This window comes from Variovorax beijingensis, assembly GCF_007828835.1.
Taxonomy (GTDB): Bacteria; Pseudomonadota; Gammaproteobacteria; order Burkholderiales; family Burkholderiaceae_C; genus Variovorax; species Variovorax beijingensis_A.
The window spans coordinates 1-112626 of the sequence record NZ_VIVL01000002.1 but is presented as its reverse complement, the minus strand read 5'-3'; the positions used below and the strand labels follow the sequence as shown (position 1 = coordinate 112626).

Sequence of the window (112626 nt, the reverse complement as noted above, 5' to 3'; positions counted from 1 at the left end):
ATGCTCATGGATGAGCCGAGCCGCCATGCCCCTTTCGGCCGTGCTGCCCTGCCCCATCCGCTCGAGCAGCCCGCAGTTCAGCAGAAAGCGCGCCTGGCTGGTGTAGCCCAGCACCTCGAGCCCCGCCTCCTGCCCCGCAAGCGCAATGCCGGTGAAATTGACGTGCGACGTGATGTCCTTGTAGCCCACATCCGAGAGGGGATCGCCGTCGGCCTGGTGCGCACGATGGCACATCACCGTGCCCATGTGGCGCTGCGGGTGGTAGTACTCGCGCTCCGGAAAACCATAGTCGATGAAGAAGGCCGCACCTTTCTTCAGGCGGTCCGCGAGGGTTGCGACAAAGGCCTCGGCCTGCGGATGGATCTCGGTCAGGTAGTCGTGCTCGCCAGGCACCTCGAACGGCGGCCGCAAGGCGGTTTCGCGGTCGGCCCAGGCCCAGCCGTCGGCGCGCGCGTTGCGCACCACGCCGCGCTCGAACCACTGGCCGCCCACGCGTGCCAGCAACTGCACCGGCATCGCATCGAGCACCTCGTTGCCGACCACCACGCCCTGCATCGCATCGGGCAGTTCACCGAGCCACTCGACGCGGTCCGCGTAGCGCACCAGCGCCTGCTGCTGGCGCTCGCGCAGGGTGCCCGACAGGTCGACGATGCGGTAGCGCACGTCCGCGCGGCCCATCTCGTCGAGCGCATGCAGCAGCTGCACCGCGAGCGCGCCCGTGCCGGCGCCGAACTCCCAGACCGTGTCGGTGCCGGTCTTCGCGAGCGCCTCGGCCACCTGCGCCGCGAGCGCCTGCCCGAACATGGGCGTGAGCTCCGGCGCCGTCACGAAGTCGCTGCCCGAAGACGGCATGTGGCCGAACTTGGCCGAGCTGTTGGCGTAGTAGCCCAGCCCCGGCGCATACAGCGCGAGCGCCATGAAGCGGTCGAAGCCGATCCATCCGCCCGCCCGCTCCACCGAACGGGCAATCAGGATATCGAGGGCGATGGGTAAACTGTTTGTCGTCGTTTTTGTCGTCACCCGCCGATTCTCCCTTCTCTGCCCGCATGAGCACAGCGCCACTTCCTCCTGTTACGCCGGCCCGCCGCACCGTCCTCGTCACGGGTGCCGGCCGCCGGCTGGGGCGCGAGATTGCGCTGGCGCTGGCCGCGGGCGGCTGGCAGGTGGCGGTGCACTACCGCAGTTCGCAGGCCGAGGCCGCCCAGACCGTGGCCGATTGCGCGGCCCTGTCGGGCAATTCAGCACTGTTCGAGGCCGACCTGCTTGACGAGGACGCCACCCGCGCCCTGCTGCCGCGCGTGGCGGCGCACTTCGGCAGCGTCGATGCCGTGGTCCACAGCGCGGCCCTGTTCGAGCACGACGACGCCGCGAGCTTCAGCTACGCGCTCATGGAGCGCCATGCGCGCAGCAACACCGGCGCGGCCATCGTGCTGGCGCAGGCGCTGCACGACCACCTGGCGCTGCGCGGCGACGCGCAGGGCGCGGTGGTGCACATGCTCGACCAGAAGCTCTGGAATCCCAACCCCGACTTCCTGAGCTACACGCTCTCCAAGGCCGCGCTCGAGGCCGCCACGCCCATGCTGGCGCTGGCGCTGGCGCCGCGCGTGCGGGTGGTGGGCGTGGCGCCCGGCCTCACCCTGCCCAGCCACATGCTGGACGAAGACAGGTTCTCGAAGCTGCACACGCTGTCGCCGCTGGGCCGCTCTTCCACGCCGGCCGACGTGGCGGCCACGGTGAAGTTCGCGCTGGAGAACAACTCGATCACCGGCACCACGCTCGTGGTGGACGGCGGCCAGCACCTCATGAAATTCGACCGCGACTTCTCGCTGATGTGAGCCCCACCATGCCTTCCAACCCGATCGGCCGCCAGACACTCACCCTGCAGGGGCTGCGCTTCGACGCCAACCTGGGCATCCTCGACCAGGAAAAGACAGCGCCGCAGCCGATCCAGGTCGACGCCGAGCTGCACCTGGGCGCCCAGCCGCTGCTGCCGAAGGACGACGACATCTACCACGTGCTGGACTACCGCAAGGTGCGCCGCATCATCATCGACGAGTGCACGGCCGAGCATGTGAACCTGCTCGAAACGCTCATCGGCAAGCTCGCGCAGCGGCTGCTGCAGCTGCCCGGCGTGGTCGGCGTGCGGGTGAAGATCGCCAAGCTCGAGATCTTCGACGACTGCGAGGTGGCTATCCGCATGGAAGCCGGGGAATGGTGAACCAAGGCAAAATCAGGCCCTCCTCCCCCCGATTTGCCTGACCGAAGCAGCCCACCCATGAACGCCGTCTGGATCGACGAGGCGCCCGTCGCCGGCGCCACCCCCGCCAACTCCCTGAAGATCGAACGCGAGACGCACAAGCTCGAGAAGCGCCTGTGCCGCGAGGTGGGCCGCGCCATCGTCGACTACAACATGATCGAGGACGGCGACAAGGTCATGGTGTGCGTCTCGGGCGGGAAGGACAGCTACGCCATGCTGGACATCCTGCTCAAGCTCAAGGCCCGCGCGCCGATTCATTTCGACATCGTCGCGGTCAATCTCGACCAGAAACAGCCCGGCTTCCCCGAAGAGGTGCTGCCCAAATACCTGAGCGAACTGGGCGTGGACTTCCACATCGAGAACCAGGACACCTACAGCATCGTCAAGCGCGTGATTCCCGAGGGCAAGACCACCTGCGGCCTGTGCAGCCGGCTGCGCCGCGGCATCCTGTACCGCGTGGCGGACGAACTGGGCGCCACCAAGGTCGCGCTCGGCCACCACCGCGACGACATGCTGCAGACCTTCTTCCTCAACATGTTCTTCGGGGGCAAGCTCAAGAGCATGCCGCCCAAGCTGGTGAGCGACGACGGCAGGCACATCGTGATCCGCCCGCTCGCCTACGTGGCCGAGAAGGACCTGGTGCGCTGGGCCCAGCACCGCGAATTCCCGATCATTCCGTGCACGCTCTGCGGCAGCCAGGAAAACCTGCAGCGCAAGCAGGTCGGCGAAATGCTGCGCGAGTGGGACAGGAAATTCCCCGGCCGCGTGGAGAACATGTTCACCGCGCTGCAGAACGTGGTGCCCTCGCACCTGCTCGACGGAACGCGGCACGACTTCAAGGGTCTGAAGGCAACCGGCGTGGCCGACGAAGACGGCGACAAGGCCTTCGACGCGCCCTCCTTCGACCTGCTCTCCCAGGCACCTGCCGCCCTGCGCATCCTTCAGGGCTGAGCGGGCAACCCAGGGGAATTTTGGGCCGACTAGCCCGGAGATCCTCATGAAACGTGCATTTTCAGCTCTTCTTCTGATAGCAAGCCTGAGCGGCTGCGCCACCTCCTGGGTGGTCGACAGCGATGTGAAAAGCTTCGCGTCGCCGGGCACCGTGGCGCCCGGCGCCAGCTACCGCTTCGAGCGCCTGCCGTCACAGCAGGCCGACCCCGCCCGGCAGGAATCGCTCGAGGCCATGGCCGCAGCCGCGCTCGAAAAAGTGGGACTGCGCCGCGACGATGCCAGGCCGCAATACAGCGCGCAGATCGGCGCCCGCGTCACGGCCGGCCTCTCGCCCTGGGCCGACCCGTGGCTCTTCGACGGGCCCTGGGGCTATGGCTACGGCTATCCCGGCTACGCACGCCGCTGGTATGGCGGCGGCTGGTACGGCGGCCCGGCCTTCATGCCGCCCGCGGCCAACCCCTGGTACGAGCGCGAAGTAAGCATCGTGCTGCGCGACATCGGCTCGAACCGCGTGGTCTACGAAACGCGGGCCCGCAACGAGGGCCCGTACAACGTCAGCGCGACCATCCTGCCGGTGATGTTCGAAGCGGCGCTGCAGGGCTTTCCGAATCCGCCGCAGGGCGAGCGCCGGGTGAACATCGAGCTGTCCACCGCGAAGAAGAAATGACGCGCTTCTAGAATCTGACCGATGGAAGAAATCACCCGCCTGATTGCCGTTCGCCATGGCGAAACCGCCTGGAACGTCGACACGCGCATCCAGGGCCAGCTCGACATCGGGCTCAACGACACCGGGCTCTGGCAGGCCCGGCGCGTCGGGCAGGCGCTGGCGCACGAGGACATCGGCGTGATCTACGCCAGCGACCTGTCGCGCGCCTGGCAGACCGCGCAGGAAATCGCCAGGCCGCACGGCCTCGCGGTGCAGCCCGAACCCGGCCTGCGCGAGCGTGCCTTCGGCCGCTTCGAGGGCATGAGCTTTGCCGAGATCGAGTCCACCCTGCCCGAGCAGGCCCGGCGCTGGCGCGAGCGCGATCCCGAATTCCAGCCCGAGGGCGGCGAGAGCCTGCTGGTCTTCCGCGAACGGGTGACGCGCATCGCGTCGAAACTGGCCGCGCGCCATCCGGGCCAATTGGTGGCGCTGGTGGCGCACGGCGGCGTGATGGACGTGCTCTACCGTGCCGCCACGCGCCAGGAGCTGCAGGCGCCGCGCACCTGGCAGCTCGGCAATGCGGCCATCAACCGCATGCTGTGGACGCCCGAGGGCTTCAGCCTCGTCGGCTGGAGCGACACCGCCCACCTGGCGGCAGACGACGACGTTCTCGACGAGACAACGACCTAGGCGTGCGAGGCCGCATGCCCCGCGGCACCACCGGCCTCGGCCTTGGCTTCGCCCGGCAGCTCGACCATCGGCCCGGTGCCGCTGTAGCGGTCGAGCGCCAGGTAGATCGCGGGCGTGATGTAGAGCGTGATCACCTGCGAGAAGATCAGCCCGCCCACCACCGCCACGCCCAGCGGCTGGCGCAGCTCGGCGCCGGCGCCCAGCCCCAATGCGAGCGGCAGCGCGCCCATCAGCGCGGCCAGCGTGGTCATGAGGATCGGTCGGAAGCGCAGCCGGCAGGCCTCGCGGATCGCATCCACCGGCTTCATGCCCTCGGTGCGCTGCGCATCGAGCGCGAAGTCGATCATCATGATCGCGTTCTTCTTCACGATGCCGATCAAAAGCAGGATGCCGATGGTCGCGATCAGCGTCAGGTCGAAGCCGAAGAGCTTGAGCGAGAGCAAGGCGCCCACGGCCGCCGACGGCAGCCCGGCCAGGATGGTCAGCGGGTGGATGTAGCTTTCGTACAGCACGCCCAGCAGCACGTAGATCACGAGCACGGCCAGCACCAGCAGCACGGCCTGGCTGGCCTGCGAGCTCTGGAACACCGCTGCATCGCCGCCATAGGTGGTGATGATCGACTGCGGCATTTTCAGCTCCTGCTTGAACTGGTCGATCTTCGCGGTCGCGTTGCCCAGCGGCACGTCGGGCGCGAGGTTGAACGACACCGTCACCGCCTGCAGCTGCCCCTGGTGGTTGACCGAGGTGGGCCCCACGGTGCGCTTGACGGTCGAGAAGGCCGACAGCGGCACCAGCCGGCCGCTGGTGCTGCGCACCGACAGGCGCGACACGTCGTCCTCGAACTGCCGGTCGTTGTCGGCGGCCGAGAGAATCACCTGGTAGGTGTTGCTCGCGCCGTAGATGCTGCCGATCTGCCGGTCGCCATAGGCGTTGTAGAGCGCGGTGCGCAGGTCGCCCACGGCGACGCCGAGCACGCCGGCCTTGTCGCGGTCGATCTCCAGCGTGGCCTGCAAGCCGCGGTTCTGCGAGTCGCTGGTGACGTCGCGGAAGGCCGGGTCGGCGCGCATGCGCTCCATGAGCCGCGTGGCCCAAGGCACCATCTCGCCCGCATTGACGCTCTGCAGCGTGTACTGGAAGCGCGCCTTGCTCTGGCGGCCGCCCAGGCGCAGGTTCTGCACCGGCTGCATGTAGACCGCAATGCCCGGGATCTCGCGGAAGCGCTGGCGCAGCGACTCGAGCACCACGGCCATCTTGGGACGCTCGCTGCGCGGCTTGAGCACGGCGAACAGCCGGCCGGAGTTCTGCGTGGCGGTCGGCCCGCCCACGCCGACGAACGAGCTCACGTAAGCCACGCTCGGGTCGGCCTGGAGCGAAGCGGCCACGCGTTCCTGCAGCGCGTTCATGGCGGTGAAGGAGATGTCCTCGGCCGCTTCGGTGGTGATCTGGATCTGCCCGATGTCTTCCTCGGGGAAGAAGCCCTTCGGAATGGAGACGAACAGCCAGGCCGTGACCACGAAGGTGCCGCCCGCCAGCAGCAGCATCAGCCTGCGGTGCGCGAGCGTCCAGTCGAGCGTTCGCATGTAGCCTGCATGCACCCAGCGGTAGCCGCGCTCGAAGGCGCGGCCGACGGCGGTTCCCGGCTCGGGGTGCTCTTCCTCGTGGTCGAGCACGCCTTCCTTGCGCGGCACGTGCTTGAGGAGCCGGCTCGCGAGCATCGGCACCAGCGTGAGCGACACGATGGCCGACACCAGCACCGCCAGCGCCACCACCACCGCGAATTCATGGAACAGGAGGCCGATCACGCCCGGCATGAAGAAGATGGGAATGAACACCGCCACCAGCGAGATCGAGATCGAGATGATGGTGAAGCCCACCTCGCGCGCCCCGCGCAGCGCGGCAGCCATCGGCTCCATGCCCTTCTCGACGTAGCGCATGATGTTCTCCAGCACCACGATCGCGTCGTCCACCACCAGCCCCACGGCCAGCGTGATGCCCAGCAGCGAGACGTTGTCCAGGCTGTAGCCGAAGGCGTAGAGCAGGGCCACCGCACCGATCAGCGAGATGGGAATGGTCGCGGCCGGGATCAGCGTGGCCACCAGCCGGTGCAGGAACAGGAAGATCACCAGCACCACCAGCGCAACGGTGCCCAGCAGCGTGAGCTGCACGTCGTGCACGGCCTCGCGGATGGAGAGCGAGCGGTCGTTCACCATGTGGATCTCGACCGATTGCGGCAGCTCGGCCTTGAAGCGCGGGATCAGTGCGCGCACCGCGTCCACCACCTCCACCGTGTTGGCATTGGGCTGGCGCTGAACGGCCAGCGAGATGGAGCTCTGGCCGTTGAAGCTGCTCGCGGTCTTGACCGATTCGAAGCTGTCTTCGATGGTGGCCACTTCGTCGAGCCGCACCGGCGCGCCGTTGCGCTGCCCGACGATCAGCTTGGCGAAATCTTCCGCCTTGGTGAGCTGCCGGTTGGCCTGGATGGTGAGCGTCTGGCGCGGCCCGTCGAGCACGCCGACCGGCGTGTTGGCATTGGCCGAATTCACCGCCTTGGCCAGCTCGTCGAGCGTGATGTTGCGCGCATTGAGCAGGTCGGCATTGGCCTTGATGCGCACCGCGAAGGCCTTGCGGCCATACACCGCCACCTGTGCCACGCCGTCGATGGTGGAGAGCGTGGGCGAGATCAGGTTCTCGGCATAGTCGTTGAGCTCGGACGGGTTCATCGACGGCGAGATCAGCGAGATGAACAGCACCGGCGCGTCGGCCGGGTTCACCTTGCGGTACGAAGGCAGCTGCGTCAGTTCCTGCGGCAACTGGCGCTGGGCGCGCAGCAGCGCGGCCTGCACGTCGACCGCGGCGGCGTCGATGTCGCGGCTGCTCACGAATTCCAGCGTGATCGAACTCACGCCCTGGGTGTTGACCGAGCTGATGGTCTGCAGGCCCGGAATGGTCGAGAACTGCTTTTCCAGCGGCAGCGCCACCGACGAAGCCATGGTGTCGGGGCTCGCGCCCGGCAACTGGGCGTTCACGTTGATGACCGGCGTGTTGTAGCTCGGCAGCGCGGCAACCGGGATGCTGAAGTAGGCAAAGATGCCCGCCACCACCGCTGCCGCAGACAACAGCACCGTCATCGCGGGACGACGGATGCACAGCTCGGAGATGTTCATGCGCGTTCCCGCGGAGCCTGGGTGTCCGAGGAGGCTGCGCTGCCCGGCGTGACACCGGTGGTGCCGGCGGGTGCGGGCTTTTTGTCGACGCGAACCTTGCCGCCCGGGCGCACGTTCTGGCTGCCCTCGATGACCACCTGCTCGCCCGGCTCGACGCCGCTCACCGCCACCTTGGTGCCGAAGGTGTAGAGCACCTGCACCTTGCGGCGCTTGGCATTCATGGCCTGGTCGACCACGTAGAGCGAAGCGCCGTCGGACAGCATCATGAGCGCCGCGGCCGGCACCACCGTGGCGCCGGAGAGCGTGCGGACCGTGATCCGCGTGCCGACGAACTGGCCCGGCCAGAGGCTCTGGTCGGCGTTGTCGAACACCGCCTTGGCGCGCACGGTGCCGATCTGCGGATCGACCGTGTTGTCGACGAAATTGAGCACGCCGCTGAGCGGCTCCTTGCGTCCACTGACAAGCGCCTCGACCTTGGCCCGGCTGCGCGCCGCCGCCAGCAGGTCCTGCAGGTTGGCCTCCGGCACCGGGAAGCTCACCGCGATGGGATCGAGCTGCGTGATGGTGACCAGCGACAGCGTGGGCTGCACCAGCGTGCCGGGGTAGATGTTGACCGCGCCGATGCGCCCCGCAATGGGCGCGCGCAAGGTGGCGTAGCCCAGCGCCACCTGCGCCGATTGCACCGCGGCGCGGTCGGCCGCCACCGCGGCGCGCTGCGCCTCGAGCTGCGACAGCGTGGCGTCCGTGGCGCTCTTGGAAATGAAGTTCTGCGCCAGCAGTTCCTGGCTGCGCCTGTACTGGCGCTCGAGGTCGGCCATGGTGGCCTCGTCGCGCTTCTGCTGGGCGCGCGCACGCGCCAGGTTGGCCTGGTCGTTGCGGTCGTCGAGCGTGAAGAGCAACTGGCCCTCCTTGACGAACTGCCCTTCCTTCACGTGCACCGCCGCAACGGTGTTGGTCACCTGCGGCCGCAAATCGACACTGTTGAGCGACACCACGCTGCCGTTGACCTGCACCGTGACCGGCACGTCCTGCCGCTCGGCGGTGGCGAGCGTGACGAGCGCGGCCGGCGCGCCATTCGCGGGGGCTCCACCGGCGGCGGCCGGCCTGGCGCTCTTTGCCGCCATGCGATCGCCCGACCCGTTCCACCACCATCCCGCGACGGCTACGATCAACACACCTGCAAGAGCGAGGACGAGTTTTTTCTTCATGGGTTCTTGTGCACTTTGGGCTGACAGCGGCTATTGGAGCAGCCGTCGACTCGCAGTGTCCGTGAGTGCCGTAAAGATAAGTAAAGCCGCAATGCCAGGGCCCATGTACAACCCGCTGTGGCAGGCGCCGGGGATGATTTCACCCCGCCGCTAAAATCGGCGCTCCACAGCCTCTGGATATACCCCATGAACCGCTGCAAGAAACCCACGAATGCTCTCACTTTCATAGCGCTTTGCACAGTAGCTGCAAGCCTTTTTTCCATTGGCGCCGCGGCCCAGTCCGAGGTGCCCCGGCCGCAGACCCAGAACGAGTCCCTGGTGGGCGGGCGCACCTTCCCGGTCGGCACGCTGCGCGGCAAGTTCATGGTGATCGACGGGGTCGACGTCGAACTCGACGGCAAGCCTGACCGCATGGCGCCGGGCGGCCGCATCCGCAGCGCGCAGAACATGCTGGTCATGTCCAGCGCCATCACGGGCCAGAAATTCCTCGTCAACTACACGCGCGATGCCGCCGGCCTGCTGCGCGAGGTCTGGATCCTCACGCCCGACGAAGCCGTTGCCAAGCGCGAGTCGCTCGACAAGCCGCTGCTGAACATCTGGCCGTTCACTTCGAACGACACCGTCAACACGCAATAAAGATGCCGGCGGGCCGCGCCCGCCGCGCCGCAGGACCACGCAAGCGCCCTGCATCGGCCCTCCCGGCGAGGAAGGCCAGGAAAGCACCCCATGAGCAAAAAAGTATTTATCAAGACCTTCGGCTGCCAGATGAACGAGTACGACTCGGACAAGATGGCCGACGTGCTGAACGCCGCCGAGGGCTACGAGCCGACGCAGAACGTGGACGAGGCCGACCTGATCCTGTTCAACACCTGCTCGGTGCGCGAGAAGGCCCAGGAAAAGGTGTTCAGCGACCTCGGCCGCGTGAAGCACCTGAAGGCCAGGGGCGTGAAGATCGGCGTGGGCGGCTGCGTGGCGAGCCAGGAGGGCGACGCCATCATCGCGCGCGCGCCCTACGTCGACATCGTGTTCGGCCCGCAGACGCTGCACCGCCTGCCCGAGATGCTGAAGGACCGCGAGCGCCTGGACCGTCCGCAGGTCGACATCAGCTTTCCGGAGATCGAGAAGTTCGACCACCTGCCGCCCGCGCGCGTCGAGGGCGCCACGGCGTTCGTCTCGATCATGGAAGGCTGCTCCAAGTACTGCAGCTACTGCGTGGTGCCCTACACCCGCGGCGAGGAAGTGAACCGGCCGCTGGACGACGTGCTGGTGGAAATCGCCGGCCTGGCCGACCAGGGCGTGCGCGAAGTCACGCTGCTGGGGCAGAACGTGAACGCCTACCGCGGCCGCATGGGGGACACGGCCGAGATCGCCGACTTCGCGCTCCTGATCGAGTACGTCGCCGAGATCCCCGGCATCGAGCGCATCCGCTACACCACCAGCCACCCCAACGAGTTCACGCCGCGCCTGATCGAGGCCTATGCCAAAGTGCCGCAGCTGGTGAGCCACCTGCACCTGCCGGTGCAGCACGGCAGCGACCGCATCCTGATGGCCATGAAGCGCGGCTACACCGCCATGGAATACAAGAGCACGGTGCGCAAGCTGCGCGCCATCCGGCCCGAACTCGCGCTCTCCAGCGACTTCATCGTCGGCTTCCCGGGCGAGACCGACGAAGACTTCGCAAGGATGATGAAGCTGATCGACGACTGCCAGTTCGACAACAGCTTCAGCTTCATCTTCAGCCCGCGCCCCGGCACGCCCGCCGCCGCGCTGCACGACGACACGCCCCATGCGGTGAAGCTGGCCCGCCTGCAGACGCTGCAGCGCGTGATCGACGGCAACGTGCGCCGCTTCGGCGATGCGCTGGTCGGCACCACGCAGCGCGTGCTGGTCGAAGGGGCTTCCCGCAAGGACGCGAACGAGCTGATGGGCCGCACCGCCTGCAACCGCGTCGTCAACTTCGAAGGCGACGCACGCCTGGTCGGGCAGATGGCCGACCTGCGCATCACGCGCTCGCTCGCCTACACGCTGCGCGGCGAAGTGGCCACGCGCGAATCGTCGACGGTGCCGGTTCCCGCCGCGCTCGCCGCCTGATGGCGAAGCGGCCGTCCAGACGGGGCTCGTTCCAGCAGCTCCTGCTTTTCGCGTTCCTGCTGATCACCGCCCTCCTGGTGGGCGTGGCGCTGCGCTCGGTGTTCCAGTACGACGCGCTCATGACCCAGAGCCGCGATGCGGCGGCCCGTGCGCTGCGGCTCTCGGGCGCGGCCCAGTCGCTGGCCGAGCGCAGTGCCGCCATGGAGCGCGCCGGTCGCCAGTCGCTGGTGCTGAACGACGCCGTGCTGCGCCGCCGCTTCGACGACGCCGCGCGCGAAGCGCACCAGGTGCTCGAAAGGCTCGAGAGAAACGGCCTCGCACCTTCGGGCATCGAGCTCTGGCGCGCCCAGCTCGGCGTGATCGAGGGGCTGATGAGCGGCAGCCCCGAGAGCGCGCTCTCGCGCGAAAGCGGCATGGCCATGCAGTTCCGCGAGCTCGATTCGCTGAACACGAACCTTGCGCAGCAGGCCCAGTTCCTGATCGAAATGCAGAACGACGCGCTGGCCAAGCGCATCGAGAACGCGCGCCGCCGGCTGATGCGCGAAGTGGTGGCCGCCAGCATCCTGGCGGTGTCGCTGGCGCTGGCTTTCGGCATCTGGCTCGCGCGCCCTTTCAAGCGGCTCGAGCACGCCATCGTCGGACTCGGCCAGAACCGGCTCGACGAGCCCATCGACATCCGCGGCCCGGCCGACGTGCGGCGGCTGTCGCAGCAGCTCGAGTGGCTGCGCCTGCGCCTGACCGAACTCGATGCCGACAAGGCACGCTTCCTGCGCCACGTCTCGCACGAACTCAAGACGCCGCTGGCGGCGCTGCGCGAAGGCGTCTCGCTGCTGGAAGACGGCGTGACGGGTCCGCTCAATCCGGCCCAGCTCGAAGTGGCGCAGATCCTGAACCAGAACACCGTTTCGCTGCAGGGCCAGATCGAGGCGCTGCTGCGCTTCAACGCCGCCGCCTTCGAGGCCCGCGAACTGCGCCGCGAACGCACCGACCTGCTGCCGCTGGTCGAGGAGCAGATCGAGGCGCAGCGCCTGCAATGGCAGGCCCACGGCCTGCGCGTCCATGCCGAGGGCGAGTCGATCACGCTCCCGGTGGACCGCGCCAAGCTCGGCACGGCGGTGGCCAACCTGCTGTCCAACGCGATCCGGTATTCGGCGCGCGGCGGCGTCATTTCGATCGTGGTGTCCGGCACGCCCACCACCGCGTGCATCGATATCAACGACGCGGGCCCGGGTATTGCCGAGGGCGACCGGGACCGGATTTTCGAGCCTTTCTACAGGGGCGAACGCCAGCCCGAGCATGCCGTCAAGGGCACGGGCATCGGCCTTTCGATCGTGCAGGAGTACATTGCTGCCCATGGGGGCCGCATCACCCTGCTGCCAGAGGGGCCCGGCGCGCGCTTTCGCATCGAACTGCCGCGCACGGCCTGAACCCACCGTGAAGCCCCCGGGCATCCACCTGAAAACAAATACCGCCTCTTGCCTTTTCTTCAATCCATGCTTTTTCCGTTCGTCCGCAGTTCGACCCTGTCCGGGGCGGTGGCCATGCCTTTCGTCCTGCTGCTGGCCGCCTGCGCGACACAGCCCGCACCACCCGCCGAGGCCGAGGCCCTGCCGCCGCCGCCCGCCGTGCCGCGCGTGATGCCGGTCGAGGCCGAGCCCAAGGCGCCCGCCACGCAGCCCGCCTCGCTCTTCACGCTGATGACCCAGGGCCCGGTCGCGGCCATGCTGGCCTATGCCGACAAGATGCGCCCGCTGGGCGGCGCCGAGCTGGCCGCCGAAATCACCCGCGCCGGCGATCCGGGCGATTCGCCCACCGCCCAGATGCAGCTTGCACTGCTGCTCGCGCAGACCCGGGTGCCGGCCGACCTCGCGCGCGCGCTGGGCCTGATGCAGCGCGTGATCTCCAACCCCTCGCCCGAGGCGCAGCCCCTGCAGCCGCTGGCGCGCGCGCTGGCCGCGCGCTACGTGGAGCAGCGCCGCGTCGAGGACGACCGCGACAAGCAGGCGCAGCAGGTGCGCGAAAGCCAGCGCCGCATCGACCAGCTGAACGACCGCATCGAGGCGCTGCGCGCCATCGAGCGCAGCTTCGCGCGTCCCAACAACGTGCCGGCGCCGACCCTGCCTCCGCCCTCCGGCACCAGGCCCAATCCATGAACCGCAGCCGGCGATTGCCCAAGGAGCCCCATCGATGAGCACGACCGGCGCGCGCCTGCTGGTGGTCGACGACGACCCGGACATGCTGCGGCTGCTCTCGATGCGGCTGAGCTCGGCGGGTTACCAGGTCACGGCCGTGACCTCGGCCGAAACCGCGCTCACGCAGCTCGAGATCGAGCATCCGCAGCTGGTGCTCAGCGACGTGCGGCTGCCCGGCCGCGACGGACTCCAGCTGTTCGACGAGATCCGAAAGCGCCACCCCTCGCTGCCGGTGATCCTGCTCACCGCCCACGGCACCATTCCCGATGCGGTCGAGGCCACGGCGCGCGGCGTGTTCACCTATCTCACCAAGCCCTACGACGGCCGCGAACTGCTCGACAAGATCGCGCAGGCGCTGGCGCTCGGCGCACCGGCCAGCACGCCCGCCAAGGCCGGCGACGAAAGCTGGCGCGCCGAGATCGTGAGCCGCAGCAACCGCATGTCCGAGCTGCTGGCCGAGGCGCGCATGGTCGCCAAGTCGGACGCCTCGGTGCTGCTGCGCGGCGACAGCGGCGCCGGCAAGGAACTGCTGGCGCGCGCCATCCACCGCGCCAGCCCGCGCGCCGACAAGCCCTTCGTGGCCGTCAATTGCGGCGCCATCCCCGAGGCGCTGCTCGAATCGGAGCTGTTCGGCCACATGAAGGGCGCCTTCACCGACGCCCACGCCAACCACAAGGGCCTGTTCCAGCAGGCCGACGGCGGCACGCTGCTGCTCGACGAAATCGGGGACATGCCGCCCGCCCTGCAGGTCAAGCTGCTGCGCGTGCTGCAGGAGCGCGCGGTGCGCCCGCTCGGCGCCAGCCAGTCGATCGAGGTCGACGTGCGCATCATCTCGGCCACCCACCGCGACCTGGATGTCGCCATGGAAGCCGGCCAGTTCCGCGAAGACCTCTATTACCGGCTCAACGTGGTCACGCTCACGCTGCCGCCGCTGTCGGCCCGGCGCGAGGACATTCCGCTTCTGGCCAACCACTTCCTGCAGAAGCTCTCGACCAAGTACGGCAAGCGCCTGTCCGGCTTCGCGCCCGAGGCACTCAAGGCGCTGGCCACCGCGGCCTGGCCCGGCAACGTGCGCCAGCTCTACAACGTGGTGGAACAGGTCTGCGCGCTGTCGAGCTCGCCGCTGATCCCGCTGGCGCTGGTGCAGCGCGCGCTGCGCGTGCCCACGGTCGAGGTCCAGACCTATGCCGAGGCCAAGCAGCGCTTCGAGCGCGACTACCTCGTCGGGCTGCTCAAGCTGACCGACGGCAACGTGGCCGACGCCGCCCGGCTGGCCGACCGCAACCGCACCGAGTTCTACCGCCTGCTGCAGAAGCACGAACTCACGCCGGGCCACTTCAAGGCCGACGCTGTCGCTCCGGGCAGCGAGCCTGTCGCCGACTAGCGACGCCCCTAAGTTGTTGATTTAAAAGGCCATTCTCCACCAGCCTCGCGGGCTTGTCGGGATTCGGCGACAAAAACCGGGGTTTCGGGGCCTTCCAGCCGGCTCCAACCCCGAAAACAGCATCCAGATCGCCATAAGTCGTTGATCTGAAAGCGTTTTTCCAGCCTGGCACAGGGTTTGCCCCTGTACAGGCATGACAGCACTCACCAGCCCATCTTTCGCACTGCGCCAGCAGCGCGACGGCCTGCGTCAAAAGCAGTTTTCCCCCGTGCGGCCTCGTGCCGCCGGTCATTCGGTGGCCGCGCTCGCAAGCGCGGGCGGCGCCGAACCGGATTGCGTGATCAAGCGCTTTCCTGCCATTGGCGACACCCCTTCCCTCGACAAGCAACGTTGGTAAATCACACATGAAGCCGAACGACTTCTCCCAACTGAACGTGCTGACCGAAGCCGACTTTTCGCACCGCAGCCCGGTGCGCGAAGAACGCCACCCCAATTCCGTGACCGCTCCGCCGGTCAACCGCGGCTCCATGACGCCCCGCCCCTGGCGCGGCTTCTGGAACAGCATCGGCACGGCCCTCCTGGTCAAGCTCGGCGCCGGCGGCAAGCCGGAAAGCCAGACCGCCGAAGCCGGCGCCCAGGTCAAGCAGCCCTGGCAACGCGCCGCGGCCCAGCGCCGCTTCGCATTCATGGCGCTCACGCTGCTGAGCACCGTGATCGCGTCCGTGCTGTTTGCCGGCGTGCAACCCGACTACGACAACGTCTGGCTCGAATACGGCCAGATCGGCCTGTACGGCCTGCTCTCGGGCTGGGTCGTCACCGGCTTCGTGACCGCGCTCATGGGCTTCTACGTCTCGGTGCGCGGTGACAAGCACGCGCTCTCGGTCAAGCAGGTGGCCCACCACCCGATGAACCCCGAGGCACGCACCGCGATCATCATGCCGATCTGCAACGAAGACGTTGCCACGGTGTTCGCCGGCCTGCGCGCCACCTGCGAATCGGTCGCAGCCACCGGCCACGCGAAGCAGTTCGACGTGTTCGTGCTGTCCGACAGCTACTCGCCCGAAACCGCCGCCGCCGAGCGCGCCGCCTGGGAAGACCTGCGCGCCGCGCTGGCCGACAGCCCCAACCAGCCGCAGGTCGAGGTGTACTACCGCCTGCGCACCCGCCGCACGCACCGCAAGGCCGGCAACGTCGCCGACTTCTGCCGCCGCTGGGGCAAGGACTACCGCTACATGGTCGTGCTCGACGCCGACTCCGTGATGAGCGGCGATTGCCTGACCTCGATGGTCAAGCTGATGGAAGCCAACCCTACCGCCGGCATCATCCAGACCGCCACGCAGGCCATCGGCCACGTGACGCTGCATGCCCGCGCGCAGCAATTCGCCTCCCGCGTGACGGGCCGCCTGTTCACGCTGGGCATGCAGTTCTGGCAACTGGGCGAATCGCACTACTGGGGCCACAACGCGATCATCCGCGTCGAGCCCTTCATGAAGCACTGCGCGCTGGCGCCCATCAAGGGCACCGGCGGCATGTCGGGCGGCATCATGTCGCACGACTTCGTCGAAGCCGCGCTGATGCGCCGCGCCGGCTACAACGTGTGGCTCTGCGCCGACCTGGTCGGCAGCTACGAGCAGCAGCCGCCGGACCTGCTGGCCGAATTGCAGCGCGACCGCCGCTGGTGCCAGGGCAACCTGCAGAACGCCCGCCTGATGGCCGAGCCCGGCATCCACCCGGTGCACCGCGCCATGTTCGTGACCGGCACCATGGCCTACGTCTCGGCGCCGCTGTGGCTCGCATTCCTGACGCTCGGCACCGCGCTGTGGCTGAGCGGCTCGAGCCTGATCTCCAGCTGGAGCGTGCTGCCGGCGGAACTCGCCGGCCTGTGGGTCTGGACCCTGTGCCTCCTGTTCCTGCCCCGCGTGCTCGGTATCGCGGCCGTGCTGATGCGCGGCGAGCAGCGCCAGTACGGCGGCCTCTGGGGCCTGGTGAAGAGCTCGGTGCTCGAAAGCAGCCTGGCCATCGTGCAGGCGCCGGTTCGCATGCTGGCCCACTCGCTGTTCGTGCTGGTCGCCCTCACCGGCATCAAGCTCGACTGGAAGTCGCCCCCGCGTGAAGCCGCTGCCGTGCCGTGGAAGGTCGCCGTGACGCAGCTCGCTCCCATGAGCGTGGTGGTCGGCGCGCTGGCCCTGGGTGTCGCAATGATCGATCCGAGCGCGCTGATCTGGCTCATGCCGGTGGGCCTGCCGCTGCTGCTGGCCATTCCGCTCACGGTGCTGACCAGCCAGATCGCGCTGGGCACCTCGCTGCGCGACCGCGGCTTCCTGCTGATTCCCGAGGAATCGCGTTCGCCGGCCGTGCTGCGCCGCGCCTGGATGCATGCGCTGCGCCTGGCGCGCCCTGCGGCGCTGGCAACGGCCTGATGCGCTGAAGACACAGTCTCGAAAAAAGCCGACCTCGAGGTCGGCTTTTTTCATGGCGCGTGGCTAGAATCGCGCCTTCTTTTTTCAACCCACGGATCCCTCGATCCCCTGGAGCGCCAAGTGCCCCGATTCGCCGTCACAACCCCCTGACGCCGACAACACCACTTCACTGGTCATGTCGGGCGCCAAGCTGCGCATCCCGCTGACCAGACACGGCCTCCTCGGTCGCTGAAGTCGACTCTCTTCCCAGCTTCGCTCCCGCACGTTGTCGGTTCTTCCTGATTTGCATCCGGAGAACAACGTGTTCCCTCTCTCTTCACTTTCATCGGTTCCACTGCTCAAGTACCCGCGTACTGCGCATCTGGAAGGCTCGCGCCTGCAGGCCGGCGACACCGACGCTGACCAGACGCCGTTGTCCGCGCTGCAGGGCCAGCATGTGGTCATCGAGGAAAAGCTCGATGGCGCCAACGCGGCCGTGTCGTTCACCTCCGCGGGTGAACTGCTGCTGCAGTCGCGCGGCCACTATCTCGCGGGCGGGGCCAGCGAGCGGCAGTTCAACCTGTTCAAGCACTGGGCCGCTGCGCATGAAGCGGGGCTGCTCGAACGGCTCGAAGACCGCTACGTCATGTACGGCGAGTGGTGCTTTGCCAAGCACAGCTGCTGGTACGATCGGCTGCCCGCGTTCTTTCTCGAGTTCGACCTCTACGATCGGCAGAGGCAGTGTTTCCTGTCGACGCCGGCACGGCACGCGCTGCTCGACGGCAGCCCGGTCGTTTCGGTGCCGGTGCTCTACGACGGCGAGATGCCGCGCCACGCGAAAGCACTGCGCCTCCTCGTGCGACCGTCGCTCGCGCGCAGTGCCGGCTGGAAGGCGGCCTTCGAACAGGCCGTGATGCAGGAAGGCCAGCCGCTCGACCTCGTGCGGCAGCAGACCGACCTGTCGGACCTGGCCGAGGGCCTGTACCTCAAGACCGAATCGCAGGGCGAGGTCACCGGCCGCTACAAGTGGGTTCGGCCTGATTTCGTGCAGACCATCCTCGACTCGGGCTCGCACCACAGCCGCCGGCCCGTGCTGCCCAATCGACTGGCGGCAGGCGTGGATCCGTACGCACCGACGCCCACGACCACATGGCAAGACCTGGGATTGCGCACATTGCACGCCCCAGCCGAACTCACGCCCCCCGGGAGGACGCGATGACCTGCGACGATTTGCGCGCCCTGGTGCCCGCGCCTGGCAAAGACACCGACTGGCGGCAGTGCTGCGAGCTGCTGCCGGGCCTGCTGCGCCTCGAAGAGACGCCGCAAGACCCGTACTACCACGCCGAAGGCAACGTCGGCATCCACACGCGCATGGTGCTCGACGCGCTGATGCAGGATCCGCACTACCAGCGCGCCGATGTCGACGGCCGTTTCGTGCTGTTCATGGCCTGCCTGCTGCACGATATCGCCAAGCCTGACACCACGGTGATCGACGAAGCCAGCGGCCGCATCGGTCAGCCCGGCCATTCGCGCCGCGGTTCGGTCGACGTCCGCGTGCTGATGTGGAAGGCGCGCGTGCCGTTCGCGCTGCGCGAAGCGGTATGCCGGATCATCGCGGTGCACCAGTTGCCGTTCCATGCCTTTGCCTCGCGCAAGGGGTTGCGGCCCGAGTGGCTGGTGCACAAGCTCTCGTGGGAGCTGAGCCTGCCCGACCTGTGCTGCGTGGCGCGCTGCGACATGCTCGGGCGCCACTACGAGAAGCGCGCGGACAGCATGGCCGATATCGCGCTCTTCGAGGAGCTGGCCCAGGAAGAAGGCAGCTGGGAAGGCTCCCGCCAAATGGCCGATGCCCACACTCGGCTGGCCTACTTCCGTGGCGCGGACACCAGTCCCGATTACCCCCTCTTCCAGACGGCGGGTTCGCAGGTGACGGTGATGTGCGGCCTGCCCGCGAGCGGCAAGAACCACTGGGTGGCGCAGCACCGCAAGGGCTGGTCGGTGGTGTCCTTCGACGATGCGCGTGCCGAACTCGGGTTGAAGCACGGCGAAAACGACGGGCTGGCCGCGCACCACGCGATCGATCGGGCCAAGGCGCTGCTGCGCAGGCAGGAGCGCTTCGTCTGGAACGCCACGCACCTGAGCCAGCAGATGCGCGCCAAGACGCTGGACCTGCTCTGGGCGTACCACGCCCGGATCGAGCTGGTGTACCTGGAGGTGCCGCATCCCGAGCTGATGCGCCGCAACCGCGAGCGTGACACCACGCTGTCGAACGCGGGCATCGAGCGGATGCTGCATCGCTGGGAACTGCCCGCGCCGGTGGAAGCGCACGCGACGGTCTACGACGTGCAGACCTGAAAACGACGAAGCCCGCCGGAGCACCCTCCGGCGGGCTTCTATCTATCTATATATATGCGTGGGGCTCAGAACGGCAGCTTGGGACCGCCGGGCCCACCCATCCCGCCCATCCCCTTCATGCCGCCCATCTTCTTCATCATCTTCATGAGGCCGCCGCCCTTCATCTTCTTCATCATGCCCTGCATCTGCTCGAACTCGTTGAGCAGGCGGTTCACTTCCTGAACCTGCACGCCCGCGCCGGCCGCGATGCGGCGCTTGCGCGTGGCCTTGAGCAGCTCGGGCTTGCGGCGCTCCAGCGGCGTCATGCTCTGGATGATCCCTTCCTTGCGGCGGATGTCGCGCTCGGCGCGGGTCATGTCGGCTTCGGTGGCCTTGGCGGCCATCTGCTGCGGCAGCTTGTCCATCAGGCTGGAGAGGCCGCCCATCTGCTTCATCTGCTGCAGCTGGCCGAGGAAGTCGTTCAGGTCGAAGCCGGCACCGCTCTTGACCTTGGCCGCGAGCTTCTGCGCCGCCGCCACGTCGACGCCGGCCGTGACCTGCTCGACCAGCGCGACGATGTCGCCCATGCCGAGGATGCGGCCCGCATGGCGCTCGGCGTCGAACACCTCGAGGCCGTCGATCTTCTCGCTGGTTCCCGCGAACTTGATCGGCACGCCCGTCACCTGCCGCACCGACAGCGCCGCACCACCGCGCGAATCGCCGTCGGTCTTGGTCAGGATGATGCCGGTGAGAGGGAGCGCTTCCTTGAAGGCGCGGGCGGTGTTGATCGCATCCTGGCCCTGCATCGCGTCGACCACGAACAGCGTTTCGACCGGATCGAGCGCGCCGTGCAACTGCTTGATCTCGCTCATCAGCACTTCGTCGATGGCCAGGCGGCCGGCGGTGTCGACCAGCAGCACGTCGAAGAAGTGGCGCTTGGCGTGGTCGAGCGCGGCGCGCGCGATGTCGAGCGGCTTCTGGTCGGGCGTGCTCGGGAACCATTCGGCGCCAGCCTGCTTGGTAACCATCTTGAGCTGCTCGATGGCGGCGGGCCGGTAGACGTCGCCCGACACCGTGAGCACTTTTTTCTTGCGCTTCTCGATCAGGTGCTTGGCCAGCTTGGCGGTGGTGGTGGTCTTGCCCGCGCCCTGCAGGCCGGCCATCAGGATCACCGCGGGCGGCTGCGCCGCAAGGTTGATGTCGGACACGCCCTCGCCCATGGTGGCGGCGAGTTCGCGGTTGACGATGCCGACCAGCGCCTGGCCCGGCTTGAGCGAGCCCAGCACTTCCTGGCCGAGCGACTTTTCCTTCACCCGGGCGACGAAATCGCGCACCACGGGCAGCGCCACGTCGGCCTCGAGCAGCGCCATGCGCACTTCGCGCAGCATGTCCTGCACATTGCTTTCGGTGATGCGGGCCTGGCCGCTCATCGTCTTGACGAGGCGGGAGAACTTTTCTGTGAGGGCGGTGGCCATGAAGGAGATGCCTTGCTGCCCGCCGCGGCGGGTCATTGGAAAGTCGTGAACTGGTATCGGCCGCTTGCTGCCGCTTCGCGAAACACCGGGAACCGGCTCTGCCGAGCCTCTGGTGTCGCCCCGTTGAGGGGTTGGCGCCGCGACGCGAAGTGCGCAAGCCTGGGGGAGATAAACTCCGGCAATGATTTTAGCGATCCCCTCCCCACTTGCCGTGGCGCTGGGCATCGCCACCGCGGCTGCCTATGGATTTGCCGCTGCCGCAGGTGCCCGGCTGAGCCGCAAAGCTACCCAGTGGGCCCTCGGGCTGGCGTGGCTTCTGCATGCCGCGGTGCTGGGCCATGGCCTGGTCGGCAGCCAGCCGAAATTCGGCTTCGCGCCTGCGCTTTCGGTCACCGCCTGGCTGGTGCTCACGGTCTATGCGGTCGAAAGCCGCATGTACCCGCAACTCAAGGTGCGCCGCGCGCTGGCCTGGCTGGGCGCAGCCGCCGTGCTGCTGGCCATCCTGTTTCCCGGCACGCCGCTGCATGTGTCGGCATCGCCCTGGCTGCCGCTGCACCTTGCGCTGGGCATTGCCTCGTACGGCCTGTTCGGCGCCGCGGTGGTCCATGCCTGGCTGATCACGCGCGCCGAAAAGCAGATCCGCCTTGCCGCCGCCGAGCCGCAAGGCGGCGTGCCGCTGCTCACGCTCGAGCGGCTCACCTTCCGCTTCGTGATGGCCGGCTTCGTGCTGCTTTCCGCCACGCTGCTCGCGGGCCTGCTGTTCAGCGAAACGCTGTACGGCGCGAGCGTGCGCGGCTGGAAGTGGGACCACAAGACGGTGTTCTCTGTGCTCGCCTGGATCAGTTTCGCGGTGCTGCTGATCGGCCGGGTCCGCTTCGGATGGCGTGGCCGCACGGCGCGGCGCGTGCTGTATGCCGGCTCCGCCCTGCTGCTGCTGGCCTATGTGGGCTCGCGCTTCGTGCTCGAAGTGGTGCTGGCGCGCGGCGCGACATGAAATACCTGCTCGTTCTCGCGGTGCTCTGGGTGGCGATCTGGCTCTGGCGCAAGAACCGCCGGGAGGAAATGCGCGAGACCCTGCGCGAAGAGGCGGCCCGCGCCGCCAAGCGCCCGCCCGCCGCGCCGGCTTCGCCGCAGGCCATGCTGCGCTGCGCCCATTGCGGCTTGCACCTGCCTGCAAGCGATGCGATCGCGGGGCCTGGCGACGCGGTCTACTGCAGCGCGGCGCACCGCCAGGCCGCCGAGCGCGGCTGAGCGGGCGCCGCATCGATGAGCGCAGCGCCAGGAATGCACCGGTGAGCTCTTCTCCCTGGGCGCGCGGCGAGCCCGCCACCGACTGGAGCACGCTCGAGCCGGGGCGCGGCGAAAGTGCCGCGCTGCTGCGGCTGTGGCGCGGCTTCATGGCGGCGCGCTGCTTCGTTGCGCTGGTGCTCGTGCTGCTGCAGGGCGTGGCCATGGCGCTCGGCCAGACGGTGCAGCCGCTGGCCGTGGCCCTTTCGGCCGGCTATCTGGCTGCCACCTGGCTGGGCGCCCGCTACGCGCATTTCACGCCACCGATCCGGGCCTTCGGCATGCTGTGGTTCCTCACCATCGGCATCGACCTGGGCACGTTCACCGCGCTGCAGGTGCTCCAGGGCGGCAGCATCAACTACACGCCGCTGTTCGCGCTGCCGGTGCTCATGAGCGCGGTGCTGGGCACGGTGACCGTGGGCCTGGGCACCACGGCCACGGTCACGCTGCTGCTGCTCGCCGATGCCGGCTGGCACTGGCTGCTGCAGCAGCCCGGCGATTCCTCCACCCGCTTCGTGCAGGCGGCGCTCACCGGCACCGGGCTCTTCGTGGTGGCCCTGCTGGCGCACGAGCTGGCGCGCCGGCTGGCACGCGAGGAAGAAACCGCGCTGCGCAACCGCAGCAGCGCGCAGATGCAGGCGCAGGTCAACGACCTGGTGATCGAGACGCTGAGCGAAGGCGTGCTGGTGATCGACGCCGAAGGCATGGTGCATGCGGCCAATCCGGCGGCCGACGCGATCCTGGGCCAGGGGCTGGGCCGGCTCGGCCTGCCGTTCGCGCTGCATGCGCAGCCCGCCTGGCATGCGCTGGCCGCGTTGGCGCGCCAGACCTTTGCGCGCCGCGCGCCGCAAAGCGAGGAAATCCCCGTGGCGCAGGCGCGCGGCGCCGCGCGCGAGGTGCGCGTGCGCACGCGGCTCACGCCCACCAGCGACCGGCACGTCGACAGTCTTTGCGTCATGTTCCTGCAGGACCTGCGAGAGCTCGAAGCCCGCATCCGCACCGAGAAGCTGGCGGCGATGGGCCGCATGTCGGCCGCGGTGGCGCACGAGATCCGCAATCCGCTCGCGGCCATCACGCAGGCCAGCGCGCTGCTCAACGAAGACCTCACCGACCCCGCGCACCGCAAGCTGACCAGCATGGTGCAGCACAACGCGCAGCGGCTCGCACGCATCGTGGACGACGTGCTCGACGTCTCGCGCGCGCGCCAGCAGCGCGTGCTCTCGCTCGGCGAGCAGGTCGTGCTCGATCCCGCCGTGCAGGCGCTGGCCGAGGAGTGGGTGCGCCAGACGCAGCGCCAGGGCGTGCTGATCGCGCTGGACGCCGCCGACGCCGAAGTGCGCTTCGACGTCGAGCACCTGCGCCGGCTGCTCGTGAACCTGCTGGACAATGCGGCGCGCTACGCCAGCAGCCGCGCGGGCGCGATCCAGGTCGTCACCACCACGCAGCGCGGCAGTTCCGGCCGCCCGAGCCTGCAGGTGTGGAGCGACGGCGCGCCGCTGGAGCCGGCGGTGCAGCGCCACCTGTTCGAGCCTTTTTTCTCATCCGAGAGCCGCTCCAGCGGGCTCGGCCTCTTCCTGTGCCGCGAGCTGTGCCGGCGCCACGGCGCCACCATCGGCTACGAGCGGCGCGCACTGGTCGCGGGCGGGCCCGAGGGCAACGAATTCTTCGTCAGCTTCGCGCCCAGCGAAAACCGGCTGACACAATAGCGCCGTGAGCACTCCCCATCCCTCCATGCAGCGCCCGGCCAACATCCTGGTCATCGATGACGAGCCCGACCTGCGTACGCTGTACGAGCTGACCCTGCTGCGCGAAGGCTATCGCGTCGAGGCCGCCGGCAGCGTGTCCGAAGCCTGGCAGCACCTCGAGGCGGGGCAGTTCGATGCGGTGATCACCGACATGCGGCTGCCCGACGGACAGGGCATGGAAATCATCCATCGCATCCAGAAGAACCAGCGCAGCGAGCGCTGCGTGGTGATGACGGCCTACGGCTCCGCCGAGAACGCGGTCGAGGCGCTGAAGGCCGGAGCCTTCGACTACCTGACCAAGCCGGTCGACCTGAAGCAGTTCCGCGCCGTGGTCGCTTCCGCGGTGCAGGCGCAGCAGGCAGCGCCGGCCAAGGCCTGGCAGGCGGCGCCCGCGGGCCAGCCGCGCGCCGGCGCGCCGGCCGTTCCGGACAGCGGCGTCGCCGCGCTCGAGCGGCTGGTCGGCGACTCGGAGCCAATGCGCCTGGTCAAGTCGCGCATTGCCAAGGTGGCGCGCGGCATGGCGCCGGTGCTGGTGCGCGGCGAATCGGGCACCGGCAAGGAACTGGTGGCGCGCGCCGTGCATGCCTGCAGCCAGCGCAGCGAGGGCCCGTTCGTGGCGGTCAATTGCGGCGCCATCCCCGAGAACCTGCTCGAGGCCGAATTCTTCGGCGCCCGCAAGGGCTCCTACACCGGCTCGTCGCAGGACCGCGACGGCTACTTCCAGGCCGCGCGCGGCGGCACGCTCTTTCTCGACGAAATCGGCGACCTGCCGCTGGCGATGCAGTCCAAGCTGCTGCGCGCGATCCAGGAGCGCAGCGTGCGCTCCATCGGCTCGACACAGGAAGACGCGGTCGACGTGCGCATCGTGAGCGCCACCCACAAGGATCTTCACGCCGAAGTCCAGGCCGGCCGCTTCCGGCAGGACCTGTTCTACCGGCTCAACGTGATCGAGATCGCCGTGCCCGCGCTGCGCGACCGGCGCGAGGACCTGCCGGCACTCTGCGCCGCGCTGCTCGCGCGCATTGCGCAGGACGGCGGGCTGCCGGTGCCGCATCTTTCCGCCGAACTCCTGCGCCGCCTTGCCCAGCACCGGCTCGACGGCAACGTGCGGGAGCTCGAGAACCTGCTGCACCGCGCGGTGGCGCTCAACGACGGCGACGAACTGCATCTGGACCTGATGGCACCGCGGCCGGAGGCGGCCGAAGCGCCGGCCGAGACGGCCATCGCCGAACCCGCACCCTCTTCTGCTGCGACGTCCGGCGGCGAAACGCCTAGGTCGCCCGCCGCGGCCGTCGCGGAATCCAAGCCCTCGGCGCCCGCCCTCCCCTCGGACCTGCAGGCCTACCTCGATCAGCAGGAGCGCGAGATCCTCGTGCGCGCGCTGCACGAAAGCGGCTTCAATCGAACGGCCGCCGCCGCGCGGCTCGGCATGAGCCTGCGCCAGATCCGCTACCGCATCGCGCGGCTGGGCATCACCACGCCCGGCGGCGACGAAGGTGCCAGCACCAGCCATGCCGACGACTGAAGCACAGGCGAGCAACGACGACGGGCTCTGGCAAGCCGGCTGGTACCGCTTCGCCAAGGCGCTGCGCTCGCCGAATTTCGGCCCCCGGCCCGCCGGCGCGCAGACCGACCTGATCGTGCTGCACTCCATCAGCCTGCCGCCCGGCGAATACGGCGGCGACGCCGTGCAGCAGCTCTTCACCAACCAGCTCGACTGGGATGCGCACCCCTATTTCCAGTCGATCCGCGGCCTTGCGGTTTCCTCGCACTTCTATGTGCGGCGCAACGGCGAACTCTGGCAATTCGTGAGCTGCGACGAGCGCGCCTGGCATGCGGGCGTGTCGTCGTGGCGCGGGCGCGAGAACTGCAACGACGACTCCATCGGCATCGAGCTCGAAGGCCTCGAAGGCCAGCCGTTCGAAGAGGCGCAGTACGAGGCGCTGGCCAGCCTCTGCCCCGCCATTGCGCAGCACTACGCCATCGCGCACATCGCCGGCCACGAGCACATCGCGCCGGGCCGAAAACAGGACCCCGGCGCCGGTTTCGATTGGCAATTGCTGCGCGGGCACCTCGGCTGGAGTCCACGGATGTTTCCTCCGCAGGTGGTGCAGCGCTAATTTTTTCAATCGCGCGGCACCTCGCGATGCGCCGATCCCGCGGCGCAGCAATGAGAAAATTGCAATCGCCGCATTCAGCAACCATGCGCCCTGCAAGCCCAAATCGGCCTGCAAGCCACGCCCCATGCGGGTTGCGACAACATAGGCCAGTATTCATGCGGCATCGACGGCCGTATGCCGGACCGAAAGAAAAAACGGCAGGGGTTGTATCCACTGGAAAACGCTACATCTAGTGGGTTGTACACCCCTCAGACCCTAGATATAGTGTCCTCCGTCCGGTCAACAACGCCGGCGCGACGCCTAACCAAGGCATCGCCATCCAACAAGAATTGCCAACCGAGAGGAAGCGAATGCAAACAGCCCTGAACACCCCATCGACCTCGCGTGCCGTTCCCTCCACGCCCACGCAGCAGCAGCGCGACACCGCTGGCTCGCCCGCCGGACAGAACCTCGCGCACTACCAGATCATCCGCCGCAACGGCGCCGTGGTTCCCTTCGAACCCAACAAGATCGCCATCGCGATGATGAAAGCCTTCCTGGCCGTGCACGGCACCCAGGGCGCGGCTTCGGCCAGCGTACGCGAAACCGTCGACGCGCTCACGCAAGGCGTGATCCGCGCGATGGTGCGTTCGCGGCCGGGCGGCGGCACCTTCCACATCGAAGACGTGCAGGACCAGGTCGAACTCGGCCTGATGCGCGGCGGTCACCACGAGATCGCGCGCGCCTACGTGCTCTACCGCGAGCGCCGCACGCAGGAGCGTTCCAAGCAGGTCGAGCAGGAAGCGCCGGCCACGCCGACGCTGCACGTGCTGGACAACGGCGAACGCGTCGCGCTCGACCTGAACCAGCTCAAGGGCCTGATCGAATCGGCCTGCGAAAACCTGGGCGACAGCATCACCGCCGCACCGATCGTCGCCGAGACGATGCGCAACCTGTACGACGGCGTGCCGCTCGACGAGGTCTACAAGGCCTCGATCCTGGCGGCCCGCACGCTGATCGAAAAAGACCCCGACTACACCTTCGCGACCGCCCGCCTGCTGCTGCACACGATCTTCAAGGAGATCATCGGCCGCGAAGTGATGCCCGCCGAGCGCGCCACGGCCTATGCCGACTACTTCCCGCAGTTCATCAAGAAGGGCGTCGAGAACGACCTGCTCGACGAGAAGCTGCTGCAGTACGACCTGCCGCGCCTGGGCGCCGCGCTCAAGGCCGAACGCGACCTGCAGTTCGACTACCTGGGCCTGCAGACCCTGTACGACCGCTACTTCCTGCACGTGCGCAAGTCGCGCATCGAACTGCCGCAGGCCTTCTTCATGCGCGTGGCCATGGGCCTGTCGCTCGGCGAGATCGACCGCGAAGCCCGCGCCATCGAGTTCTACGAGGTGCTGTCGTCTTTCGACTTCATGTCGAGCACGCCCACCCTGTTCAACGCCGGCACGCTGCGCTCGCAGCTGTCCAGCTGCTACCTGACCACCGTGCCCGACGACCTCGACGGCATCTACGAGTCGATCAAGGAAAACGCGCTGCTCTCCAAGTTCGCGGGCGGCCTGGGCAACGACTGGACCCGCGTGCGCGCGCTCGGAAGCCACATCAAGGGCACCAACGGCGAATCGCAGGGCGTGGTTCCGTTCCTCAAGGTGGTCAACGACACGGCCGTGGCCGTGAACCAGGGCGGCAAGCGCAAGGGCGCCGTCTGCACGTACCTGGAAACCTGGCACCTGGACATCGAGGAGTTCCTGGAACTGCGCAAGAACACCGGTGACGACCGCCGCCGCACGCACGACATGAACACCGCCAACTGGATTCCCGACCTCTTCATGCGCCGCGTGATGGAAAAGGGCACCTGGACGCTGTTCTCGCCCTCCAACGTGCCCGACCTGCACGACAAGTTCGGCGCCGACTTCGAGCAGGCCTACACCGCCTACGAAGAAAAGGCCGCGCGCGGCGAGATCAAGCCCTCGCGCACGGTCCAGGCCTCGGACCTGTGGCGCAAGATGCTCACGATGCTGTTCGAGACCGGCCATCCGTGGATCACGTTCAAGGACGCCTGCAACGTGCGCTCGCCGCAGCAGCACGCCGGCGTGGTGCACTCGTCGAACCTGTGCACCGAGATCACGCTGAACACCAGCGACACCGAAACCGCCGTCTGCAACCTGGGTTCGGTGAACCTGCTGCAGCACCTGAAGGACGGCAAGGTCGACCAGGAAAAGCTCAAGAAGACGATCTCGACGGCAATGCGCATGCTCGACAACGTGATCGACATCAACTACTACGCCGTGAAGAAGGCGCGCGACTCGAACCTGCGCCATCGCCCGGTCGGCCTGGGCCTGATGGGCTTCCAGGACGCACTGTACGAACTGCGCATTCCCTACGCTTCGCAGGAAGCCGTGCAGTTTGCCGACGAGTCGATGGAAGCCATCTGCTACCACGCCTACTGGGCTTCGACCGAGCTGGCCCGCGAACGCGGCAAGTACTCGAGCTACAAGGGCTCGCTCTGGGACAAGGGCATCCTTCCGATCGACACGCTCGACCTGCTCGAAAAAGCCCGCGGCGGCTACGTCGAGGTCGACCGTTCGGCCACCCTCGACTGGGAGGCCCTGCGCCAGAAGATCAAGGCCGACGGCATGCGCAATTCCAACTGCGTGGCCATCGCCCCGACCGCGACCATCTCGAACATCATCGGCGTCGACGCTTCCATCGAGCCCTGCTTCGGCAACCTCTCGGTCAAGTCGAACCTGTCGGGCGAGTTCACCGTCATCAACCACTACCTGGTGCGCGACCTGAAGCGCCTGGGCCTGTGGGACGACGTGATGGTGATGGACCTGAAGCACTTCGACGGTTCGCTGCGCCCGATCGACCGCGTGCCGCAGGACGTGAAGGCGCTCTACGCCACCGCGTTCGAAGTCGAGACCACCTGGCTGGTCGAAGCCGCAGCGCGCCGCCAGAAGTGGATCGACCAGGCGCAGTCGCTCAACATCTACATGGCCGGCGCATCGGGCAAGAAGCTCGACGACACCTACAAGCTCGCATGGCTGCGCGGCCTGAAGACCACCTACTACCTGCGCACGCAGAGCGCGACGCACGCCGAGAAATCCACCGTGCAATCGGGCCGCCTCAACGCGGTGTCGTCGGGCAGCGATGCACCTTCGGGCATGAGTGCACTCGAAGCGGCGGCTGCCGCAGCGAAGGCGCAGATGAGCGCGATGCCTGCCACCGACATCGCGTTCTGCGGCGTCGACGATCCGACTTGCGAAGCATGCCAATGACGCGCGAGTGACGTCAGAGAGGTGCATGCACGACGCGCGAACTCTCAGTCGATCACGGCATCGACTGACATCGCGCGATGCATGAGAGCAACATAACAACCACATAAATGGAGCGCGACGTGAACGAGCACTTTGCAACTCACATCGTTGCTCCGATAATTGAGCATTGGATTTTTCTATGTTGACCTGGGACGAAGAAGTCAAGCCCTCCTTATCAAAGGATATGCAACAAGGATTGCAGCAACACCACGCATCGACCAGCGGCCTGTCCGCAGGCCGACCGGTGGATGCTCCGACTTCGCCGATTGCACAACCCGCGGCACCCGCCGCGGCGCAGCGCGTCAAGGCTTCCGACAAGCGCATCATCAACGGCCAGACCGACGTCAACCAGCTGGTGCCGTTCAAGTACAAGTGGGCCTGGGAAAAATACCTCGCCACCTGCGCCAACCACTGGATGCCGCAGGAAGTGAACATGACGCGCGACATCGCGCTCTGGAAAGACCCGAACGGCCTGACCGAAGACGAGCGCCGCATCGTCAAGCGCAACCTCGGCTTCTTCGTGACCGCCGACTCGCTGGCCGCCAACAACATCGTGCTGGGCACCTACCGCCACATCACGGCGCCCGAATGCCGCCAGTTCCTGCTGCGCCAGGCCTTCGAGGAAGCGATCCACACGCACGCCTACCAGTACATCGTCGAGTCGCTCGGCCTGGACGAGAGCGAGATCTTCAACGCCTACAACGAAGTGCCGTCGATCCGCGAGAAGGACCAGTTCCTGATCCCGTTCATCGACGCCATCAGCGACCCGAACTTCAAGACCGGCACGCACGAGACCGACCAGACGCTGCTCAAGTCGCTCATCGTGTTCGCCTGCCTGATGGAAGGTCTCTTCTTCTACGTCGGCTTCACGCAGATCCTTGCGCTGGGCCGCCAGAACAAGATGACCGGCGCCGCCGAGCAGTACCAGTACATCCTGCGCGACGAGTCCATGCACTGCAATTTCGGCATCGACCTGATCAACCAGCTCAAGCTCGAGAACCCCGGCCTCTGGACCCCCGAGTTCAAGGCCGAGATCAAGGCCCTCTTCCTGAAGGCCGTCGAGCTCGAGTACAAATACGCCGAAGACACCATGCCGCGCGGTGTGCTCGGCATGAACGCCTCCATGTTCAAGGGCTACCTGCGCTACATCGCCAACCGCCGTGCGCAGCAGATCGGCCTCGAAACGCTCTTCCCGAACGAGGAAAACCCGTTCCCCTGGATGAGCGAAATGATTGACCTGAAGAAAGAGCGCAATTTCTTCGAAACCCGCGTGATCGAATACCAGTCGGGTGGTGCGCTCTCCTGGGATTGAATCTTTCGACAAGAATTAATGATTTCAAGAATTGCCCTTGCCACCGATCGCGCCGAAGAGCGCGGCATGGACGAGGGCTCAGGTGTTCATGGTGCTGGAGCTCAGATTCCAACGCCATGGATCGCTTCACGCTACCAACGTGCGTGGAGTGCTTCAATAGGTTGATTTTTTCAACTTGATCAAGGAGAAATAGAAATGGCAACTGCAAAGAAAGCGCCGGCTAAGAAAGCCGCTGCAAAGAAGGCTCCGGCAAAGAAGGTCGCGGCCGCTAAGAAGGCTCCCGCCAAGAAGGTAGCTGCGAAGAAGGCTCCGGCCAAGAAGGTCGCAGCGAAGAAGGTAGCCGCCAAGAAGGCGCCGGCAAAGAAGGTAGCCGCCAAGAAGGCAGCTCCGGCAAAGAAGGCCGCTGCCAAGAAGGCGCCGGCGAAGAAGGCCGCAGCGAAGAAGGCTCCTGCCAAGAAGGCGGCGGCGAAGAAGGCTCCGGCAAAGAAGGCCGCTGCCAAGAAGGCCCCTGCGAAGAAGGCCGCCGCCAAGAAGGCTCCTGCCAAAAAGGCCGCGGCCAAGAAAGCCGCGAAAAAGCCCGCTGCCAAGCCTGCCGCTGCTGCCAAGAAGCCTGCTGCGAAGAAGGCTGCCAAGGCTCCTGCCGTAGCGCCTGCTCCTGCTGCGCAAACGACGCTGAACCCCCAGGCAGCCTGGCCGTTTCCGACGGCCAGCAAGCCCTGAGTCTGCTCAGCGGCCTTGACGGCAAAAAGCCCGGCACCTCACGGTGCTGGGCTTTTTTTATGGGCGCCTGCCAGCGGGTGGCTCAGAGGCCCAGCGCCTTCAGGTCGATCTGGTAGTTCTGCGGCCCGCGCTGCGCGATCTTGAGCGCGCCGATGCGGTTACCCAGTGCCGCGCACTGCGCGAGCGGCCATTCCTTCTCCAGACCGAACAGCAGCGCGCCGCGCCAGGCATCGCCGCAACCGGTGGGCTCGACCACCGCCGCCGGCGTCACGCCCGGCACATGCTCGCGTTCGCCGTCGATCCAGACCTCGCAGCCCTCGGCCGCCAGCGTCACGACCAGGCCGCGCACCCGCTTCGAAATCTCGCCCAGGCTCCAGCCGGTGCGCTGCGACAGCATCTTGCCTTCGTAGTCGTTGACGACGACCCAGCTCGCCAGGTCGACGAAGTGCCTGAGCGCCTCGCCGTCGAACATCGGCAGGCCCTGGCCCGGATCGAACACGAACGGAATGCCGGCTGCGGCGAACTGCTCCGCGTGCTGCAGCATTGCCTCGCGGCCGTCGGGTGCGATGATGCCGACGCGGATGTCTTCGCGCGCGGCGATCTTCGTGAGGTGCGCCTGCTGCATCGCGCCGGGGTGGAACGCGGTGATCTGGTTGTTGTCGACGTCGTTCATGATCATCGCCTGCGCGGTGAAGGTGTCGTCGAGCTGGCGCACGAACTCGGTGCTGATGCCCAGCATGCGCATGCGCTCCAGGTAGTCGGCGCCGTCGCTGCCCAGGGTGGCCATCGGCAGCGCGGTACCGCCCAGCGCATTGAGGCTGTAGGCGATGTTGCCGGCACAGCCGCCGAAGTCGCGCCGCAGGCCCGGCACCAGGAACGACACATTGAGGATGTGCAGCTGGTCCGGAAGGATCTGGTCGGCGAACCGGCCCTCGAAGGTCATGATGGTGTCGAACGCGAGGGAACCGCAAATCACTGCTGCCATGGGTGAGCCGTTGGGTAGAAATGGATGAATGGAATGAGAAGGCGGGCGCGAGCCAAGCCTAAGGATAGAACGCTTCGACGCGGTAGCCGGCAATGGGGGGCAGCGCGACCGCTTCGGTCGCGGACAAACTCAGCGGCAATGACGCCGCCTGATCGGAGCGCGCCGCAAGCACCGCTGGCGCGCCGTAGTCCGCAGCCATCAACACGCGACGCACGACGGCGCGCTCCTGCGTGTCGAGCAGCGAGAGCTCGACGGCCGGCATGGCCAGCGGAACGGCCGCGCCATTGCGCAGCGTGAAGTTGAGCCGGTAGTCGTTGTTGCCGGTTTTCTCGCGCGCGAAGGCCGCGCCCTCGATCACGATGTCGCCGATCTGCCGCAGCGCGGTGAGCTCGCAGCCAGTCGCGCGGCACAGGGCCGCGAACGCGGGACGCAGGTTCGACTGGCGCGCGACGATGCCGTCGCGTTCGTGGCGCAGGACCTGCACAACCAGAAGCAGGACGGCGAGCGCGGCCAGCAGCCAGAGCCAGCGCCGTGCCCCAGGGCGCTGCCAGACGCTTGCGGCGCGACGGCCCAGGTTCTCGCTGCCATCGGAAAAAGGAAGCCGCTCCGAATCTTCCGCATCGTCGCGGACCGCCGGCAAAGGCGAAGGGAGCAGGCCCGGTTCGGGCTCGCTCGCCTCCCGCACCATCGAGGCCGACATCTTTGCGGCGGCGCGCTCGTCGCGCGCCTTGGCGCTCGCGATCTTGGCCGACTTGATGCGGGCCCGGCGCAGCGCCTTTTGCATCTGCACCTGGTCGCGGTCTGGTTCGGGCGCGTGCTTTTCGTCTTCTTCGCTGGCGGTTGTCGCCATCTCGCGCGCCTGGAGGCGCAGGGCCGGCAACGGTGGTGCGGGCGGGGGCGGCGGCGAAGGCGGAGCCGCCAGATTCAGGTCGATGTTCGGAAACGGCGGCAGCGAACTCGCCGGCGGCCGCCATTCGGGCTCGTTGGCTTCGAAGTCGGTCCACAGCTCGTCGGCGACGATGCCGTGCGCCGGCAAGGCGAAGGCGGGCGCGGGAGCTGGTGCAGGCGCGGGGTCGGGTGCCGGCACCCGCTCGGCCTCGGAAGGCGCAGCTGCAGCCTCCGGCGGCTCGCGATGCTCGGGTTCGTCGTCGAAGAAATCAGCGTCTTCGATCGCATCGGAGGAGGACGGCTCGGTCGATGCAGCGGGTGCCGGTGCCGGTGGAGGCGCAGCGCTCGTGGCCGGCGGGCCATCGGGCGCCTCGTGCAGGTCGAGCGTGGCGTCGAACACGTGGCTGCAGCGTCCGCAGCGCACCCAGCCATCCGAAATGCGAAGCTGGTCGCGCACCACCTTGAAGGTGGTGGCACAGGCGGGGCAGCGCGTGACGAGGCTCATGACGGGGCGATTGTAGGGTTGGGCCCTCGCCGCGCCAGTGGGATCAAACGCGAAACGGCAGGCGCGCGCGTCCTCAGCAGCGCGCCGTCATGAGGATCCAGCCATCCTCGCTGTCGCTGACTTCGAGCGCGGCATAAGGCGCATAGGCCTGCTTCAGCTCGTCGGCCTGGCGCTCGAGGATGCCGGCCAGCACCAGCGATCCACCGGCCGCCACGTGGCTGCGCAGCAGTGGCGCAAGCACCTTGAGCGGCGTGGCCAGGATGTTGGCCAGCACGGTGCCGTAGCGGCCCTTGGCCGCTTCGGGCAAGCCGGCATTCAGCCGCACGCCGTTGGCTTCGGCATTGAGGCGGGTCGACGACACCGCCGCCTCGTCGATGTCGACGGCATCGATGTCGGTCGCGCCGAACTTCGCCGCGCCGATGGCCAGGATGCCGGAGCCGCAACCGTAGTCGAGCACGCGCTGGCCGGCGAACGAACCCTGCCTTGCGATCCAGCGCAGGCACATGCGCGTGGTGGGATGGGTGCCGGTGCCAAAGGCAAGCCCCGGATCGAGCCGGATCACCTGCCTTGCCTGCTCGGGCGGCTCATGCCAGGTCGGCACGATCCAGAATTCGGGCGTGATCTCGACCGGCGCGAACTGCGATTGCGTGAGCCGCACCCAGTCCTGCTCGGGCACCGGCGCCACGCCCAGCACCGCACAGCCTTCGAAGAAATCCTGCAGCGCAAGCACCGACGCGGCTTCTTTCGCAAGCGCTTCATCGGCAAACAGCGCAATCACGCGCGAACGCTGCCAGCCTTCCTTGGGCGGCGGCATGCCGGGCTCGCCGAACAGCGCCTGCTCGGCATCGGTCTGCGCGTCGGCGTCTTCCACCGACACGCTGAGCGCATCGAGTGCGTCGAGCGCATCGCTGAGCGTTTCGACCCGGTCTTCCGGCGCCATCAGGCGAAGTTCAAACATGGCGTCAGGTGTCCGCTTAGCGTTTGTGCGCTGCGAGCCACTCTTCCAGGTAATGGATGTTGGTGCCGCCGCTCATGAACTTGGCGTCGACCATCAGCTCGCGGTGCAGCGGGATGTTGGTCTGGATGCCTTCGATCACGGTTTCGTTGAGCGCCGTGCGCATGCGCGCCATGGCCTGCTCGCGCGTGTCGCCGTAGACGATGATCTTGCCGATCATCGAGTCGTAGTTGGGCGGCACGAAGTAGTTGGTGTATGCATGCGAATCGACGCGCACGCCAGGGCCGCCCGGCGGGTGCCACATGGTGATGCGGCCCGGCGACGGCGTGAACTTCCAGGCGTCCTCGGCGTTGATGCGGCACTCGATGGCGTGGCCGCGCATCTCGATCTGGCGCTGCGTGAACGGCAGCTTCTCGCCGGCCGCCACCATGATCTGCGTCTTCACGATGTCGATGCCGGTGGTGAACTCGGTCACCGGGTGCTCCACCTGCACGCGCGTGTTCATCTCGATGAAATAGAACTCGCCGTTCTCGTAGAGGAACTCGAAGGTGCCGGCGCCGCGGTAGCCGATCTTCTTGCAGGCCGCGGCGCAGCGCTCGCCGATCTTCTCGATCAGCTTGCGCGGAATGCCGGGTGCCGGGGATTCCTCGATGACCTTCTGGTGGCGCCGCTGCATGGAGCAGTCGCGCTCGCCCAGGTAGACCGCATTCTTGTGCTTGTCGGCCAGGATCTGGATTTCGACGTGGCGCGGGTTCTGGAGGAATTTCTCCATGTACACGGCCGGATTGCTGAATGCAGCGCCGGCTTCCGCCTTGGTCATCTGGATCGCGTTGATCAGCGCGGCCTCGGTGTGGACCACGCGCATGCCGCGGCCACCGCCGCCGCCTGCCGCCTTGATGATGACCGGATAGCCGATGGCGCGGGCAATGCGCTTGTTGGTGGTGGCGTCGTCCGAGAGCTCGCCCTCGGAACCCGGCACGCACGGCACACCGGCCTTGATCATGGCCTGCTTGGCCGAGACCTTGTCACCCATGACACGGATGTTTTCAGGCGTCGGGCCAATGAACTGGAAACCGCTCTGCTCCACGCGTTCGGCGAAATTGGCGTTCTCGCTCAGGAAGCCGTAGCCGGGGTGGATGGCCTCGGCGTCGGTCACCTCGGCCGCCGAGATGATGGCCGGCATATTGAGATAGCTCAGCGACGACGGCGCCGGGCCGATGCACACGGCCTCCTGCGCGAGCTTGACGTACTTGGCCTCGCGGTCCGCTTCGGAATAGACCATCACGGCCTTGATGCCGAGTTCGCTGCAGGCGCGCTGGATCCGGAGGGCGATTTCGCCGCGATTGGCAACCAGGATCTTCTTAAACATGTGCGCCCCCGCGGCTGCATCGCCCGCACGCTGCGCGTGCCAGGGCAATTTGACGGCCTTCGCCCGCCCGCGCCGAGGCGCGAGCCCCTCGGTTCGCAACCAGAATCTTCTTGAACATGGTCACTCGATGATGAACAGCGGCTGGCCGTATTCGACCGCCTGGCCGTTTTCGCCGAGGATCTGGGTGATCGTGCCGGACTTGTCGGCTTCGATTTCGTTGAGGATCTTCATTGCCTCGATGATGCAGACCGTGTCGCCCTCGTTGACCTTGCTGCCGACTTCGACGAAGGCCGGGGCGCCCGGGCTGGAGGAGCGGTAGAAAGTACCCACCATCGGCGACTTGATCGCGTGGCCGGTGGGTGCCGCTTCGGGTGCGGGGGCGCTGGGAAGCGCGGGTGCCGCCGGTGCGCCGGCAGCAGGAGCAGCGGCAGGTGCAGCCGCCACGGTCTGTACATATTGCACCGGGGCAGCGCCGCCGCCCTTGACGATGCGAACCTTGCCTTCGGTTTCAGTGATTTCCAGTTCGGAAATATTGGATTCCGACACCAAATCGATCAGTGTCTTGAGTTTGCGCAGATCCATGGAGCTCCAGTGCCGACTTTGCCGGTCAATAGGATGTAACTTGGCTAAAAATCGGTGATTTTCAGCGATTGGCGGCTAATGCCGAGTGTGTATCTGATTCTAACCGTGAACCAGTTCACGCCGCCAAGCGTCCAGGTCGGCCGCTTCGAGCTTGCCCATTTTACGAGCCGCCACTTCGCCCGTGCCGTTCAGGACCAGCGTGAACGGCAATCCGCCGCCCGTGTTGCCTAGGTTCTTGACCAGTTCGGTCCCCTGCAGGCCGGCCAGGCCCGTGGGATAGCTGACCGGCGTCTTCTGCAGGAACTTGCGCACCGCGCTGGGCTGGTCGATGGCCAAGCCCACAACTTGCCAGCCGTTCGCACTATTTTCGCGGAAGAAGCGGTCGATCATCGGCATTTCTTCAACACACGGCGGACACCACGTGGCCCAGAAGTTGAGCAGCAGCGGTTTGCCGCGCAAACTGGAAAAAACCAGTTCGCCGCCCTCCGGCCGCTCGAAGCGCTGCTCCCAGAAACTCGCGGCCAGCACCTCGCCCTTCGGGCTGCTGCCGCGCTCACGCCACCATGCGCCGCCCAGGCCGGCCGCAGCGGCCGCGACCGCCACGCCGCCATAAAGGAGGCCTCGCCGTGTGGGCGAAGAAGTCATTCACTGTCCTTTTCACTTTCGATCAGCCGGCGCAGCGCCGCGAGGTCGCCGCGCGGCGTGCGGCCCTGGGCGTCGGGCCGGAGCGCACCGCGCAGGTCGTCAAGGTCGTACACCAGCAGGTGCACGCCGATTTCCTCGCCCAGGGCACGGCTTGCGGCGTGCACGCTCAGCGCCTCCACCTGCTCGCCGTGAAACCCGGTGACCATCCGCGGCTCGTAGTCCACGTGGTGGTCGATCAGGGCAATCTCGGCCGACTTGGAATCATCGCAGAACAATTGAATATAAATGTCTGACAACCGCGTGGCGGTGCCGTGCCAGACCGCGCCCCCCACATGCGGACGGAACGCCGCCATGCGCTCCATCCATTCGAGCGCGAGCAGCCGCAGCGCACGCAGCTCCTGCGGCTGGGTGTCGGCGCAATAGAGCGCGATGTAGTCGCGCACCTCAGCCTCCACCTCGTCGTTGTTCGGCAGCGCCGTGCGCGAGGACAAGCCCAGGTCGCGCAGCGCCCGGCGCTTGGCCGGACCGTACTCCAGCCCCTCCTCGACGACGAGGCGGGCTGCAGTGGCGGCAATCTCGCGCTTGGTGGACGTGTCCATCGGCACATTTTGCCCGCAGTAAGGCGCCCCTCGCACAAACATCAGTACAAGGGACGAGGACTGGAGCGCGTGCACCGCTTGCCGCCTCCCTAGAATCGCCCGATGCACATTCATATTCTTGGCATCTGCGGCACGTTCATGGGCGGATTGGCCGCCCTGGCGCGCGAGGCAGGCCACCGGGTCACGGGCTGCGACGCCGGCGTGTACCCGCCCATGAGCGACCAGCTCCGGTCGCTCGGCATCGACCTGATCGAGGGCTTCGGCGCGGACCAGCTCGCGCTTTCACCCGACGTCTTCGTGGTCGGCAACGTGGTTTCGAGGGCCCGGCTGGCCGACGGCACGCCCAAGTTTCCGCTGATGGAAGCCATCCTCGACGCCGGCAAGCCCTACACCAGCGGCCCGCAATGGCTGGCCGAGCATGTGCTGCTCGGCCGCCATGTTCTGGCCGTGGCCGGCACCCATGGCAAGACGACCACCACCTCGATGCTGGCCTGGGTGCTCGAACAGGGCGGCAAGGCGCCGGGGTTCCTGATCGGCGGGGTGCCGCTCGACTTCGGTGTCTCGGCGCGGCTCGGCGAGGGCCCAGCCTTCGTCATCGAGGCAGACGAATACGACACGGCCTTCTTCGACAAGCGCAGCAAGTTCGTGCACTACCGCCCGCGCACCGCGGTCCTCAACAACCTGGAGTTCGACCACGCCGACATCTTCGACGACCTGGCCGCCATCGAACGCCAGTTCCACCACCTCGTGCGCACCGTTCCCGGCACCGGCCGGCTGGTGGTGAACGCCACCGAGGAAAGCCTGCAGCGCGTGCTGGCGCAGGGCTGCTGGAGCGAGCTGGCGCGCTTCGGCGCGGGCGGTGAATGGCAGGCCCGCGGCACGCATGACGCCTTCGACGTGCTGCGCCACGGCGAAGCCGTCGGCCGGGTCGAGTGGGACCTCTCGGGCCTGCACAACCAGATGAACGCGTTGGCCGCCATTGCGGCCGCCGAGCACGTGGGCGTGGCGCCGGCCGATGCGGCGCGCGCGCTGGGCAGCTTCAGGAACGTTCGCCGCCGGATGGAACTGCGCGGCACCGTCGAGCGCAGCGGCGGCGCGATCACCGTCTACGACGATTTCGCCCACCACCCCACCGCCATCCGCACCACGCTCGACGGGCTGCGCAAGAAGCTCGACGACGCCGGCCGGCAAGGCGAACGCATCCTTGCGGCCTTCGAGCCGCGCAGCAACACGATGAAGCTGGGCGTCATGGCGGCGCAGCTGCCGTGGAGCCTGGAAGCGGCCGACCTGTCGTTCTGCCACACGGCCGGGCTCGACTGGGACGCCGCCGCAGCCCTCGCGCCGATGGGCGAACGCGCACAGGTGGCCGCTGCCATCGAACCGCTGGTGGCGCAGATCGTCGCGGCGGCGCGGCCTGGCGACCATGTCGTGTGCATGAGCAACGGCGGCTTCGGCGGCGTGCACGACAGGCTGCTCGCGGCACTGCGCGCCGACGCCGCGCCATGACGGCCATGCGCGCCCGCGAACTGATCGAGAGCCTGAAGCTGCAGCCCCACCCCGAGGGCGGCTGGTACAGCGAGGTGTTCCGCTCGGCGGCGAGCGTCGTTCCCACCGACGGCCGCGCGCCGCGCAGTGCGCTCACCAGCATCTACTTCCTGCTCGAGGCCGGACAGCATTCGCGCTGGCACCGGGTGCTGTCGGATGAAGTGTGGGTGCACCTGGAAGGCGTGCCGCTCGCGCTCTGGACCTGCGACGCCGCGCTGCGCACGGCCCCGGCCCATGTGCGGCTGGGGCCGGTCGACGCCCATGGCACGCGGCCCCAGCACGTGGTGCCGGCCGGCCAGTGGCAGGCCGCCCGGCCGATCCAGGGCCACGCGAGCGGCGACTACACGCTGGTCGCCTGCATGGTCGGGCCGGGCTTCGACTTCGCCGACTTCTCCCTGGTGCCGCCAGACAGCGATGAAGCCGCCGCAATGCGGCACCACTGGCCCGAACTGGCCGGAATGCTTTAACCCCGGCGCCGCTTGATCGCCTGCGACAGGGTGTCGAGCACCTGCACCGAGTCGTCCCAGCCCAGGCAGGCGTCGGTGATGCTCTTGCCGTATTCGAGGCCCGAGAGCTGGTCCTTGCCCGGCGTGAACTTCTGCGCGCCGGCTTGCAGGTGGCTTTCGACCATCACGCCGAAGACGCGGTTCGAACCCTCGGCGAGCTGGTTGGCGATGTCCTTCGCCACGTCGATCTGCTTCTGGTGCTGCTTGGAGCTGTTGGCGTGGCTGCAGTCGACCATCAGCGTGGGCGGGAGCTTGGCGGCCTCGAGGTCCTTGCAGGCCGCCTCGACGCTGGCGGCATCGTAGTTCGGCGCCTTGCCGCCGCGCAGGATGACGTGGCAGTCGCGGTTGCCGTTGGTCTGCACGATGGCGACCTGGCCGTTCTTGTGCACCGAGAGAAAGTGGTGGCCGCGCGCCGCCGCCTGAATGGCGTCGGTGGCGATGCGGATGTTGCCGTCGGTGCCGTTCTTGAAGCCGATGGGCGCCGACAGGCCCGAGGCCAGCTCGCGGTGCACCTGGCTTTCGGTGGTGCGCGCGCCGATGGCGCCCCAGGCGATCAGGTCGCCGATGTACTGCGGCGAGATCACGTCGAGGAACTCGCTGCCTGCGGGCAGGCCGAGCCGGTTGATGTCGATCAGCAGCTGGCGCGCCATGCGCAGGCCCTCGTCGATGCGGTAGCTCTCGTCCAGGTACGGGTCGTTGATCAGGCCCTTCCAGCCGACCGTGGTGCGCGGCTTCTCGAAGTACACGCGCATCACGATCTCGAGCGTGCCGGCGTACTTTTCGCGCTCCGCCTTGAGTCGGCGGGCGTATTCGAGCGCCGCGGCCGGGTCGTGGATGGAGCACGGGCCCATCACCACCAGCAGCCGGTCGTCCTTGCCCGCCATGATGTTGTGGATGCTGCGGCGGGTGCCTTCGATCAGCGTCTCGACCGGCGTGCCGCGAATCGGGAAGAAGCGGATCAGGTGTTCGGGAGGGGGCAGCACGTTGATGTCCTTGATGCGTTCGTCGTCGGTCTTGCTGGTTTTTTCGACGCTCGCATACCAGCTGTCGCTGGCGGGGGCAGTGTTCGTGCTCATGGTGCTTTCCTTGTTGGAGTGGATATCGTCAGGGCATAAAAAAACCGCCGGGGCTCGAGGCGCCGGCGGTTTTGGGAGGGTGTTCGTTTGCTTTACGCGCTCGCCTCTCGTCCGCCGGAAACCGGGAACCAAAAGTAGGCAAAGAAATAAGCGCGGAGGGCGGACATGTGGGCGAAATGTAGCACGGAAAACGAAAAGCCGGGCAAAGGCCCGGCTTCAAGGGCTCAGCGGTAGCCGGATTCGTTGGGGTTGTGGATGATCCAGATCAGGTTGCCGCTGGAGTAGTCGCCCATGCCGCCGCCCGCGAAGACCAGGCGGCCCTGGCCCTTGTAGGTCATCTCGTAGCGATGGCGGTCGCTGCCGAAATAGAACGGGATGAAGGCCTTGCCCGTCACGTAGGCGCCCTGGTCGGTCGGCGGGCCGGCAAGGTCGGTGACCTGCTTGGCGCTCATGCCGATCTGCAGCCGCGTGAACCTGCTGTTGCGCGCCGGATTGCCGGTGATCTCGCCTTCGTAGCCATTCAGGCCCTTGACGGTGCGGCCGCTGCCGGCTTCGACCTTGGAGGAATCAACGACGTTGCCCTTGGCGTCCATGCCGGCCTTGGCGCCGCCGCGTGCCGGGGCCGCGGGGGCGCTGGCCGCAGGTGCCGATGCCGCGGGCTGGCTGCTGTCGCCCGAACCGCCGCGCGAAGCGCAACCTGCGGTTGCCAGCGCCACGGCGGCAGCCGCGGCCCACAGGGCCGCAGACGAATTGATCCTGATCCTCATCGAATGCTCCTCTTTGTAAGAAATGAGGAGCGGAGCTTACAAGCTCTCAGGCCGTTCCGCCTACGGTCAAACCATCGATGCGCAGGGTGGGCTGGCCGACGCCGACCGGCACGCTCTGGCCTTCCTTGCCGCAGGTGCCCACGCCCGAATCCAGCGCCATGTCGTTGCCGATCATGGTCACGCGGGTGAGCGCGTCGGGGCCGTTGCCCACGATGGTCGCGCCCTTGACCGGGTACTGGATCTTGCCGTTCTCGACCCAGAAGGCCTCGCTGGCCGAGAACACGAACTTGCCGCTCGTGATGTCGACCTGCCCGCCGCCGAAGTTGGTGGCATAGAGGCCCTTCTTGATGCTGGCCACGATTTCCTTCGGGTCCTTGTCGCCGCCGAGCATGTAGGTGTTGGTCATGCGCGGCATCGGCACGTGGGCGTAGCTTTCGCGGCGGCCGTTGCCCGTGGTCTTGACCTTCATGAGGCGCGCGTTGAGCGAATCCTGGATGTAGCCCTTGAGGATGCCGTCCTCGATCAGCACGTTGCGCTGGCTGGCGTTGCCTTCGTCGTCGACGTTGAGCGAGCCGCGGCGGTCGGCAATGGTGCCGTCGTCGAGCACCGTCACGCCCTTGGCCGCCACGCGCTGGCCGATGCGGCCCGAGAAGGCGCTCGAGCCCTTGCGGTTGAAGTCGCCTTCCAGGCCGTGGCCGATGGCTTCGTGCAGCAGGATGCCGGGCCAGCCGGAGCCGAGCACCACGGTCATTTCGCCGGCGGGCGCCGGGCGTGCATCGAGATTGGTCAGCGCGGCCTTCACGGCCTGGTCGACGTATTCGGCAATCTGCGCGTCGTTGAAGTAGGCCAGGCCGAAACGCCCGCCGCCACCGCCCGAGCCGACCTCGCGCCGGCCGTTCTGTTCGGCGATCACGGTGACCGACAGGCGCACCAGCGGGCGCACGTCGGCCGCCAGCGTGCCGTCGGCGCGCGCCACCAGCACCACGTCGTATTCGCTAGCGAGGCCCGCCATGACCTGCGCCACGCGCGGGTCGCGCGAACGCGCCAGCTTCTCGACCCTTTCGAGCAGCTTGACCTTGGCCGTGCTGTCGAGGGTGGAAATGGGGTCGATGCCGTTGTAGAGCGACCGGCTCGAGGCGATCTTGCGGGTTGCGGTCTTCACGCGGCCGGTGCGGCCTGCGGAGGAAATCGAGCGCACCGTGCGGGCCGCGTCGAGCAGCGAAGCTTCGGAGATGTCGTCCGAATAGGCGAAGGCCGTCTTCTCACCGCTGACCGCGCGCACGCCGACGCCCTGGTCGATGCTGAAGCTGCCGGTCTTGACGATGCCCTCCTCGAGGCTCCAGCCTTCGCTGCGCGTGTACTGGAAGTACAGGTCGGCGTCGTCCACCCTGTGTGCGGTGATCTCGGCCAGGGCCTTGCCCAGGTGCGATTCGTCGAGGCCGAAGGGCGTGAGCAGGAGCTTTTGCGCCGTGGCGAGGCGCTCGATGGTGGGTTCGCGGGAGATCATTCCTGATTATTGCTCGCCCCCAGGCTTCGCGCACTTCGTGTCGCTTTCGCCCACCCCCTACCGGGGGCAACACCAGAGGCCCGGCAAAGCCGGTTCCTCGGTGTTTCTGGAATTAGTTCTGGGCCAGCTTCCTGGCCCGGGCGATCGACATCAGGATGCCCAGCCCCAGCCCCAGCGTGACCATGGCGGTGCCGCCATAGCTGATGAACGGCAGCGGCACGCCCACCACCGGCAGGATGCCGCTCACCATGCCCATGTTGACGAAGGCATAGGTGAAGAAAATCATCGTGACCGCGCCCGCGAGCAGGCGCGAGAACAGGGTCTGCGCCGCAGCGGCGATGGCCAGCCCGCGGAAGATCAGCAGGATGAAGGCCGCGATCAGCGCCAGGTTGCCGACCAGGCCGAACTCCTCGGAATAGGCGGCGAAGATGAAGTCGGTGGTGCGCTCGGGAATGAATTCGAGGTGCGTCTGCGTGCCCTGCATGAAGCCCTTGCCGCCGACGCCGCCCGAACCGATCGCGATCATGCCCTGGATGATGTGGAAGCCCTTGCCCAGCGGGTCCTTGCTGGGGTCGAGCAGCGTGCACACGCGCTGCTTCTGGTAGTCGTGCAGCACGCGCCAGTCGACGCCGTCGGCGCACAGCTGCGACTCGAAGCCCACGATCAGCGTGACCGCCACGGCGCCGATCACCACCGGCGGCACGATCAGCTTCCAGGGCAGCCCGGCAAAGAAGATCACCGCCATGCCGGCCGCCAGCACCAGCAGCGAGGTGCCCAGGTCGGGCTGTTTCATGATGAGCCCGACCGGCACCGCCAGCAGCACCGTGGCCACCACGAAATCGAGCGGCCGCAGCTGGCCCTCGCGGCGCTGGAACCACCAGGCCAGCATCAGCGGCATCGCGATCTTGAGGATTTCGCTGGGCTGGATCACCACGCCCACGTTGATCCAGCGCTGTGCGCCCTTCTTGGTGATGCCGAACAGCGCCACCGCGATCAGCAGCGCCACCCCGGTCGCGTAGAGCGGCACCGCGAACATCATCAGCCGCTGCGGCGGCACCTGGGCCACCACGAACATGATGAAACCCGCCAGCAGCATGTTGCGGCCGTGGTCGGCAAAGCGCGAACCATGGTCGTAGCCCGACGAATACATGGTCAGCAGCCCGGCGAAAGCCAGCAGCAGCACGGCGAAGGCCAGAAAACCGTCGAAGCCCTGGAAGATGGGCGCGACCCGGCGCGCCAGGGAGGGCTGGTTGAACACTGCGGACATGGGGGCGGATTATCCGCGCCCCGCGGCGCACCTCAGCCGAAGCCGAGCTGAACGACCGTGCGCCCCGGTCGGCTTTCGAGCGCCAGCCGGGCGCCGATGGCGGCGGCGCGCTCCGCCAGCGCCCTGGGCACCTGCAGCGCATCGAAGCCCCGGCCGTCGTCGATCACGCGCAGCTGCACGGCGCCGGCCAGCGCTTCGGCCTCGATCCGGAGGGTCCTGGCCTGGGCGTGCTGCAGCACGTTGGAAATCGCCTCGAACAGCAGGAACTGCAGTTGCCGCATGGCTTGGGCGTCGAGCCGCTTCACGTCGGGCACCTCGTCCACCGCCCATTCGAACTGAATGCCCGCGGCCGCCAGGCGCGGCTCCAGCCGGTAGCGCAGTGCCGCCAGCAGGGCGCCGACGTCGCCTGGCGGCAGGTGAATGGAGTCGATGGCCAGCTTGAGCTGGTCGAGCGAGTCGCACAGCGTCCGCAGCAGTTCCTCCGGCCTGGCCTGGCCCGACTGCAGTTGCCGGATGGCCGAGCTGATGTGCGAGCCCACGCCGTCGTGCATGTCGCGCAGGATGCGCTCGCGCTCGTGGGTGCGCGCCTGGTCGCGCGCCACCTGTTCGAGCGCGGCGAAGGTGGATGCGAGTTCACGCTCGCGCTGCGCCACGCGTTCGGCCAGGGCAGCGACCGAGCCGCGCGCCTGCACGCTTGCGGCATGGAAGCGCCGCAAGACGATCAGCAGCAGCGCGATGCCGAAGAACACGGAGGAATAGCGCACCCAGGTGGTCTCGCCGTAGGTGTCGCTCAGGCGGATCACGAGCCAGTCGCGGGTGCCGAAGCCCAGCGTCACCAGTGCGGCGGCAGCCACGAGCACGCGGCCCACGTTCGGCCGCCGGATGGTGGCCACGGCAAAGGCACCGACGAACAGCGCAACGAACACGATCTCCAGTGCGAGCCAGCCGGTGAGCCAATAGGGCTGTTCGCGGTGGAGCGCGAGGGCGGTGGCCATCACGGTTCCGGGCACCACGCCGGCCATCGGCCAGCGCAGCCAGCGCATGCGCGGGCTGCCGTCCCAGCCTGCCAGCTGGTAGCAGAACATCATGGCGGACGCGGCCCAGCCCGCATAGCAGGTGGCCATGAGCACGCCCCAGGCGCCCCAGGGCAGCGGCGGCTCGGCGATCACGCCGTCGGCCACCCGGATCGCCCAGCAGAACTCGGCCAGCGCGGCCCAGAAATAGAGGCTGTCGCGCCGGCGCCATCCGGTGGCAGCGGCATCCACCTGCGTGAGCCACAGCGCCAGCGCGATGCTGCCGACAATCAGGCTGAAGGCGGTCAGGAGCACCGAGCCGGTGAAGCGCCAGGCATAGGCGCTTTCGAAGAGATCGGTGCGCACCGGCGTCGCGGCTCCGATGGTCACGCGCGAAAGCCCGGCCCGGCGGGCGCTGTCGGCCCGTATGCGAACCTGCAGGCGGTTCTCGCCGGCCTTCAGCAGGTGCCCCGGCACCGGCACGTACAGCGGCGCCTTGGCGTAGTCCGCCCCGTTGCCGCGGGTCAGGTCGCCGTAGACCTGCAGCAGCGCGTCATTGAGCCACACCTCCAGAACGCTGCCGGCGCGTGGAATGAAGATGCCCCAGGGCACCTCGGGCTCGGCTTCGAGCGTGAATGGCAGCTCGAAGGTCGCGTAGCCGGGGCGTCCGCCGTGCTGGCGGTCCCAGTGGTAGGAGAGTTCGACGGGCGCCTTGTGCGTGGCGCCGTCGACGGTGGTCCACACGGTGCCGCGGCGCAGTTCGATCGTGCCCTCGGCCGGCGCGGCCGCCGCCGGCTGCGCCGCCAGCATCAGAGTTGCCGCGAGCCATAGCTCAGCAAGCGCCCTGCCCGCCCGCCCGAACATGCGTCCGGCCACGCGATTCACCCCGGATGGGACAGCAGGCCGAGGCGCGTGGCCTCGAACACGGCCTCGCTCTTGGAGTGCACGGCCAGCTTGCCGTAGAGATTCTTGATGTGCGTCTGCACTGTGTGCACGCTCAGGCCCTTGAGGCGCGCGATCTCGGCATAGGAAAAACCGCGCGCTATCAAGGTCAGCACCTCGTGCTCGCGCGCGGACAGCAGGCTGGGCGCCGTGGTGGTGCCGAGGGCCGCCTCGGGTGGCGCGGCGGCGAGCGTTCCGGCCAGCTGCAGGCTGCGGTACTTGGCCAGCACGCGCCGCGCGATCATGGGCGAGATCGGCGAGGCGCCGGCCTTCATCTCGACGATGGTCTGCGCAATGTCTTCCGGCGCAGCGTCCTTGTGGATGTAGCCGACGGCGCCGGCCTCGATGCTGGCAAGCACGTTTTCCTCATCGCCGAAGACCGAGATCACCAGCGGCTCGCAGCCCGGAAAGCGCGCCACGGCCTCGCGGATCACGTCGAGCCCGCTGCCGTCGGGCATGCCGAGATCGACGAGCAGCACGTCGGGAATGATGGTGGTCTGGGCCATCCACGCCAGTGCCTCGTGCACCGTGCCGGCGCTACCGAGCCAGAAAAGGCTGGCGCTGCGCTGCACGCTCGCCTCGAAGAAGGCGCGCGCGCGGCTGTCGTCCTCGACCACGAGCACGCCCCAGCGGTGCGTCTTCCCGGTGTCCGTTGCCTCGATATTCATGGGCTTGAGCATAAGCTTCGGCGCAACGCAAAAGAGCCGGCGGACCTCCCGTTTTCATGGGATGCGGACAGCGGCGCGGGCCGTTGAAACTCGCTTCGACTTGCGAGTCCGGTCGCGCATTTCGGTTGAATACTTTTTGCCTCTTGGCATCGTCCATGGACCCTGTGGCAAACCAGCTTGCCCGTGCAGTAAGCCCTCATATCGAAGCCTCGTGCGCCGACGACCGCGTCGGGCGCACGGTCCTCATGCAAAATCAACCGGCTCCTTCCAGGGAGCTGTGTAGACCGCACCACTTCCAGTCTCCGCCCCGCATGGACCCGCAAACCACTCACCTGTTGTATCTGCACGGATTCCGCTCCTCGCCCCGCTCCACCAAGGCGCGGCTGATGGCAGCGCGCGTGGCCCGCGAGCACCCGGACCTGCAGTGGTGGTGCCCGCAGCTGCCACCCTCGCCACGCGAGGCCATCGACATGGTGATGAAGGGCATCGCGGACTGGCCGCGCAAGTCGATGGCCGTGGTCGGGTCCTCGCTGGGCGGCTTCTATGCCACCTACGTGGCCGGCATGACGCGCTGCCGCGCCGTGCTGCTGAATCCGGCGGTGCATCCGGCGCGCGACCTTGCGCGCTACATCGGCGACCAGACCGCCTGGCACGACCCGGCCGAGCACTTCTATTTCAAGCCCGAATACATCCAGGAGCTGCGCACCATGGAGGTCGGCGCGCTCACCCGCCCCGAGCGCGTGCTGGCCATCATCGCCAAGGGCGACGAAGCGCTCGACTGGCACGAAACCTCGGCACGCTACCCCGACAGCAACATCAAGCTGATCGAGGGCGGCGACCATGCGCTGTCCGATTTCGAGGAAAACCACCTCGACGACGTGATCGCGTTCATCAATCCCGTCTGAAGCCCGGCAGGCATCGCGCAGCAGCCAGGCCCGTGCGCGTCCCCAAGTCTGGGACAATCCGGGCATGTTTGTATTGTTTGAAGAAGCCGGCAAGTACCTCGGCGGCCGCGTGCTGTCGGAGGCCGAAGCATCGGCGCAGGTCGAGCTCGACACCGGCAAGCGCGTCAAGGTCAAGGGCGCCAACATCGTTCTGCGTTTCGAGAAGCCGGCCCCGGCCGAGCTGATCGCCGAGGCGCGCGCGCTCGCAGCCACGATGGACCTCGACCTGGCCTGGGAATTCGCGCCGGAGGGCGAGTTCGGTTTTGCCGACCTCGCGTCCGACTATTTCAGCGACAAGCCCACGCTCGCGCAGCAGGCCGCGGCGCTGTTCGCGCTGTTCGAAGCGCCGCACTACTTCCGCCGCGCGGGCAAGGGACGCTTCAAGAAGGCGCCAGCCGAGATCCTGCAGCAGGCGCTGGCCGCCATCGAGAAGAAGAAAGTGGTGCAGGCGCAGATCGTCGAATGGGCCGCCCAACTGGCCGAGGGCATCTGCCCGCAGCCAATCCGCGAGCAGCTCTACAAGATCCTGTTCAAGCCCGACAAGAACGCGCCCGAATACAAGGCCGTGGTCGACGCCGCGCGCGCCACCCAGCGCCCGCCGCTCGAGTTGCTGGAACGCGCCGGCGCCATCGACTCGCCCTACCAGTTCCACTGGCGGCGCTTCCTGTTCGAGAACTTTCCCAAGGGCACGGGTTTCCCGGCACTCGCCGCGCCGCCCATCGTGGACGAGCTGCCGCTGGCCGAAGGCGTGCAGGCATTCTCGATCGACGACTCGCAGACCACCGAAATCGACGATGCACTCTCGGTGCAGGGCCTTGGCAGCGGCAGCGTCACGGTCGGCATCCACATCGCCGCGCCCGGCCTGGCACTGACGCCGGGCAGCGCCATCGACCAGGTGGCGCGCGCGCGCATGTCCACGGTCTACATGCCGGGCCACAAGATCACCATGCTGCCCGACGATGTCGTGAGCACCTACACGCTGCTCGAAGGCGGCGACCGGCCCGCGGTGTCGCTCTACGCGCGCTTCGACGAAGCCACGCTCGAACTGCAATCGACCGAGACGAAGCTCGAACGCGTGCCGATCGTGGCCAACCTGCGGCACGACCGGCTCGACGCGGTGGTCACGCAGCCCTGGCTCGAAGACGCTTCGTTCACGAGCGAGAACACGCCCGAGGCCGCTGCAAAGCTGCGCGCGCCGCTGTCCTTCCTGTTCCGCCTCGCGAAAGAGCTGAAGGCCCGGCGCGAAGTGGTGCGCGGCAAGCCCGAGAACTTCAACCGGCCCGACTACAACTTCCGCCTCGTGGGCAACGACGGCGAACCGGACGGCAGCGAGCAGGTGCAGATCACCACGCGCCAGCGCGGCGCGCCGCTCGACCTGATTGTGTCCGAAGCCATGATCCTGGCCAACAGCAGCTGGGGCGGCTGGCTCGGCGAGCTCGGCGTGCCGGGGCTCTACCGCAGCCAGGCCAGCCTGGCGCCCGGCATCAAGGTGCGCATGGGTACGCGGGCCCTGCCGCATGCGGGCCTGGGCGTGAAGAGCTATGCCTGGAGCACCTCGCCGCTGCGCCGCTACACCGACCTGGTGAACCAGTGGCAGATCATTGCCGCCGCGCGCCACGGCAAGACCGCCGCGCTGGCCGCGCCGTTCAAGCCCAAGGATGCGGACCTGTTCTCCATTCTCTCGGGCTTCGACGCCGCCTACGCAACGTACAACGCCTACCAGGGCGGCATGGAGCGCTTCTGGACGCTCAAGTACCTGCAGCAGCGGGGCATCACCGAGCTCGAGGCGACCGTCATCAAGGACATCCCGAACGGCGCGCTGGTGCGCGCGGACACGCTGCCGCTGGTGTTCCCGGTGGCGGGTCAGCAGGAGCGCGGCGCGCGCCTGCGCGTGAAGCTCGGCGAGATCGACGAAATCGCGCTCGACGTGCACGGCACCGTGCTCGAGCGCCTCGACGCGCCCAAGGTGGATGTCGAGGCCGAGGAGGAAGGCGGCGACGAGGAAGCGGAAGAAGTCGCCGGCCCCATCGCCATTGCAGTCGACCTCAGCGACAGCGAGGTGGCCCCGGAAAACACGCCGGCATGAGCACCGGTCATCCCATGCGCGCCAAGGAACGTCGTCCATGAACTTCAGGGATCTGAGCACGCTGCAGATCGCACTCGGCGTGTCGGTCATCGCGCACGCCGCACTTCTGGCGGTGCGTTTCGTCGATCCCGAATCGTTCAACCGGGTCTTCAGCGAAACCCCGCTCGAGGTGATCCTGGTCAACAGCAAGACCAATGACAAGCCCGACGCCAAGACCCGCGTGATGGCCCAGACCTCGCTCGCGGGCGGCGGCGACCTCGAGCGCGGCCGCGCCACCAGTCCGCTGCCGCCCTCGAGCTTCACCGCCGTCGGCGACTCGATCGAGGAGGCGCGGCGCCAGGTCGAGGCCATGCAGGCCCAGCAGATGCAGCTGCTCGCGCAGCTCAAGCGCGACCTGGCGGCCATGCCTGCGCCGGACCCGCGCGCCTCGGGCGATCCGAAGGAAGCCATCGCCCGCGAGGAAAAGCGGCGCCAGATGGTGGAGCTGCTGGCCGAGATCGAGCGGCGCGTGAATGAAGAAAACGCGCGCCCCAAGAAGCGCTACCTGAGCCCTTCCACGCGCGAGGCGGCCTACGCCATCTACGTGGACACGCTGCGCCGGCGCATCGAGGTGCGGGGTACCGAGAACTTCCCCACGGCCGCCGGCAAGAAGCTCTATGGCGAGCTCAAGATGACGATCACCATCAACCACGACGGCAAGATCCTCGACACCGTGGTCGACGAAAGCTCGGGCGACATCGTGCTCGACCGCCGCGCCAAGGCCATCGTGCACAGCATCGGCAGCTTCGGAAAGTTCACCGACGCAATGCGAAAAGAGACCGACCAGATCGTGCTGCAGTCGCGCTTCAAGTTCACGCGCGACGAGACCATCGAGCTCTCCTCCCAATAGACAACAGCGAATCCACGCGCCATGGATCTGTATTGCGTAATGGGCAACCCCGTCGAGCACAGCCGCTCGCCGCGCATCCATGCCCGGTTTGCCGAACTCTGCGGGCAGCAGATGGACTACAGCCGCCGGCTCGTTCCGGTCGGCGCCTTTGCCGAAGGCGTGGCCGCCTTCCGCCGGGAAGCCGCCGAGCGCGGCGACACGGCGCGCGGCTGCAACGTGACCGTGCCGTTCAAGTTCGACGCCGCCGCGCTCGCGCTGCACACCAGCGAGCGCGCCGTGCTTGCGCAGGCGGTGAACACGCTGCGCTTCGAGGCCGACGGCAGCATCCACGCCGACAACACCGACGGCATCGGGCTGGTCAACGACATCGTGCGCAATGCCGCCGTGCCGCTGGCGGGCCGCGAGCTGCTGCTCATCGGTGCGGGCGGCGCCGCAGCGGGCGTGCTCGGGCCGCTGCTGGACGCCGGCGCTGCGCGCATCGTGGTGGCCAACCGCACGGTCGGCAAGGCCATGGCGCTGGTGCAGCGCCATGCGGCATTGGCGCTGAGTCATGGCGCGGCGCTCGAAGCCTGGGCGCTCGACGAGGTGACCGGCAATTTCGACGTGGTGGTCAATGCCACGGCCTCCAGCCTCGCTGGCGATGCGGTGCCGGTGCGCGCGCAGGTGCTGCGCCCCGGCGCGCTCGCGGTCGACCTGATGTACGGCCCCGCGGCCGCCGGCTTCATGGCCTGGGCCGAAACGCACGGCGCCGTGCCGCGCGACGGGCTCGGCATGCTGGTCGAACAGGCGGCCGAAGCGTTCGAGTTCTGGCGCGGCGTGCGCCCGCCCTCCGCGCAGGTGCTGGCCGAATTGCGCGCTTCACTCGCCGCCGGCCAATGAAGCGGCTGCTGCGGCTGGTGGCCTGCCTGCTGGTGGCGGGCGTGGCACTGGAGCTTTTCTTCGTGGGGCGCATCGCGGCCATGGCGGTGATCGATCCGCAAAGCACCGCGTTCCAGCGCAGCGAAGCCTGGCAGATCGCCATCCACCAGGGCCGCAAGGGTGCCTGGCGCCAGGAATGGGTGCCCTACGCGCAGATCAGCGACAACCTCAAGCGCGCCGTCATCGCGAGCGAGGATGCCGACTTCATCGACCACAACGGCGTGGAATGGGAAGCCATCGAGCGTGCGCGCCAGCGCAACGCCAAGGCCGAGGAGCTGGCGGCCAGGCGTGCGGCGCGCGCCATTGCGCGCGGCAAGCCGGTGCGGCCGGTGCAGCTGCGCGGCGGCTCCACCATCACGCAGCAGCTGGCGAAGAACCTGCTGCTCTCCGGCGAGCGCACGCTGCTGCGCAAGGGCCAGGAGCTGGCGCTTGCGATGGCGCTCGAGGTGCTGCTCGACAAGCGGCGCATCCTCGAGATCTACCTCAACAACGTCGAATGGGGCGAAGGCGTGTTCGGCGCCGAGGCGGCGGCCCAGTACTACTTCAGGAAGCCCGCCTCGCGCCTGAGCGCAGCCGAAGCCGCGCGCCTCGCCGTGATGCTGCCGAGCCCCAAGTTCTTCGAGCGCCGCATCGGCTCGTCCTACCTCAGCGGGAGGGCGTCGACGATCGTGGCGCGGATGCCGTCGGCCGAGCTGCCCTGAGGGCTTCGCGCAGCGCTTCGATGGCCAGCACGGCTGCGAAGCCGATCACATAGGCCAGCACGTCCCACCAGTCGGCGGTACTGCCGAGCACGATGCGCAGGGCGCGGTTCGAAATGTGCAGGTGCCAGGCCGATGCCAGGAACTGCCCCAGCTCGACCGCCAGGCCCACGCCGAGCGCGGCCAGCCCCACTGGCAGCACGCGCGCGGCGACGAAGGTCTTGAAGACGAGGTAGACCCACGCCACGGCCAGCACGTCGCCGAAAAAGCTCCGCAGCCAGCCCCAGAGCGCGCCGATGGTGGCCAGCAGGATGAGAACAAGGAACAGGGCCATCGCCCACGCCAGACAAAGAGGATCGAAACGCCATCGCATGCCCCGTATCATCGCGCCCATGCTGGCAAAGCTCACGGGTTGGTTGTTGTTGGGGATCGTCCGGTTGCTCACCGGCGCCCAGGCACGCTGGTACGGCTGCCCGCCGAAGGCCGAGCAGCGCATCTATTTCGCCAACCACCAGAGCCACGCCGACCTGGTGATGATCTGGGCGGCCCTGCCCGAGGAACTGCGCAGCATCACGCGGCCCATTGCGGCGCGTGACTACTGGGCCAATACGCCGTTCAAGCGCTGGATCACGACCGAGGTGTTCAACGCGGTGTATGTGGAGCGCGCGGCCACGGCGCCGGCCGCGCCTGCCGAAGCGCCGGCGGAACCTGAAGCGCCGCTGCCGCCCGTCCGAGATGCCGCTGCTGCGCCACAGTCCGAGCGCATCGAACCCTCGATGGAGCCCCTGTTGCCGATGGCGCCCATGGCACCGCCCGTCGTCGACATCACGCCCGAAGCCTTCGACGAAGTGCAAGGGCGGCTCGACCTTCCCGCTCCGCCGCCTCCTCCACCACCGGCCGCGCCGCTCGCCGTCACGCCGCCGGCCGTGGAGCCGGAACCTGCCGCGCCCGTCTCCGATCCACTGGCGCCGCTGGTCGAAGCGCTGCGCAGCGGCGACTCGATCATCATCTTTCCGGAGGGCACGCGCGGCCACACGGGAGAGCCGCAGAAGTTCAAGTCGGGCCTCTACACGCTCGCGACGATGTTCCCCGAGGTGGTGCTGGTGCCAGCGTGGATCGACAACGTGCAGCGCGTGATGCCCAAGGGCGAGATCGTGCCGGTGCCGATCCTGTGCTCCGTCACCTTCGGCGCGCCGATCCGCGTCGAGGAAGGCGAGGAGCGCCGCCCCTTCCTCGACCGCGCGCGTGCCGCGGTGATCGCATTGCGCGAGGTCTGACATGAACCAGTTCCTGCGCAGCCTCACCCCGACCCAGCAGGTCGCGGCCCTGTTCCTCATCGTCTTCGGGCTGCTCGTGGTCGTGAGCACCACGGCCTTCTTCCTCACCTTCAAGGAACGCCGCAACCCCGTGCACGACGCCGCCTGGCAGGCCGAGCTGGCGCACTACCGCAAGCTGCTGGGCACCACCTGGTTCATGGTGATCGTGTTCTGGGTCGGCTGGGCGCTGGGCGAGACGGTGGCCACCGTGCTGTTCGCGCTGATCGCCTTCTTCGCGCTGCGCGAGTTCATCACGCTCTCGCCCACGCGGCGCGGCGACCACCGCAGCCTGATCCTGGCCTTCTTCGTCGTGCTGCCGATCCAGTTCTGGCTCGTCGCCACCGCGCGCTTCGACCTGTTCACCGTGTTCATTCCGGTCTACGTGTTCCTCGCGATCCCGGTGGCCAGTGCGCTGGCCGACGACCCGAGCCATTTTCTGGAGCGCAACGCCAAGCTGCAGTGGGGCATCATGGTCTGCGTCTACGGCATGAGCCATGTGCCCGCGCTGCTGCTGCTGAGCTTTCCGGGCTACGAGGGCAAGAGCGCCTTCCTCGTGTTCTTCCTGGTGTTCGTGGTGCAGACCTCGGTGCTGGTGCAGCACGTGATCTCGCGCCGCACCCAGCGCAAGCCCTTCGCGCCCAACGTGAGCCGCAGCTTCAACTGGACCAGCTGGGGCATCGGCATCGCGGTGGCCAGCCTGGTGGGCGCGCTGTTCTCGTTCATCACGCCCTTCAAGTTCGGCCAGGCCCTGGCAGTGTCCGTCATCGCCTGCATCGCGGGCTCCATGGGGCACCTGGTGATGAAGGCGCTCAAGCGAGATCGCGGCATTCCCAACTGGGGCAAGAAGGGCGTGGGCGTGACCGGGGCCAACGGCCTGCTCGACCGTGTCGATGCGCTGTGCTTCGCGGCCCCGATCTTCTTCCATTCGATCCGCTGGTACTTCAACCTCTAGGATGAAACCCACCCCCGTCCCTCGCTCACTTCGTGTAGCTCGACTCCCCCCTCCAGGGGGCAACACCAGCGGCCCGGCAAAGCCGGTTCCGCGGTGTTCCTGGCCTGGGGCCGTGTCGGTTTCATGCTCGTGGGTCGCCCACAGCGCGGTGGAAAACTGACATGCGCATTCTCGGCATCGACCCCGGCCTCCTGACCACCGGTTTCGGCGTGGTCGACTCGGACGGCCATGCGCTGCGCTACGTGGCCAGCGGCACCATCAGCACGCGCCACCTGGGCAGCGGCAACCTGCCGGCGCGGCTCAAGGTGCTGTTCGACGGCATTGCGGAAATCGCCGCGCGCTACCAGCCCGATGCCTCGGCGGTCGAGATCATTTTCGTCAATGTCAATCCGCAGTCGACGCTGCTGCTGGGCCAGGCGCGCGGCGCCTGCGTGACCTCGCTGGTCAACAGCAAGCTCACGGTGGCCGAATACACCGCGCTGCAGATGAAAAAGGCGGTGGCGGGCCACGGCCAGGCCGCCAAGGCGCAGGTGCAGGAAATGGTGAAGCGCCTGCTCGACCTGCCGGGCCTGCCGGGCGCCGATGCGGCCGACGCGCTGGGCATTGCCATCACGCATGCGCAGGTGGGCCGGTCGATGGCGCGGCTGGCCGAGGCGGCCGAGCTGTCGAAGACGCACGCCGGCACCTACCGGCAGGGACGCTCGCGCTGACTCAGCGCACGATGTAGCGCAGGCCGCCGAGCCGCGCGCGGCGCTCGCGCACCTCGGCCGCCACGGACGCCGCATCGCCTTTCAGCGCACGCGCGATCCACGACGCAAGCTGCGGCATGTCGTCGGGCGTGAAGCCGAGCCGCACGATCTCCGGCACGCCCAGACGCAGGCCGTTGATGTCTCCCTCCACCGGTGCGATCGGCAGGCCAATGCCGCAGGCCAGCAAACCACCCCCGGCCAGTTTCCTCGCGGCGCGCTGCCCACCGCCCCAAGGCGCAGCCTCGAGCGCGAACTGGTGCGACTGCGTGAAGCCGCGCGCCTTCGCGAACACCGGCAGGCCCTCGGCGTCGAGCGCGCGTGCCAGCGCCTGCGCGGTCTCGCGCATCGCCGAGGCGTAGGCCGTGCCGTGCGCCTTCCAGTCGAGCAGCCCGCGCGCCAGCGCCGCGGTGCGCCCCGCATCGGAGTTGGCCGTGAGGCCGGGGTAGGCGATGGCGTCGATGCGCTCCATCAGCGCCGCATCGTTCGACACGATCAGCCCGCCAGCCGGACCGCCGAGGCTCTTGTAGGTGCTCATGGTGATCGCATGCGCGCCCTCCTCGAGCGGCTGCGGCCAGGCCTTGCCGGCCACCATGCCCGAAAGATGCGCGGCATCGAACAACAGCTTCGCGCCCACGCTGTCCGCGATCTCGCGGATCGCCGGCACCGGATGCGGAAACAGATTCAGGCTGCCGCCGATGGTGATGAGCTTCGGCTTCACCTCGTGCACGAGCCTGGCCAGCGCCGTGACATCGACCGTGTAGCCGTCGGCATCGACCGGCGCGGACACCGTCTTCAATCCATAGAGCCCGGCCGCGCCGGCCGCATGGTGCGTGACGTGGCCGCCGATGGCCGGCGGCGGCGCGATGATCGTGTCGCCGGGCCGGCAGGTCGCCATGAACACATAGAGGTTCGACAGCGCGCCGGAGCTCACGCGCACCTCGGCAAACTTCGAGCCGAACACCTCGGCGGCCAGCTCGGCCGCGATGACCTCGATGCACTCGATGGCCTCCAGCCCCACTTCGTACTTGTCGCCCGGGTAGCCCAGCGATGCCCGCGAGCCGAGCCCGCGCGACAGCAGCGCCTCGGCGGCAGGATTCATCACGTTGGTGGCGGGGTTGAGGTTCAGGCCCTCACGGTCATGGATGCGATGGTTGTCGTCCGCGAGCCTTTCGATCTCGGCGGCGATGCCGGCCGCATCGCGCGCGGCCGCATCGGCGGCAATCGCGAGCACATGGTCTTCGCTGGCAGCGGGAACCCAGGAACGGCGTTGGAGGGCGGCAGGCATGCGGCAGATCTCGCTGGAAGTGGCAGGTGGCCGCATGGTCGCCTGCGCCATCACTGCGGGCAACACGGATAATCTGGGCCCGAGCGATAGAAAAACTTGGGCCTCCACGCCGCATGCCCCTCGCACCACCCCGCCCTCGCCTGCCCCCGCACACAGCCGTTCGCGCCTTCGAGGCTGCGGCACGCCACGGCAGCTTTGCGCGTGCGGCCGAAGAGCTGTTCGTCACGCCGGCCGCCGTCGCGCAGCAGATCAAGGCGCTGGAGACCTGGGCCGGCGGTGCGCTGTTCGAACGCCACAGCCAGGGCATCCGCCTCAGCGCGCACGGACGGCGCGCACTGCCCGCCCTCAGCGCCGCGGTCGACCAGCTCGGCCTCGCGGTGCAGGCGCTGCGGCACGAGACGCAGACTGCCGCGCGCCGCAGCACGCTGCAGGTCGCGGCCCTGCCGGCGATGGCGCAGCTGTGGCTGTCGCCGCGGCTTTCGCGGCTGAAGGCGGCGCTGCCCGGCGTGCAGGTGTCCGTGACGGCGCTCGAGCAGCCGCCGAACTTCCGGCGCGAACCCTTCGACCTCGGCCTCTTCTATGCACGCGCCGGCGATCGCATCGAAACCGCCGTCGGCGCGCAAGGCATGGCGCTCGCGCGCGACCGGCTCGTGCCGGTGTGCAGCCCGCGCCTCCAGCAGACGCTGCCAAGCGGGCGCCCGCGCGCGCTCGACGACCTGGTCGATGTACTGGCCCGCTGCGGCGGACTGCACGACACCGTGTGGCACGACGACTGGGCGCGCTGGCTGCAGGCCGTGCGTCCCGGTATCAACGCAGCCGAGGCCGATGCGCTGGCCGCCGGCCCGGACTTCTCGCTTTACAGCCTCGCGCTGCAGGCGGCGCTCGACGGCGAAGGCGTGCTGATGGGCCGCGAGCAGCTGGTGGCGCCGCTGCTCGCGCAAGGCAGGCTGCATGCGCCCTGGGGACGCCCGAAGACATTGGGCGACACGCTCATGCTGCTGGTGCCCGCGCACCGCAGGGGGCTGCTGCTGGCACAGCAGGTGCAGGCGTTGCAGACCCTGGCCGACTGAGATCGATCACCGGCCACGAAGTGCCGCGCAGCCTGGGGGCGAGCCGACTACACCACGCGTTCGGCAATCAACACTGCGAAGAAGCCGAAGGCCGCAAGCAGCGTCCACTTGAGCACGATCCAGCCGAAGCGCCGGTACTTGGCCTGGCCCGTGCCCGCATAGAACGCGAACGACACGCCCGCCACCAGCAGAAGCAGCAGGATGGCCCAGCGGAAGAGAAGCATTGCGAACGCGGCCTACCAGGCCCGCGCCACTTCGCCGAAGCCGCGCGGTGCGCGCTTTTCGTCTTCGAAGGTGACGACCTCGTAGGCGTCGCTGTGGGCCAGCAGTTCGCGCAGCAGCTTGTTGTTGAGCGCATGGCCCGAGCGGAACGCGGTGTAGGCCGCGAGCAGCGGCTTGCCGATGATGTAGAGGTCGCCCATGGCGTCGAGGATCTTGTGCTTCACGAACTCGTCGTCGTAGCGCAGGCCCCCGGCATTGAGCACCTTGGTGTCGTCCATCACGATGGCGTTGTCCAGGCCGCCGCCGAGCGCCAGGCCCTTGCTGCGCATGTACTCGACTTCCTTGGTGAAGCCGAAGGTGCGCGCGCGTGCGATGTCGCGGCTGTAGGAGTCGGTGCCGAGGTCGAACTCCACGCGCTGGCCGGTGGAATTGACCACGCGGTGGTCGAAGTCGATCTCGAAGCTCAGCTTGTAGCCGTGGTAGGGCTCCAGGCTCGCCCACTTCTCGTTGGCGCCCTCGCCCTCGCGCACCTCGACCTTGCGCGTCACGCGGATGAAGCGGCGCGGCGCCTTCTGCAGCTCGATGCCCGCGCTTTGCAGCAGGAACACGAAGGACGAGGCCGACCCGTCGAGGATCGGCACTTCGTCGGCCGTGATGTCGATGTAGAGGTTGTCGATCCCGAGGCCGGCGCAGGCCGACATCAGGTGCTCGACCGTCTGCACCTTGGCGCCGCCGGTCGAGACGGTGGAGGCCAGGCGCGTGTCGGTCACCGCTTCGGCGGTCATGCGGATGTCGACCGGCTCGGGCAGGTCGACACGCCGGAACACGATGCCGGTGTCCACCGGAGCGGGGCGCAGCGTGAGTTCCACGCGCTGGCCGCTGTGAAGCCCCACGCCCACGGCGCGGCTGATCGACTTGAGGGTTCGTTGTTGCAGCACGCCGAAGATTTTAGGCGCGCGGCGCCCGTGCCGCCCTATTCCCCTCGCTATGGCAGCGATAGACATGGGTTCTATGCCCACCGACCGGCGATGGACGCAAAGGGCACGAAGCGGACGCAGCGCCTAGAGCCGGCAGAAGTCCCTTTCAGGTCTTCCCCGTACCCCTTGCGAACCTTCGTGCCCTCTGCGTTCGGTTGCCTTGCCGTCAATCGGCTTGACGGCGCAGGAATGCCGGGATCTCGAAATCGTCCATGCCGCCCGACGACAGCGCATCCACCTTGGCCGCGGCCATGGTGCGGTTCGTGCGCCACACGCTGGGAACGGCCATGCCGTCGTAGTTCGGCTGGTTGCCGCCGCCGTGGCCGGCGTGGCCCGCATGGCCGGCGCCGAGCGTGGGCACGTTGAACGGGATGTTGTCGGTGCCGGTGCGGATCACTTCGAGCGTCGGTGCCTGGCGGCGCGCATCGGCGCGCGACAGGCCGGTGGCGACCACCGTCACGCGCATCTGGTCGCCCAGGCTCTCGTCGTAGGCCGCGCCATAGATCACGTGCGCATCGGGCGAGGCGTAGGCGCGGATGGTGTTCATCGCGAGCTTCGACTCGTTGAGCTTCAGCGAGCCCTTCGATGCGGTCACCAGCACCAGCACGCCCTTGGCGCCCGAGAGGTCGATGCCTTCGAGCAGCGGGCAGGCCACGGCCTGCTCGGCGGCAATGCGCGCGCGGTCCGGGCCGGCAGCAGCGGCCGTGCCCATCATGGCCTTGCCGGGCTCGCCCATCACGGTGCGCACGTCTTCGAAGTCGACGTTCACGCCGCCGTACTCGTTGATGATTTCCGAGATGCCGCCCACCGCGTTCTTGAGCACGTCGTTGGCATGCGCGAAGGCTTCGTCCTGGGTGATGTCCTCGCCCAGCACGTCGAGCAGCTTCTCGTTGAGCACCACGATCAGCGAGTCGACGTTGGCCTCGAGCTCGGCCAGGCCGGCGTCGGCATTGGTCATGCGGCGGCCGCCTTCCCAGTCGAAGGGCTTGGTCACCACGCCCACGGTGAGGATGCCCATTTCCTTGGCCACGCGCGCGATCACCGGTGCGGCGCCGGTACCGGTGCCGCCGCCCATGCCGGCCGTGATGAACAGCATGTGCGCGCCGTCGATGGCGGCGCGGATGTCGTCCACCGCGGCTTCGGCCGCGTCACGGCCCTTGTCGGGCTTGCTGCCCGCGCCCAGGCCGCTGGTGCCCAGCTGGATGATCTTGTGCGCGTTGCTGCGCTGGAGCGCCTGCGCGTCGGTGTTGGCGCAGACGAACTGCACGCCCTGCACGCCGCGCTCCATCATGTGCGCGACGGCATTGCCGCCGCCGCCGCCGACGCCGATCACCTTGATCTGGGTGCCTTGGTTGAATTCTTCGACTTCGATCATTTCGATGGTCATTTCTAACTCCTTGAATTTGCAGTTGCCGTTGTGTATCTATGAATTTTTCTGGTGTCTTGACGAGTTCAACGAAGCTGTCGTCGCGGCGGTGGACCCGTGCGCCGCCATCGCTCGTTGAAATGCAAGGGCGGACCGCCGCGTGCGAGCCAGAGTGGGGAGTGGTTCATGGTCAGAAGTTCCCCACGATGAAGTCCTTGAAACGCCCGAACGCAGTCTTTACGGATCCGTTCTTCTGCGCGACCTTGAAGCCGCGCATGCGTGCGAAGCGTGCTTCCTCGAGCAGGCCCATCACGGTGGCGGCGCGCGGCTGCGCCACCATGTCGGAGAGCGCGCTCGAATACTTCGGAATGCCGCGCCGCACCGGCTTCAGGAAGATGTCCTCGCCGAGCTCGACCATACCGGGCATCACCGCGCTGCCGCCCGTGAGCACCACGCCCGAGGACAGCACCTCTTCGTAGCCCGACTCGCGCACCACCTGCTGCACCAGCGAGAAGATCTCCTCGATGCGCGGCTCGATCACGCCGGCCAGCGCCTGCTTGCTCAGCATGCGCGGACCGCGGTCGCCCAGGCCCGGCACTTCCACCTGCGTGTCGGGGTCGGCCAGCAGCTGCTTGGCATAGCCGTTTTCGACCTTGATGTCTTCCGCGTCCTTGGTGGGCGTGCGCAGCGCCATCGCGATGTCGCTGGTGATCAGGTCGCCCGCGATCGGGATCACCGCCGTGTGGCGGATCGCGCCGTTGGTGAAGATGGCCACGTCGGTGGTGCCCGCGCCGATGTCCACCAGCACCACGCCGAGCTCGCGCTCGTCCTCGGTCAGCACCGCCTGGCTGGAGGCCAGCGGATTGAGCATCAGCTGGTCGACCTCGAGGCCGCAGCGGCGCACGCACTTGATGATGTTCTCGGCCGCGCTCTGCGCGCCGGTCACGATGTGCACCTTGGCCTCGAGCCGCATGCCGCTCATGCCGATCGGCTCCTTCACGTCCTGCCCGTCGATCACGAATTCCTGCGGCTCCACCAGCAGCAGGCGCTGGTCGCTCGAGATGTTGATGGCGCGCGCGGTTTCCACCACGCGGGCCACGTCGGCGGGCGTGACCTCCTTGTCCTTCACCGCCACCATGCCGCTCGAATTGATGCCGCGGATGTGGCTGCCGGTGATGCCGGTGTAGACGCGGCTGATCTTGCAGTCGGCCATCAGCTCGGCCTCCTTCAAGGCCTGCTGGATGCTCTGCACCGTGGCGTCGATGTTCACCACCACGCCTCGCTTGAGGCCGTTGCTCGGCGCGATGCCGAGCCCCGCCAGCTTGAGTTCGCCGCCGGGCAGCACCTCGGCGACGACCACCATCACCTTGGCGGTTCCGATGTCGAGTCCGACAACCAGGTCTTTGTATTCTTTGGGCATTGAATGTCCTCGGTATTCGCTATCTATTTCTTCTTCGTCTTGGGGTCGGCAACGACCGTGGTGACGCCGCGAAGACGCAGCGCATAGGCGTCGTTGTGCCGCAGGTCGGCCCCCTCGACGTCCGCCGCGGTGCGGCGGTACTGGCCCGCGACCTGGGTCACGGTCTTCAGGAAACGCTGCGTGCGGGCCGTCACCTCCTCGGCCTGGCCGCGGCCCAGCTCGATCTCGGCGCCGGTGTCCAGCACCGCCTTCCAGCTGCCCCGGCTCGACAGCGTGAGTTCTTCCACGCTGAAGTCGTAGGGCGGGAACAGCGGCGCAATCACGCGGTACATGCCAAGCACCTGCCCGGCCTGCTCGATGGGACCGTCGAGCCGCGGCAGCCGGTCGTCCACCTCGGCCACGTTGGCTTCGAACACCTCGCCAAAGCCGTTGATCAGCTTCGAGCCGGCCTCGTCGCCCCAGTTGGCCACCGGCACCTGCTCGGTCAGCGTCACGCGCAGCTTGTTCGGGAACTCGCGCCGCACCACCGCCTTGCGCACCCAGGGCACCGACTCGAAAGCGGTTCTCGCACGCGCCAGGTCGACGGTGAAGAAGTTGCCCGCGAGTTGCGGCGCGACGTTGGCGCGCAGCGTCACGGCGTTGTTGTGCGTCACGTCGCCATCGACCTTGATGCCGCCGATCGGAAAGAACGGCTGGCGCAGCACCCACCATGCGCCCGCCGCCAGCAGCATGAGCGCCACCACCACGAACGCCAGGTTCGAGACGATGTTCATGAGCTTGACGTCGAACGGAACAGGGATGCTGTCGGCCATGGCTATTGCGCTCCCCCCGCGGCATCCAGCGAAGCCGAGGCCAGCACGCGCAGGCACAAGTCTTCGTAGGCGATGCCCGATGCGCGCGCCGACATGGGCACCAGCGAATGGCTGGTCATGCCGGGCGAGGTGTTCATCTCGAGCAGGAAAGGCTTGCGGTCGCTCGCGCGGATCATCACGTCGGCGCGGCCCCAGCCGCGGCAGCCGAGTGTGTGGTACGCGGCCAGCGTGATGCGCTGGATCTCGTGCTCCTCGGCTTCGGGCAGGCCGCTCGGGCAGTGGTACTTCACGTCGTCGGTGAAGTACTTGTTCTGGTAGTCGTAGGCGCCTTCGGGCGCGGCAATGCGCACCACGGGCAGCGCACGGGCGTCGAGGCCGCTGCCGAGCACGGCGCAGGTCACTTCCTCGCCTTCGATGAACTCCTCGCACAGCACGTCGGCGTCGTACTTCGCCGACAGCGCCACGGCATCCTGCATCTGCGAGTAGCCCTCGACCTTGGTCACGCCGATCGACGAGCCCTCGCGCGGCGGCTTCACGATGAGCGGCAGCCCGAGCACGTCGGGCACGGCGCGGATCTGCTCGCGGCTTTGCTGGTCGAAAGCCAGGCGCACGTACCTGGGCGTCGGCAGCCCGTCGGCCTGCCAGATGCGCTTGGTCATGACCTTGTCCATGGCCACGCTCGAAGCCATCACGCCCGAGCCGGTATAGGGAATACCGAGCAGCTCGAGCGCGCCCTGCACCGTGCCGTCCTCGCCGTGCCGGCCGTGCAGCGCGATGAAGCAGCGCGCGAAACCCTCGCGCCGCAGCTCGACCAGGTCGCGCTCGGCGGGATCGAAGGCATGCGCATCGACACCGCGCGAGCGCAGCGCCCCGAGCACGCCATTGCCGGAAAGGAGCGAGATTTCGCGCTCGGCGGAGCTTCCGCCGAACAGCACGGCCACCTTGCCGAATTGCTTTGGATCCTGAAGGCTCATGCTGCCTCCCCCTTGCGCCTGCTGCGCGTTGTTGGCGGCAGCGATGCCGCGGCTGCAATTTCAACCACCTTGCCCGGCACGGCGCCAATGGAGCCCGCACCCATGCAAAGCACCACGTCGCCGGCGCGCGCGTTGTCCAGGATGGCCTGCGGCATGGCGCCGATGTCGTCGACGAACACCGGCTCCACCTTGCCGGCCACGCGCAGGGCGCGCGCCAGCGTGCGGCCGTCCGCTGCCACGATGGGCGGCTCGCCCGCGGCATAGACCTCGCCCAGCAGCACCGCGTCGGCATTGCCGATGACCTTGACGAAGTCCTCGAAGCAGTCGCGCGTGCGGGTGTAGCGGTGCGGCTGGAAGGCCAGCACCAGCCGGCGCCCCGGGAACGCGCCGCGCGCGGCGGCAATGGTCGCGGCCATCTCGACCGGGTGATGGCCGTAGTCGTCGATCACCGTGAAGCTGCCGGCCGGCTCGCCCTGCGCGGCCACCTCGCCATAGCTCTGGAAGCGGCGGCCCACGCCCTTGAAGCCGGCCAGTCCGCGCTGCACCGCTTCGTCGGGAATGCCGAGCTCCACCGCCACCGCGATCACCGAAAGCGCGTTGCGCACGTTGTGCTCGCCCGGCAGGTTCAGCACGATCGGCAGGTCGGGCAGCGTGACGCCGTTGCGCCGCTGGGCCGTGAAATGCATCTGGCCGCCCACCGCGCGCACGTCGATCGCGCGCACCTGGGCTTCCTCGCCGAAGCCGTAGCTCGTCACCGGGCAGGTGACTTCGGCCACGATGTCGCGCACCGCCGGATCGTCGGTGCACAGGATGGCCACGCCATAGAACGGCATGCGGTGCAGGAAATCGACAAAAGCCTTCTTGAGCCTTGCGAAGTCGTGCCCGTAGGTTTCCATGTGGTCGGCATCGATGTTCGTGACCACTGCCATCACGGGCAGCAGGTTCAGGAACGAGGCGTCCGACTCGTCGGCTTCCACCACGATGTAGTCGCCGCTGCCGAGCTGCGCGTTGGCGCCGGCGCTGTTCAGGCGCCCGCCGATCACGAAGGTGGGATCGAGCCCGGCCGCATCGAGCACGCTCGCCACCAGGCTGGTGGTGGTGGTCTTGCCGTGCGTGCCCGCGATCGCGATGCCCTGCTTGAGCCGCATCAGTTCGGCCAGCATCAGCGCACGCGGCACCACGGGAATGCGCTTCTCGCGCGCGGCCAGCACCTCGGGGTTGTCCGACTGCACCGCGGTGGAAGTGACGACCGCATCCGCGCCGTCGATGTGCGCAGCGGCATGGCCCACGAAGGTGCCGATGCCCAGGCCCGCGAGCCGGCGCAGGGTGGCGCTGTCGGCCAGGTCGGAACCGGTGATGCGGTAGCCCAGGTTGAACAGCACCTCGGCGATGCCGCTCATGCCCGAGCCGCCGATGCCCACGAAATGGATGTGACGGATCGCGTGCTTCATCTGGCAAGCTCCTCGCAGGCGCGGACGACGGCCTCGACGGCTTCGGTCTTCTGCATGGTTTTGGCCCTGGTGGCCTTGTCGATCAGCGCGGTGCGCTCGGTTTTCTGTAGCAAATCAGCCAGCAATTCAGGAGTGAGGTCGGCCTGCTGCACCAGCCATCCGCCGCCCGCGTCGACGAGGAAGCGCGCGTTGGTGGTCTGGTGGTCGTCGACCGCCGAGGGAAAAGGCACGAACAGCGCTGCTGCGCCGACGGCCGCGATTTCTGTCACGGTGCTGGCCCCGGCGCGCGCGACGATGATGTCGGCGTCGGCATAGGCCTGCGCGGTGTCTTCGATGAAGGGCGTGAGTTCGCCCTCCACGCCGGCTGCCGCATAGTTGGCGCGCAGCTCGTCGATCTGTTTGGCGCCGCTCTGGTGCAGCACCCGCGGGCGCGCGGCCGGCGCGATGCGCGCCAGCGCCTGCGGCACCACGGCGTTGAGCGCCTTGGCCCCCAGGCTGCCGCCCACCACCAGGAGCCGCAGCGGTCCGCTGCGGCCTGCGAAGCGCACGGCCGGCTCGGGTTGCGAGGTGAACGCCGCGCGCAGCGGGTTGCCCACCCACTGCGCCTTCTTCAGCACGTTGGGGAAGGCCGTGAACACGCGGTCGGCCACACCCGCCAGCACCTTGTTGGCAAGGCCGGCCACCGAGTTCTGCTCATGCAGCACCAGCGGCTTGTTGAGCAGCACGCTCATCATTCCGCCCGGAAAGGTGATGTAGCCGCCGAGGCCGACGACGACGTGGGGCTGCACGCGGCGCACCACGCCGATGCTCTGCCAGAACGCGCGCAGAAGCCGCAGCGGCAGCAGGAACAGCGTGAGCGGCCCCTTGCCGCGCACGCCGCCGAACTGCACCGGCTCGAAGGCAAAGCCGCGCGGCGGCACGAGCTTTTCTTCCATGCTGCCGGGCGCGCCCAGCCAGTGCACGCGCCAGCCGCGCTCGCGCAGCGCCTCGGCCACCGCGAGCCCCGGGAAGATGTGGCCGCCGGTGCCGCCGGCCATGACGAGTGCGGTGCGGCCGGTCATATGCGTCCCCCCCGCATCAACACGCGGTTCTCGTAGTCGATGCGCAGCACGACAGCGAGCGCCACCAGGTTCATCAGGATGGCCGAGCCGCCGAAGCTCATCAGCGGCAAGGTGAGCCCCTTGGTTGGCAGTGCGCCGAGGTTCACGCCCATGTTGATGAAGGCCTGGAAGCCGATCCACACGCCCACGCCCTGCGCCACGAGGCCCGAGAACACGCGGTCGAGCGCGATCGCCTGGCGGCCGATGTGCATGACGCGGCGCGTCAGCCAGAGGAACAGGCCGATGATCAGCAGCACGCCGACCAGGCCGAACTCCTCGCCGATCACCGCGAGCAGGAAGTCGGTGTGCGCCTCGGGCAGCCAGTGCAGCTTCTCGACGCTGCCGCCCAGGCCGACGCCGAAGACCTCGCCGCGGCCGATGGCGATCAGCGAGTGCGACAGCTGGTAGCCCTTGCCCAGCGCGTGCTCCTCGCTCCACGGATCGAGGTACGCGAAGATGCGCTCGCGGCGCCACGAGCTGGTGGCCACGATGGTGCCGAAGGCCACCACCACCAGCGCCGCGATCACGAAGAACATGCGCGCGTTCACGCCGCCCAGGAACAGGATGCCCATGGCAATCACGGCAATCACCATGAATGCACCCATGTCGGGTTCGGCCATCACCAGCATGCCGACCACCACCACCGCCACGCCCATCGGCAGCACGGCGCGGAAGAAGCGTTCCTTGATCTCCATCTTGCGCACCATGTAGCTGGCGGCATAGAGCACCATCGCGAGCTTGGCGAGCTCGGACGGCTGGAAGCGCATGAAGCCCAGCGGCAGCCAGCGCCGCGCGCCATTGACGTTGATGCCGATGTGCGGAATGAGCACCGCCACCAGCAGCAGCAGCGAGGCCACGAAGAGCCAGGGTGCGGCGCGCTCCCAGGTCTTCATGGGAATCTGGAAGGCCAGCAGCGCCGCGATGAACGCGAACACCACCGAGGCCGCGTGCCGCGTGAGGAAGAACGACGCGCTGTAGCCCGCACGCGCGAAGCGCGGGTTGTCCGGCAGCGCGATGGAGGCCGAATAGACCATCACCAGGCCCCAGGTGAGCAGCGCCACGGTGACCCAGACCAGCGCCTGGTCGAAGCCCAGCACGCGCATCGGCGCGGCCTTGGTCTGCGTGACGCCGGCGCCGCCCAGCCGCACCGGCAGGTGCACCGGCAGCGAATCGATGCCGCTGCGTGCGCGCCGGAACCAGCCGCCGAAACGGCTGGTCTTTGCGTTGGGCGTGGCGCCGGCGGCCGTGGTGTTCAAACCGGGTCTCCCGAAGAAAAGTCGGCATCGTTCGACGACGGGGCCGCCTCGCGCGGGTCGTCCGCAAGCGCCTGCACGGCCTCGCGGAACACGGCCGCGCGGTGCTCGTAGTCCTTGAACATGTCGAAGCTCGCACAGGCCGGTGACAGCAGCACGGCATCGCCGGGGTTGGCGCGCGCGGCGGCCAGCTTGACGGCCTCCTGCATCGAGCCCGCGTGCATCAGCGAAGCACCGGTGGCGGCCAGCGCCTGCTCGATCAGCGGCGCATCGCGGCCGATGAGCACCACGGCGCGCGCGTACTGCGCCACGGGCGCGGCCAGTGGTTCGAAGTCCTGGCCCTTGCCCTCGCCGCCGAGGATCACGACCACGCGCCGGTCTTCGCCCAGGCCGTTGAGCGCGGCGACCGTTGCACCGACGTTGGTGCCCTTGCTGTCGTCGAAGTACTCGACCTCGTCGACGATGGCGATCGGCTCCACGCGGTGCGGCTCGCCGCGGTATTCGCGCAGGCCATAAAGCATGGGGCCGAGCGGGCAGCCGGCGGCGCTGGCCAGCGCGAGCGCCGCCAGTGCGTTCATCGCGTTGTGGCGGCCGCGGATGCGCAGCACGTCGGCGGGCAGCAGGCGCTGCAGGAAGATTTCTTCCTCGACCACCGCGCCGCGCTTGCGCTTCTGCGTCTCGTCGGCTTCGAGTGCGCGCACCAGCCAGGCCATGCCGTTGACGCGTTCGATGCCGTAGTCGCCGGGGCGCTGCGGCATCGAGGCGCCGAAGGTGACATGGGCACGGACCTGCGGGCGCTGCAGCTTCACCTTGACAGGCGCAGGCAGCATGGTCATCACGCCGGGATCGTCGCGGTTGAGCACCATGAGGCCCTGCGTGCCGAAGATGCGCGCCTTGGCCGCGGCGTAATGCGGCATGTCGCCATGCCAGTCGAGATGGTCCTGCGTGAGGTTGAGCACCGTGGCGGCGGTCGGCTCGAAGCCCTGCACGCCGTCCAGCTGGAAGCTCGAGAGTTCGAGCACCCAGACGTCGGGCAGCGTCTCGGCATCGATGTGCGCGGCCAGGGTGTCGAGCAGCGTCGGGCCGATGTTGCCGGCCACGGCCACGCTCTTGCCCGCGCGCTCGACCAGCTGGCCGGTGAGCGCGGTGACGGTGGTCTTGCCGTTGGTGCCGGTGACGGCGAGCACCGCGGGCGTGTAGCCCTTGGGCGCCGGCGGCTCCTCGATCGGCACCAGCTTGAGCTGCGGCGTGTCTTCTTCCTCGACCGCGGCGGAGGCCGGGTTGGTGGCGGAGAGTTCGGCGATCTTCGCGACGAACTCGGCGGCCTCCCTGGCGGCCGTGGGGACGTAGGGCTGGCCGGGGGTCGGCAGGCGCGACACGATGGCGGAGGCCGGTGCGGGTGCCGGCGCGGGGGCGGAGGCTTCTTGCGCCTCGGCTGCCGGCGCCTCTTCCTGCGCCGGCTGTTGCTCTTCTTCGGGCGGCGGCGCGGCGGGAACGTTCAGCGACGGGTCGCGCGGCATGGCTTCGGCCTGCGCGGTGGGCGGTGCGGGTTCGGCTTCTGCCACATCGGCAGCGGCAGCGGGCTCTGCCGCTTCCGGCATCTCGGGCGTTGCCGGCTCTTGCGGTGCCGCGACCGCCACAGCTTCCGCCGGTTCACCAGCGAGCGGCAATTCGCCCTGCGCCTCGGGTTCTGCGGCGGGCTCCGCCGGCACCTCCACCACAGGCTCGTCTTCCGGCACACCAGGTGCCGCTTCGACCGCGGGCAGCTCGACGGTCCGCAGGTCCAGCAGCGCGCGTGCAAACAGATCCAGTTCGCCGCCAACCGCCAGTCCCACGGCCCGCGCCGCATCGACGACCGGTGCAATGGTCGCGGGCGACAGCCCCGGCGAGCGGTACACGGCACGGATCGGTGTGCCTTCGACCAGCGCGGCCGAGAACGGGCCGCCGATGAACGCGACCTCGGGCCATTCCGTCCGCAGCGTCGCAAGCAGCGCCGGCGCCTCCCGCGTATCGGCCACCGTGACGACCGCGCCGTGGCGCGCGCACCAGCGCGCCATCGCCAGCCCGGACGCACCGAGGCCGAGGATCAATACGGGGAGGTCTTTCAGGTGCCGCATGTGCTTTCTCTTTTCACCGCAGCTTCAGCGTCGACAGGCCCACGAGGCACAGCAGCATCGTGATGATCCAGAAGCGCACCACGACCTGCGTCTCGCGCCAGCCGCTCTTCTCGAAGTGGTGGTGCAGCGGCGCCATCTTGAGCACGCGGCGACCCTCGCCGTAGCGCTTCTTGGTGTACTTGAAGTACATGACCTGCGCCATCACCGAGATCGCCTCGACCACGAAGATGCCGCCCATGATGAAGAACACGATCTCCTGGCGCACGATGACCGCGATGGTGCCCAGTGCGCCGCCGAGCGCCAGCGCGCCCACGTCGCCCATGAAGACCTGCGCCGGATGGGTGTTGAACCAGAGGAACGCGAGGCCCGCGCCGGCCATGGCCGAGCAGAACACCAGCAGTTCGCCCGAGCCCGGGATGTTGGGGAACAGCAGGTACTTGGAATACACCGCGCTGCCCGTGACGTAGGCGAACACGCCCAGCGCCGAGCCCACCATCACCACCGGCATGATCGCCAGGCCGTCCAGGCCGTCGGTCAGGTTGACCGCGTTGCTCGCGCCCACGATCACCAGATAGGTCAGGATCACGAAGCCGATGCCGCCGAGCGGATAGCTCACTTCCTTGAAGAAGGGCACCAGCAGGTTGATCTTGGGCGGAAAGTCGAGGTCGAAGCCCGACTGCACCCAGGCGAAGAACAGCTGCAGCACGCGCCAGTTCGAGCTCTCCGAGATGCTGAAGAGCAGGTAGAAGCCCGCGATCAGGCCGACCACCGACTGCCAGAAATACTTCTCGCGCGAACGCATGCCCTCCGGGTCCTTGCGCACCACCTTGCGCCAGTCGTCGACCCAGCCGATGGCGCCGAAGCCCAGCGTGACCCACAGCACGATCCAGACGAAGCGGTTGGAGGGGTCGAACCACATCAGCGTGGCGAAGGCGATGGCGAACAGCACCAGCACGCCGCCCATGGTGGGCGTGCCGCTCTTGGTCAGGTGCGTTTCCATGCCATAGCCGCGCACCGGCTGGCCGATCTTGAGCGCGGCCAGCCGGCGGATCACGTAGGGGCCGGCCACCAGGCCGACGACCAGCGCCGTCAGCGCAGCCATCAGCGCACGGAACGTGAGGTACTGGAAAACGCGCAGGAACCCGAACTCGGGCGAAAGTGTCTGCAGCCATTGGGCCAGGCTCATCAGCATGTGGTGTCGCGCGGCTCATGCGTCATGACCGGCCTCCTTTTGTTGTCGTGATTGCTCGATCGCCTGCACCACGCGCTCCATCTTCATGAAGCGCGAGCCCTTGACGAGCACGCTCCCCACCTGGGGCAGCCGCGCCAGCACCGCGGCGACGAGCGCCTCGATATCCGGGAAATGGCGGCCGTTGTCGCCGCCGTTGAAGGCCGCGATGCTGTGCGCGGTTTCGGCGCCGAGCGCATGCACGGCCTCGATGCCGCGCTGCCGCGCCCAGTCGCCGACCTCGGCATGGAACTCGGGCGCGCGGTTGCCGACCTCGCCCATGTCGCCGAGCACCAGCAGGCGCGGGCCGGGCAAGGCCGCAAGCACGTCGATGGCCGCGCGCACGGAATCGGGATTGGCGTTGTAGCTGTCGTCCACCAGCGTGAGCGAATGCCCGCCGGGCAGCACCACCGCGCTCGCCTTGGAGCGGCCCTTGACCGGTGCGAAGGCCGTGAGGCCGCGGGCAATGACTTCGGGCGGAATGCCGGCGGCGAGCGCGCACGCGGTGGCTGCCAGCGCATTGACGACGTTGTGCCGGCCCGCGATGTGCAGCTGCGCATCGAAGTCGCCCAGCGGCGTGCGGATGCGCGCTTGCCATGCGCCCTGCCGCCATTCGGCGGCCACCAGCGAGATGTCGGCGTCTTCCTGCTCGCCGAAGGTCATGCAGCGGCGCGTGGCCACCTCGCGTGCCATGTCGTTCCACAGCGGGGCGAACTCGTCGCCATGGGGGAACACCGCGGTGCCGTCCTCCGGCACGAAGGAAAACACCGCGCCGTTCTCGAGCGCCACGGCTTCCACGGTGGCCATGAACTCCAGGTGCTCGCGCTGCGCGTTGTTGACCAGCGCGACGGTCGGACGCGCGATGGCCGCCAGCCGTGCGATCTCGCCCGGATGGTTCATGCCCAGCTCGACCACCGCATGCTGGTGCTTCGCGCGCAGGCGCAGCAGCGTCAGCGGAACGCCGATCTCGTTGTTGAAATTGCCGGCCGTCGCGAGTGCGCGATCGCCCCTGAAGGCCACGAGCACGGCCGCGATCATCTGCGTGACGGTCGTCTTGCCGTTGCTGCCCGTCACGGCGATCAGCGGCAGATCGAACTGCGCGCGCCAGCCGGCGCCGAGCGCGCCGAGCGCGGCCAGCGAATCGGGCACCTCGAGGCCGGCCAGGCCGGCCGCCTCGAGGCCGCCGTGCGCAACGGCGGCGACGGCGCCACGCGCCTTGGCATCGGCCAGGAATTCGTTGGCGTCGAAGCGTTCGCCCTTGAGCGCCACGAACAAGTCGCCCTCGGCGAGCGTGCGGGTGTCGGTATGGACGCGGGCAATGGTGGTTGCCGGGTCGCCCACCAGGCGTGCGCCCGGAATCCATTGCTGCGCCTGGGCCAGCGTGAACATCATCGGCGAATGGCTCATGCGGCACCTCGCCGGGTGAGTGCATCGAGCGCATGGATGCGGTCCGAGAACGGAATGCGCTGGCCGGCGATTTCCTGCCAGGCTTCATGGCCCTTGCCGGCGAGCAGCACCACGTCCTGCGGTGCGGCCTGCGCAATGGCGTCGGCGATGGCGGCCGCGCGGTCAGGCTGCACCTGGGCCGCTTCGGGGCGCGCGAGGCCGAGCAGCACCTGGCTGATGATCGCGTCAGGGTTCTCGCTGCGCGGGTTGTCGCTGGTCACGATCACGCGGTCGGCCTGGCGCTCGGCCACCGCGGCCATCATCGGGCGCTTGATCGGGTCGCGGTCGCCGCCGCAGCCGAACACGCACCAGAGCGCGCCGCCGCGCTGCTGCGCGAGCGGGCGCAGGCCGGCCAGTGCCTTGTCGAGCGCGTCGGGCGTGTGGGCGTAGTCGACTACGGCCAGCGGCGCATTGGCAGCCGCGCCCACGCGCTCCATGCGGCCCGGCACGCTGGTGAGCCCGGCGCAGGCCGCCACGGCCTGCGCGAGCGACAGCCCCAGCGCCCGCAGCGTGCCGAGCACGCCCAGCAGGTTGGCCACGTTGTACTGGCCGATCAGGCCGGTCGACATGCGCTCCACGGCATCGCTGTCGTGTTCGGCCACCGAGAACCGCAGGCCCTGCGCGTCGTAGCCGACGTCGCGCGCCATGAGCCGCGCCGGCGCGCCGGCAGCCGAGACGGTCCAGACGTCGAGCGCGCCGATGCCGGCCTCGAGCAGGTTCGCGCACAGGCTGGCGCCGTGCACGTCGTCGATGTTGATCACCGCGGCGCGCAGGCCGGGCCAGCGGAACAGCTCGGCCTTGGCCTGCCAGTAGGCCTCCATGCTGCCGTGGTAATCGAGATGGTCCTGCGTGAAATTGGTGAACACCGCCACCGCGATGCGCGCGCCGTCGAGCCGGCGTTCGGCGATGCCGATCGACGAGGCTTCGATGGCGCAGGCGCCGAAGCCGCGCTCCACGAGCGCGCGCAGTTCGCGCTGCATCATCACCGGGTCGGGCGTGGTGAGGCCGGTGTAGACGAGCTCCGGCGGCACGCCGATGCCCAGCGTGCCCATCACCGCGCAGGGAGAAGGCACGCCGCGCTCGGCGCTGCCGTCGAGCCGCGGCGCGCGAACGCCGCCGGGCACGGCCAGCGCGGAGAGCGATTCGGCGAGCCACCATGCGGTGGAGGTCTTGCCATTGGTGCCGGTCACGGCCAGCACTTCGAGCGCGGCCGAGGGGTCGTCGTAGAAGGCCGATGCGATCGGACCGGTGGCGGCCTTGAGCCCCGGGTAGCTTGCGATGCGCTCGTCGCCATCGAAGCCGAAGGCCTCGACGCCCTGGTGCTCGACCAGGCAGGCCGCAGCGCCCTGCGCCAGTGCCGAAGCCACGTGCCTGCGCCCGTCGGTGGCCGCGCCGGGCCAGGCGATGAAGCCGTCGCCCGCGCCCACCGGCCGGCTGTCCGCATGCAGCGCGCCCTGCACGCGCTCCTTGAGCCAGAGCGCGGCGAGCGAGGGGGAAGTGAGTGTCAGCATGCTCAGAAGCTCTCGTCGACGCCTTGCGTCACCACCAGCGGTTTGACCGCGAGGTCGGGCGGAACGTTCATCATGCGCAGGGTCTGCTGCACGACCTCGCTGAAAACGGGCGCGGCGGCCACGCCGCCGAAATACTGGCCATCGCTCGGCTCGTCGATCATCACGCCGACGATGATGCGCGGCTTTTCGATCGGTGCCATGCCGGTGAACCAGGCGCGATATTTGTTGCTCGCGTAACCTTTGCCAACCTGCTTGTGCGCGGTGCCCGACTTGCCGCCGACCGAGTAGCCGATGGTCTGCGCGCGCGTGCCGGTGCCGCCCGGGCCGGCCGCCATCTGCAGCATCTTGCGCACGGCCAGCGCGTTCGACGGCGAGAACACCCGCACGCCCACGGGTGACTCGGTGCTCTTGAGGATGGTGACCGGAATGATGGCCCCGTCATGCGCGAAGGCGGTGTACGAATGCGCCATCTGGAACAGCGACGCCGACAGGCCGTAGCCATAGGCCATGGTGGCCTGCTCGACCGGCTTCCAGGTCTTCCACGGGCGCAGGCGCCCCGTGACCGCGCCGGGGAACTGGATCTGCGGCTTCTGGCCGTAGCCGAGCGCCGTGTAGGTGTCCCACATCTCGTGCGGGGTCATCTTCTGGGCGATCTTGAGCGCGCCCACGTTGCTCGACTTCTGGATCACGCCCTCGACCGTGAGCGTGCCGTAGTTGTGCGTGTCGCTGATGGTGAAGCCGCCCAGCTGGAAGCGGCCGGGCGAGGTCTCGATCAGCGTGGAGGGCTTCACGCGGCCGGCCTCCAGCGCCATGGCCACGGTGATCGGCTTCATGGTCGAGCCGGGCTCGAAGGTGTCGGTAAGCGCGCGGTTGCGCAGCTGCTCGCCCGTGAGGTTCTGCCGCTTGTCGGGCACGTAGCTCGGATAGTTGGCCAGCGCCAGCACCTCGCCGGTGACCGCATCCAGCACCACCACGCTGCCGGCCTTGGCCTTGCGCGCCGTCACCGCGTCGCGCAGCTTCTGGTAGGCGAAGAACTGCACCTTGCTGTCGACGCTGAGCTGGATGTCCTTGCCGTCGACCGGCGGCACCTGCTCGCCCACGCCCTCGACCACGCGGCCCAGGCGGTCCTTGATGACGCGGCGCGAGCCGGCCTTGCCGGCCAGCTCCTTGTTGAAGGAAAGCTCGATGCCTTCCTGTCCGTTGTCCTCGACGTTGGTGAAGCCCACCACGTGCGCCGCGGCCTCGCCCTCGGGGTACTGGCGCTTGTATTCCTTGCGCTGGTAGATGCCCTTGAGGTTGAGCGCGGCAATCTGCTTGGCGATCGGCTCGTCGACCTGGCGCTTGATCCAGACAAAGGTCTTGTCCTCGTCCTCGAGCTTCTTGTCGAAGTCCTTCTGCGGCATCTCGAGCAGCTTGGCCACCTGCTTGAGCTTGGCCCGCACCTCGGGGTCGTCGCGCTCGATATCTTCCGGAATGGCCCAGATGCTTGGCGCCACCACGCTGGAGGCGAGGATCAGCCCGTTGCGGTCGAGGATGCGCCCGCGGTTGGCCGGCAGCTCGAGCGTGCGCGCAAAGCGCACTTCGCCCTGCCGCTGGAAGAAGCTGTTGTTGAACACCTGCACGTAGGCGGCCCGGCCCGCGAGCACCACGAAGCCGAAGGCGATGCCGGCGACGATGAACTTGCTGCGCCAGACCGGCGTCTTGCTCGCGAGCAAGGGACTGGTGGTGTAGCGGACGCTGCGACGGCTCATTGGTGCACCCTTGGCGCTGCGCGCCTTCCCGCCGAGCGGGAGCGAGCTTGCTTGGGACGGCCCGGCGCGGCGCTCATCGCTGGGTCCTCGCGACGGGTTTGGCCGCTGGCGTCGCAGGCGGCGCCGGCGGCGGCGCCACCACGGCCGGGATCACCGTGCCGTCGGGCCGCACGTACTGCGTGATGGCCGGCGTGGTGGTGCGCATCTGCAGCTGCTCCTTGGCCAGCTTCTCCACGCGCAATGGCGTGGCCTGCGCGCGCTTTTCCACCTGCAGCCGGTCGTGGTCGAGCTCGAGCCGCCGGGCCTCCTGCTGGGTGCGGTCGAGCTCGGTGTAGAGCTGGCGCGACAGGTACTGCGTGTGCACGAGGTAGAGCGCGGAGGCGACCACCGCGAGCAGCAGGAGCAGGTTGAGGCGGGCCATGTCAGACAGACTCGGCGGTGCGCTCGGCCACGCGCAGGATCGCGCTGCGCGAGCGCGGGTTGCCGCTCACCTCTTCGGCCGAGGGCTTGATGCGCTCGAGCGCGCGCAGCTTCATGGCCTTCGGGGCGGCGAACGGCGCGCGGCGGTCGTACACCTCCTTCGAGTGCCTGGCGATGAACTGCTTCACGATGCGGTCTTCCAGCGAATGGAAGCTGATCACCGCGAGCCGGCCCCCGGGTTGCAGCACGGAAAGGCTTGCCTCTAGCGCCTGTTGCAGCTCTTCAAGCTCGGCGTTGATGAAAATCCGAAAAGCCTGAAATGTGCGCGTTGCAGGGTTCTGGCCCGGCTCGCGGGTTTTGACCGCGCCAGCCACGAGCTCGGCCAGTTCGGTGGTGGTTGAAATTGCGCCCCGTTCTTGTCTGCGAGCAACAATCGCCTTTGCAATCTGAACAGCAAACCGTTCTTCGCCATAGTCACGGATCACCTCTGCAATCTGCTGAAGTTCGGCCGTTGCCAGCCAATCGGCCACGCTCTCGCCGCGCGTGGTATCCATGCGCATGTCGAGCGGACCGTCGAAACGAAAACTGAAACCGCGCACCGGGTTGTCGATTTGCGGCGAACTCACGCCCAGGTCCATCAGCACACCCGCCACGCTGGCATCGGGCAATTCGCCCAGCGAACGGAATCCCTGGTGCCGGATGGAAAAACGCGCATCCGAGATGCGCGCTGCTTCGGCCACCGCTTCCGCATCCTTGTCGAATGCGATCAGCCTGCCTTCCGGCGCCAGCCGCGCGAGGATTGCGCGCGCATGCCCTCCACGCCCGAAGGTCGCATCCACGTAGGTGCCGGTGGCTGCCTTGCTGCCGGAAAGAAGGGCTTCCACCGCTTCGTTCAGCAAGACGGTCGTATGGGTCCATGGAGTGTTCACGTCGGTCCTCAGAACGCGAAGTCCTGAAACACATCCGGCATCTCGCCCTGGGTGGCCTCGGCCTCCTTGGCCTCGTAGGTCGCCTTGTCCCAGAGCTCGAAGTGGTTGCCCATGCCCAGGAGCAGCGTGTCGCGCACGATGCCCGTGGCGGCACGCAGTTCGGGCGACACCAGGATGCGTCCGGTGCCGTCCATCTCCACGTCCATGGCGTTGCCGAGGAAGACGCGCTTCCACCACTGTGCCGACATCGGCAGCGCGGCGATGCGCTCCCTGAATTTCTCCCACTCGGGACGCGGGAACACCATGAGGCAGCCGTGCGGATGCTTGGTGATCGTGAGCTGGCCGCCCGCCGTGGCGCTCAGGACGTCGCGATGCCGGGTCGGCACGGAGAGCCGCCCCTTGGCATCCAGACTGAGCGATGAAGCGCCTTGAAACACGACCAGAACCCCTGTATTGGGAATGCCGCAGCACCCGAAAGAGGCACCACCCGCACTTTTTCCCACTTAACTGCACTTTTTTGCACTGTAGCAGGAAACACTTCAGACGCAACTGGCCGTTGGTGCTATTTTTTGTAATGGAATCAACGACTTAGCGCCGATTTCCAAACCTGGAAATCGGCGAATTTCGTTGAGAATTAAGCACTTAGCTCACGCAGTGAATGTGATGCGTGAAGCGCGGCCGCCGTTACAGGGGCCGCAAAGCGGCTTCAGAGGATGAAGCGCGAAAGATCTTCGTCGTGACTTAGTGCCGCAAGGCGCTCGTCGACATAAGCGGCATCGATGCGGATGGTCTGCCCCTCGATGCGGGTCGCGTCGAAGCTTACCTCATCCAGCAGACGCTCCATCACGGTCGACAGGCGGCGTGCGCCAATGTTCTCGGTGCGCTCGTTGACCTCGTACGCGATGGTGGCCAGACGGTTCACGCCGTCGGGCGTGAATTCGAGCGTGACGCCCTCGGTGGCAAGCAGCGCCTGGTACTGCTTCACGAGCGAGGCGCGGGTCTGCGTGAGGATGCTCTCGAAATCGGACACCGAGAGCGACTGCAGTTCGACGCGGATCGGAAAGCGCCCTTGCAGCTCGGGGATCAGGTCGCTCGGCTTGCTCAGGTGGAAGGCGCCGCTCGCAATGAAGAGCATGTGGTCGGTGCGCACCACGCCGTACTTGGTGCTCACGGCCGTGCCCTCGACCAGCGGCAGCAGGTCGCGCTGCACGCCCTGGCGCGACACGTCGGAGCCCTGGGCCTCGCTGCGCGTGGCGACCTTGTCGATCTCGTCGATGAAGACGATGCCGTTCTGCTCGGCGTTGGTGATGGCCTGCGTGCGGATCTCGTCCTCGTTGACGAGCTTGGCCGCTTCCTCGTCGATCAGCAGACGCATTGCCTCGGCGATCTTGAGCTTGCGCGTCTTGCGCTTGCCGCCGCCGAGCTGGCCGAACATGCCGCGCAGCTGCTCGGTCATTTCCTCCATGCCGGCCGGGCCCATGATCTCGAGCGGCGCGCGGGCTTCGGCCAGGTCGAGCTCGATTTCCTTGTCGTCGAGCTGGTGCTCGCGCAGCTTCTTGCGGAAGGCCTGCCGCGTGGGGTTGGGGCCGTCCAGCGCCGGCGCGGCGCCGTCCGCGCCGCGCGCAGGCGGCAGCAGCACGTCGAGGATGCGCTCCTCGGCGGCATCTTCGGCCCGTGCGCGCACCTTGGCGCTCTCGGCCTCGCGCGTCTGCTTGACGGCAATCTCGGCCAGGTCGCGAACGATCGAGTCGACATCCTTGCCGACATAGCCCACCTCGGTGAACTTGGTGGCTTCCACCTTGATGAAGGGCGCATCCGCCAGGCGCGCAAGGCGGCGTGCGATCTCGGTCTTGCCCACGCCCGTGGGGCCGATCATGAGGATGTTCTTGGGCGTGATCTCGGTGCGCAGCTTCTCCTCGACCTGCTGGCGGCGCCAGCGGTTGCGCAGCGCAATGGCCACGGCACGCTTGGCGGCCGGCTGGCCGACGATGTGGTTGTCGAGCTCGGAGACGATTTCCTGCGGGGTCATGGACATGGTCAGAGCGCTTCCACCGTGTGGTTCATGTTCGTGTAAATGCAGATTTCACCGGCTATCGCCAGCGATTTGCGCACGATCTGCTCGGCCGTGAGCTCGGTGTTGTCGATCAGCGCCTTGGCGGCGGACTGGGCGTAGGCGCCGCCGGAGCCGATGGCGATCACGCCGTCTTCGGGTTCCAGCACGTCGCCATTGCCGGTGATGATGAGCGAGGTGGTGGCATCGGCCACGGCCAGCATGGCCTCGAGCTTGCGCAGCACGCGGTCGGTGCGCCAGTCTTTCGTGAGCTCGACGGCGGCGCGGGTGAGGTGCCCCTGGTGCTTCTCGAGCTTGGCCTCGAAGCGCTCGAAGAGCGTGAAGGCGTCGGCCGTGGCGCCGGCAAAGCCCGCGAGCACCTTGCCGTGATAGAGCCGCCGCACCTTGCGCGCGGTGCCCTTGATGACGATATTGCCGAGAGTGACCTGCCCGTCCCCGCCGATGGCGACTTGGTCGCCCTGGGGGGTCTTGCGGCGCACGCTCACGATGGTGGTGCCGTGAAACTGTTCCATCGAAGCCATCTGGGGATGCCGCAGGGCAATGCAAGCCCGCGGCTGCTACCGAATGTGCGCAGCGCCAGGGCGCCCTAGTTCTTCCGCAGGGCCACGGTCGCATGGTCGGCGATGCCGACCAGGTCGAACAGCACCGCGATCAGCCGATGGGCATCCACGAACTGCACGCGCTCGCCCTGGGCGTCGCGCGCCCGCACCCAGCCAAGCAGCGTGCCGGCGGCAGCCAGGTCCATGCGCAGCAGCGCGGCGCACGAGATGACGGGCGCCGTGGTGTTGCGCAGGTCCGTATCGAGACGCTGCAGGCTCGAATGCGCCTCGCCGCGCAGATCGCCGGCCAGCGCGGCAAAGCCGGTGTCGGTGGTGGGAAAGCTCTCCGATTCGCCATTGACCGAGAGCAGCGACCACACGGAGTTCGAACGGCTTGCCGCCGGTGCGGCCACCGAAGTGCAGGCGCCCTTGGGGTCTTGCCAGGCCGGCGGCGACACCTCGTAGGTGATGCAGTAGTTGAGCGCCACCAGCTCGAAGTCGTCGGGCATGTTCATCATGCGCAGTGCAGCCAGATGCAGCTGCCACCAGACGTCCGGCGTGCCGCGCTCGTTGTTGGGCGTGGCCTCGGCCAGCACGGCCAGCAATTTCGCGGCGCCGATGAAGCGCAGCTGGACCGGCGAATCGGCCCAGTGTGCAAACAGCACGCGCAGCGGCGCGGCGGCGTCGGCCTCGATGGCGACCAGCGCGCGCCAGTCGAGCGTCCAGACCGAGCCGGCCTGCGACAGCGCCCGCGTGAGCTGGATCAAGCCGTCGCGCGCCAGGCGTGCCGGGCTGGCCCAGTCGGCGCCGGCCGGCGCCAGTTCTGCGAGTTCGCTGGCGGCCACCGCCTTCACGCTGCGCGCCAGTTCGTCGAGCGAGACCCAGTCCGGTCCCATGCGCTTCATGCGCTGCGCATAGCGCATGCGTGCCGCGGCGAACCTGGCGGCGTCGCCGGTGGCGCGATACAGGTCGAACAACGTGCGCCAACGCGCGTCGTCGCGCTCGGTGGTGGCGTGGTCGCCCTCGGCCGCTGCGCTTTCGGAGGCCAGGGCCTGAAGAAGAATGGCCTCGGCGCCGGCATCGTCGCCGTGCGCGAAGCGGATCACGGCTTCTTCGAGCGCGCCGTCGCGCGCGAGCCGTGCCGACAGCAGCGAGGTGCCGCTGGCCGCCGGAACGCCCGCAGCGGGCGCGGCAGGCGCAGCCGCGGCAACCACGGCCGGTGCCGGCACGACGGCAGGCGCCGGCGCGGGGCCGTAGGCCGGCGCGGCAAGCAGGCTGGCCAGCTCGGCTGCGTCGACGGGCGGCGGCAGGGTTTCGGCGCCGGCATCGGGCGGCGCATTGGACAGCACCTCGCCGTTGGGGCCGCGGCCCTTCCACCACTGCTGCGACATCTGCTCCTCGATCTCGTCGATCTTCTTGAGCGTGAGCGCGCGCCCCTCGGATTTCTCCGTGGTGCTGTTCAGGTTGAAGGAAGACGGCGTGACCGTTCCTTCGAAGGCGTGGGCGGCGGCTTCGCGCTGGCGAAGCTTGCGCAGCATGTCGAACTCGCGCCGGCGAACGAAATCGTTGCGCTGGCGCCGCTCGATCATCTCCTTGAGCATTTCGCGGCTGTAAGCCTGCTCGGGCAGCGTGGAATCCGCAGTCGAATTCAGCTCGGACCAATCCTTGAGCGGATTGCGGACGAACTTTGCCACCTTGGAAAAAAGGCGGCCCGACTCTTCCTTTGGCATCGACGAGGTTTCGAGGCGAACAGGTTCTCTTCTTCGGCCGCTCGTTCAGTCCCCGAACATCTTCTGCTTGAGCTCGCGGCGCTGCTGCGCTTCGAGCGACAGCGTGGCGGTGGGACGCGCCAGCAGGCGGCCGACGCCGATGGGTTCACCGGTTTCGTCGCAATAGCCGTAGTCGCCGGCATCGATGCGCTGGATCGACTGCTCGATCTTCTTGAGCAGCTTGCGCTCGCGGTCGCGCGTGCGCAGCTCGAGCGCGTGCTCTTCCTCGATGGTGGCGCGGTCGGCCGGATCGGGCACCACCACGGTGTCTTCGCGCAGGTGCTCGGTGGTTTCGCCGGCATTTTCGAGAATGCCGCGCTTGAGTTCGACCAGCTTCAGGCGGAAGAACGCCATCTGCTTTTCATTCATGTACTCGGAGTCGGGCATGGCGATCACCTCGGCATCGGTCAACTCGGCAGCCGACTTGGCTTTCCAGTTGTTGGCGAGCTTCGGGTCTTTTTTCACCGCGACGGGAGGCGGCGGCACCAGTGCATTGGAAGGCGCCTGCGAGAAGGAGGACTTGGCCGCGGTGGAAGCCACCGATTGCGGCATGGAAGGCACGGTCAGCTGCGACAGCCGGGACACGCGGCCACCTCGCGCGGGGGCGGGTGCAGCGGTCTGAGCGGGCATCGAAGGTGTCGCCGTGGCGGAAGAAGAGGCGGCAGCCGTTTTTTTCATTGGGATCGGAGGGGCAGAAGGAACGGCAGCAGTGCGGCCGACGGTTTTGGATGGCGGTTGACCCGCGACTGCAGTTTTGGTTGCGCTCCTGTCCGGGGCGGATGCCACCGGCGGCGCAGCAGACTTTGCAGGCTTGACGGGCTTCTTTGCAACGGTCGCGGCCTTGGCCGACGGCGTTGCTGGCTTCTTTGGAGCGCTTTTTGGTTTCGTGGCCGGGGCCTTTGCAGCGGAAGAACTCTTTTTTGCCGCGGGTACAGCCGGCTTTGCAGCCGCCGCTTTCTTGGCGGCGGGCTTGGTTGCTGGCGTGGCCTTGGCGGCGGGCTTCTTCACGGTGACTGGCTCCTTGAACGAACTGGAACGCGCTTTCACTGGGTGTCTCCTCCCAAGGGAACCACGGCGGGTTTCAAGCCGCGCGGGCTCCACTCGTCGGAGTGCTCGCAGTGACGAACCCCGGGGTTATACCCCCGAAAGCCCGCCAGGAACCTGCGGCGCCCCGCACCGTCAGCCACATCCCGCCCCATCGGGCGAAGGCGTGGCTGCCGGAACAGGCGCGCGATTGTATAGAGAACTCGAATCGAAGGGTGATGTGCCTGCAACCCCCTTGTCTCCGGTAGCATCGCCGGCGCTGCCGGAGGGGGTAGCAAGACCTGCCGAAATCGCCGGGGGAGCGGTGCGGGTCGATCTCATTCATACAAAAGAGAAATCAATCTTGAGCAAAAAAGCAGTTCTGGGCGTGCTGGCTGCGGCCATCGCACTTGCCTATGGTGGCGGCACGTGGTTGGCCGGCTCGAAAGTAAAGTCCAGCTACGAGGCCGCGCTGGACGAGGTGCCGAAGCAGACTGCGCTGGTGCGCGTGGTCGAGCGCAGCTACGAACGCGGCTTCTTCGGTGCCGTCAGCACAGTGACGATCGAACTCGGCTGCGCAGCCGATGCGGCCGCCGCGGCGCAGGTGCCTGCCGCCAAGCCCGGCGAGGAAGAGGATGAGGATGAGGAAGAAGAAGCGGAAGAAGCCGCCACGCCGTTCAAGGCGGTGCGTATCACCTTCCGCGACACCATCCGCCACGGCCCGCTGGCCGGTGGCACGCTGGCGGCAGCCATCATCGACAGCGAACTGGTGCTGGACGTGAAGGGCCAGGCCAAGGCCGAACAGATCTTCGGCAAGGCCAAGCCCCTGACGGCGCACACCAAAGTGTCGTTCGACGGCGCCTACACCACCGACCTGGCGGTGGCGCCCGCCAGCCTGGCCGAGGAAGGCAAGGCCCGGTTCGCCTGGCAGGGCGCGCAGGCCCGCATCGAGATGAACGGCGCCCGGACCCGTGTGCACTACGACCTGACGATGCCGGGGCTGGATGTCAGCGATGCGCGCACCGGCGCCACGCTGAAGATGGGCAAGCTGGCCGGCAAGGCCGACATGGACAAGAGCGAGGGCTGGATCCTGGCCACGGGCAAGACCGAGGCCCGGCTCGACAGCCTCGAATTCGCAGCCCCCAAGGGCCTGGGCGGCGCCGCGGGCGGCGAAGGCAAGGCCCTGCCGGCCGTGCTGCTGCAGAACATCGACATGCTTGCCGAAGCCACCATCGCGGACGGGCTCTACGCATCGACCGGTACGGTCAAGGGCACCGGCAAGATCGGCGAGACGAAGATCGACAAGTTCGAGATGAGCAGCGGCGGACGCCGCATCCACGCCGCCGGCTACAAGAAGCTGGCCGATGCCTGGATGCAGTCGAGCGCCGCGAACGGCTGCGGCAAGGGCGGCAACAAGGCCTCGCAGGCGGCGATGAAGGTGCTGTTCGACCAGCTGGCGCCCGACCTCAAGGCCATGGCCAAGTACAGCCCCGAGATCGGGCTCGACAGGATGCTGGTCGAAATCGGCGGCAAGCGCGGCGAGATCAGCTACACGGCCGGCATGGCCGGCGTGACCGACGAAGACCTGCAGGCACCCGGCATGGCATTGCTCATGAAGCGCGGCGTGCTCAAGGCCAGCGCGCGGCTGCCGATGCAATGGCTGGAACAGCTGGCCGCCACCGGCGCCGAGAGCGGCCAGACGCCGCCGCCCGAAATGATGGCGGGGCTGGTCGAGCAAGGCGAGCAAAAGGGCTTCGTCAGGCGCGAGGGCGATGACGTCACCGCGCAGATCGAATACGCCGAAGGCGGCCTGAAGCTCAACGGCAAGCCGCTGGGCGCACCAGGCCGGTAATTCCTCCCTCCCCTTCGGGGGAAGGCCGGGGTGGGGGGCACGGCAGCCCCGAAAAAAGCACGGCGCCTGATCGGCGGCCCGCCCCCATCCCACCTTCCCCCAGCGGGGAAGGAGCAAGTCGGGGCCTCAGACCAGGCACTGCTCCAGGCCTTGCTCCAGGATCTCTCGCGGCAGCTCGATGCCGATGAACACCATGCGGCTCTGGCGGGCTTCGTCCTTGCCCCACTCCGGGCCCAGGTCGCTGCCCATCAGCTGGTGCACGCCCTGGAAGATCACCTTGCGCTCGGTGCCCTTCATGTTCAGCACGCCCTTGTAGCGCAGCATGCGCGGACCGTAGATGTTGACGATGGCGCCCAGGAAGTCTTCCAGCTTGGCCGGGTCGAAGGGGCGGTCGGCCTTGTAGACGAAGCTCTTGACGTCGTCGTCGGTGTGGTGATGGTGGCCGTGGCCCTCGTGCTTGTGCGAGGGGTGGTCGCAATGCTCGCCATGCGCGTGGTCATGGTCGTGATGGTCGTGGTCGTCTTCCTTGAGGAAGTCGGGGTCGATGTCGAGCTTGGCGTTCAGGTTGAAGCCGCGCAGGTCGAAGATGTCCTTGAGCGGCACATCGCCGAAATGCGCCTTCTGCTGCGGCGCGCGCGGGTTCATGTGCTTCAGGCGATGAATCAGCGCATCGGTCTCCTCGGCCGACACCAGCTCGCTCTTGCTGATGAAGATCTGGTCGGCAAAGCCCACCTGGCGGCGCGCCTCCTGGCGGTCGTTGAGCTGCTGCGGCGCATGCTTGGCGTCGACCAGCGTCAGGATGGAGTCGAGCAGGTAGCTCTCGGCGATCTCGTCGTCCATGAAGAAGGTCTGCGCCACGGGGCCGGGGTCGGCCAGGCCGGTGGTCTCGATCACCACGCGGTCGAAGTCGAGCAGGCCCTGGCGCTTCTTGGCGGCCAGCAGCTGCAGCGCCTCGCGCAGGTCTTCGCGGATGGTGCAGCAGACGCAGCCGTTGCTCATCTGCACGATCTGCTCCTTCGACTCGGTCACGAGGATGTCGCTGTCGATGTTCTCTTCGCCGAACTCGTTTTCGATCACCGCGATCTTCTGGCCATGGGCCTCGGTCAGGATGCGCTTGAGCAGCGTGGTCTTGCCCGAGCCCAGGAAGCCGGTGAGGATGGTGGCGGGAATGAGGGCCATGGGTGTGCTCCGGAAACGGAAAACAGGAAGAAAAGGGATTGGGCCGGCAGTTTAGCCAATGCCACTCAGTTGCGTTGGTGCGGGGTCAAGCAGGCTTCCTCACCACCACCAGGCCCTTGAGGTATTCGCCCTCGGGAAACTCGATGGTCATGGGATGGTCGGGCGCGGCACCAAGGCGTTCGCTGATGTAGCCGTCCACTTGCGCGTCGATACCGGCCGAAGCCACGATCTTGTGGAAAAGATCGGCGCTGATGCCGCCCGAGCACGAAAAGGTCAGCAGCACGCCGCCGGGCTCCAGCAGCTTGAGCGCGAGGCGGTTGATGTCCTTGTAGGCGCGGGCGGCGCGCTCGGCATGGGCCGCTGTGGGCGCGAACTTGGGCGGGTCGAGCACGATGGCGTCGAAGCTTCGGCCCTGCTCGATGAATTCGCGCAGCACGGTGTTGACGTTGGCGTCCAGGAATTCCGTCTTCAGGCCCGAACCCTCGGCGCCGAAGCCGTTCAACGCCAGGTGCGCGCGCGCCCGCTCGAGTGCCGGCTGCGACGAATCGACCGACACCAGTTCGGCGCCTTCCACCGCGCCGGCCGCCCGCAGGCCCGCGAGCGCGGCCACCGTGAAGCCGCCGGTGTAGCAGAAGCAGTTGAGCACGCGCCGAAAGCGCCGATGCTGCGCCAGTTCGGCAAAGCGCTGGCGGCTGTCGCGCTGGTCAAGGTAGAAGCCGGTCTTGTGGCCGGTGGCGATGTCGAGCGAAAGCTTCCAGCCGTGCTCGCGAATCGTGATCTCGGTGGCGCCCTCCCCGCGCAGCCAGCCGGTGACCGGCTTCAGGCCTTCGCGTTCGCGGCCGCTGGCGTCGGAGCGCTCGTAGAGCTTGTGCAGGCCGGTCGCCGCGAGCAGCGCATCGGCAATCGCGGCCTTCCAGCGCTCGACGCCGGCTGACAGGAACTGCGCCACTAGCGTGTCGCCATACCGGTCGACGATCAGGCCCGGCAGCCCGTCGGCCTCGCCGTGGACCAACCGGACACCGTCGCTCTGCAGGTCGAAAAGCGCCCTGGCCGCCACCGCGCGGGCGCACACCGACGCCAGGAAGGCGGCATCGATGCGCTGCGTTTCGACAAAGCTCCAGGCCCGCGCACGGATCTTGGACACCGGGCTGAAGGCGGCCCAGGCCAGGAAGGCGCCGTCATGGGATTCGACGCGCACCGTCTCGCCCGAATCGGCACCGCCGCGTGCAATGGCGGATTCGAAGATCCAGGGATGGCGGCGCTGCAGCGAGCGCTCCTTGCCGGGCTTGAGGCGGAGGGTTTTCATTTGGTTGGCTTGTTGTTGTCGTCGTTCTTCGGCTTGGCGCGCGGGCCCTCGGGGCGCGCCTGCGCGCGCGGGTGTGCCGCGTCATACACCTTGGCCAGGTGCTGGAAGTCCAGCCGGGTATAGACCTGCGTGGTCGCGATGTTGGCGTGGCCCAGCAGTTCCTGCACCGCGCGCAGGTCGCTGCTCGACTGCAGCACATGGCTCGCGAACGAATGCCGCAGCATGTGCGGATGCACCGGCGCCGCAAGGCCGGCCTTGAGGCTGCGCTCGCGCAGCAGCTTCCACACCGCCTGCGAGGACATGCGCACGCCCTTGCTGCTGATGAAGAGCGCCGCCGCGCCCGCCGGGTCGCGCAGCGCGGCCGTCGACAGCGCCGCGCATTCGCCGCGCACCGCGAACCAGTCGCGCAGCGCCTCGGCCGCCTTGCTGCCGATCGGCACGATGCGCCGCTTGCTGCCCTTGCCGAGCACGTTGGCCTCCAGCGCGTCGAGATCGACCCAGCCGCGGGCCGTGCCGCTGGCGCGCGCATCGAGGCCGGTGAGCTCGCTCACGCGCAGGCCGCAGCCGTAGAGCACCTCGACGATCGCGCTGTCGCGCGCCTCGGTCCAGGGGTCGGCCTCGGGGTCGTAGAGTTCGGCAAGCCGCACCGCATCGTCGACCGCCAGCGCCTTGGGCAGCGGCCGCGCGGCCTTGGGCGCATGCACGTCCTTCACGGGATTGAAGCCCACCAGCCCCTCGTTGCCGAGCCAGCGGTAGAAGCTGCGCCAGCACGAGAGCACCAGCGCAATGCCGCGCGGCTCGCGTCCCGCGCCGTGCAGCTGCGCCATCCAGCGCCGGATGTGCGCGGTCTGCACGCGGTCGAGCGAGAGCCCGGCCTGTGCGGCATGGGCCGCGAGCGCCTGCAGGTGGATGGCGTAGAGCTCGACCGTGCGCGCCGCCAGCCGGCGCTCGACGCGCACATGCTCCAGGTACTTGTCGACCCAGCCGGTCCCCGCCGTCTCAGTGGAGGTAGCCATTGAACGCATTGTTCACGACAGCCAGAGGCTCGCGCAACGCACCCTTGAAAACCATGCCCCAGCGGCGCCAGCAGCGCGTGCTCGCCGCCGCGTACTGGACATCGAAGTCCCTGTCGAAGCCGCTGGCCCGCACCAGGCGCTCCACGCGCCACAGGTGGTAGGGCTCCGACACCACGATCACGCCGTGCACGCCCGCCGCCTGCAGCAGCGGACGCGACATGGCGAGGTTCAGGCGGGTCGAGGTCGATGCCGGCTCCAGCAGCAGCGGCCCGGCGTAGCCCTGGGCGCGCGCATGCCGCTGCATCACCTCGGCCTCGATGCGGCCGTCTTCCTTGTCGACGCCGCCCGACAGCACCAGCTTCTTCGCAAGGCCCGCATCGGCCAGCGCGATGGCGGCATCGACCCGGCCCGTCAGGCAGGGATTGGGCTTGCCATCGAGGTAGGCGCGGTTGCCCAGGACCAGCGCTGCGTCGGCCGGCCATTGCGGCGGATTGGCAAGCGCCTCGACCGCGCGCCGCCAGATGACGGCCGCAACGACCAGGTAGGCCAGCAGTCCGGCCAGCAGCACCGTCCACAGCACGGGCCGCGCGGCGGCCCGCCAGGACCGGCGCTGCCCGCTCAAGGCCGCAGCCGCGACAGCGCGCCCGAGGCCAGTTCCGCGATGCGTTCGAGAAAGTCGGTGCCCATTTCGGCGTTGAAGCGCTGCGCGTCCGGCGAGGCCAGCACCAGGAGGCCGAAGGCCGGCGACTCGGCATCGGGCCGCAGCGGGATCAGCGCGATCGACATCGCGCCGGCCGGCTCGGGCAGCCAGTTGGCCGCCTCGAAGCCCGAGTTGAGCCCGCAGTAAGGCGAGGTCAGCGAGGTGGCCAGCGCCTTCACGTCGTCGCTCACCCACTGCGCATAGGCTTCGTTGAGGTAGTCGGCGCCGCAGTCCCACACCTTGATGGCGGTCTGCGGCACCAGGAACAGCGACTGCAGGTCGACCGCGATGCGGTAGGGCAGGCTGCGCGGGTCGCGCGTGGTCAGCAGGCCGCTGGTCCAGCGCTGCAGGCGGTCGGCGATGACCACGTTCTCGGTGCCGTGGCGCACCATGTCCATCAGTCGATGTTCCAGCGCCTTGATCTTCTCGCGCAGCATCTCGGCCTGGCGCTCCTGCAGGCTCACGGCGCGGTTGCCGTGCGGGCTGGTGAGCTGCACCTGCGCCAGCAGCTGCGCGTGCCGCTCGAAGAAGTCGGGCGTGTTCGCCAGGTAGTTGGCGATGTCGTCTTCGGTGATCGGGTTCATGGCGTCGTCTTTGTTGTTTCTGAAGTGGGTCATGGCAGCTCGGGCACCTCGATGTCTCCCTCGAAAACCGTGGTGGCCGGGCCGGTCATGAGCACCGGATGGCCCTCGCCTTCCCAGCCGATCGTGAGCACGCCGCCATGCGTCTGCACATCGACCCGGCGCTCCAGCAGGCCGAGCCGGATGCCCGCCACCACCGCCGCGCAGGCGCCGGTGCCGCAGGCCAGCGTTTCGCCGGCGCCGCGCTCGAACACGCGCAGCCTGACGTGCGTGCGGTCGACCACCTGCATGAAGCCGGCATTCACCCGCTGCGGAAAGCGCGGATGGTGCTCGATCTGCGGGCCCTGCCGGGCCACGGGCGCGGTGTCGACGTTGTCGACCACCTGCACCGCATGCGGGTTGCCCATCGACAGCACCGCGACCGACACGATGGCCGAGTCGGCATGCGTGCCGAGGGCCAGGTGCCAGGTGTGCCAGGCGCCGTCGGGCTGCGGATCGAGGCCGGCGGTGTCGAAGGGCACGCGCGCGGGCTCGAAGACGGGCGGCCCCATGTCGACCGTGACGCGGCCGTCTTCGCCCATGCGCGGCTCGATGATGCCGGCCAGCGTTTCGACGCGCACCGTGTCCTTCTCGGTCAGGTGGTGCTCGCGCACGAAGCGCATGAAGCAGCGCGCGCCGTTGCCGCACTGCTCCACCTCGCCGCCGTCGGCGTTGTGGATCACGTACTGGAAATCGACCCCCTCGGCCGCGCCCTTGGAGGGCGGCCGCACCGTGAGGATCTGGTCGGCGCCGACGCCGAAATGGCGGTCGGCCAGGAAGCGGTACTGCGCGGCCGTGAGGCCCAGCGTGCCGCGCGTCTCGTCCAGCACGACGAAATCGTTGCCGGCACCCTGCATCTTGGTAAAGCGGATTCGCATCGGGGGATTATCCGCCCGTGGAATGGCGGCGCCTGTCGAGCGCCCGGTCCAGAAAGGCCAGCCGGTCCTGGCCCCAGAAGCGCTCGCCGTCGAGCACGAAGGTCGGCGCGCCGAACACGCCGGCCTGGATGGCGTCGGCGCTGTTGGCGCGGTAGACCGCCAAGATCTCGGGCGCCTGCTCCAGCGCCTGCAGCGCCGCGCCGTCATAGCCGTTTTCCTCGGCCACTGCGATGCGCACCGCGGCCTCGGAGGTGTCGCGCTCTTCGGCCCAGAGCGCGCGCAGCAGCGCATGCGAAAGCGGCTGGGCATCGAGCCCCTGCAGCTGCGCGGCAATCACCATCCAGCCCGGGTACTTGTTCCAGTTCGGATCGACCGGCGCACCCTTGGGATAGTAGGCGGGCTCCAGGTTGAGCGGCATGCCGAGGTAGTCGCGCCAGCGCGCCAATTCGAGCGCGTGGTAGCTGCGGCGCGGCTCGGGCCGCGTCTTCAGCGGAATGCCGCCGGTCTGCGGCACCACGGCCTGGAAGTCGTAGGGCTTGAGCGTGAGCCGCACATGGTGGCGCCGCACGATGTCCTGCAGCTGCGGGCCGCCCAGGTAGGCCCAGGGCGAGGAAAGGCTGTAGTAGCAGTCGAGCGCGATGGCAGCGGGGGTCGGGTGGGTGGTCATCCCGGAATTATTGACTTTCAGCCGCAGCGCGCGGCAACCACCCTGCCCTGCGCATCGACGTCGACATTGAGCCGCGCCGGATCGGCCGGCGCCGGCAGCGGCGCGCCGGCGGCCGAGGTGCGCGCGGACTTGGAGCCAGTGCGCGTGCGCATCTGCTCCAGCAGCAGCGGATCGAGCGCCTGGCCGAGCGCATAGCGCGCCTGCGCGGCCTGGCAGGTTTCTTCTTTGGGCACGGTCACGAAGGTGGGCGGCGGCGGCGCCTCGGAGGTGAGCGGGCGGAATTCGGGCTGCGTCTCGCAGCCCGCCATGAACAGCGATGCAGCACAGACGGCGGCCGCCAGGATGCCGCGCGTACCAGGGAAAAAGATGAAACCGGGTCGAGGGAAGATGGGCATGGTGTGGTGTCTTGCTTCTTTCGGTGGATCGTAGCGTTGCCAGTGGTCAAATCCACCCGCCATGATCAACCTGAACCGTTTCGATCTCATCTCCCTGCGGCTTTTTGTCGCGGTCGTCGATGGCGGAAGCCTGACGGCGGGCGCAGACCGGTTCGGCGTATCGCTTCCGGCGGCCAGCAAGCGCATCACCGATCTCGAACAGCACTGCGGCATGGCGCTGCTGCAGCGCGGCCAGCGCGGCGTGACCGCCACGCCCGAAGGCCAGACCCTGCACCGGCACGCGATCGAGGTGATCGCGCGCCTGGAACAGCTCGTGCAGGCGGTCGACGATCTTCAGTCAGGTGCCACCGGCCACCTGCGGCTGTGCGCCAATCCCTCCGCTTTCGGCGGCTTCCTGCCGAGCGTGCTGGCCGAGTACGCCCGCCGCTATCCGCAGGTGGTGATCGACATGGAAGACGCCTTGAGCGAGGACGGAATCCGCGCCGTGCTCAAGGGCACGGCGGAGCTGGCCGTGATCGGCGACAACGTGCCGCACGAAGGCCTGGAAACCCTCGTCTGCAATGTCGACCAGCTGGTGCTGCTGGTGCCGGCGGGCCATGCGCTGGCCGGCCGGCAGAACGCCTCCATCGAGAACGTGCTCGACCACGACCTGGTCACGCTGGCACGCAGCGCATCGCTCACGCGCAAGGTGATGGCGGCGGCCGACGCGGTCAAGCGCACGCCGCGCATCCGGGTGCAGGTGCGCAGCTTCGATTCGATGTGCCGCATGGTCGCGTTCGGGCTCGGCCTGGCGATCCTGCCGCGCGCGGCTGCCGCGCTCTATGCCCAGGCCCTGGGTCTCGTGCAGGTCGGCCTCGAAGGCGTCGAGATGGAACGCGTGCTGCTGCTGGCCATGCGCAGCCGCGCGGAGCTCTCGACGCCGGCGGCCGCCCTGGTGGAAATGATCGAGGAAAGCGCGGCACCCTTCAGCGGAGCACGGCACTCTCCGAAGCCTGCCGGATAAGGCGGTCGCGGTCCGCAGGAAGGAGAAAACCCTCGGCGAACGCCTTCTCGGCAGCGGCGCGCACCGCGGCCACGTAGCCCTCGCGGCTGCCGTAGCGCTCCTCGAGCGACAGGCGCGGATCGCCATTCGCCACCCGCTCGGCACGCGTGCGGGCGAACGGCACATAGCCGCCGACGTAGTTGCACACCTTGCCGCGGTGGAAGCCCTCGGCGGTGACGTTGAAGCCCAGGTAGGTGCCCAGCGGCGCCATCACGAGCACCGTGGGGACGCCGTCGATCTCGTTGCCGTCGGCGTCGACCTTCGGAACTTTCATCGGAATCACCTTCTTGATGGACGGCGGCACCTGGGTGGGCACGCCGGAGGCTTCCGCATGATTGAATTGCGGCCCCCAGTCGTAGTCGAACACCGGAAACGCAAAGTTCTGCGGCAGGAAGATCGAGTCCGGAATGCCGGGCACGCCGCTCGGAAAGCCCATCGCCTTCTTGTTGGCGTCGACCAGCGTCCGGGCCGCGAGCGTCGGCCAGCGGCTGGGCGGCGGCGGTGTGCCGTTCAGCACCCAGTCGCGCATGACAGGGCGCAGCACGTTGGTGATTTCCGTGTGCGGCACCGGGTTGGCCGCCAAGGTGCCGCGGCCGAAGTTGTTGCCGGGACAGGTGGGGCCGGTGGCGGCCGCGGGCATGTGCGTGAAGCCGCCCGCGCCGCCGCCGTGGTGACTGCCCGGCACGTAGTAGCGCCGCACGTTGCGCGGCAGCGGAATGTCCGCGTCGCCGGCCGTGCCGATCCACTCGGGCGTCAGCTTCAGTGCATACACCTCGGCCGATCCGAAATGCTCGATCACCTTCGGGCAGGTGTCGTTGGCGCTGCAGCGCGAGAAGATGCTGCCGGTGGGCTGCTTGCGCACCGGGTCCGGCCAGTCCACCCACCACTGCGGGCCTTCGCTGCCCTGCTGAAAGAGTTCCAGCACGCCGTCCGGCTGGGCCCAGCGCGAGTTGGCCGCCACCCGGCGGCCCGCGATGATCGGCCAGGCGCCGTCGTAGACCTTGCGGTTGCGCTCGTCCTGGTTCAGGCCCATGAAGATGAACTGCCGCACCATGTTCCCGGACTGCGACACACCGCGCACCGCCGTGCCCTTGACGAAGCCTCCCACCGGATTGCGCGTGCCGAAGTCGTCCGCCGTCTCGTAGCGGAAGAAGGTGCCCACGTCGCGGAACGCCGCCATGCCCACGCCCAATACGTAGGCGTTCTGGGCCGGATACACCACCTGGTACAGCAGCTTGGCATCGAAGCCGTTGCGCAGGCAGATGTGCACCGGCAGGTTGCCGGGCGCATTGGCGGGGTTGATGTCGATCGGCGTGCCGGGAAACGGGTTGCCGGCATCGCATCTGGCAAAGGCCCAGTCGCCCGCGGCGATGGCCGGCCCCTCGGTGACGACGCCATCGACGGTTTCCTTGATGTGCGTCTTCAGCGTTGCCTGGGCCGTGTCCAGCGTGGCCGGAAGGTAGGGCACGGGGTTGGTCTGCACCATCAGCGGCTGGGAGCCCGCGCCGCCGCGGTTGACGATGCGCGCGAACACCGTGCCTGTGACAGCCACGCCGTTCAGCTTGGCGATGGGTGCCGCCACCCAGTGATTGGTACCCTCGGCCCGATTGGCGGGAATGCCCGTGTTGCCGGCGTTGTCCGCCTGCCAGCCGCTGCGCAGGCCGACATCGCCCAGTTCGCGCTCCTCCACGGCGATGGTGCCGGCGCCGCCGCGGTTGGGCACGTCGTGCCAGAGGAAGCCACTCGCGCGGCTCATGTCGACCGGCTTCACCAGATTGAAGGTGGTTTCATACCGCACCTTGCCGTCGGCGTCCGCGCCGAGCTGGATGTCGGTGATGACGCTGTTGTGCGGATCGTTCGGATCGAGCTCGCCGAAGGCGCGGCCGCGGACCTGCTCGTATGGAATCGACTGCCCAGCGAGAGGCGCGACGCTGTCGATCACGATGCGGGTGACGCGGGCCTCGGCCGGTGCACCGGCGGCGATTGCCACCGCGGCCATCGCCGCCGCGAACCAGTGCAGGCGCGGCTGGCGCCCAGTCGGGCTTCTCGGGTGCATGCTGTCTCCTGTCTTTTTCTTGCGCGGATCCGACGGCGTCGGCGCTGTGCATCCTCACGATTCGAGGGCATGCCGACAATTCGCGTCTTGTTTAGCCGGTCTTAACCGATGGTTAAGGACGCTTCCTTCAGGACTGTTCCGCCCAAAAAAGAACCCGCCGAAGCGGGTTGAGAGGTAGCCAAAAAAACCTTCATTGAAGGGTTCAGGGAGAACAGAGCGTCAAAGACTCTTTGAATGGATTGGCTACCGGGACGGAATCTAGCAGAGCGGCTGTCCATCGGACACCGATACGCGCCCGCGGCACACGGCGATGTGCATTGCTTCACGAATTGCGCATCTGCGTTCGCGATGACTACTTTGGGCTGCTTCCGGGCCTGCAACAGCGGCTTACATAATCTCCCAACAAAACGGCCCCCCAGCCTCTGAGGGCGGCCAGGGAGCTTTCATGTCAATGTTCGATCGCGCGAGCCCGTTCGCCCGCGCCCGTGGTTCGTCCGCGTCCATGAGAAGGCGCGTCATCCTGCACTCGCGCCTGGGCGATGCCTTGCAGTTCCATCGGCTGGCGGGACGCGAGGCGCTCAGCCAGGCCTATGCCTTCGACCTCGAGCTGCTGGGCAGCAGCAATGCCATCGATGCGAAGGCCCTGCTCGGCAAGACGGCCACCGTCGTGATGGAAACCGAGAGCGGCGCCCCGCGCTACCTGGCCGGCCTTGTCACCCGCTTCGGCCTGTCGCACGAAGACGACCGCCAGGCCTTCTACGGCATGCGGCTGCGCCCCTGGCTCTGGCTGGCCACGCGCCGCTCCGACTTCCGCATCTTCCAGGACCAGACCGTCCCCGAGATCGTTGCGGCCGTGCTGGGCCGCTACGGCCACCCGATGGAGCAGAAGCTCCACCGCAGCTACCGCCCCTGGACCTACTGCGTGCAGTACCACGAGGACGACTTTTCCTTCGTGTCCCGCCTGTGCGAGCAAGGCATCTACTACCACTTTCGCCACGAGGCCCAGCCCACGAGCTACGCCTGGCGCCCGCAACGCAGCACGCCCAAGCCCCGCACCCGCGGCCCGCAGACGGCGATGGTGGTGGGCCCCGCGGGCGAGGAGATCTGGACCGACCGCTACGGCCGCATCAAGGTGCAGTTCCACTGGGACCGGCTGGGCCAGCACAACGAGCATTCGAGCTGCTGGGTGCGCGTGTCCACATCCTGGGCCGGTGCCACTTTCGGCGCGGCCGCCTTGCCGCGCATCGGGCAGGAGGTGATCGTCGATTTCCTGAGCGGCGACCCCGACCACCCGATCGTCACCGGCCGGGTGCACAACGCCGACGAGATGCCCGCTTGGGCCCTGCCCAGCCAGAAGCAGCTCACGGGCATTCGCAGCCGCGAGTTGGGCGGCGGACGCAGCAACCACCTGGCGCTCGATGATTCCAGCGGCAAGGTGCAGGCCCAGCTCAAGAGCGACCACCAGAGCTCCAGCCTGAGCCTGGGCCACGTCGGGCGCATCGAGGACACGGCCGGGCGCAAGGACGACCGGGGCCAGGGCTTCGAGCTGCGCACCGACGGGCACGGGGCGGTGAGATCGGCCAAGGGCCTGCTGCTGAGCACCGAGGCGCGCGCCAATGCGCAGGGCCACATCACCGACATGCGCGAGACGGTGGCGCGGCTCACGCAGGGGCGCGACCTGCACGAGAGCCTGGCGCAGGTGGCGCAGCAGGCCCAGGCGCACGAGGCGGGCGACCAGGACGAGGTGGCCCGGGCGCTGAAGGCGCAGAACGACGCGATCAAGGGAAGCGGCGGCAGGCCGGGCCAGGGCGAGTTCCCGGAGTTCCAGGAGCCGCACCTGACCTTGGCGAGCCCCGCGGGCATCCAGGCCACCACGGCCGCGAGCACCCACCTCGTGAGCGTGGAACACACGGCCCTCACGAGCGGCGCGCACACCAGCGTGGCCACGGGCAACAGCTTCCTGGTGAGCGCCAAGGATGCGGTGCGCATGGTGGCCTTCAACAACGGCATCCGCATGGCGGCGGCGGCGGCGGACATCGACCTCACGGCGCTCAGGGACAGCATCAACGCGCTGGCCAAGCTGGACATCAAGATGGAGGCCAACCGGATCACCATCACGGCGAAGGAAGAGGTGCTCGTCAACGGCGGCTCCAGCTACACGCGCTGGACCGCCGGCGGCATCGAGAGCGGCACCCTCGGCCTGTGGCGCGCGCATGCGGCTTCGCATTCGATGGTGGGGCCGAAGAGCGTGCCGGTGCCGTCGATCGAGCTGAAGCTGCCCAATCTCGACCTGGGTCCGTACAAGGCCGACTACCAACTCTTCAAGACCGACAACCGCCCCTTCGAGGGCTACGCCTACGAAATCCATGACCAGCAGCGCAAGTTGCTGGAAAGTGGCGATACGTCCAAGGCCGGCCAGACCCGCCTGGTCAATAGCGAGATGGCCATCGGTCTGAAGGGCTACAAGTCGATCATGCGCGAGAGCGAGCGAGTGACGGAGAACTGGTCGTCCGTGCTGGAGGCCAGGGCCGGACAAGCCGAAGCCCGTAGCGCGCCGGCACCAGGCAGCGCTCCTGGAGGCGAGGCCGCGTAATGCCGGTACCCGCCATCGTCTGGGGCGTGCTCGAGCTGATCGCCCTCGCCATCACGGTTCATGAATTGGGCGAGCTGGCCGAAGAACTGTACGAAGGGGTCGAAAAATACGGCAAGGACATCGGCAAGGCCAAGGAGGAGATTCGCAAGGTCATCCAGAGCATCCAGGACGAGATCGCGCAGAAGATCGAGGAGAAGGAGGAAGTCGCGATCCTGCTGGCCCTCGAGGCCACCGACCCGCAGGGGCAGAACACGCGCAAGGCCGCCGGCCGCGGCGCCACGGATGCCACCATCAATGCGGCCATCGAGCAGAAGATTCCATTCCGCGATGCCATCACCCAGGTATGCGCCGCGGCCGACCGCATGCCGGTGCTGAGCCTTCGGAAAAAGAAGGGCGTATCGATCAAGGATCTGCCCAGGGCCAAGCGCAAGATCATCGAGGAACTGTTGTCGATGTCGGTCGAGCAATTGACCGATGTGGAACTCGAGGCGTTCTTCGTGATCAGGCTGAAGCAGCTGGCGGTCAACCTGTTGTTCGAGTTCGTGGACGAGTGCCTGAGCTGGGCCAGCCCGTTGAAATGCGAGGTGAACTTCGGACCGCCGCCATCCTTCGACGATCATCCCGTGGAAGAGGCCACCAAGCTGCAGCGGCTGGGGAAAATCAATCCGTTCTATCCCAGCCCGTTCCAGTACCGCAAGGGCAGCATCGCGGCCGACCTCATGATCTCGGAGTACCGGCATCAACGGCCGGACAAGGGCAACATCTTCGCTATTGTGGAGATCAAGTTCCCGGGGGATCGGATTGAGAAGAAGCAGTTCCAAGCTTATGACCGCTTGCTCAAGCACGCAGCAAAGGTCAACACGGCCCGGGCCTCCCTCACGTTCCAAGGTAAGCCCGTGACTTCGGGCGGAAGGCTGTCGCTATTTCGGTACCCGGAGGACATCGCGGTACACGAGGCGAAGAAGGAAACCGATAAGTCAGGCGAGAACGAGAAGAAGGAAGTACCTTCAAAGCAGCAGGATCGAAGAACACCGGGCGGTCGCGGCCACCACGGCAAGAAGTGAGGAATCTAATGAGTACGGCCAAATTGTTTCTGGACCCTGAAGAGATCGAGGAATTTATTCGCGAGAGCAAGGTCGCGCCGCAGTGGTTCTATGGCGACAAAGGGCGTGAATTGGGTATCTGTCCCTATGTGACCTTCTATGTTTACCACCAGCCTGAGGATTACATGTCGGTGGCAAACAAGTTCATCGACATCTGGGAGTGCTTTGAGCAGATCATGGACAACCCCTTCGAGAGGGTGTTCAAGTCGCGCACGCAGGTTTGGCTCAAAGCAGGGGACAAGCGGCTTCCGACAGACCTTCGGGCCGAAGCCAAGCACCACCAAGAAGAGTTTGAAACCTTCTATTTGATGGCGACCGACATGGAGTCGCCCGATGCATCGCCACTGTGGTCCTACTCCGCACGTGTGGACCACGTACCTCAACAGTGCTACAGCACGCTCAAACTGATTTTCTGCTACGACTGGTACCAGGACGGTAATGAAACACGGTGGAGCGACTTCGTGCTCGATTGCATCAAGTCAGTTCGGCCCGAGCAGGCGTACATGGGTTACGAGGTGGGCAACGGCGACCTTGGCGTAATGGGATCTTATGAGTCTGATGTGCTGGAGCGCATCTGCGCCGATTACTTCTACGGCCTGGACATCGATCATCCATCCAAGATGGGCTACCAATATCACGACAAGATTCATGAAGGGTTTGTGAATCCGACTGACCTTGGCGCTGGTTTGCGCCCTCCGACGTGGTGTTTCATGCTCTCGCCCGTATGGCAACGCAAGCTGGGCAAGCCCGAGCATCAGATCCGTGTCGAACTGGCCGACCCGCGCATCAAGATCACCTCGGTCCCCTACCCGCGGGACAAGCTCAACCCTGACGGCGCCAACGGCCTCTGGATCGAGTTGGGCGACCTCGACCTGTACCCGGTGGAAGACGGCGTGCCCGATGTGCTGGCCAAAGCCAACCGCCTGATTCGCCCGATCCGCTGCGACGAGCTGAACCTGAACACGCTCGATCCCTGGGACGGCGACCCGAATCCCCGTTTCGGCTACGAGAGCTCGTTGCGCTGGATGCGTCGCTTCGACGATGACAGCGACTGGCCCAGCGCGGAACAGCGCCGCAAGCCCTCGCCCGATGAAGGCCGGACCGCCACCTCGAAAAGAAAGCCGCTCATCCCCGGCGGCGAACCCTGCCCACAGGCCGGCTGGTGGTTCACCCCGGCCCAGCTGGACAGCCGGCGCTACTTCGACAAGGGCGAGATCATGCCCATCATCAAGCACAGCTCCTTCGGCGACACGAACTGGCAACAGACAAGCGATCCCAGGGACGACAAGTGATGGACCAGCCAGTGGAGGGGACGCCGTTCGCGTTGGCGGTGAGGCAGTTGGAACGAAGGCCGCATCAAGCCAGCGCGCCTGCGTCGCGGCGGCACACCGTCTGGTGCCGAACAGGTTGCGGTGAGGTCGTGGAGTGCGGGCCACTTGGTTGGTGGCCATGCTGCAGCCAACAATGCTGGGCGGCATGGAAGGAATCCGAGGAGAACGCAGGCACTCACCCGAGCAACACCCCAAGATAAGGCACATCGCTCCTGCCCCGGCGCACCGCATCAAAGTTCGTTGCAATAGCAGCTGACGGGCTCGCGAGCCAACTCGGCCGCCATCGCGTCCCATGCGCCGGACGACACCACGCCCGCGATATGCGCCTGATGATGGCGGCGCGATTCCCACGACTCGACCAGCGTGAACGCGCAGGCGTTGTCGCCGTGCCCGAACAGCCGCACACCGCGGCAGCCGTCCACCGATGGCAGCGACTGCTTGACCTGCTGCATGAGTTCGGCGAACGCGGATGCGCGCTCGGGCTTGGCTTCGAAAGTGATGATGAGGCTGATCGGGTCCATGGAGATTCTTTGTCTTTGGCTTGAAGGATTAGGGAGACGGCAGGTTAGCCAGCGCCCTTCCCCGCGCCAAGGCGCGAAGCTGCGAACAAATTGACCATGGCTGCGAAGCTTGCCGCAGCCCTCTTTCCCATCAACCCGACTGCACGCGCCGCACGTATTCCGCAGGCGTCGCCTCGAACCGCCTGCGGAACGCACGGTTGAAATGCGCCGCGCTCTCGAATCCCACCTTCGCAGCCGCATCGCCGGGCCGCAGGCCGGCGCCCAGCATCAGCACGCGCGCTTCTTCGAGGCGAAGGTCGCGGATGCAGCGCATCGGCGTAACACCCGCCACTTCGCGAAAACTGTGCGCAAAGTGCGAAGGGCTCATGTGCACGTGGCCGGCGATCTCGGCCACCGACAGCGGCCGGTCCAGATGGCGGCGCATGAAGGCGATGGCCGCCTGTATGCGTGCGCCAGCCCTGGTGACAGCGCCCGCGCTGCGGATGGCGGCTGCGGCTTCCGAACGCAGCAGCCGCAGCACGATCTCTTCGACGGACAGCGGCGCGAGCGTGCGGCGCTCCACCGGGTCGTCGGCCGCCAGCAGCAGGCGGGCGAAGGCGTCGATCACCTCCGGCGCCACCGGCGCCGTGAAGTTCTCGGTCACGCGCGCGGGCTCTGCCGCCAGCGCGCCGCTTTCCGCGAGCGCGACAAAAGACTTGACCAGCACGTCGGGCGGCAGGTCGAGATGAATCGCGAGGTAGGGCGCTTCGGCGCTCGCTGCGACGACCGTACCGAGGCACGCGGCCTCGGCCCCGAGCACCAGGCACTGCGCGGCGCCGTAGTCGAGCGAACGGCGGTGGCCACCAAGGTGCACCGTCTTGCGGCCCTGCAAAACCACCACCACGCCCGGCGTGAGGCGCTGGGTTTTCTCGTAGCGGGCCGGGCGCGAGAAGCGGTAGCAGCGCAGCCCCGGATACAGCGCATCGGTGCGCCCGTCCACGGGGGTTCGCGCTGCGACCATGTCGCGCAGGCGGGCCCATGCGGCGGAATTGGCGGCGGGATTGGCGGTCTGGCTGGTGTCGTCGAGAACCTGCGGGACCTTCACGCGGAGTGCGCCAGTTGCAAGCCGCCCTTGCCGTCGGGAAGCCAAACCTCCGCGCCGTCCGAGCTCGCATTGAAGAACCCGACCCCGTGTTTCGCGGCAACGGCGACAACGGCGTCATAGGCCGCTTCAGCCTTCGACCACGCGAATGCTGCATAGATCACTTCCCGCCCGACGCTGTAGTCGGTCACGACGGCGTCGTCCTCCGGAAACTCTTCGGACGAAAACGGGCCATTCATGGCGGGGTAGGACTGGATCATTTCCAGGAACCAAGCCCTCAACGCAGGCGTGCTCACATCCGGGTTGTCGTAGGAATGCCCTTCCGCCCATTCGGCATGGCCTTCATACCACTCGAGAAATGCGGCCCGGTCCCTGGGCGCGGCTTCCACTGCAAACACCATCAAGTCATAGCTCATGCGACTGCCTCCTCATGGTTCGGAACCTGACTGTAGCTTCCGCGAATGACAAGCGGTGCAGAAAGGCACCCGGATCGCCCCGCAGGTTCAGCTCGCATCGCGTAGGGGCCGTGCTCAGGGATCGTTGGCTTCCGATGCGGCGGCACCCGCTTCGGCGGCGCTCGCAATCGCGTCGCAGGCAGCCCTGAGGGCGGCCGCGACCTCTTGCGGCCCATGGCGCAATTCGGCGATATCGCGCTCCCCAACGCAGTAGCCGTCAAGGCGCACGTAGATGCGCTTGAAGTCGCCACCGAGTGCGCGCGCCACGTCGAGCAGGCAGTCGGCGAGCGTCGAGAAGCCGCCGTTGCTGTACGAGCTGGGCGGGATGACACCCTTCGAACGCGGCGCGCGAACGGAATAAGCGTACGACGCAGCCTCTTTCCGCAGCTCCACCACGGGCTGCAGGCCGCATTGAACATCCCTTGCGCTTCTCATGGCCGCAGTGTAAGTGCCTCCCCGATGACGCGCGGCCCGCCAACCCTCGTGCCCGCCTGGGATGGATACGACTTTTTCGTTTTCCAGCTACCCCGAAGAGCGCTGCAGCCACGGCTTCCCGTGGCATCCTGAAAAAGTCCGCATCGGGCCGGCGCTTTTTTTCCTTGGCGCGACGCCCCTGATGCGCCTCTTCAAGCCACCAGGTTCGAGGAAAACTCCGATGCAGCTTGGGCAAAGGATGCGTGCGTTCGTAGGGGCCGGAAGCTGGGCGCTCGCGCTCGGAATGTGGAGCTGCGGCGGAGGTGGCGGAGGTGGCGGAGGCGGCGGAGGCGGCGGTGGCGCCTTCGTGCCGGTCGCGCCGGTAGCGCCGGTAGCGCCGGTGGCCACCGTTGCACCGCCGCCCGATACGCCGGCCACGCCGCCGCCCCCCGATGCGCCGGCCGCGCCGCCCGAGCCTGCGCCAGCGCCCGCACCGGTACCCGAGCCCCCCGCGACGCCCGCCGAATCGCCGCCCGCCGCCAGCCGCGTCGTTTCCGACACCATCACCTCGGCCAAGACAGGCGCAACCTACGCGCTCGAGATCTACCTGCCGGCCTCCTACGACGGCAGCTCGGCGGCCTATCCCGTCATCTACGCAATGGACGCCGACGGGGTCTTCAATCCGCCCAACACGCGGTTTTCAGACCTCAGGAACATCCTCGAGCAGCACCGCACCGAAGCGATCCTGGTCGGCATCGGCGGCTCGGCGCGCCGCGAGCAAGACTACACGATGCCGGGCGCCGTGCCGTACCACGACTTCCTCGCGCTCGAACTGGTGCCGTTCGTCGAGTCGAAGTACCGCGCCGACGCAGGGCAGCGCCTGCTGACCGGGCTGTCGCTGAGCGGGAGCATGGCCGGCATCGCGCTGTTCCTCGAGGGGGCGGCAGGCAGCCTGGTGTTCTCGCACTTCCTGGCGTTCGAAGCCGCGTTCGACTTCCAGACGGCCGAGTACGAAGACCTCGAGCAGCGAATGCACGATGCGCTGGGCGACCGGCCCTTGCCGGCAACGCTGGTTCTCACGCGCTGCGACAAGCCGGTCGAGTGCAACTTCGAACCTGTGGGCCGAATGCACGCGCGGCTTCTGGCCCGAGGCTACCCGGGCCTGTCGATCACCGAGACCACCTACTCGACGACGCACACCGAGACCGACATTCCGTCGTTCGCCGATGCGATCGCCAGGCTGCTGCCGTAGCAGCAGCCCGCTGCCGGGTCAGAAGCGGTCCTGCAGGCCCATGGCCGGATCGCTCACCGAATGCCGCCCGGTCTCGATGCGGCCGGCCAGGCGGCGGTAGAAGGAAGGATCGGCATCGCAGGTCACGACGAAGTCGTACCACTGGCCGCTCGCGTCCAGGCTCCAGCGCATGCCGGTTTCGCCGCCGCCCTTGACGCGGATGCTCCACGAGCCGTCGGGGTTGTGGCCGTAGGTGCCCTTGTCGTCGCTGCCATGTCCGTCGTTGCCGCGCCCGTTGCTGCCGTTGCGGTCCCTGCCGCCAGCCTGGTAGGCGTCGGGACGCGGGTAGGCCTTGTTGGGCCGCACGGTGAAGCGGCAGTCGCGCCGGCCATCGTTGCGCATCTGCAGGTAGAGGTCGCCGCGGCGCGCGTCGTAGCCTACGCGGATCTCGGGCGCGGGCGCGCTGCCGGCGCGCAGCCGGTTCAGGTCGCCCTTGAACTGGCGGTGAAAGCCGTTGGGGCCGAGCACCCACAGGTCGTACAGACCGGCATCGTCGGCCATGGCGCTCCAGTAACCGTCGAGCTGCTTGCCGGGCTCCACCACGTAGCGGCGCGGCAGGCGGTCCGACAGGTGCAGCTTGTCGTAGACGTGGAACACGGCGGCGGCCCGGCCGCTGTTGGCGAACAGCAGCTGGACGCGGCCGTTGAGCGCATCGCTGCGCGCACTGGCGTGCAGCTCGTAAGGCAGCGCGCGCGAGGGGCGCACGCCGGTGGCCTGCACCGGCAGGTCGGCGTCGGCCGCCGGGACGATCTTCGGCAGCGCCTCCTGCGCAGCGGTCAGCGCATCGGCCTCGGCCTTGGTCTTGCGGCCGGCCAGCGTGGGCAGCGGTTCGTCGTTGGGGCGCTCGAAGTTGAAGGCGCTCGTGAGGTCGCTGCAGACGGCGCGGCGGTACTTGCTGATCTGCGGCTCGGCCACGCCGAAGCACTTCTCCAAAAACATGAGCGTGGAGGTGTGGTCGCAGACCTGCGAGTTGACCCAGCCGCCGCGGCTCCAGGGCGAGACCACCCACATCGGCACGCGCGGGCCGGGGCCGTAGGGGCGGCCGTCCATGGCGGGCTGCTTGGGCGTGGCCGGCGTGTGGTTGTGGTACTCGACGGCCGTGTCGGCCTCGGCCAGCGTGGTGGCGCCGGCCAGCGAGCCGTCGGGGTTGCGCGAGGGCACCGCGGGCGACGGCAGGTGGTCGAAGAAGCCGTCGTTCTCGTCGAAGTTGATGAGCAGCACGGTCTTGCTCCAGACCTCGGGGTTGGAGGTCAGCGCGTCCAGCACTTCCTGCACGTACCAGCCGCCCTTGGCCGGGCTCGATGGTCCGGGGTGCTCGCTGTAGGCCGACGGCGAAATGATCCACGACACCGCAGGCAAGGTGCCGTTGCGGATGTCCTCGCGGAAGGTTTCGAGAAAGCCCTGCGGCATGGTGTTGCCGAAGCCCTTGGCGAGCGGGCTGAGCGCATCGTCGATGGCCGGGTCATAGAACGGCCCGGCCGCGGTGACCGGCTGCGTGATGTCGGTCGCGGGAACGTAGACGGGGCGGCGCGCCGCCGGCATCTGCTCGATGGCGGTGCGCCAGTGGCGAAAGCTCATCATCTCGTTGCAGCCGAAGTTGTCGATCAGGCTCTGGTAGACCTTCCATTTCACACCGGCCTTCTCGAGCCGGTCGGCATAGGTGGTCCAGGTCCAGCCTTCGGTGGATGCGCCGATGTCGTTGCCCGCGTTGAACTGGTTGTTGAGCACCGCGAGCTGCACCTTGCTGCCGTCGGCGGGGCTGATGCCGTTCGGGCCATTGGTGCCGCTCCAGTAGAACAGGCGATTCGCGATGGTGCCGGTGTGCATGCCGCAGTGGTAGTGGTCGCACAGCGTGAAGGCCTCGGCCAGCGCGCGCTGGAACGGCACCTCGGCGGTGTCGTAGTAGCCCATCGACAGCAGGTTCTTGACGTCGGGCCACTTGAACATGCGGCCATGGTCCCATGCGGCCTGCGAGTCGGACCAGCCGTGCGGCGTGCTGCCCGCGCGCTGCGCGTTGCCCTTGCTTTCGTCGAGCCGGTAGGGCGTGTAGGTGCTGGGCGGCGTGGTCTTGGTGTAGGTCTGGTGGAAGATGGTCTTGCCGTTGGGTGCCGGCACGGCAAAGCGGTCGCCGTAGCCGCGCACGCCCTTGAAGGTGCCGAAATAGCTGTCGAAGGAGCGGTTCTCCTGCATCAGCAGCACGACGTGCTTGACGTCCTTGATGGTGCCGGTCTCATGGTGCGCGGGGATGGCCAGCGCGCGGCGGATGCTGGGTGGGAAAGTGGCCAGCGTGGCGGCGGCAATGCCGGAGCCGGTCGCGGTCTGGAGAAACTTGCGGCGTGTGGTCATGGGGGTTTGTTCTTGGTCTTGGGAATGCCGGGACGCGATGGCGTCAGGGCGCGTAGCTCACGCTGGGCTCGTTGCCCGCGCCGGGCGAGGCTGCATCGGTCTTGCCGGCCGTGCCTGCAGGGGTCGGGTCCGAGCCAGGCGCATTGCCCGACGTGGCAGCAGCGCCGCTGAAGCCCCCGCCGCCTCCACCATCACCGCCGCCGCAGGCGGTCAATGCAAGGGCCAGTACCGACAGCGCGAGCGGCGCGCGCAGGATGAATCGTGGATGCATGGATGGAGGCACTCCTTTTTTCTCGAGGCGGTTGGAGGGCCTCCAGCCTAAGAAAGAGCTGTGACACCGCGATGTAGCGGCGATGACGGCGTGCCTGCCTGTCGCTCAGCCGGGGCGCCGCCACCGGCCGGAATCCGGGCACAGGCTGGCCGGCTCGCCATTGACGCGGACCTGCTCGTCTGCGAGCTGCGATGCGGTTCGCGCGTCGATGTCGAAGGCAATGCGAAGCGCGCGCCCGACATGCACATCCTCGATCGGAAGCTCCCAACTCAGGAACACCTGGGTGCAGTCGCGCCCGGGAGCGAAGCGGGCCGCGTCGAAGCCGCTGCTGCCACGCTCGACGACGGCGTGCGGCTGGCCGGTGTCGAACATCAGGACCGTGCCGCGGGCGAGCGGAATCCGGTGGCCCGTCAACGGAAAGTGCACATCCAGTTCCTTGTCTTCGCAGAGGAACAGATTGCAGAAGGCCGCGGCGCCGTATTGCGCGCCGTCATGGTGGTAGCTGGCGCCGCGGCAGGCCATGAGGGCGACTTCGCTGGAGGCAAGGAGCGCTTCGGGCACGCCGATGGCGCGGGTCCAGTCGGACATGGCCTGCACGCAGCGCCGGTAGTCCGGCCAGCGCGCACGCGCACGCGCCAGGGGCAAGGGCTCGACATCGCCGGGCTCCAGCGCCAGCCGCGAGGAAACCTCGCGCTCCCAATCCGCAACCAGGCGCGCGGGAGGCGCAGGCACATCGACCCTGCCCGACAGCACCACATCGCTCACGCTGCGGCTGCGCATGGCATCGCCGCTCAGGAAGTAGGAAACGAGGTGGTCTTCTCGCACGCGATGCGGTGGAGGGGGAAGGCTCATCCGCAGCAGTGTAGTGAGGCGGGTTCTGGTTGCCCGCCTTCGCCGGCGGCGTCAGGGCCTGGGCGTGGGCTCCCGCTTCGCATAGGCCAGCGCGGCGAGCAGGCCCAGGCCCGCCATGGCCGCGGCACCCCAGGCCACCGCGGGGCTGCACAGGATGCGGCCGAGCGACGAGCGTTGTCCGCTGCCTGTTCCGATGCCCGTGGCGGCCTGCTCGAGCGGCGTGAGCGGCCGCGCGGTGTTCGGATTTTCTTCGCCCTGGAGGACGGCCTGGGAAATTTCCAGCGGCGTCAGTTCATCGGCAATGGGTCCGGACAGCAAATTGTCGTTGGCGCGCATGGAAAGCCTTTCGTTCGAGGATTGAATCTGCGGCGAAGCCTCTCCCGGCTTCGGGCGGGCGCTCTACAGCCGGCAGCGGGCCTTTGCGTAGGCCGAGGGCGCACATGGCGGTGCGGGCTACAAGGACACCACCTCGGCCTGCAGCACGCCGCTGCGCGCCACGACACGGCCGCCCGCCACCACCAGCCTGCGCACCGGCCGCGAGACCACGGCCTGCGCCGGTGTCTGCGCATCGACCAGCACCAGGTCGGCACGGCAGCCGGCCTCCAGGCCATAGGCCTCGAAGCCGCAGCCGCGCGCGCCGGCGTGGGTGACGGTGTCGAGCGCCACGTCGATCTCGTCGTCGCGGCGCAGGTTGTAGCGCATGCCGATCAGCATCGCGCGCTCCAGCATGTCGGGTTTGCCGTAGGGCGACCAGGTGTCGCGGATGCCGTCGTTGCCGCCGAGCACCGTCACGCCGGCCTTGCGGCAGGCCATGAGCGGCGGCACGTTGCGCGATGGCGGCGCGCTGGTGACCAGCACCACGCCGAGCCTGGCCATGCGCGCGAGCAGCACGTCGCGCTCGCGCTCGCCCAGGTCGCCCAGGCAGAAGCCGTGGCTCACCGCGACCTTGCCCTGCATGCCCAGCGCCTCGGTGCGCTGCAGGATCAGCTCGAGCGAGAACGCACCCATGGCACCGGGCTCGTGCAGGTGGATGTCGAGCGGGCGCTGGTGCCTGTCGGCGATGCCGAACAGCACATCGAGCGAGCGCACCGGGTCGCGGTCGATCGCGCAGGGGTCGAGGCCGCCCAGCACATCGGCACCCTGCACGAGCGCCTGCGCGAGCAGTTCGGCCGTGCCCGGCCGGCCCAGCAGGCCGGACTGCGGGAACGCGACGATCTGGATCTGCTGCACGTCGCACAGGGCTTGCCGCGTGCGCAGCGTGCCTTCGAGATGGCGCAGGCCCGCCTGCGTGTCGACGTCCACATGCGTGCGCAGCCGCGTGGTGCCGAGCGCGAGGAAAGCCTTGGCCAGCACCAGCGACTGCGCGGCCGCGTCGTGTCCGCTCGCATGACGGAAGGCGCGCTCGTTCTCGATCTTGTCGATGAGATTGGCGCCGACCTCGTTGCGGTACCAGTCCATGCCCCACAGCGTCTTGTCGAGATGGGTGTGGCCTTCGACCAGGCCGGGCAGCAGCAGCGCGCCGCCGCCCTCCTCGACGGCGGCATCGGCGGGCGCAGGAAGCGCGGCGCCGGTTTCTGCGATGCGGCCATCGCGCACCAGCACATCGACGGGGGAAGCACCCATGGGGCGCACATTGCGGATCAGGAGCGAAGGCATAGGGAGTCGGTCGTGCGTTGAATGCAAAGAGATCGGGGCCGTGCGCAGCGTACCCAGATTCGGGCCCGCGGTCATCACGCGCACGTTTCGTTGCAGGCCGAAGTGTCCGTCCCGCGAACTCTCGATGATCTGCGCATCATGCCAACGACCACACTCGCTGCAGCCGCCGCCAAGCCGCCACCCCGCATCGCCTTCGAATGGATGCTGCTCGCGGTACTCGCCACCTGCTGGGGCGCCTCGTACACCTTCATCAAGATCGGCGTGCAGACGCTGCCGCCCGTGACGCTGATCGCGGCGCGCACCCTGATCGCCGGCTTGCTGCTGCTCGGGCTGCTGCGCCTGCGCGGCGTGCGGCTGCCGCGGGAGCCTGCGATGTGGCGCCGCTTCGCGCTGCAGGCCTGCCTCAACAGCGTGCTGCCTTTCACGCTCATCGCGTGGGCGGAGCGCAGCGTGGACGCCGGGCTCGCAACCATCCTCAACTCGACCTCGCCGATCTTCATCTTCCTGCTGGGCCTGGGCATGGGCGGTGCGGAGAAGCCGACGCTGCGCCGGCTCTTCGGCGTGGCGGCGGGCCTCGCGGGCATCTGCCTGATCGTCGGCTTCGAGGCGCTGCACGGCCTCGGGCATTCGCTGCTCGCGCAGCTCGGGCTGGTGGCGGCGGCCGTCTGCTATGGCTGCGCGGCGATGTTCGGCCGCGTGTTCAAGGGACTCGACCCGATGGTGCCGGCCGGGGGCTCGCTGCTCTGCGGTGCGGCGATGCTGCTGCCCGCGAGCCTCGCGATCGACCGGCCGTGGACGCTGGCGCCTTCGGCCGCGTCGATGGCCGCCGTGCTCGCGCTCGCGGTGCTCTCCACGGCCCTCGCCTTCACGATCTACTTCCGGCTGATCAAGACGCTCGGGCCGATGTCGACCGCCGCGCAAGCGTACCTGCGCGTGCCCGTCGGCGTGATGATCGGCGTGGCGTTCCTCGGCGAGGTGCTCTCGCCCACCGCGTGGGCCGGGCTCGCATGCATCGTGGCGGGCGTGGTCGCGATGACGGTGCCCGCGCGCAGCGCCATGGCGAGAATCGGCGGCTCACGCCCCGCTTCTACTCGGCCCGGATGTTCCCCTTCGCGACGATCGCGCTGAACTTCGCCGCCTCGCCCTGGAGGAAGTCGGCGAACTCCTTCGGCCCGGCTCCCAGCGGCGTGACGCCGCCGTCCTCGAAGTTCTTCCGTACGCCCGGGTTCGCGAGCACCTGTGCCAGTGCGCTGTGCAGTTGCGCGACGATCCGGGGCGGCGTCCCCTTGGGCGCGAAGATGCCCTGCCACACGGACACCTCGGCGCCGCGCCAGGCCGGCACGCCTGCGAGAGGCAACGCTTCGGGCATGGCGGCCGATGCCTTGTCCGACATCACGCCATACACGCGCAGCTTGCCCGAGCGCGCCTGCTGGATCACCATCGACAGGGGCAGCACCGCGAGGTCGAGCTGGTTGCCGCTCAGGTCGCTGACAATCTGCACGCCCGCGCGGTAGGGCACGTGGACCATGTCCACACCGCCCTGCTGCTTCAGCAGTTCACCGCCCAGGTGCAGCGAGGTGCCGACGCCGGAACTCGCATAGCTGAACTTCCCGGGCGCCGACTTCAGCTCGGCATAGAGCGCCTCGGCCGTCTTCGGCTGCAGTGCGGGCTTGCCCACCAGTGCCAGTGGCTGGGAGCCGAGCAGGGTGACGGGCACGAGGTCCGCGAGGCCGTCGTAGCGCACGGTGGAAGGCGTCACCATCTTCGCGATCACGACCGTGCTCTCGACCGACAGCAGCAGGGTGTAGCCATCGGGCTTCGCGCGCACTGCCTTCTCGGTGCCGATGACGCCGCCGGCACCCGAGACGTTCTCGATCACCACCGGCTGCCCCAGGCGGGCCGACAGCTCGGGACCGATCCAGCGCGCCATGACGTCGACGTTGCCGCCGGCGCCGTAGGGCACGATCAGGGTGATCGGGCGCGCGGGCCAGGCGGGCTCGGCGATGGCGGCGGTGGCGCATGAGGCGAAGGCCAGTGCGGCAAGCAATGCGCGGCGGCGTGCGATGTCGAGGTACATGGTGTGTCGTGCTTTCAGTCGCGGTTTGTTTCCAGCGAAGCGGCTTGCTCGCCCTGCTCCCGCTCGAGCTCGGCGATCTCCCGCTCGAACTCCTCGCGCAAGCTCCGCTTGGCGAAATCGTCGAGCCAGCAGGCGTCCACGCCCGCGAGGCTGAAGGCACGCGCCTGCGGCCAGCCCCAACCGCAGCCCTCGAGCACGGTGGCGTAGGTGTGCGTCAGGTCGGTGTGAAACATGGCGGGATCGTCCGTGTTGAGGCTGACCGGCAGGCCCGCCTCGACCATGCGCTTCACGCTGTCGAGACGCCGCCGCTGGTTGCGCACCACGCTCGTGATGCCGCAGACGCAGAACCAGATGCCGCGATCGCGCGCGCGTTGCAAGTCGCCTTCGCCGGCGAGCAGGTTGTAGCCGTGGTCGAGCCGCTCGCAGCCCAGCAGGCGGATGCAGTCGTCCACGTTGGAAGGCGGCGCCTCGTCGAGCGTCTGGTTGTCCTCGCACACGTGGGCGGTGCGCTTCAGGCCGGCCCGGCCGGCGCGCCCGAACAGGGCGGCGAACTTCGCCGGGGGGCCTGCGCCCTCGGGGCCGTCGAGGCCCACGCCGACCACGAGGTCCGAGCGCAGTCCGAGGATGTCGTCCATCGCGCGTTCGGCGCTGTCGAGCGGAAGGCCGCGGTCGAAGGAGGCGATCAGCAGGCCCGAGCAGCCGAAGTCGCGGCGCGCGGCGTGCAGGCCGGCGGCCAGCCCTTCGATTTGCACGCGATACGGCACGCCGGCAGGCATGAAGTACTGCGGGTTGAACGACAGCTCGACATGGCGCGCGTTGCTGCCGCGCGCCGCATCCTCCACGGCCTTGTAGGCCACGCGCTCGAAGTCGGCGCTGGTGCGCACCGCCTGCGCGGCGATGCGCAGCACGTCGATGAAGTCGTAGAAGTCGCGATAGGCATAGAGCGTCTCGACCGGGCGCGGCAGCGGCAGGTCGTACCGGCGCGCCAGCGCGGCCAGCGTGGCCGGACGCAGCGTGCCGGCCATGTGGAAGTGAAGATCGGTCTTCGGCAGGCGGGCGAGCAGGTCTGGGCGTACCGGCACGGAAGAGGAAAGGTTCGGCATGGGCGGAAACGATAGCGACGCCCCCGCCCGCGCCCAGCACAGCGCTGTGCAGCGGGTTATGACAGCGCCGTCATGACCTCGGCCGATGCGCCAGCTCGCGCGCGGCCGCGGTCAGTTCGCCGCGCAGCCAGCGCATGGCCTGGTTCTTGTGCGTGCGCTCGTGCCACACGAGGCGGTAGCGGTGCGGCTTGATCTTTGCGGGGAACGGCACGATCGCCAGCGGATACTGCCGCGCGAAGTCCTCGGCCAGCAGGCGGCCGGTGGTGAAGACGAGGTCGGTGCGTGCAAGGATGGCCGGTGCCACGCCGAGGAACTGGGTGTGCATCGCCGTACGGACCGACACGCCGAGTTCAGCGAGCTGCGCGTCGATGATGGTGCCCTGCCCCGGCACGTGCTCGAGCGAGGACAGGTGCCGCGCCTTGCGGTAGTCCTCGAGGGTCATCGGCGCCTTCGCCAGCGGATGGCCTTCGCGCATCAGGCAGACCATCGGCTCGGTCAGCAGGCTCGCGGCGCGCAGGTGCCCGGGCAGCTCGGGCCAGATGGTGATGACCATGTCGACCTCGCCGTCCGCGAGCTGGCGGTAGTGCTCGAAGCGCGAGCCCAGGCCGCGGATGACCACGTCGCACTCGGGCGCCTGCCGCGCCACCCGCTCGGCGATGTCGGCAAAGAACTGCCGCGGCAGGAAGTCGTAGGTTGCGATGCGGAAGCTCTGGCGCAGTTCGTGCGGCGCGACGGGCCCGGCCTCGGCAGTGAGCAGCGACATGTCGGAGAGGATGCGCCGCGTGGGCGCAGCCAGCGCCTGCGCGCGCTCGGTGAGCACCATGCGGTTGCCCACGCGCACCAGCAGTTCGTCGCCGGTGAGCTGGCGCAGCACCTTGAGGTGGCGGCTCAGCGCAGACTGCGCGACGCCCAGCTTTGCCGCGGCCTGCGACACGCTGGCCTCGCTCAGCAGCGCATGGAGCGAGCGCAGCAGCGACTCGTCCAGTCGGCGGTCGTGGTCGCCAGTTTCGAGCAGGGACATGGTGTTTGCGGAAGGTTGACGTTGCCTGGGCGGGACGCGCGCGGCGAAGCGATCCGGATTCTGCACGCACACCGCATCTGCAGTTTTTTTGCGCAGCGGCCCTCAGTCTTTACACGGCTTTGATACGCGCCCTCCTACGCTTTCGCTCTCCATTCATCCCCGAGTCCTCCCGATGCAAAGATCGATCCGCGCCGCCTCCTCGGTGCTCGCCCTTCCCGTTCTGATCGCCGCCGTTCTCGTGCTGCCCGGCGCGGCCCTCGCGCAACCAGCCGCCGATGCGCCCGCACCTGCGGCTTCCCCGCTGACCACCAATATCTCCGTGACCAGCAACTACAAGTTCCGCGGTCAGGACCAGGACATGATCGGGAAGAACGACTACGCCAAGACCAAGGGCTTCAAGCCCGCCATCCAGGGC

The 112626-nt window shown here is 68.0% G+C and carries 101 protein-coding genes and 1 pseudogene (1 of these 102 only partly in view); 41 read left to right on the top strand and 61 right to left on the bottom strand.

Annotated elements, in window-relative coordinates; translation table 11 throughout:
* Nucleotides 1-1020 carry the 5' portion of a class I SAM-dependent methyltransferase gene (locus FB547_RS06815; protein WP_145740739.1) on the bottom strand. It extends 96 nt beyond the left edge of the window, so 1020 of the gene's 1116 nt are visible here — the first part of the coding sequence; it begins with the start codon at nucleotides 1018-1020; its stop codon lies beyond the left edge, outside the window.
* A 26-nt stretch (nucleotides 1021-1046) separates the two neighbouring features.
* Here FB547_RS06815 and FB547_RS06810 point away from each other — a divergent pair, with 26 nt between their 5' ends.
* The 5 genes from FB547_RS06810 to FB547_RS06790 are packed head-to-tail and all read left to right on the top strand — an operon-like array spanning nucleotide 1047 to nucleotide 4544.
* Nucleotides 1047-1835, top strand: coding sequence for an SDR family oxidoreductase (locus FB547_RS06810; protein ID WP_145740737.1), 789 nt, complete (start codon nucleotides 1047-1049; stop codon nucleotides 1833-1835).
* An 8-nt stretch (nucleotides 1836-1843) separates the two neighbouring features.
* Nucleotides 1844-2218, top strand: coding sequence for a dihydroneopterin aldolase (locus FB547_RS06805; protein WP_012746124.1), 375 nt, complete (start codon nucleotides 1844-1846; stop codon nucleotides 2216-2218).
* A 57-nt stretch (nucleotides 2219-2275) separates the two neighbouring features.
* Nucleotides 2276-3208 carry a tRNA 2-thiocytidine(32) synthetase TtcA gene (gene ttcA, locus FB547_RS06800; RefSeq protein ID WP_145740735.1) on the top strand — a complete coding sequence of 311 codons (933 nt, stop codon included), beginning with the start codon at nucleotides 2276-2278 and terminating at the stop codon, nucleotides 3206-3208.
* Nucleotides 3209-3254: 46 nt separating this feature from the next.
* Nucleotides 3255-3875, top strand: a complete 621-nt coding sequence (locus tag FB547_RS06795; RefSeq protein WP_145740734.1) for a DUF4136 domain-containing protein — start codon at nucleotides 3255-3257, stop codon at nucleotides 3873-3875.
* Nucleotides 3876-3896: 21 nt separating this feature from the next.
* Entirely contained in the window at nucleotides 3897-4544 is a 648-nt protein-coding gene (locus FB547_RS06790; protein WP_145740732.1) for a histidine phosphatase family protein, read from the top strand.
* Here FB547_RS06790 and FB547_RS06785 read toward each other — a convergent pair.
* Nucleotides 4541-7708, bottom strand: coding sequence for an efflux RND transporter permease subunit (locus tag FB547_RS06785; RefSeq protein ID WP_145740731.1), 3168 nt, complete (start codon nucleotides 7706-7708; stop codon nucleotides 4541-4543). The two genes, FB547_RS06790 and FB547_RS06785, sit on opposite strands and share 4 nt — an antisense overlap.
* A complete protein-coding gene (locus FB547_RS06780; protein WP_145741980.1) occupies nucleotides 7705-8832 on the bottom strand; it encodes an efflux RND transporter periplasmic adaptor subunit in 1128 nt (375 codons plus the stop codon). Before FB547_RS06780 ends, FB547_RS06785 begins: the two co-directional genes overlap by 4 nt.
* Before the next feature lie 402 nt (nucleotides 8833-9234).
* Here FB547_RS06780 and FB547_RS06775 point away from each other — a divergent pair, with 402 nt between their 5' ends.
* The 9 genes from FB547_RS06775 (at nucleotide 9235) to FB547_RS06735 (ending at nucleotide 19337) form a co-directional block, all read left to right on the top strand.
* Nucleotides 9235-9552 (top strand): hypothetical protein, encoded by a 318-nt coding sequence (locus FB547_RS06775; protein ID WP_261380238.1) that lies wholly within the window; start codon nucleotides 9235-9237, stop codon nucleotides 9550-9552.
* Between the two features lie 90 nt (nucleotides 9553-9642).
* Nucleotides 9643-11007: a tRNA (N6-isopentenyl adenosine(37)-C2)-methylthiotransferase MiaB gene (gene miaB, locus FB547_RS06770; protein ID WP_145740727.1), complete on the top strand. Its 1365-nt coding sequence runs from the start codon at nucleotides 9643-9645 to the stop codon at nucleotides 11005-11007.
* A complete protein-coding gene (locus FB547_RS06765) occupies nucleotides 11007-12434 on the top strand; it encodes a sensor histidine kinase (RefSeq protein ID WP_145740725.1) in 1428 nt (475 codons plus the stop codon). Before miaB ends, FB547_RS06765 begins: the two co-directional genes overlap by 1 nt.
* A 114-nt stretch (nucleotides 12435-12548) precedes the next feature.
* On the top strand, nucleotides 12549-13160 hold the full coding sequence (locus FB547_RS06760) for a hypothetical protein (protein ID WP_225612797.1): 612 nt from the start codon (nucleotides 12549-12551) through the stop codon (nucleotides 13158-13160).
* A gap of 34 nt (nucleotides 13161-13194) precedes the next feature.
* On the top strand, nucleotides 13195-14583 hold the full coding sequence (locus FB547_RS06755) for a sigma 54-interacting transcriptional regulator (RefSeq protein ID WP_145740723.1): 1389 nt from the start codon (nucleotides 13195-13197) through the stop codon (nucleotides 14581-14583).
* A 193-nt stretch (nucleotides 14584-14776) separates the two neighbouring features.
* Nucleotides 14777-14980 (top strand): hypothetical protein, encoded by a 204-nt coding sequence (locus FB547_RS06750; RefSeq protein ID WP_012746113.1) that lies wholly within the window; start codon nucleotides 14777-14779, stop codon nucleotides 14978-14980.
* 7 nt (nucleotides 14981-14987) lie between these two features.
* Entirely contained in the window at nucleotides 14988-17003 is a 2016-nt protein-coding gene (mdoH, locus tag FB547_RS06745; RefSeq protein ID WP_145740721.1) for a glucans biosynthesis glucosyltransferase MdoH, read from the top strand.
* A 301-nt stretch (nucleotides 17004-17304) separates the two neighbouring features.
* A complete protein-coding gene (locus FB547_RS06740) occupies nucleotides 17305-18201 on the top strand; it encodes an RNA ligase family protein (protein ID WP_145740719.1) in 897 nt (298 codons plus the stop codon).
* A complete protein-coding gene (locus tag FB547_RS06735; RefSeq protein WP_145740718.1) occupies nucleotides 18198-19337 on the top strand; it encodes an AAA family ATPase in 1140 nt (379 codons plus the stop codon). The genes FB547_RS06740 and FB547_RS06735 overlap by 4 nt, the downstream gene beginning before the upstream one ends.
* 65 nt (nucleotides 19338-19402) lie before the next feature.
* Here FB547_RS06735 and ffh read toward each other — a convergent pair whose 3' ends face one another.
* Entirely contained in the window at nucleotides 19403-20791 is a 1389-nt protein-coding gene (gene ffh, locus FB547_RS06730; RefSeq protein WP_124960436.1) for a signal recognition particle protein, read from the bottom strand.
* A 181-nt stretch (nucleotides 20792-20972) separates the two neighbouring features.
* Here ffh and FB547_RS06725 point away from each other — a divergent pair, with 181 nt between their 5' ends.
* The 8 genes from FB547_RS06725 (at nucleotide 20973) to FB547_RS06690 (ending at nucleotide 31280) form a co-directional block, all read left to right on the top strand.
* Entirely contained in the window at nucleotides 20973-21785 is an 813-nt protein-coding gene (locus FB547_RS06725; RefSeq protein WP_145740716.1) for an inner membrane protein YpjD, read from the top strand.
* Nucleotides 21782-22042 carry a PP0621 family protein gene (locus FB547_RS06720; RefSeq protein ID WP_124960434.1) on the top strand — a complete coding sequence of 87 codons (261 nt, stop codon included), beginning with the start codon at nucleotides 21782-21784 and terminating at the stop codon, nucleotides 22040-22042. Before FB547_RS06725 ends, FB547_RS06720 begins: the two co-directional genes overlap by 4 nt.
* 41 nt (nucleotides 22043-22083) lie before the next feature.
* Nucleotides 22084-23784, top strand: a complete 1701-nt coding sequence (locus FB547_RS06715) for a two-component system sensor histidine kinase NtrB (protein WP_145740714.1) — start codon at nucleotides 22084-22086, stop codon at nucleotides 23782-23784.
* A gap of 25 nt (nucleotides 23785-23809) precedes the next feature.
* Nucleotides 23810-25348 (top strand): sigma-54-dependent transcriptional regulator, encoded by a 1539-nt coding sequence (locus tag FB547_RS06710; RefSeq protein WP_145741976.1) that lies wholly within the window; start codon nucleotides 23810-23812, stop codon nucleotides 25346-25348.
* Nucleotides 25335-25943, top strand: coding sequence for a 1,6-anhydro-N-acetylmuramyl-L-alanine amidase AmpD (gene ampD / locus FB547_RS06705; RefSeq protein WP_145740712.1), 609 nt, complete (start codon nucleotides 25335-25337; stop codon nucleotides 25941-25943). Before FB547_RS06710 ends, ampD begins: the two co-directional genes overlap by 14 nt.
* A gap of 350 nt (nucleotides 25944-26293) precedes the next feature.
* Nucleotides 26294-29209 carry a ribonucleoside-diphosphate reductase subunit alpha gene (locus FB547_RS06700; protein ID WP_145740710.1) on the top strand — a complete coding sequence of 972 codons (2916 nt, stop codon included), beginning with the start codon at nucleotides 26294-26296 and terminating at the stop codon, nucleotides 29207-29209.
* Nucleotides 29210-29387: 178 nt separating this feature from the next.
* Nucleotides 29388-30560 carry a ribonucleotide-diphosphate reductase subunit beta gene (locus FB547_RS06695; RefSeq protein WP_145740708.1) on the top strand — a complete coding sequence of 391 codons (1173 nt, stop codon included), beginning with the start codon at nucleotides 29388-29390 and terminating at the stop codon, nucleotides 30558-30560.
* 195 nt (nucleotides 30561-30755) lie between these two features.
* Nucleotides 30756-31280: a histone H1-like DNA-binding protein gene (locus FB547_RS06690; RefSeq protein ID WP_012746103.1), complete on the top strand. Its 525-nt coding sequence runs from the start codon at nucleotides 30756-30758 to the stop codon at nucleotides 31278-31280.
* 82 nt (nucleotides 31281-31362) lie between these two features.
* On the opposite strand, the gene FB547_RS06685 is transcribed toward FB547_RS06690, so the two are convergent.
* The 7 genes from FB547_RS06685 to FB547_RS06655 all read right to left on the bottom strand — a co-directional run bounded on the left by FB547_RS06685 (nucleotide 31363) and on the right by FB547_RS06655 (nucleotide 37808).
* On the bottom strand, nucleotides 31363-32265 hold the full coding sequence (locus tag FB547_RS06685; protein ID WP_145740706.1) for a carbohydrate kinase family protein: 903 nt from the start codon (nucleotides 32263-32265) through the stop codon (nucleotides 31363-31365).
* Nucleotides 32266-32323: 58 nt separating this feature from the next.
* Complete coding sequence (locus tag FB547_RS06680) at nucleotides 32324-33658, bottom strand: zinc-ribbon and DUF3426 domain-containing protein (protein ID WP_145740704.1); 1335 nt, start codon at nucleotides 33656-33658, stop codon at nucleotides 32324-32326.
* Nucleotides 33659-33731: 73 nt separating this feature from the next.
* Entirely contained in the window at nucleotides 33732-34616 is an 885-nt protein-coding gene (gene prmA, locus FB547_RS06675; protein ID WP_145740702.1) for a 50S ribosomal protein L11 methyltransferase, read from the bottom strand.
* Between the two features lie 16 nt (nucleotides 34617-34632).
* On the bottom strand, nucleotides 34633-35982 hold the full coding sequence (gene accC, locus FB547_RS06670) for an acetyl-CoA carboxylase biotin carboxylase subunit (RefSeq protein ID WP_124960426.1): 1350 nt from the start codon (nucleotides 35980-35982) through the stop codon (nucleotides 34633-34635).
* A gap of 120 nt (nucleotides 35983-36102) precedes the next feature.
* Complete coding sequence (gene accB / locus FB547_RS06665) at nucleotides 36103-36564, bottom strand: acetyl-CoA carboxylase biotin carboxyl carrier protein (protein WP_145740700.1); 462 nt, start codon at nucleotides 36562-36564, stop codon at nucleotides 36103-36105.
* Nucleotides 36565-36663: 99 nt separating this feature from the next.
* Nucleotides 36664-37209 carry a TlpA family protein disulfide reductase gene (locus FB547_RS06660; RefSeq protein WP_145740698.1) on the bottom strand — a complete coding sequence of 182 codons (546 nt, stop codon included), beginning with the start codon at nucleotides 37207-37209 and terminating at the stop codon, nucleotides 36664-36666.
* On the bottom strand, nucleotides 37206-37808 hold the full coding sequence (locus FB547_RS06655; protein ID WP_145740697.1) for a hypothetical protein: 603 nt from the start codon (nucleotides 37806-37808) through the stop codon (nucleotides 37206-37208). The genes FB547_RS06660 and FB547_RS06655 overlap by 4 nt, the downstream gene beginning before the upstream one ends.
* Nucleotides 37809-37910: 102 nt before the next feature.
* Here FB547_RS06655 and mpl point away from each other — a divergent pair, with 102 nt between their 5' ends.
* Nucleotides 37911-39314 carry a UDP-N-acetylmuramate:L-alanyl-gamma-D-glutamyl-meso-diaminopimelate ligase gene (gene mpl / locus FB547_RS06650; protein ID WP_145740695.1) on the top strand — a complete coding sequence of 468 codons (1404 nt, stop codon included), beginning with the start codon at nucleotides 37911-37913 and terminating at the stop codon, nucleotides 39312-39314.
* Nucleotides 39311-39820: a cupin domain-containing protein gene (locus FB547_RS06645; RefSeq protein ID WP_145740693.1), complete on the top strand. Its 510-nt coding sequence runs from the start codon at nucleotides 39311-39313 to the stop codon at nucleotides 39818-39820. Before mpl ends, FB547_RS06645 begins: the two co-directional genes overlap by 4 nt.
* Here FB547_RS06645 and FB547_RS06640 read toward each other — a convergent pair.
* The 6 genes from FB547_RS06640 to FB547_RS06615 form a co-directional block, all read right to left on the bottom strand.
* Nucleotides 39817-40935: a 3-deoxy-7-phosphoheptulonate synthase gene (locus tag FB547_RS06640; protein WP_145740691.1), complete on the bottom strand. Its 1119-nt coding sequence runs from the start codon at nucleotides 40933-40935 to the stop codon at nucleotides 39817-39819. The two genes, FB547_RS06645 and FB547_RS06640, sit on opposite strands and share 4 nt — an antisense overlap.
* A gap of 224 nt (nucleotides 40936-41159) precedes the next feature.
* A complete protein-coding gene (locus FB547_RS06635; RefSeq protein ID WP_145740689.1) occupies nucleotides 41160-41702 on the bottom strand; it encodes a hypothetical protein in 543 nt (180 codons plus the stop codon).
* Between the two features lie 46 nt (nucleotides 41703-41748).
* The gene (gene tldD / locus FB547_RS06630) at nucleotides 41749-43209 is read right to left on the bottom strand and encodes a metalloprotease TldD (protein WP_145740688.1); all 1461 of its coding nucleotides are present in this window, start codon (nucleotides 43207-43209) and stop codon (nucleotides 41749-41751) included.
* 112 nt (nucleotides 43210-43321) lie between these two features.
* On the bottom strand, nucleotides 43322-44476 hold the full coding sequence (rodA, locus tag FB547_RS06625; RefSeq protein WP_145740686.1) for a rod shape-determining protein RodA: 1155 nt from the start codon (nucleotides 44474-44476) through the stop codon (nucleotides 43322-43324).
* 32 nt (nucleotides 44477-44508) lie between these two features.
* Nucleotides 44509-46299, bottom strand: a complete 1791-nt coding sequence (locus FB547_RS06620; protein WP_261380237.1) for an ATP-binding protein — start codon at nucleotides 46297-46299, stop codon at nucleotides 44509-44511.
* A gap of 71 nt (nucleotides 46300-46370) precedes the next feature.
* Nucleotides 46371-47111: a response regulator transcription factor gene (locus tag FB547_RS06615; protein ID WP_145740684.1), complete on the bottom strand. Its 741-nt coding sequence runs from the start codon at nucleotides 47109-47111 to the stop codon at nucleotides 46371-46373.
* A gap of 299 nt (nucleotides 47112-47410) precedes the next feature.
* On the opposite strand from FB547_RS06615, the gene FB547_RS06610 reads away from it, so the two are divergent.
* From FB547_RS06610 to FB547_RS06590, 5 genes are all read left to right on the top strand, one after another.
* A complete protein-coding gene (locus tag FB547_RS06610; protein WP_145740682.1) occupies nucleotides 47411-48004 on the top strand; it encodes a YqiA/YcfP family alpha/beta fold hydrolase in 594 nt (197 codons plus the stop codon).
* Nucleotides 48005-48068: 64 nt separating this feature from the next.
* Nucleotides 48069-50129 carry a ribonuclease catalytic domain-containing protein gene (locus FB547_RS06605; RefSeq protein WP_145740680.1) on the top strand — a complete coding sequence of 687 codons (2061 nt, stop codon included), beginning with the start codon at nucleotides 48069-48071 and terminating at the stop codon, nucleotides 50127-50129.
* 37 nt (nucleotides 50130-50166) lie between these two features.
* The gene (locus tag FB547_RS06600) at nucleotides 50167-51018 is read left to right on the top strand and encodes an energy transducer TonB (protein WP_145740678.1); all 852 of its coding nucleotides are present in this window, start codon (nucleotides 50167-50169) and stop codon (nucleotides 51016-51018) included.
* A 21-nt stretch (nucleotides 51019-51039) separates the two neighbouring features.
* Nucleotides 51040-51897, top strand: a complete 858-nt coding sequence (gene aroE, locus FB547_RS06595) for a shikimate dehydrogenase (RefSeq protein ID WP_145740676.1) — start codon at nucleotides 51040-51042, stop codon at nucleotides 51895-51897.
* Nucleotides 51894-52637 (top strand): transglycosylase domain-containing protein, encoded by a 744-nt coding sequence (locus FB547_RS06590; protein WP_145740674.1) that lies wholly within the window; start codon nucleotides 51894-51896, stop codon nucleotides 52635-52637. Before aroE ends, FB547_RS06590 begins: the two co-directional genes overlap by 4 nt.
* On the opposite strand, the gene FB547_RS06585 is transcribed toward FB547_RS06590, so the two are convergent.
* Entirely contained in the window at nucleotides 52582-53028 is a 447-nt protein-coding gene (locus FB547_RS06585) for a DUF2809 domain-containing protein (protein ID WP_374710105.1), read from the bottom strand. The genes FB547_RS06590 and FB547_RS06585 overlap by 56 nt on opposite strands.
* Here FB547_RS06585 and FB547_RS06580 point away from each other — a divergent pair.
* From FB547_RS06580 to ruvC, 3 genes are all read left to right on the top strand, one after another.
* The gene (locus FB547_RS06580) at nucleotides 53027-53911 is read left to right on the top strand and encodes a lysophospholipid acyltransferase family protein (RefSeq protein ID WP_145740673.1); all 885 of its coding nucleotides are present in this window, start codon (nucleotides 53027-53029) and stop codon (nucleotides 53909-53911) included. The two genes, FB547_RS06585 and FB547_RS06580, sit on opposite strands and share 2 nt — an antisense overlap.
* A 1-nt stretch (nucleotide 53912) precedes the next feature.
* Entirely contained in the window at nucleotides 53913-54902 is a 990-nt protein-coding gene (locus FB547_RS06575; protein ID WP_145740671.1) for a phosphatidate cytidylyltransferase, read from the top strand.
* A gap of 161 nt (nucleotides 54903-55063) precedes the next feature.
* Nucleotides 55064-55612 (top strand): crossover junction endodeoxyribonuclease RuvC, encoded by a 549-nt coding sequence (gene ruvC, locus FB547_RS06570; protein WP_145740669.1) that lies wholly within the window; start codon nucleotides 55064-55066, stop codon nucleotides 55610-55612.
* Nucleotide 55613: 1 nt separating this feature from the next.
* On the opposite strand, the gene glyA is transcribed toward ruvC, so the two are convergent.
* Nucleotides 55614-56936: a serine hydroxymethyltransferase gene (gene glyA, locus FB547_RS06565; protein ID WP_145740667.1), complete on the bottom strand. Its 1323-nt coding sequence runs from the start codon at nucleotides 56934-56936 to the stop codon at nucleotides 55614-55616.
* Between the two features lie 113 nt (nucleotides 56937-57049).
* Here glyA and FB547_RS06560 point away from each other — a divergent pair, with 113 nt between their 5' ends.
* Nucleotides 57050-58006, top strand: a complete 957-nt coding sequence (locus FB547_RS06560; protein ID WP_145740666.1) for a LysR family transcriptional regulator — start codon at nucleotides 57050-57052, stop codon at nucleotides 58004-58006.
* 47 nt (nucleotides 58007-58053) lie between these two features.
* On the opposite strand, the gene FB547_RS33275 is transcribed toward FB547_RS06560, so the two are convergent.
* From FB547_RS33275 to dksA, 21 genes are all read right to left on the bottom strand, one after another.
* Nucleotides 58054-58230, bottom strand: a complete 177-nt coding sequence (locus tag FB547_RS33275) for a hypothetical protein (RefSeq protein ID WP_012746075.1) — start codon at nucleotides 58228-58230, stop codon at nucleotides 58054-58056.
* A gap of 12 nt (nucleotides 58231-58242) precedes the next feature.
* The gene (gene lpxC, locus FB547_RS06555) at nucleotides 58243-59166 is read right to left on the bottom strand and encodes a UDP-3-O-acyl-N-acetylglucosamine deacetylase (protein WP_012746074.1); all 924 of its coding nucleotides are present in this window, start codon (nucleotides 59164-59166) and stop codon (nucleotides 58243-58245) included.
* 205 nt (nucleotides 59167-59371) lie between these two features.
* Entirely contained in the window at nucleotides 59372-60592 is a 1221-nt protein-coding gene (gene ftsZ / locus FB547_RS06550) for a cell division protein FtsZ (protein ID WP_012746073.1), read from the bottom strand.
* A 169-nt stretch (nucleotides 60593-60761) separates the two neighbouring features.
* Nucleotides 60762-61991, bottom strand: a complete 1230-nt coding sequence (gene ftsA / locus FB547_RS06545; RefSeq protein WP_007832444.1) for a cell division protein FtsA — start codon at nucleotides 61989-61991, stop codon at nucleotides 60762-60764.
* 23 nt (nucleotides 61992-62014) lie between these two features.
* Nucleotides 62015-62803, bottom strand: coding sequence for a cell division protein FtsQ/DivIB (locus tag FB547_RS06540; RefSeq protein ID WP_012746072.1), 789 nt, complete (start codon nucleotides 62801-62803; stop codon nucleotides 62015-62017).
* Nucleotides 62804-62805: 2 nt separating this feature from the next.
* Nucleotides 62806-63777: a D-alanine--D-alanine ligase gene (locus FB547_RS06535; RefSeq protein WP_145740664.1), complete on the bottom strand. Its 972-nt coding sequence runs from the start codon at nucleotides 63775-63777 to the stop codon at nucleotides 62806-62808.
* A complete protein-coding gene (gene murC / locus FB547_RS06530) occupies nucleotides 63774-65228 on the bottom strand; it encodes a UDP-N-acetylmuramate--L-alanine ligase (protein ID WP_145740662.1) in 1455 nt (484 codons plus the stop codon). Before murC ends, FB547_RS06535 begins: the two co-directional genes overlap by 4 nt.
* Nucleotides 65225-66289 (bottom strand): undecaprenyldiphospho-muramoylpentapeptide beta-N-acetylglucosaminyltransferase, encoded by a 1065-nt coding sequence (murG, locus tag FB547_RS06525; RefSeq protein ID WP_145740661.1) that lies wholly within the window; start codon nucleotides 66287-66289, stop codon nucleotides 65225-65227. Before murG ends, murC begins: the two co-directional genes overlap by 4 nt.
* A complete protein-coding gene (gene ftsW, locus FB547_RS06520; RefSeq protein ID WP_145740659.1) occupies nucleotides 66286-67584 on the bottom strand; it encodes a putative lipid II flippase FtsW in 1299 nt (432 codons plus the stop codon). The genes murG and ftsW overlap by 4 nt, the downstream gene beginning before the upstream one ends.
* Entirely contained in the window at nucleotides 67581-69698 is a 2118-nt protein-coding gene (gene murD, locus FB547_RS06515; protein ID WP_145740657.1) for a UDP-N-acetylmuramoyl-L-alanine--D-glutamate ligase, read from the bottom strand. Before murD ends, ftsW begins: the two co-directional genes overlap by 4 nt.
* Before the next feature lie 13 nt (nucleotides 69699-69711).
* Entirely contained in the window at nucleotides 69712-70890 is a 1179-nt protein-coding gene (gene mraY / locus FB547_RS06510; protein WP_145740656.1) for a phospho-N-acetylmuramoyl-pentapeptide-transferase, read from the bottom strand.
* Nucleotides 70891-70905: 15 nt separating this feature from the next.
* Nucleotides 70906-72333 (bottom strand): UDP-N-acetylmuramoyl-tripeptide--D-alanyl-D-alanine ligase, encoded by a 1428-nt coding sequence (murF, locus tag FB547_RS06505; RefSeq protein ID WP_186454121.1) that lies wholly within the window; start codon nucleotides 72331-72333, stop codon nucleotides 70906-70908.
* Nucleotides 72330-73883, bottom strand: a complete 1554-nt coding sequence (locus tag FB547_RS06500; protein ID WP_145740654.1) for a UDP-N-acetylmuramoyl-L-alanyl-D-glutamate--2,6-diaminopimelate ligase — start codon at nucleotides 73881-73883, stop codon at nucleotides 72330-72332. The genes murF and FB547_RS06500 overlap by 4 nt, the downstream gene beginning before the upstream one ends.
* Before the next feature lie 2 nt (nucleotides 73884-73885).
* Entirely contained in the window at nucleotides 73886-75634 is a 1749-nt protein-coding gene (locus FB547_RS06495; RefSeq protein WP_145740652.1) for a peptidoglycan D,D-transpeptidase FtsI family protein, read from the bottom strand.
* Nucleotides 75635-75707: 73 nt separating this feature from the next.
* Nucleotides 75708-76055, bottom strand: coding sequence for a cell division protein FtsL (gene ftsL, locus FB547_RS06490; protein ID WP_145740650.1), 348 nt, complete (start codon nucleotides 76053-76055; stop codon nucleotides 75708-75710).
* 1 nt (nucleotide 76056) lies between these two features.
* Nucleotides 76057-76983 carry a 16S rRNA (cytosine(1402)-N(4))-methyltransferase RsmH gene (rsmH, locus tag FB547_RS06485; RefSeq protein WP_145740648.1) on the bottom strand — a complete coding sequence of 309 codons (927 nt, stop codon included), beginning with the start codon at nucleotides 76981-76983 and terminating at the stop codon, nucleotides 76057-76059.
* 8 nt (nucleotides 76984-76991) lie between these two features.
* Nucleotides 76992-77420: a division/cell wall cluster transcriptional repressor MraZ gene (gene mraZ / locus FB547_RS06480; RefSeq protein WP_012746060.1), complete on the bottom strand. Its 429-nt coding sequence runs from the start codon at nucleotides 77418-77420 to the stop codon at nucleotides 76992-76994.
* A gap of 269 nt (nucleotides 77421-77689) precedes the next feature.
* A complete protein-coding gene (gene hslU / locus FB547_RS06475; protein WP_145740646.1) occupies nucleotides 77690-79018 on the bottom strand; it encodes an ATP-dependent protease ATPase subunit HslU in 1329 nt (442 codons plus the stop codon).
* 2 nt (nucleotides 79019-79020) lie between these two features.
* Nucleotides 79021-79566, bottom strand: coding sequence for an ATP-dependent protease subunit HslV (gene hslV / locus FB547_RS06470; protein ID WP_012746058.1), 546 nt, complete (start codon nucleotides 79564-79566; stop codon nucleotides 79021-79023).
* Nucleotides 79567-79640: 74 nt separating this feature from the next.
* Entirely contained in the window at nucleotides 79641-81323 is a 1683-nt protein-coding gene (locus FB547_RS06465) for an STAS domain-containing protein (RefSeq protein ID WP_145740644.1), read from the bottom strand.
* Between the two features lie 45 nt (nucleotides 81324-81368).
* Entirely contained in the window at nucleotides 81369-81992 is a 624-nt protein-coding gene (gene dksA, locus FB547_RS33795) for an RNA polymerase-binding protein DksA (RefSeq protein ID WP_012746056.1), read from the bottom strand.
* 757 nt (nucleotides 81993-82749) lie between these two features.
* Here dksA and FB547_RS06455 point away from each other — a divergent pair.
* Entirely contained in the window at nucleotides 82750-84237 is a 1488-nt protein-coding gene (locus tag FB547_RS06455; protein ID WP_261380235.1) for a YdgA family protein, read from the top strand.
* Between the two features lie 126 nt (nucleotides 84238-84363).
* Here FB547_RS06455 and FB547_RS06450 read toward each other — a convergent pair whose 3' ends face one another.
* The 8 genes from FB547_RS06450 to FB547_RS06415 all read right to left on the bottom strand — a co-directional run bounded on the left by FB547_RS06450 (nucleotide 84364) and on the right by FB547_RS06415 (nucleotide 90998).
* Nucleotides 84364-85416 carry a CobW family GTP-binding protein gene (locus FB547_RS06450; RefSeq protein WP_145740642.1) on the bottom strand — a complete coding sequence of 351 codons (1053 nt, stop codon included), beginning with the start codon at nucleotides 85414-85416 and terminating at the stop codon, nucleotides 84364-84366.
* A gap of 85 nt (nucleotides 85417-85501) precedes the next feature.
* Nucleotides 85502-86722 carry a class I SAM-dependent rRNA methyltransferase gene (locus FB547_RS06445; RefSeq protein WP_145740640.1) on the bottom strand — a complete coding sequence of 407 codons (1221 nt, stop codon included), beginning with the start codon at nucleotides 86720-86722 and terminating at the stop codon, nucleotides 85502-85504.
* The gene (locus tag FB547_RS06440) at nucleotides 86719-87738 is read right to left on the bottom strand and encodes a tyrosine recombinase XerC (protein ID WP_145740638.1); all 1020 of its coding nucleotides are present in this window, start codon (nucleotides 87736-87738) and stop codon (nucleotides 86719-86721) included. The genes FB547_RS06445 and FB547_RS06440 overlap by 4 nt, the downstream gene beginning before the upstream one ends.
* On the bottom strand, nucleotides 87722-88360 hold the full coding sequence (locus FB547_RS06435) for a YdcF family protein (RefSeq protein WP_145740637.1): 639 nt from the start codon (nucleotides 88358-88360) through the stop codon (nucleotides 87722-87724). Before FB547_RS06435 ends, FB547_RS06440 begins: the two co-directional genes overlap by 17 nt.
* Nucleotides 88357-89055: a DUF484 family protein gene (locus FB547_RS06430; protein WP_021005622.1), complete on the bottom strand. Its 699-nt coding sequence runs from the start codon at nucleotides 89053-89055 to the stop codon at nucleotides 88357-88359. The genes FB547_RS06435 and FB547_RS06430 overlap by 4 nt, the downstream gene beginning before the upstream one ends.
* The gene (gene dapF, locus FB547_RS06425) at nucleotides 89052-89936 is read right to left on the bottom strand and encodes a diaminopimelate epimerase (RefSeq protein ID WP_145740635.1); all 885 of its coding nucleotides are present in this window, start codon (nucleotides 89934-89936) and stop codon (nucleotides 89052-89054) included. Before dapF ends, FB547_RS06430 begins: the two co-directional genes overlap by 4 nt.
* Nucleotides 89937-89943: 7 nt before the next feature.
* Nucleotides 89944-90603: a 2-hydroxychromene-2-carboxylate isomerase gene (locus FB547_RS06420; RefSeq protein WP_145740633.1), complete on the bottom strand. Its 660-nt coding sequence runs from the start codon at nucleotides 90601-90603 to the stop codon at nucleotides 89944-89946.
* 17 nt (nucleotides 90604-90620) lie between these two features.
* Complete coding sequence (locus FB547_RS06415) at nucleotides 90621-90998, bottom strand: I78 family peptidase inhibitor (RefSeq protein WP_225612800.1); 378 nt, start codon at nucleotides 90996-90998, stop codon at nucleotides 90621-90623.
* 61 nt (nucleotides 90999-91059) lie between these two features.
* Here FB547_RS06415 and FB547_RS06410 point away from each other — a divergent pair, with 61 nt between their 5' ends.
* Nucleotides 91060-92001, top strand: a complete 942-nt coding sequence (locus tag FB547_RS06410) for a LysR family transcriptional regulator (protein ID WP_145740631.1) — start codon at nucleotides 91060-91062, stop codon at nucleotides 91999-92001.
* Here the strand turns inward: FB547_RS06410 and FB547_RS06405 are convergent.
* Entirely contained in the window at nucleotides 91964-94096 is a 2133-nt protein-coding gene (locus FB547_RS06405) for an alpha/beta hydrolase domain-containing protein (RefSeq protein ID WP_145740629.1), read from the bottom strand. The genes FB547_RS06410 and FB547_RS06405 overlap by 38 nt on opposite strands.
* Nucleotides 94097-94598: 502 nt before the next feature.
* Between FB547_RS06405 and FB547_RS06400 the strand changes: the two genes are divergently transcribed.
* From FB547_RS06400 to FB547_RS06390, 3 genes are read left to right on the top strand one after another with little or no spacing between them, the layout of a single operon-like run.
* Nucleotides 94599-96689 carry a type VI secretion system Vgr family protein gene (locus FB547_RS06400; protein WP_261380256.1) on the top strand — a complete coding sequence of 697 codons (2091 nt, stop codon included), beginning with the start codon at nucleotides 94599-94601 and terminating at the stop codon, nucleotides 96687-96689.
* Nucleotides 96689-97753, top strand: a complete 1065-nt coding sequence (locus FB547_RS06395) for a VRR-NUC domain-containing protein (protein ID WP_145740627.1) — start codon at nucleotides 96689-96691, stop codon at nucleotides 97751-97753. Before FB547_RS06400 ends, FB547_RS06395 begins: the two co-directional genes overlap by 1 nt.
* An 8-nt stretch (nucleotides 97754-97761) precedes the next feature.
* Nucleotides 97762-99084 (top strand): DUF3396 domain-containing protein, encoded by a 1323-nt coding sequence (locus tag FB547_RS06390; protein WP_145740625.1) that lies wholly within the window; start codon nucleotides 97762-97764, stop codon nucleotides 99082-99084.
* Between the two features lie 269 nt (nucleotides 99085-99353).
* On the opposite strand, the gene FB547_RS06385 is transcribed toward FB547_RS06390, so the two are convergent.
* From FB547_RS06385 to FB547_RS06370, 4 genes are all read right to left on the bottom strand, one after another.
* Nucleotides 99354-99644, bottom strand: coding sequence for a putative quinol monooxygenase (locus FB547_RS06385; RefSeq protein WP_145740623.1), 291 nt, complete (start codon nucleotides 99642-99644; stop codon nucleotides 99354-99356).
* 130 nt (nucleotides 99645-99774) lie between these two features.
* Complete coding sequence (locus FB547_RS06380) at nucleotides 99775-100728, bottom strand: AraC family transcriptional regulator (RefSeq protein WP_145740621.1); 954 nt, start codon at nucleotides 100726-100728, stop codon at nucleotides 99775-99777.
* On the bottom strand, nucleotides 100725-101141 hold the full coding sequence (locus FB547_RS06375; protein WP_145740619.1) for a hypothetical protein: 417 nt from the start codon (nucleotides 101139-101141) through the stop codon (nucleotides 100725-100727). Before FB547_RS06375 ends, FB547_RS06380 begins: the two co-directional genes overlap by 4 nt.
* A gap of 114 nt (nucleotides 101142-101255) precedes the next feature.
* Nucleotides 101256-101615 (bottom strand): hypothetical protein, encoded by a 360-nt coding sequence (locus FB547_RS06370; RefSeq protein WP_145740618.1) that lies wholly within the window; start codon nucleotides 101613-101615, stop codon nucleotides 101256-101258.
* A 238-nt stretch (nucleotides 101616-101853) separates the two neighbouring features.
* Here FB547_RS06370 and FB547_RS06365 point away from each other — a divergent pair, with 238 nt between their 5' ends.
* On the top strand, nucleotides 101854-102846 hold the full coding sequence (locus FB547_RS06365) for an alpha/beta hydrolase (RefSeq protein WP_261380234.1): 993 nt from the start codon (nucleotides 101854-101856) through the stop codon (nucleotides 102844-102846).
* A gap of 18 nt (nucleotides 102847-102864) precedes the next feature.
* Here FB547_RS06365 and FB547_RS06360 read toward each other — a convergent pair whose 3' ends face one another.
* From FB547_RS06360 to FB547_RS06340, 5 genes are all read right to left on the bottom strand, one after another.
* Nucleotides 102865-105231: a phosphocholine-specific phospholipase C gene (locus FB547_RS06360; RefSeq protein ID WP_145740613.1), complete on the bottom strand. Its 2367-nt coding sequence runs from the start codon at nucleotides 105229-105231 to the stop codon at nucleotides 102865-102867.
* Between the two features lie 43 nt (nucleotides 105232-105274).
* The gene (locus FB547_RS06355; protein WP_145740612.1) at nucleotides 105275-105502 is read right to left on the bottom strand and encodes a hypothetical protein; all 228 of its coding nucleotides are present in this window, start codon (nucleotides 105500-105502) and stop codon (nucleotides 105275-105277) included.
* Nucleotides 105503-105607: 105 nt separating this feature from the next.
* A complete protein-coding gene (locus FB547_RS06350; protein ID WP_145740610.1) occupies nucleotides 105608-106354 on the bottom strand; it encodes a hypothetical protein in 747 nt (248 codons plus the stop codon).
* Nucleotides 106355-106405: 51 nt separating this feature from the next.
* The gene (locus FB547_RS06345; protein ID WP_145740608.1) at nucleotides 106406-106690 is read right to left on the bottom strand and encodes a hypothetical protein; all 285 of its coding nucleotides are present in this window, start codon (nucleotides 106688-106690) and stop codon (nucleotides 106406-106408) included.
* 117 nt (nucleotides 106691-106807) lie between these two features.
* Nucleotides 106808-108010, bottom strand: a complete 1203-nt coding sequence (locus tag FB547_RS06340) for an amidohydrolase family protein (RefSeq protein WP_145740606.1) — start codon at nucleotides 108008-108010, stop codon at nucleotides 106808-106810.
* A gap of 138 nt (nucleotides 108011-108148) precedes the next feature.
* Between FB547_RS06340 and FB547_RS06335 the strand changes: the two genes are divergently transcribed.
* Nucleotides 108149-109138, top strand: coding sequence for a DMT family transporter (locus tag FB547_RS06335; RefSeq protein WP_261380233.1), 990 nt, complete (start codon nucleotides 108149-108151; stop codon nucleotides 109136-109138).
* Here FB547_RS06335 and FB547_RS06330 read toward each other — a convergent pair.
* From FB547_RS06330 to FB547_RS06320, 3 genes are all read right to left on the bottom strand, one after another.
* Entirely contained in the window at nucleotides 109098-110087 is a 990-nt protein-coding gene (locus FB547_RS06330; protein ID WP_145740604.1) for a Bug family tripartite tricarboxylate transporter substrate binding protein, read from the bottom strand. The two genes, FB547_RS06335 and FB547_RS06330, sit on opposite strands and share 41 nt — an antisense overlap.
* A gap of 14 nt (nucleotides 110088-110101) precedes the next feature.
* Nucleotides 110102-111169, bottom strand: coding sequence for an adenosine deaminase family protein (locus tag FB547_RS06325; RefSeq protein ID WP_186454120.1), 1068 nt, complete (start codon nucleotides 111167-111169; stop codon nucleotides 110102-110104).
* Between the two features lie 91 nt (nucleotides 111170-111260).
* Nucleotides 111261-112211, bottom strand: a complete 951-nt coding sequence (locus tag FB547_RS06320) for a LysR family transcriptional regulator (protein WP_145740601.1) — start codon at nucleotides 112209-112211, stop codon at nucleotides 111261-111263.
* A gap of 172 nt (nucleotides 112212-112383) precedes the next feature.
* On the opposite strand from FB547_RS06320, the pseudogene FB547_RS06315 reads away from it, so the two are divergent.
* Nucleotides 112384-112626, top strand: a pseudogene (locus tag FB547_RS06315) (hypothetical protein); the annotation flags it as partial.

What these genes read in the sequence shown, in the direction of transcription:
- FB547_RS06340 (WP_145740606.1), bottom strand. Translation starts at nt 108,010, where the DNA reads ATGCCTTCGCTCCTGATCCGCAATGTGCGCCCCATGGGTGCTTCCCCC.
- FB547_RS06415 (WP_225612800.1), bottom strand. Translation starts at nt 90,998, where the DNA reads ATGCCCATCTTCCCTCGACCCGGTTTCATCTTTTTCCCTGGTACGCGC.
- FB547_RS06615 (WP_145740684.1), bottom strand. Translation starts at nt 47,111, where the DNA reads ATGCTCAAGCCCATGAATATCGAGGCAACGGACACCGGGAAGACGCAC.
- FB547_RS06635 (WP_145740689.1), bottom strand. Translation starts at nt 41,702, where the DNA reads ATGAGGATCAGGATCAATTCGTCTGCGGCCCTGTGGGCCGCGGCTGCC.
- FB547_RS06765 (WP_145740725.1), top strand. Translation starts at nt 11,007, where the DNA reads ATGGCGAAGCGGCCGTCCAGACGGGGCTCGTTCCAGCAGCTCCTGCTT.
- FB547_RS06720 (WP_124960434.1), top strand. Translation starts at nt 21,782, where the DNA reads ATGAAATACCTGCTCGTTCTCGCGGTGCTCTGGGTGGCGATCTGGCTC.
- FB547_RS06755 (WP_145740723.1), top strand. Translation starts at nt 13,195, where the DNA reads ATGAGCACGACCGGCGCGCGCCTGCTGGTGGTCGACGACGACCCGGAC.
- FB547_RS06395 (WP_145740627.1), top strand. Translation starts at nt 96,689, where the DNA reads ATGCCGGTACCCGCCATCGTCTGGGGCGTGCTCGAGCTGATCGCCCTC.
- ftsL (WP_145740650.1), bottom strand. Translation starts at nt 76,055, where the DNA reads ATGGCCCGCCTCAACCTGCTCCTGCTGCTCGCGGTGGTCGCCTCCGCG.
- FB547_RS06400 (WP_261380256.1), top strand. Translation starts at nt 94,599, where the DNA reads ATGAGAAGGCGCGTCATCCTGCACTCGCGCCTGGGCGATGCCTTGCAG.
- ttcA (WP_145740735.1), top strand. Translation starts at nt 2,276, where the DNA reads ATGAACGCCGTCTGGATCGACGAGGCGCCCGTCGCCGGCGCCACCCCC.
- FB547_RS06660 (WP_145740698.1), bottom strand. Translation starts at nt 37,209, where the DNA reads ATGACTTCTTCGCCCACACGGCGAGGCCTCCTTTATGGCGGCGTGGCG.
- FB547_RS06585 (WP_374710105.1), bottom strand. Translation starts at nt 53,028, where the DNA reads ATGGGCGCGATGATACGGGGCATGCGATGGCGTTTCGATCCTCTTTGT.
- FB547_RS06640 (WP_145740691.1), bottom strand. Translation starts at nt 40,935, where the DNA reads ATGAGCACGAACACTGCCCCCGCCAGCGACAGCTGGTATGCGAGCGTC.
- dapF (WP_145740635.1), bottom strand. Translation starts at nt 89,936, where the DNA reads ATGCGAATCCGCTTTACCAAGATGCAGGGTGCCGGCAACGATTTCGTC.
- FB547_RS06360 (WP_145740613.1), bottom strand. Translation starts at nt 105,231, where the DNA reads ATGACCACACGCCGCAAGTTTCTCCAGACCGCGACCGGCTCCGGCATT.
- ruvC (WP_145740669.1), top strand. Translation starts at nt 55,064, where the DNA reads ATGCGCATTCTCGGCATCGACCCCGGCCTCCTGACCACCGGTTTCGGC.
- aroE (WP_145740676.1), top strand. Translation starts at nt 51,040, where the DNA reads ATGGATCTGTATTGCGTAATGGGCAACCCCGTCGAGCACAGCCGCTCG.
- FB547_RS06560 (WP_145740666.1), top strand. Translation starts at nt 57,050, where the DNA reads ATGCCCCTCGCACCACCCCGCCCTCGCCTGCCCCCGCACACAGCCGTT.
- FB547_RS06695 (WP_145740708.1), top strand. Translation starts at nt 29,388, where the DNA reads ATGTTGACCTGGGACGAAGAAGTCAAGCCCTCCTTATCAAAGGATATG.
- murF (WP_186454121.1), bottom strand. Translation starts at nt 72,333, where the DNA reads ATGAGCCATTCGCCGATGATGTTCACGCTGGCCCAGGCGCAGCAATGG.
- FB547_RS06420 (WP_145740633.1), bottom strand. Translation starts at nt 90,603, where the DNA reads ATGACCACCCACCCGACCCCCGCTGCCATCGCGCTCGACTGCTACTAC.
- FB547_RS06575 (WP_145740671.1), top strand. Translation starts at nt 53,913, where the DNA reads ATGAACCAGTTCCTGCGCAGCCTCACCCCGACCCAGCAGGTCGCGGCC.
- FB547_RS06450 (WP_145740642.1), bottom strand. Translation starts at nt 85,416, where the DNA reads ATGGCCCTCATTCCCGCCACCATCCTCACCGGCTTCCTGGGCTCGGGC.
- FB547_RS06645 (WP_145740693.1), top strand. Translation starts at nt 39,311, where the DNA reads ATGACGGCCATGCGCGCCCGCGAACTGATCGAGAGCCTGAAGCTGCAG.
- FB547_RS06390 (WP_145740625.1), top strand. Translation starts at nt 97,762, where the DNA reads ATGAGTACGGCCAAATTGTTTCTGGACCCTGAAGAGATCGAGGAATTT.
- murD (WP_145740657.1), bottom strand. Translation starts at nt 69,698, where the DNA reads ATGCGGCACCTGAAAGACCTCCCCGTATTGATCCTCGGCCTCGGTGCG.
- FB547_RS06350 (WP_145740610.1), bottom strand. Translation starts at nt 106,354, where the DNA reads ATGAGCCTTCCCCCTCCACCGCATCGCGTGCGAGAAGACCACCTCGTT.
- FB547_RS06790 (WP_145740732.1), top strand. Translation starts at nt 3,897, where the DNA reads ATGGAAGAAATCACCCGCCTGATTGCCGTTCGCCATGGCGAAACCGCC.
- FB547_RS06685 (WP_145740706.1), bottom strand. Translation starts at nt 32,265, where the DNA reads ATGGCAGCAGTGATTTGCGGTTCCCTCGCGTTCGACACCATCATGACC.
- FB547_RS06405 (WP_145740629.1), bottom strand. Translation starts at nt 94,096, where the DNA reads ATGCACCCGAGAAGCCCGACTGGGCGCCAGCCGCGCCTGCACTGGTTC.
- FB547_RS06805 (WP_012746124.1), top strand. Translation starts at nt 1,844, where the DNA reads ATGCCTTCCAACCCGATCGGCCGCCAGACACTCACCCTGCAGGGGCTG.
- ftsA (WP_007832444.1), bottom strand. Translation starts at nt 61,991, where the DNA reads ATGCCCAAAGAATACAAAGACCTGGTTGTCGGACTCGACATCGGAACC.
- miaB (WP_145740727.1), top strand. Translation starts at nt 9,643, where the DNA reads ATGAGCAAAAAAGTATTTATCAAGACCTTCGGCTGCCAGATGAACGAG.
- FB547_RS06690 (WP_012746103.1), top strand. Translation starts at nt 30,756, where the DNA reads ATGGCAACTGCAAAGAAAGCGCCGGCTAAGAAAGCCGCTGCAAAGAAG.
- FB547_RS06410 (WP_145740631.1), top strand. Translation starts at nt 91,060, where the DNA reads ATGATCAACCTGAACCGTTTCGATCTCATCTCCCTGCGGCTTTTTGTC.
- mdoH (WP_145740721.1), top strand. Translation starts at nt 14,988, where the DNA reads ATGAAGCCGAACGACTTCTCCCAACTGAACGTGCTGACCGAAGCCGAC.
- ampD (WP_145740712.1), top strand. Translation starts at nt 25,335, where the DNA reads ATGCCGACGACTGAAGCACAGGCGAGCAACGACGACGGGCTCTGGCAA.
- hslV (WP_012746058.1), bottom strand. Translation starts at nt 79,566, where the DNA reads ATGGAACAGTTTCACGGCACCACCATCGTGAGCGTGCGCCGCAAGACC.
- hslU (WP_145740646.1), bottom strand. Translation starts at nt 79,018, where the DNA reads ATGTCCATGACCCCGCAGGAAATCGTCTCCGAGCTCGACAACCACATC.
- FB547_RS06535 (WP_145740664.1), bottom strand. Translation starts at nt 63,777, where the DNA reads ATGAGCCTTCAGGATCCAAAGCAATTCGGCAAGGTGGCCGTGCTGTTC.
- FB547_RS06785 (WP_145740731.1), bottom strand. Translation starts at nt 7,708, where the DNA reads ATGAACATCTCCGAGCTGTGCATCCGTCGTCCCGCGATGACGGTGCTG.
- murG (WP_145740661.1), bottom strand. Translation starts at nt 66,289, where the DNA reads ATGACCGGCCGCACCGCACTCGTCATGGCCGGCGGCACCGGCGGCCAC.
- FB547_RS06370 (WP_145740618.1), bottom strand. Translation starts at nt 101,615, where the DNA reads ATGAGAAGCGCAAGGGATGTTCAATGCGGCCTGCAGCCCGTGGTGGAG.
- prmA (WP_145740702.1), bottom strand. Translation starts at nt 34,616, where the DNA reads ATGTTTGAACTTCGCCTGATGGCGCCGGAAGACCGGGTCGAAACGCTC.
- FB547_RS06440 (WP_145740638.1), bottom strand. Translation starts at nt 87,738, where the DNA reads ATGGCTACCTCCACTGAGACGGCGGGGACCGGCTGGGTCGACAAGTAC.
- FB547_RS06465 (WP_145740644.1), bottom strand. Translation starts at nt 81,323, where the DNA reads ATGCCAAAGGAAGAGTCGGGCCGCCTTTTTTCCAAGGTGGCAAAGTTC.
- FB547_RS06345 (WP_145740608.1), bottom strand. Translation starts at nt 106,690, where the DNA reads ATGCGCGCCAACGACAATTTGCTGTCCGGACCCATTGCCGATGAACTG.
- FB547_RS06430 (WP_021005622.1), bottom strand. Translation starts at nt 89,055, where the DNA reads ATGACCCACTTCAGAAACAACAAAGACGACGCCATGAACCCGATCACC.
- rodA (WP_145740686.1), bottom strand. Translation starts at nt 44,476, where the DNA reads ATGTCCGCAGTGTTCAACCAGCCCTCCCTGGCGCGCCGGGTCGCGCCC.
- FB547_RS06320 (WP_145740601.1), bottom strand. Translation starts at nt 112,211, where the DNA reads ATGTCCCTGCTCGAAACTGGCGACCACGACCGCCGACTGGACGAGTCG.
- tldD (WP_145740688.1), bottom strand. Translation starts at nt 43,209, where the DNA reads ATGATCTCCCGCGAACCCACCATCGAGCGCCTCGCCACGGCGCAAAAG.
- FB547_RS06680 (WP_145740704.1), bottom strand. Translation starts at nt 33,658, where the DNA reads ATGAGCCTCGTCACGCGCTGCCCCGCCTGTGCCACCACCTTCAAGGTG.
- ffh (WP_124960436.1), bottom strand. Translation starts at nt 20,791, where the DNA reads ATGGCCACCGCCCTCACAGAAAAGTTCTCCCGCCTCGTCAAGACGATG.
- FB547_RS06760 (WP_225612797.1), top strand. Translation starts at nt 12,549, where the DNA reads ATGCCTTTCGTCCTGCTGCTGGCCGCCTGCGCGACACAGCCCGCACCA.
- FB547_RS06810 (WP_145740737.1), top strand. Translation starts at nt 1,047, where the DNA reads ATGAGCACAGCGCCACTTCCTCCTGTTACGCCGGCCCGCCGCACCGTC.
- FB547_RS06590 (WP_145740674.1), top strand. Translation starts at nt 51,894, where the DNA reads ATGAAGCGGCTGCTGCGGCTGGTGGCCTGCCTGCTGGTGGCGGGCGTG.
- FB547_RS06610 (WP_145740682.1), top strand. Translation starts at nt 47,411, where the DNA reads ATGGACCCGCAAACCACTCACCTGTTGTATCTGCACGGATTCCGCTCC.
- FB547_RS06375 (WP_145740619.1), bottom strand. Translation starts at nt 101,141, where the DNA reads ATGAGCTATGACTTGATGGTGTTTGCAGTGGAAGCCGCGCCCAGGGAC.
- FB547_RS06780 (WP_145741980.1), bottom strand. Translation starts at nt 8,832, where the DNA reads ATGGCGGCAAAGAGCGCCAGGCCGGCCGCCGCCGGTGGAGCCCCCGCG.
- dksA (WP_012746056.1), bottom strand. Translation starts at nt 81,992, where the DNA reads ATGCCCGCTCAGACCGCTGCACCCGCCCCCGCGCGAGGTGGCCGCGTG.
- FB547_RS06710 (WP_145741976.1), top strand. Translation starts at nt 23,810, where the DNA reads ATGCAGCGCCCGGCCAACATCCTGGTCATCGATGACGAGCCCGACCTG.
- FB547_RS06335 (WP_261380233.1), top strand. Translation starts at nt 108,149, where the DNA reads ATGCCAACGACCACACTCGCTGCAGCCGCCGCCAAGCCGCCACCCCGC.
- accB (WP_145740700.1), bottom strand. Translation starts at nt 36,564, where the DNA reads ATGGATCTGCGCAAACTCAAGACACTGATCGATTTGGTGTCGGAATCC.
- FB547_RS06605 (WP_145740680.1), top strand. Translation starts at nt 48,069, where the DNA reads ATGTTTGTATTGTTTGAAGAAGCCGGCAAGTACCTCGGCGGCCGCGTG.
- murC (WP_145740662.1), bottom strand. Translation starts at nt 65,228, where the DNA reads ATGAAGCACGCGATCCGTCACATCCATTTCGTGGGCATCGGCGGCTCG.
- FB547_RS06700 (WP_145740710.1), top strand. Translation starts at nt 26,294, where the DNA reads ATGCAAACAGCCCTGAACACCCCATCGACCTCGCGTGCCGTTCCCTCC.
- FB547_RS06540 (WP_012746072.1), bottom strand. Translation starts at nt 62,803, where the DNA reads ATGGCCGACAGCATCCCTGTTCCGTTCGACGTCAAGCTCATGAACATC.
- FB547_RS06735 (WP_145740718.1), top strand. Translation starts at nt 18,198, where the DNA reads ATGACCTGCGACGATTTGCGCGCCCTGGTGCCCGCGCCTGGCAAAGAC.
- FB547_RS33275 (WP_012746075.1), bottom strand. Translation starts at nt 58,230, where the DNA reads ATGCTTCTCTTCCGCTGGGCCATCCTGCTGCTTCTGCTGGTGGCGGGC.
- FB547_RS06580 (WP_145740673.1), top strand. Translation starts at nt 53,027, where the DNA reads ATGCTGGCAAAGCTCACGGGTTGGTTGTTGTTGGGGATCGTCCGGTTG.
- FB547_RS06750 (WP_012746113.1), top strand. Translation starts at nt 14,777, where the DNA reads ATGACAGCACTCACCAGCCCATCTTTCGCACTGCGCCAGCAGCGCGAC.
- FB547_RS06445 (WP_145740640.1), bottom strand. Translation starts at nt 86,722, where the DNA reads ATGAAAACCCTCCGCCTCAAGCCCGGCAAGGAGCGCTCGCTGCAGCGC.
- FB547_RS06355 (WP_145740612.1), bottom strand. Translation starts at nt 105,502, where the DNA reads ATGCATCCACGATTCATCCTGCGCGCGCCGCTCGCGCTGTCGGTACTG.
- ftsZ (WP_012746073.1), bottom strand. Translation starts at nt 60,592, where the DNA reads ATGACCATCGAAATGATCGAAGTCGAAGAATTCAACCAAGGCACCCAG.
- FB547_RS06500 (WP_145740654.1), bottom strand. Translation starts at nt 73,883, where the DNA reads ATGCTGACACTCACTTCCCCCTCGCTCGCCGCGCTCTGGCTCAAGGAG.
- accC (WP_124960426.1), bottom strand. Translation starts at nt 35,982, where the DNA reads ATGTTTAAGAAGATCCTGGTTGCCAATCGCGGCGAAATCGCCCTCCGG.
- FB547_RS06330 (WP_145740604.1), bottom strand. Translation starts at nt 110,087, where the DNA reads ATGTACCTCGACATCGCACGCCGCCGCGCATTGCTTGCCGCACTGGCC.
- mpl (WP_145740695.1), top strand. Translation starts at nt 37,911, where the DNA reads ATGCACATTCATATTCTTGGCATCTGCGGCACGTTCATGGGCGGATTG.
- FB547_RS06385 (WP_145740623.1), bottom strand. Translation starts at nt 99,644, where the DNA reads ATGGACCCGATCAGCCTCATCATCACTTTCGAAGCCAAGCCCGAGCGC.
- FB547_RS06600 (WP_145740678.1), top strand. Translation starts at nt 50,167, where the DNA reads ATGAACTTCAGGGATCTGAGCACGCTGCAGATCGCACTCGGCGTGTCG.
- FB547_RS06495 (WP_145740652.1), bottom strand. Translation starts at nt 75,634, where the DNA reads ATGAGCCGTCGCAGCGTCCGCTACACCACCAGTCCCTTGCTCGCGAGC.
- FB547_RS06725 (WP_145740716.1), top strand. Translation starts at nt 20,973, where the DNA reads ATGATTTTAGCGATCCCCTCCCCACTTGCCGTGGCGCTGGGCATCGCC.
- FB547_RS06620 (WP_261380237.1), bottom strand. Translation starts at nt 46,299, where the DNA reads ATGCTGGCGGCGCAGCCGGCGGCGGCCGCGCCGGCCGAGGGCACGATC.
- glyA (WP_145740667.1), bottom strand. Translation starts at nt 56,936, where the DNA reads ATGCCTGCCGCCCTCCAACGCCGTTCCTGGGTTCCCGCTGCCAGCGAA.
- FB547_RS06365 (WP_261380234.1), top strand. Translation starts at nt 101,854, where the DNA reads ATGCGTGCGTTCGTAGGGGCCGGAAGCTGGGCGCTCGCGCTCGGAATG.
- FB547_RS06795 (WP_145740734.1), top strand. Translation starts at nt 3,255, where the DNA reads ATGAAACGTGCATTTTCAGCTCTTCTTCTGATAGCAAGCCTGAGCGGC.
- FB547_RS06655 (WP_145740697.1), bottom strand. Translation starts at nt 37,808, where the DNA reads ATGGACACGTCCACCAAGCGCGAGATTGCCGCCACTGCAGCCCGCCTC.
- mraY (WP_145740656.1), bottom strand. Translation starts at nt 70,890, where the DNA reads ATGCTGATGAGCCTGGCCCAATGGCTGCAGACACTTTCGCCCGAGTTC.